Origin of the sequence: Rhodanobacter ginsengiterrae (assembly GCF_050026815.1) — a bacterium.
Classification (GTDB): Bacteria; Pseudomonadota; Gammaproteobacteria; order Xanthomonadales; family Rhodanobacteraceae; genus Rhodanobacter; species Rhodanobacter ginsengiterrae.
The window spans coordinates 1-112,915 of sequence record NZ_JALBWO010000045.1; the positions used below are offsets into that span (position 1 = coordinate 1).

Here is a 112,915-nt window from a genome sequence, read left to right on the forward strand (position 1 = left end):
GGCGAGAGCGGATGTGTTCGAATACATCGAGCGGCACCACAACCCAAGGATGCGGCGAAGAACCGCAAGGCAGGATTTGAAGTTTTCCACCCTTTCACAACCGTCCGTGATTTCGGGGTAGAACCCGTTTTTCCACAGCCTCGTCAGGCCTCATGAAGACATTCCAGCACCTGCTGCTTGTATTCTCGCTACTCCTTCCCGTCGGCGCGCACGCCGTGAACGACCCTGTTGAGGGTTCTCGCATCACCGAGCTGAGTCCGGGCGAATACTCATACAACTATTTCAACTATCGTCCTGAAGTCCTCGCATTCTTCGAGTCCAAGGGGCTTCAGGGCGGCGGCTACACATGGGAGGGGCTCGCCAAGGCCGGGTTGGAGCTCACTGACAGTGAACTCGCGGACTTGATTGAGTTTGACCCCGAGGGAGACGCACTCTTTGCCACGTCTTCGTCGCGGCCAGCGCTTGAGCAGCTTGATTCCATCGTCAAGCGCCTTGGTACGGATTCTGCCTTTCGTGATCAGTGCATTGCACATGCATCCGAGAGCGGGGAACTGGAGTGAGGCCCAACCATTCCTCAGGAGACTTCCCGTCAATACCGCGCGCTTGATGCTCTTGCCTTGAGCTTTCAAGCTTTGGCTGGTCGTCATGTTCCCTCCGTGTGCGCCGCTTCCAGGGACCGCTTTTGCGGCCTCGACCATATGCGCCTGGCCGGAGGAGGCAAGCTCGAACGGCGCTTCCCTCCAGGGCGACCTGGTCATCGACCTCGGCGGGAGCTCGATGGTCGAGCGTCGGATGCAGGCGCTTGCCAGCCTGGCAGCCGTGCCCGGAGAGCAATCCGGCGTTGCGTTGATCGGGCGATCTTCCTGGTCGCATACTGCCCCCGGCATCGACGCGGTGGTGCCGCATCGACGGGGACCGCGAAGGAAGCACACGATGCACAACAAGCGAGCCCTGCCCTGGTTGGCCGTGGTTCTGGTGGCGCTGGGTGGCTGCCAGACCGTGGCGCGGCGGCCGGCACCGCCCGAGCTGATCGGCACGGCGGCGCCGGACGGCTTTCCGGCAAGCGTGCGGCTGGTCACCACCGACCTGAAGACCTTTACCGAGCTGGCGCCGGAATTTTTCGGCGGCATCCCCGCGTCGGCCAGGGACGGCACGGTGGACATCCTGGCGCTGTCCGGTGGTGGCTCCGGCGGTGCCTATGGCGCCGGCGTACTGGCCGGCATGAGCCGCGCCCATGTGCGCCCGCAGTTCGAGATGGTGACCGGGGTGAGTGCCGGCGCGCTGCTGGCGCCGTTCGCCTTTCTGGGAACGGACTGGGATGCGCGCATGCAGGAGGCGTTTACCGGCGAACGCAGCGCAAAGCTGCTGCACTCGCCGACGCGCACGGTGCTGGCGCGCCTGTTTTCGCCGCGCGGGCTGCCGCATCGGAACGCGCTGTTCCTGCTGGTCGACCATTTCGTCACGCCGCAGATGATCCAGGCGGTGGCCCGCGAGGCGGCGACCGGTCGCCGGCTGGTGGTGGCCACCACTGACCTGGACAAGCACGAGACGGTGCTGTGGAACCTGGGCGAGATTGCCCAGCACGGCGGTCCTGCCGCGCGTCGATTGTTCCGCGACGTGCTGATCGCCTCGGCCAGCGTGCCCGGCGTATTTCCGCCGGTGCTGATCCGCGTGCACGAAGGCAAGCGGGAGTATGACGAGATGCACGTGGATGGCGGCGTCACCACATCCGTGTTCAGCACGCCGCTGATTGCCGGCATCCGCTCCACCGACCTGCCACAGCTGCGCGGTGCGCACCTGTACATGCTGGTCAACGGCCAGCTGGCGCGCACGCCGCAGACCACGCGTTACAACACCATCGACATCATTTCCAACGCGCTCGCCGCCGAGATGACCTACAAGACGCGCGAGGCGATCGTGGACAACATCGCGGCGGCCAAGCGCCTGGGCATGCAGTTCCACCTCACCGAGATCCCGGTCGACTATCCGCAGAACAGCTTCATCGACTTCGACCAGGCACACATGCTGGCGTTGTTCGACTATGCCGCGCGCTGCGCCGCGCAGGGGCTGGTATGGATGACGCCGGAACAGTCGATCGAACGCAACATGAGGCTGCATCACCACGTCGAAAGCCAGCCAGCTGTTGCGTGCCCGGCGCCGCCGCGGGCGCCCTGAGCCTTATCCGGAACCCGCTTCGCGTCAGTCTGGCGTCGACGGCCAGCCACGTGCGTGGCGAATCTGCACCGGGGTTCGGCCGGTGTGCCGTCGAAACACCCGGGCGAAGTGCGATGCATCGGAGAAGCCGGCACGGCGGCCGATTTCCGAGATGGTCAGGCGCGCCATCAGTGGTGATTCCAGCATGCGGGTGGCCAGCGCCACCCGCGCCGTCATCAACGTGGCGCCAAAGGTCTGTCCACATGCCGCCAGCGTGCGGTGCAGGGTGCGTACGGAGATACCCAGCGCCATGGCGATCTCGGGCGCGCCCAACGAATACTCCGTGCATCGCTGCACGATCGCTTCCTGCACCAGATCGCGAAGCTGTCGTTGCCGCAATGCCGGCGGCACGCTCTCGCCGCTGAGCTGGTTGGCGCACAGCGCCAGCAAGGCACCGAGGTGATCGACGATCAGGCTGGTGGGCAACGCCTCATGGTGCACGGTCTCCGGCAGGAGTTGCGCAACGAAGGTGGTCAGGGCGCGGGCCCAACTCGCATCAGCGGGAAGTGGTCGACCGGCGAGCACGCCCGGGTCAGGCAGCCATTGGCCAAGCCAGGCTTCGGGCAGTACCAGGTGGACGTTGTCGAAGGCCTCCACGAAGTTCAGGTAATGGCCGAGGCTCGAGTCCAGCAACACCGCATCGCCGCAACCTATGTGCGTCCAATCGCGATGGCGCAGGTTCCAGCTCGATTGGCGATTGACGATGAGATGAAACTGCCGCGAGGTACTGCGCGCCACGTGCTCGACACCACGCACGCAGTCGTGGGCCGTGCTGACGCCATGCACCAGGGCAAGTGGACCCAGCCCGGTGGCGGTGATCTCACCCTTGAATGGAGCGGTGACTGAGCGGGCCACCTCCATCGGATCGATCGCCGAACTGATGACGTCGGAATAGAACGCCAGACGCTGTCCGTCGGCGACGTCAGCGGTCGACCAACTGAGTACTTCCGGAGCGCGCAGCACGTTCACGGCGAGGCGGTTCCGGGCCCCGCATGCGGCGACCGCGGCAGCGGCCATGGGCGACAACGGCGGGGTGCTCGTTTCATGCCAGGTTCCGTACCAACGCGGCGGCAGGGAATATCCCGGTACTCTAATCCTGCGCCACCGTCATCGGCAATACGCCCCACCACTGCAGCGAGCCGGCGGCGACCCTCATTGGGAGCGATGGCGGAAGTCGCCCGGTGTGAGTCCCGTCAGCTGGACGAAGGTCCGGGAAAAATGACTCTGGTCCGCGAAACCCACTTCCAGCGAGATGTCGGACAGTGCGCGATCGGTTTCCCGGATCAGGGCGATCGCTGCCGCAATCCTGCGCGTGATGAGGTAGTGATGCGCCGGCATGCCCGTGCTTCGTTTGAACGCACGCGAAAAGTGGCAGCACGACACGCCCGCGATCCGCGCCAGGGAATCCAGATCGGCGCCTTCGGTCAGGTGATCCTCGATATAGCTGCGGACCCTGCGCAATACGCTGGGCGCCAACCCGCCACGCGCCGGCTGGTCGAACAGCGGACCCTGCCCCCCGGCCATGGCCAGCGGGCCCAGCGCCGAGCGGCCGAGCCGGCGCACGGCGGCCAGCAGGTCATCGGTGGGGCAGTCCATCGGCAGGCAGATGTCCACATCACCTGCCCGCGCAGGTTGACACCCGGCCAGTGGCAGCTCGTTGGTAAGCAGGATCACCTTGGGACGCGGCAGACAGCCGCCCGGAGCCCCGGCGAACCGGCGATCCTGCGGGTGGAGATCATTGCGGCGATCGGTGATCAGCACGTGGACCGCGCCACCGGCCAGCTGTGGCGCTGACGATGATTCGTCGGCCAGCGCCACGTCATAGCCGGGAACCTGCTGAAGCGTCGCCAGCAAACCTGCCGCCAGCAACGGAAAGGAATGCGTGACGCGTACCGACACATGGCACAGCCAGCGTCGCGCGACGCGCGCGTGTCGTTTCGCCCTGGACTGGGTTTCGCCAACGCCGTCCGTTGCGGCCACCGCTGCGTTGATCATCGAGATGCCCCTCGTGAAAGCTTTTCCCGTGACCGATGATCACGCCTGCTCAAGGCCGGAAATCGACTCTCCGTGCCACCCGCGAATGAAACCGTGGCCTCCGCGTGCCAGCGCGATGGGGCGGCGCCGTAGCCATGGCAGGATTTCACCAAGGCGAACAAGTTCATGCAAGGCGACTCCCCGGGCCGCATTGCAGTCTGGCCGCCTGACTGGGCACAGGAAGCGGTCATGACGATCTCCAGGGCGGCGCAACGCGTCGCGGCGCTGGAAAAGCACAAGCTCCCGCTGGTGGTCCTGGTTCACGATGCCTGGTTCGACGGGTCGTCATGGAACGAGGTGATGTCACGCCTGCAGGCCCACGGCGTGAACGTGCTGGCGGTGAGCAACCCGCTGCAGTCGCTGGCCGGGGACGTGGCCGTGGTCCAGCGTGTGCTGAGCGCACAATCCGGCCCGGTGGTTCTGGTGGGCCACGGCTGGGGCGGCACGGTGATCACCCAGGCGGCCACCACCGGCAACGTGGCCGCGCTGGTGTATGTGGCCGGACTCGCACCGGACCGGGGCGAGTCGGTGCGCTCGCTGCGCGCCTGTGATCCCGAGCTGGGGCAACTGCCACGTACCCGCTCGGATGCGGCCGGCTACATCCATTTCGAGCGGGCCGGGTTTTCGTACTACCTGGCCCACGATCTTCCGCTCATCCAGTCCAATGTGCTGGCCGCCGTGGATGCGCCGATCCATCGCGATGCGCTGGAAGAAGTCATCGATCAGCCCGCGTGGCGTGCACTGCCGGCCTGGTACGTGGTGGCGACACAGGACCGCATCATCCTTCCCGCCGTGCAACGCCGGATGGCCGCGCGCATGGGCGCGGAAGTGCGGGAGATCGGCGCCAGTCATGTGCCGTTTCTCTCCCGCCCACGGGAATTCACCGAGGTGATCCTCGAGGCCGTTGCACGCGCCTGTTAGCTGTCGCCGGATCAAGAGCGACCCCACCCCAACCCTCCCCTGCAAAAGCAGGGGAGGGAGCACGGCGGCTTTGCTCCTCCCCCTGCTTGCAGGAAGAAGCAGCATCGCGGGCGCCGGAAAGCGGCTGCGCGATCGTCCAAACGGCGGCAGGAAGCATCAAGCCTCCAGCGATTTTGCGTCCTACGCTGCAGCCATGCTCGCGGCGCCGTTGTGCCGCGCCTGATGCTCCCTTCCAGCCCGACAGGACGCAGTCATGGATACCGCAGTCTCCCGACCAGACGCCGCGAAGCGTTACACATTCGAAGCGCAATGCATCGCCGGTCGCTGGCGCGACGGGCGTGCAGGCTCCAGTCTCGATGTGCGAAATCCGTATAGCGGCGAGGTCATCGCCCGCTTCGGCAAGGCCGATGCAAGCGACGTGGATGAAGCATTTCGCGGTGCTGCCGAGGCCCAGGAGGCGTGGGCGCAGGCGTTGCCTTCCCAGCGCGCTGCCGTGCTTCGCAACGCGGCCACGGTGATGGAGCAACGGCATGAGGAGATCGTCGACTGGCTGATCCGCGAATCAGGCAGTACCCGCGGCAAGGCCGAGATCGAATGGTGGGTGGTACACGCGGCGATGCTGGAATCCGCCACCCTGCCCACACGTCTCGAAGGACGCATCGTCGCCGGCGATTATCCCGGGAAGGAAAACCGCATCTACCGGCGCCCGGTCGGCGTCGTGGCGGTGATCAGCCCGTGGAACTGGCCGCTGCATCTGAGCACCCGCTCCATCCTGCCCGCGCTAGCGCTGGGCAACGCGGTGGTGGTGAAGCCGGCGGCCGAGACGCCGGTCACCGGCGGCTTGCTGATCGCGCGCATTCTGGAAGAAGCCGGGCTTCCACCCGGCCTGCTCAGCGTGATCGTGGGCGAGCCGGGTGACATCGGTGACGCGTTCGTGCAGCACCCGGCGTCGCGCGTGGTCTCGTTCACCGGATCCACCAAGGTGGGTCGCCACATCGGGCAGATGGCGGTGACCGCAACCAACCTGAAGAAAGCCATGCTGGAACTGGGCGGCAATGCACCGCTGGTGGTGCTGGACGACGCCGACCTCGAGCAGGCCGTGCACACGGCGATCGTCGCGAAATTCCTGCACCAGGGTCAGATGTGCATCGCCACCAATCGCATCATCGTGCTGGACAGTCTCCACGATGCCTTCGTCGAGGCCTATGTCGCCTACGCCAGCTCGTTGAAGGTCGGTGACCCGAACCAGGTCGATACGGTGATCGGCCCGATCATCAGCCAGCGTCAGCTGGACCGCATCACGGGCATGATCGCTCAGGCGCGTACGGACGGTGCGCAGTTGCGCCTGGGCCGGCCGGCGGAACGGCTGTTGCTCGGCCCGCACGTGTTCACTGATGTCACCCAGAGCATGGCGCTGGCCCAGAACGAGATCTTCGGCCCGGTTGCCCCGGTGCTGCGCGCCAAGGACGAAGCCGACGCGCTGCGGATGGCCAACGACACCGACTACGGCCTCACCAGTGCGGTACTCACCGGCAACACCTATCGCGGTGAACAGTTCGCCCGGCAGATCCGCGCCGGCATGAGCCACGTCAACGACGTCACCGCCATCGACATGCCCGCACTGCCGTTCGGTGGCGACAGAAACTCCGGCATCGGCCGCTTCGGCAGCAAGGGCATGATCGACGCGTTCACCTCCGAGCATTGGGTGTCGATCCAGCACACCCCCTCCCAGTACCCCTTCTGATCGTCATTGCAAACGGAGCGATACACACCCAACGGCTCCGCTGCGCGCACTGGCTGGGTCACGATTCATGCCGTACCTGCACGCGCCTGTGCAGAAGCCCTGTCCAGATCGACTTCCCTGCCAGTGGCACTGACGTCGCGTGCGTTACCAGGCACAACCTTGTGAGGTTCCCCGCGTGAAAATCGAACGACGTGGCTCGGCCCTGTGGTACGGCGGCTTTCCCGAGGGCCGCGGCAGCCTGTCCACCGAAAGTGGCGCGCTGGACGACCACTACTACAGCGTGGCCAGCCGTTTCGATCGCCATGTCGGCAGCAATCCGGAAGAACTGCTGGCGGCCGCCCACGCGGGCTGCTTCAACATGGTGCTGTCGATGGTGCTGGCCGAAGCACGCCTCACCGCGACCGAATTGCAGACCTCGGCGACGGTGATCCTGGAACAGCAATTCGCCAACTTCGCCATCACCTCGGTCCACCTGAGCCTCCACGCCGTGGTCCCCGATGCCGACCCACTCGTGTTTCGCAGGCTGGCCGCAATGGCCAAGGCCAAATGCCCGCTCAGTCGACTGCTCAACGCCGAAGTCACGCTGGACATCGATCTGCAGAGCCAGTGGGGAGCACCGGCGGAGGCCGTCATGCACGCGTCGTCCTGAGGCCATGCGCAGGCCGGCAGCATCGGCTGATCAAATCACCGAGCGGACCACGCCACCATCCACGCGCATCGCCGCACCGGTGGTCGCCGAGGCCTGCTCCGAGGCAAGGTAAACGGCGAGGTTGGCTACCTCGTCGACCGTGGCCAGCCGCTTGATCAGCGACGATGGCCGATGGGTGGCGATGAAATCCCGTTCGACCTGGGCCAGCGGCACACCCTGCTCCGCCGCAATCTTGCCGAAGAAGTCGCCAACGCCTTCCGAGCGTGTCGGCCCGGGCAGGATCGCGTTGACGGTGACGCCGGTGCCGGCCAGCGTCTCGGCCAAGCCGCGCGACACGGCCAGCTGGGCGGTCTTGGTCACGCCGTAGTGGACCATCTCGGCGGGAATCTGCACCGCCGATTCGCTGGACACGAACTGCACCCGGCCCCAGCCGCGCTGCGCCATGCCCTGCGCGTAGTGGCGCGCCAGCCGCACGCCGCTCAGCACGTTGACCTCGAAAAAGCGCAGCCAGTCCTCGTCGGGAATGTCGAAGAACGCCTTCGGTTCGAAGATGCCCAGGTTGTTGATCAGGATGTCGGTCTGCGGCACCGCGGCGATCAGTTGCTGCGCGCCCTCGCGCGTGCCGAGATCGCCGGCCACGCCACTCAGCCGGGCACCGGCGACCTCCCGGGCGATGGCGGCAAGCGCCTCATCCACGCGGGCCTGGGTGCGCCCGGTAACCACGACGTGCGCGCCCGCGGCAGCAAGGCCGCGAGCGATCGCCAGGCCGATGCCTGCAGTCGAACCGGTGACGATGGCGTGGCGTTTGCCGAGATCGATATGCATGGAATTCTCCTGTGCTGCAGTGGCTGATGCGTGAATCTACACTGCTGCCCTGCCAATGGACGCACCACCATCGACGAGATGCAGTCCACGATGAAAGCCGGTCTCCCTCCCCTGCATCGCAGCGGAGGGTTGGGGTCGCTCTTGATCTTCGCTCCCGACCGACGCCACCCCCTCACCTGCATGACTCCCTGCCCGCAGGAGGAGAAAAAACCAGGGTCGGCGCGACGAGTGGAGCCAGCCAGCCGTGCTTGTTCAAGCGCCGCCATGGCGTGGTCCTCGCCATGTGCCGGTGGATTGCAGGAGCGCACCGCGTGCGCCGGGGAGTGGGGGAGCCTGGCAAGGGCTCGCGCACCCGATGCGCTCCTGCAGAAACGATGCGGGACTGACACGCTGTTCAGGGTTGATCGTAGGTCACCAGTTTCCTGTCGCCGCTGTCGACGATGAAGATCGCCAGCAACGAGGCCGGTTTCGTCTTGCTGGCGTTGTCGCTGACCAGGTGATGCGCACCCGGCGCCTCGGTCCAGCTTTCGCCGGCGTGGTAGACCTTCGCCTCGCCGCCTTCGAGCTGGCTGCGGATCGCGCCACTGAGCACATAGGCGACCACGAAGGCCGAGCCGTGCCGATGGGGTATCGACTTGCCGCCGGGCTTGTAGGTCACCACCGCTGCGGTGATGGTCTTGCCTGGCACGTTGGGCAACGCGTGGGAAAAGGCCGGCACCACCGTCTCGTGCTCGACGGGCTTCACGGATGCCCCCACCGCTGCACCGGCAGCAAGCAGAGCGACCAGCATGAAGGGCGGAATCAGCGGACGTGCGTTCATGGGAATGCTCCTCGACAGAAATGGGACGTTCCGCTTGGCCATGCCCAGCGGCGGCTCTTGCCATGCCATCCTGGCTCGTCGCGCTCTCCGATTCTTTTCCAATCATGCCGCGGCTTGATCATTCCGGCAGATCGCACGGCCCGCTTGCCCGGCGGCTTCGACCCGCCCCGCACCGCACCTCCGGGGTCATGCCATGCGCCTCGATCACCGGCGATCTGCGCTCGCGGCAGCCCAGGATCCTCGAGCGGAAGATCGCCCAGCCGCCAGATCAACTGGCGGCGCGCACGGCCAGAGGCTTCGCGTTTCCGGATGCCGCCACGGCTCAAAAATGATGGACGAATCGCAGCAGGAACTCATTGCCCTTGGGCCGGTTGCGGACATGCGATTCAGCGTAGGCATTGAAGAAGAGGAAGTTGTCACGATCAAGCAGCCACAACGCGCCGGGGCCCACCCCGAGAACCCGCTCCCTTCGGCCGGATACGTCGCTGCCGTTCACACGCGAATCGGTCAATTGCGTCAGGTAGTACGCATTGATGCCAACACCGAACTTTGGCGTGATGGCATAGGAAACCGCGAGATTCAGGTGGAAGGCTTGTCCGGCTTGCAACGTGCGCGCGTCGGGACCCAGCGAGTGCGGTGGATCACTATTCTTGAAGTTGTAGAGATAATGAATGCGGGTGGAGACGCTGACTTTTTTCGAGAGCGACAAGGTGGCGGACCAGAACGGATCGAGCGCCCAGGCATTCTTGCCTGGATTGACCGCCGTGGACGCGTTGTATTCCCCGGTAGGCGCGAGGATGTCGAATTCAAAGCTCTGCGACAGTTGCCAGCCGTTGCGGAAGGTGATGGGGTTGAACTGATAGATGGGTGCAAAAAGAATGTCGCCGATGCCCGTCTGCGAGCGCAGAACAGCGCCGCCCACGCCGTCATGCACCGAGGCCGAGACCACGGTGGGCACGACCAGGTCGAAGGCCAGCCGGCCCGGGCCGATCTGCTGCGGCATGTAGTAGGTGATCTGGTTTACGTCAGCCAGCAGGCTCAGGCTTTGTCGCGGCAGCGGCAGCCGGCGGCCAAGCCCGTCGTTGATTCGGCTTGCCGAGTAGTACTCGATGTAGTTCTGATAATAGAAACCCGGGCCGGACGGCAACACGCCATCGAGATAGGACGTCAGACCCAGGTTGATCGACGGCAAATCACTGGCCCGGACACTCCCGGTCGCCGCCATGATGCAGATCGGCGCAGTCAACAGTGCACGCCGGGCGATTCGAGACAGGCTTGCAGATGACGTCATCACGGTGCTCCTCATCTCATGGTGATCGCGCGGCGCACGACAGCACGGAGCTTGCGCGGCGCACCACTGGATCTATTGAAGGAACTCGCTTTGCCTTGGCCGATTTGATCAACCCGCCGGGTGGTTGCCGAGCGCGTGCCATGCGCGTCTCGAGTTGCCGTACGTTCGTGCCGCCACTGCAGGTTCCGCCAAACGGCATTCGCTGCGCAGTGATTGAACAAGCACCGCCACGAACGTCCAAGAAACCGCCGCACTGGCTGCCCAGAATCTGTCCCCGACATCGCCCTGCCGATCAGCGTGATCCCCGGGCCCAAAGCGGAGACGTCACATGGCCAAGGTTCTGGTTCTCTACTATTCGGCGTACGGCCATATCGAGACGATGGCGCAGGCTGTTGCCGACGGCGTGCGTCGAGGTGGCGCCACGGCGGATATCCGTCGGGTCCCGGAAACGGTGCCCGAGGAGATCGCCAGGAGCGCTCACTTCAAGCTCGACCAGACAGCACCGGTGGCAGCCATTGCCGAGCTGGAAAACTACGATGCCATCATCGTCGGTACCGGCACCCGCTTCGGTCGCATCTCCGCGCAGATGGCGACGTTCCTGGATCAGGCCGGCGGCCTGTGGGCACGTGGTGCGTTGAATGGCAAGGTCGGCGCCGCTTTCTCGTCGTCGGCCACCCAGCACGGCGGCCAGGAAATGACCCTGTTCTCGATCATCGCCAACCTGCTGCATTTCGGCATGACCATCGTCGGCCTGCCCTACAGCCACCAGGGCCAGATGACGCTCGATGAGATCGTCGGCGGCGCGCCCTACGGCGCCACCACGATCGCCGGCGGTGACGGCTCGCGCCAGCCCAGCGCGATCGAGCTAGAAGGCGCCCGCCACCAGGGCGAACTGGTGGCGCGCACGGCCATCAAGCTGCGCGGCTGATCGACTTCACCACGCCTGCTCCGTCAACTGTTTGAGGAATGCACACATGTGGATTGATGTTCTGGCGCTGCTGATCGGCATGGTCGCCGGCCTGCGCGCGATGACCCCCTTGGCGGTATTGAGCTGTGCCGCACGCATGGGCTGGCTGCCACTGCAGGGCACCCCGCTGGCCTTCATGGGTTACGCCCTCACGCCATGGATCCTGGTGCTGGCTGCACTGGGCGAACTGGTCAACGACAAATTGCCCAGGACGCCCAGCCGCATGATCCCGATGCAATTCGGCACCCGGCTGCTGACCGGCGCATGGGCAGGCGCCACGCTCACCGCCAGCCAAGGCACGCTGTGGCCCGGCCTGATCGTCGGTGCCATCGGCGCCGCCATCGGCACCTGGGCTGGCCACCGGGCGCGACGCGCGCTGGCCCGAGCCTTCCACAACGATGTCCCGGCGGCGCTGCTGGAAGACGCCGTGGCGATCGCCGCGGCCGTGATGATCGCGCTCGCGTCGGCTTGAGTGCGCTCTTGCAGAAACTTCTTCAGAGGTACATCAACGATGAAAACCCTGGCTGCTGTCGTCGAAGCCGTGAAGCAACCATTCCAGCTCGAATACGTCGAGCTGCCCGAGCCGGGCGATGACGAAGTGCTGGTACGCACCGTCGGCGTGGGTTTGTGCCATACCGATCTGGCCAGCAAGGACGGACTGATCGACGCGCCCTTCCCCACCGTGTTCGGTCACGAGGGCGCGGGCATCGTCGAGCAGGTGGGACGCAACGTGACCAAGGTCGCGCCGGGCGACCATGTGGTGCTGGCGCCAGCCTTCGACGGCACCTGCCCCCACTGCCTCAGCGGCGAGCCGATGTACTGCGACAATTTCCTCGCGCTCAACTTCCAGACCGACCCGCACGGCCCTCACGCCACGCGCGAAAAGGGCGGCAGCGCGCGACTGGGGTTCTTTGGCCAGTCCTCGTTCGCGCACTACGCGGTGGTCAACGAACGCAGCACGATCAAGGTGCGCGAGGACGTGCCCCTCCAGCTGCTCGGCCCGCTCGGCTGTGGCATCCAGACTGGCGCGGGCACCGTCATGAACGGCATCCGGCCCAAGGCCGGCTCGTCGATCGCGGTGATCGGCATGGGCCCGGTCGGGCTGGCTGCGATCATGGCGGCGCGGGTCTGCGGCTGCACCACCATGATCGCGATCGATCAGGTAGATGCGCGACTCGACACTGCGCGCGAACTCGGCGCCACGCATGTCATCAACACCCGGCAGGTGGACAATCTGGGCGAGGCGATTCGTGCCATCGCACCGCGTGGCGTTGACGCGATCGTGGATGCTGCGGGCGTGAACGCGCTGATTGGCGCCGCCATCGGCGGCCTGGCGATACTCGGACACATCGCCTTGGTGGCGGTGCCGTCGGTAGCCGGAAGACAGTTGGAATTGCCCTGGCTGACCTTCCTGCTGGCCGGACAATCCGTGCAGGGCTACATCGAGGGCAACGCGATCTCCGAGGTTTTCGTTCCGCAACTGATCGAGCTGTACCAGCAGGGACGATTCCCGTTTGACCGGCTGATCAGCTTCTATCCATTCGAACAGATCGAGCAGGCCGTGGCCGACCAGCTTTCCGGCAAGGTCATCAAGGCGGTACTGGAAATGGAGCGCTGAGCCGGTGCGCGACACGTCGAGCCCTGCCGCCGTGGCCGACCGACTGACGCCGGAGCAGACCGGGCATCTGCGCCACTTCGAGAATCTGTCGCTGCTGCCCGCCAACGACTGGTCGCTGATGCAGGGCATGGCCACCGGCCAGGACGATTTCGGCGCCTATCGCTTCCAGCTGGCCTACATGGCCTATGCCCTGGCCATCACCCACGTGCATCGCCTGCCCGCGGCGCCGGGCGTGTTCAAGCCGATCTTCGAGCGGATCATCGGCAAACTGCTGTTGCCGGAAGTGTGGTTGTACTGGCGCGATGTCAGCCGCGGCGGCAGCATCTTCAACTCGCACCTCAGCGAGCGCTACCACGAGGAATGGGATCCGGTAGCGCGCGACAACATCATGTACAGCGCCTACGTGCAGTCGCTGGTACTGCTCTACAACGTGCTGTTCGACGATGACCGTTACGCACGACCCGGCGCGATCACCTTCGAACACTGGTCGTACTTCTGGGGCGGCGACGGTCACCGCTTCGCGTACGACCAGAACACGCTCAACGAACACCTGTATTGGAAAATGGTGGAAAGCGGTTACCTCGGCGTGGCGTGCGAACCGAACTGCATCTTCCAGATCTGCAACCAGCCGGCGATCCTCGGCTTCCGCATGCACGACCTGCTCACCGGCGGCAGTCGCGCCGAAGAGGTGACGCGCGGCTACGAGCAAGCCTGGGCGCAATTCGGCCGCATCGGCGACAACGGCCACTATCACGTGATGTTGTCCGAAGACACCCACGCTGTTCGCCCCAACGCGGCGCAGGCGCCGTGGGTGGACGCATGGTGCGGCGCGCTGATGAACATGTGGAACGGCGATTTCGTGCGCGCCAACTACCCGCAGCAACTGGCCGATCTGCTGTTGCAGCAGCCGGACGGAACGCTCTCGGTCAAATCCGCGCCGCGCCCGCCGGTGAAGGGCCACACCGTGCTCAACGACGATTCCGACTTCGGCTGGGTGGCAGCATGGGCGTCGGAAATGGGTGACGAAGAAACCCTGCGCGGCCTGCTGCAGCATGCCGATCGCCACATGGCACCGCAGTGGCGCGACGGCGGGCTCTACTACCCGCGAAACGACCGCACCGCGGACGCTGCTGGATACCGTACCCTGGTCGAGCCGATGACCGGCAACGTGTTGCTGGGCTATGCGCGACTCAATGTGCGCGACGGACTGCGCGGCGTCTATGAGGCGCCGTGGAGCGACGGGCATTTTCGCGAGCCGGCGATTGTAGCTGTCGGTTCTGGCATGGATGTACTGCGAGCCCGCTTCGATCGCGCCACGCAATCACTGCTGTTTGCCCTCCAGGCGCGTTCCGACCAACCGGCATCCGAAGCATGGATCGCCCTCGGCCGCATCACTGGACGCGGACCCTGGCGCCTGATGTTCGATGTCGAGCAGGTGGCGCATGGCGATGACACCACGCTGAAATGCACCGGTCCGGTTTCACTGCAGCCGACCGATCGTGGACTTGAGCTGCACTGGTCGGGCCAACGGGTGCAAATCATGCAGATGATTTTCGAGCACGACGCCACCGCGGCGCCCAGCCCATGAGATCGGAATCAGGGATGGTCAACGCAATGCCTGGCTGCGGTGAGTTTTCGCTCATCGACCATTTCAACCGCACGGTGACCGAACAGGTATTTCGCGACGAGCACACGCTGGTGCTGTTCGGCTTCACCCATTGCCGCGTGGTCTGCCCGCGTGCGCTGGCCCGCTACGCCGGCGTGCTCGACCAACTGGCCGGCGAAGGCTGGCCGGTTCGTGGCATCTACATCAGCGTGGACCCCGCACGCGATACGCCCGAGGTGATGCGCGACTACCTTCAGCCCTACCCGGCTTTCCTTGGCCTGACCGGCGACGACGCGCGGATCGACCAGGCCAAGGCCGCCTTCCGCGTGTTTGCCCGGCGCGTCAGCGATCCGGATGAACCCAACGGCTACCGCGTGCCGCACACCGCCATCGCCTACCTGCTCGATGCGGAGGGACGCTGTCTGGCACATTTCGCCGATGCCCTCGCCGCCGAGGAAGTGCTCGATCGCATGCGCCCTTTGCTGGCAACGCAGCTACGTCAATCCGGCGCTTGATCCGGGCCTGCCTGCCGAATCCCGCGCAAGCGCCACCACAACCGCGCCGATGCGTACGCCGCGCGTGCCGGCACTACCAGCGACACTTCGGTGCCATTCTCGTCGCCCCGACGCAGCAGCAATCGCGCACCGATTTTTTCCGCCCGTTCGCGCATGCCCTGCAAACCCCAGTGCCCGGCACGGCCACCGTCACGCAGCACGGTTTCATCGATGCCGTCCCCGTCATCGCGGACCAGAACATGCAGCCCGTCGCGCCGCCATTGCATGCACAACGCGACCGAGCTTGCATTGGCGTGCACGAAGGCGTTGCGCAATCCCTCGCGGGTGATATCGAGAATTTCCTGCGCCGCCTCGGGGATCAGTGGCCGCGACGCCCCCTCCTCCGTCAGGGAGAAACCCGCGCGATACAGCGTGGTGTAGTCCAGCGCTATGGCGCGCAGATCACCGGCCAGATCGGCCGAGGCCTCGACGCGACGCAGCGCGATGATGCGGTCGCGGCCATCGATCAGCATGTCGCGCGCGCGTACCGCCACGTCGGCCATCTCCTGCCGGTGCGCCGGTTCCAGCCGGGGGCTCGCCGCCCAGGTCTGCAGCCGCAGCTGCAAGCCCTGCACGCCTTGCAGCAGGGTGTCGTGCAGATCTCGGGCGATGCGCTCGCGCTCGTCGACGCGTATGTGCATTTGCCGCCGCAGCGCTCGCATGCGCAGCACATAAGCGAGCCACAGAACGATCGCCAACGGAAGCAACGCCAGCACACGAAACCACCAGGTTTCGTAGTACGCCGGCGCACGTATCAGCGTGAGCGGTGCAGACAGGGCGGTGGCCGCGTCACCCTCACGCATGGCGCGTACCTGGAACTGGTAGCGCCCCGCGGGCACCTTGGTGAATACCGCTTCGCGGCGCGTGCCTGCATCCTGCCAGTCATCGAAGCCGGCCAGCCGATAGGCGAAGCGCACGCGCTCGGGATGGGTCAGTGCCGGTGTGGAGTACGTGATCCGGAACGAGCTTTGCGCGGCCGTCAGATCGATGCGCCGGTCAGACGGCTGATAGGTGGCCGTACCGCTGCTCACGGTCTCCACCACCACCGGCGGCAGCGGCGGGTCCTTGCGCATATGCACGGGATCGATCCAGGCGAGCCCACCAATGGCATGCGTCCAGATGCGTCCATCGTCGGACAGGCGCAGCGAGGGCAGCGTGCGATCCGCATCGGGCGTGCCTGGCACGCCATCGCCGGTGGTGAACGATCGGTACGTTACCGGCGTGCCCGGTTGCGACCGCGCCCTGGCTATATCCGTCGCGGGAATCCTGGACACGCCTTCGAGCGTTTGCACCCACAGGTCGCCCGCGGCGTCCCTGACCAGCCCGGTCACGGTCTGGAAGGCGTCCGGATCCGTGCTCGTCAGCGAGGTGAAGTGCTTGCCGTCGAAGAACTGGATGCCTTCGTCACCGCCGACCCAGAGCAGCTCGCCATCGACCAGGATCGAGCGCACCGCGCCGACGCGCAGGTTCTGGCGCTCGTCCCAGATCCGCTCGACGCCGCGCGACAGTTCGATCAGCCTGTTGCGCTTGAGGCTGCCCAGCCAGAGGCGGTCGTGACGATCCACCGCCATCACCTTGACCACGGTCGGCTCGCTCAGCACGTCGCGCCAGCTCTTGCCGTTCCACGCGGCAAGCCCGCTGCCCACCCGCGCCCGCGCAACAAACAGCGTTCCCTCGGCGTCGCGCGCCATGCTGTGTGGCGCGGGGCCCGGGTTGGGCGGCGGAAACGACACCACCAGGCGCGGCTTGCCCGGTGACAGTTGCCAGACGCCGACCGTGTTGGCTCCCCAGACCGAGCCGTCGGTCGGATCGCTGTAAGTGGCCAGCGTGTATTGCGGTACATCCGTGATTTCCCAGCCGGGCACCTGTGGCCCGACGTGCAGCACACCGAGCGTATCGCTGCCGATCCAGAGGTCGCCCGAGCGATCCAGCGACGGCGACACCTCATGGACGCTCGCGGGCAGCGCGACCGCGGTAAACGCCGCATGGCTGAAGCCATCCAGGCCATTGCCGCCGATCCACACATTGCCATTGCGATCCTCCAGCAGCGGCCACGGCGATCCCGGAAGATCGGGCACGACTTCCATATGCGGCACGGAATGGGTCTGCTCGGCCAGCCGCAGTGCCTGTGGCGAGATGTAATGCACCACGAAGTCCGTCGACGTCAGCCACAGCGCACCGCTGTGCGTTTCCACTGCCGAGATGACGACCAGCGGAATCGGCGGCATCACTTGCACCAGCTTGATGCCGTCCGTCCGATAGACCGACAAGCCGGTACGCTCAGCCAGGTAGAAACGCCCGGAGGGCCCGCCATACAGCCGCATGTAGCGCGTGCCAGGATGCGCGTTCACCCACTGCGTCAAGCCCGCGGGCCTCACCAGCATTCCCTGTCCCGTGGCGGCAACCCACACATTGCCGGCCGCATCGACGGCACCGCTGGAGAACGCGCTGGCACCCTTCGGCCCGTGCGGGTCGGCATGCCAGGCACCTGCCCTGAAATACATTACCGCCGTATCGGAAACCGCCCAGACGGTACCGTGTGGATCCTCGAAGAACGTCGCGCCGACGCCGACATAACCCTGCTTCTCGCCGAACTGGAAGAGATGGCCGTCTTTCAACAGCGTGGGGCCGGCGGTGTCGTTCTGAATCCACAAGCCGCCGCCTTCGGCCGGGAACAGCATGCCCAGCTGGGCTTCCATGAAGCGTTCACCGGGCAATGGCTTGAATGCCTGGAATTGCACGCCGTCGAAACGCACCAGCCCCTTGGGCCCGGCCATCCACAGGAATCCATCGGTCGTCTGCGCGAGCCGGGAGATGTAGCCCGGCGCGCCCTCCGCCGCGCGGTTGCTCGTGTGCTGGAAACTGCCCAGCGTCTCCGCCGCCGCGAATGCGCGTAGCGAAGCAGTCGCGAGCATGGCCAGCGCGAGCGCCATGCAAGCGATACATCGAAAGCGTCGGAAACGTTGCCGGCTGAAGGGGTGCGCGCGCGATGGAGGCATGGAAGCAAGATTCCGGATTGCCGACACCCGCGGGGGAATACCCTTGGATGGCACAGTCTTGCGCGATCATATCCTGCGCCCGGGCTGGCGCGACTTGTACTTTCTTGATCACCCGTCACCTGTTCCCGGCACCTGCCGTCACATCCGGACCGTCATCAGCGCGATTCTGCTGCGCCATGCCCCGTGGCCTGTTTCAAGCGCCATCGTCGTTGGCAGATCCTGGCCGACTACCCTTTCGGGTATTGAGCCCCGACGGGCAACGGCCGATATTGCGCGCGGAACCTGCATCGCTTGACACGGCAACAGTACCCGCGATCGGCTCTGATGAGCAGGAACGTCGGCGCCGCTGGCCGCAGGCCGACATTGCTCCCAAGGTCGTCACCGCGTCAGCTCGATCACCGACCATCGTTGCAGTTGTGGTCAACGATCACGCCGTGGACCCTTTGTGCCAGCCTGCACTGGGCGCCAAGTCCCGAGATCAGCATCAGGATTCTCGTTCGGCGTAGCATCAGCGCCCTCGCCAGGCAGCTTTTTCTGTGGGATCTTGTTTGGAATGGTATGCGCGGGTATGCGATGGCTCACGCCGGGATGCCTAAATGAATCTTTTTGACCATGGTCGACAAAAATTTCCGGTGGCCGCACTCGTAACCTCATCCGAGGCACTTGGCTGGCAGGGGATCGGAGCCGAGCTTCGGGCCCATCCGGCATGCGAGTTGGAGCCCTATACCTCAGCGCAGACCGAGGTCACCCTCGCACTTCGCAAGATCCCGGGCGCCGTCGTTTCGCGTGAGGCCAATGGTCTGCGTCAGAACGCCCCGGTTAATTCGGGGACCATCTGGATTAGTCCAAGCGGCATCGCGGAAGAAGCCACCAGGATCTCTGCTCCGTTGTCGGACATCGTCCACATCTATCTGTCACATGAGAGCTTTGCCGGGCTCGGCGACGAACTTGGCGGATCAGCGCTCACAGAGCAATCGCTCGATTACGTGGCGGACGGGCGCGACGATTTGATTTTCCAGATGGGTGTTTCACTCGTGTCGGAAATACGAAACCCCACATCGAGCGGCAGGGTGCTTGCGGAGTCTCTGGGGCTGTGTATTGCTGCGAGGCTCGCTCAGCGCTACTCATGCTCGTCAGGCGCAATCAAACCTTCGCCGACAGCGGGTGGCCGTGATCCTACCGATCCGCGCATGCGGCGGGTGATTGATTACATGATGGCTCATCTGGAACAGCCTATCGGCCTGAACGACCTGGCAGCTGTCGCTTGTCTCAGCCCGTTCCATTTCGCCAGGACTTTCCGGGACAAGACCGGGATACCTCCACACCGATATCTGAGCGTGTTGAGGCTAAATCACGCCAAAGTGTTGCTTGCCGCGGGTAACCGCGCGCTCTGCGACATCGCACTCGCCTGCCAATTCTCCAGCCAGACGAATTTCACGCGTGCGTTCCGCATATTTACGGGTGTCACCCCCAGCGAATTCCGCAAATCGTCATAGTGAAGCTCCCCCCCCTTCTCCGTGATGCCGGGTAACCGCAACCCGAGCATACGGATGGGCAAGATCCGCACAGACGACCGGCTTGAACGATCCGAACATCAGCGCATGTTACGCATAGCCCAGGGGAGTACTCATGCGCGCCGCAACGATGAAGGACGCTCCATCAATCCGGAAGCTGCAATCGCGCGACCATTCTATGGTCCCGCCAGGTTCGATGCCGTCCAAATACCCGTGTGCTGCCTACATCTTCGGGATAATGTTGCTCTGTGCAGCCCGTGGCGCGTTCGCCGCCGGGTTGCGGTGCTCGCACCATGCGGTAGCCGTTCTTCGTGCTGCGCCTGTCTACTGCCGCAGTTGGTCCTTCGACCTGTTGTGCGGCGGCTGGGCGCTGGCCGCACTATGGGTTGCGTACCTGGTACATCTCCATCGCGCGAGCGTGCATGAGCGCATCCGGGCCGCGGAGCGCGCACGCATAGCTCGTGATCTGCATGACACGCTCCTGCAGGGTATCCAGGGCCTGCAGTTGCGGCTGCAGACTTGGGCAGCAGACGAATCGTTCGAGTTGCGGCAGCGCCAGGAGATGAGGGAAGCAGCCGAACGCATGCACGTCATGCTGATCGACGGCCGCGACCGCATCGTCGGGCTGCGCCGGCCGGATACGGAGACCAGCTTCGTCGCGAGCTTGCGAGCGATCGGCGAAGACTACGCCTTATTGCATCCGGCGCGCTTCACCGTGAACGAGGAGGGTGAGCCTTTCACTCTTCGGCCTGGAATCGCGGCGGAAGCCATCGACATCATTCGTGAAGGCTTGCGCAATGCTTTTGAGCATGCCGCCGCAAGCAACATCGAGCTGACCATACGGTGGTCACGTGACGGGTTGTTCCTGTACGTGAGAGACAACGGCTGCGGCGTCAGTCACCGCGTTCTCCGTGCAGGCCGACGCCCTGGACACTGGGGCTTGGTGGGGATGCGAGAGCGGGCTGCCCATATAGGGGCAACGATGAATCTTCGAAGTGTGAAGAACGCAGGCACCTGCCTTTCCCTGCATCTCACGTACGGCTGCATGCCGCGCCATGCGCATCTGCAGAGGTGGCATCCCCTGAGGCGCGTGGCCTCCGATTGCTGAGCCGTGTGCCTGCGGAAAGACTTCGCGTCAACAATCAGCCCGCGCCAGAGCGGGACCTCGCCGACAGATTCGCATCGACTACCCGTTCGGGTATTGAGCCAAGACCGGCGACAGCCGATATTGTGCCGACTCACCGTGGTCCGGATGCGGACAAGGCCATCATGCAGCCTGGTGCCATCTTCAAGCCGGAGGCGTCATCATGAGCAGCAGCGACGGCATCATTCGGGTTCTCATCACCGACGATCACCCGGTCATGCGCGACGGACTGCGCGCCGCCATCGCGCAGGAAGCCGACATGGAGGTGATCGGCGAGGCGAGCGATGGTGCCGAGGCGATCGAGCGCTACCGTGCCCTGCAACCCGACGTGACGCTCATTGATCTCCAGATGCCGAACGTCGACGGGCTGGAAGCGATCCAGGCGATCCGTGCCGAATTTCCGCAGGCCGTGATGGTGGTGTTGACCACCTTCCCCGGTGACGCGCGGGTCACCCGCGCGATGAAGCTGGGTGCGATCTCCTACCTGCTGAAGTCGGCTTGCCGTGACGAGATCCTGCGCGCGGTGCGGGCCGCCGCCGCTGGGCGCCACGTGGTGGCCGCCGAGGCGGCGCAGAACATCGCCAATCACCTGGGCTCGGAGTCACTGACCCTGCGTGAGTTGAGCGTGCTGCGGCTGGTGGCCGAGGGCAAGAGCAATCGGGACGTCGCCCGGGCGCTCAACATTTCCGAGGACACGGTCAAGGCGCGCATGAAGAGCCTGATGGCCAAGCTCGATGCCGAGGACCGGACCCACGCGGTGACCATTGCGATCCGCCGCGGCTTCATGGAGTCCTGAAGTCGGCTTGCGCTGATCAGGCTGCGCAATCGCGGCGCCACGCCCCGGGACTGCGACCCATCCTGCGTCCAAAGCTGCGGGTGAAGTGACTCTGGTCGGCAAAGCCGGAGGACAGAGCCACGTCCGCCAGCTGCATCGAGCGATCGCGCATCAGCTCCATGGCGCGATCGATACGGCGTTGCAACAGCCACTGGTGTGGCGGCATGCCGATACTCTTTCTGAAACCACGCACGAAGGCACTGGTCGACAAGCGACACGCCTGCGCGAGTTCGACCAGCGCGATGCCGTCGACCAGATGCTCGCGCATCAGCTCCTTGGCCTTGCGCTGCTGCCATGCCGCCAGTCCACCCTGGATCACATGGCAAGCCGAGCGCATGCCGCCATAGCTTGACGCCAGGTGATGTCGCACCGCCAGCAGCACATGGTCGACGAACAGCTGGTTGCCACGATGCTCCCCGTGCAATGCCGGCAGCAGGCACTGGCCGAGGCAGTCGATCACGGTGTCGTCGACGAAGCGGCCCGGTTCCTGGCGCAGCTCGTTGCAGGCCGGCTGGCCCAACTCGTCCGCAAGTTCGGACAGGGCCTGGCACGGCACGTAGAAATTCAGTGAATGCACCGGATCGCCCAGCCACGCGACGGGATCGCGCTTGAGGTCGTAGATGCAGCTGCAACCCCGCTCGAAGGGTTGCACCGGCACCGGCGCCCCGTCCAGCCACAGCTCATGCCGACGCAGCGCGCGAAACTGCAATCCCACCAGATAGCCATCATCGTTGCCCAGCGGCGCCCGGCAACCTTCGCCGGCGGGATCGAAGCGAATTTCGGTGGCGGCCAGGGCCTGGCCGCCCGGCGTGGAGCTCAGCACCGTGGGCGGATCGCCCAGATCGAACGAGCGTCCCAGGCGCTCGCCGAAAACTCCCTGCAGCATGTCTGCCGTCCCCGGACAAGGTGTCCGCCAGCTCGCGTCGGCGCGAGGTTCGAGAACGATCGTAGGCAGGAAGCTGGCCGGATGATGCCCTCCTTCGGGTACATCTCAGCTACCCTGCATGATGCTTCCATACGGGCAAATGGGCGTCCATATCCCGCAAGTTCCCCGCGTGACAAGCGTCAGGGTTTTCAGTACGCCATGCGTGGCCGACCAGGACGATCCATCGACTCACCGTCGGGGTTCCCCGGAATCCGCTCCCAGACCTGGTCCTCGTCGCCGTCCGCAAGTACCTCATAGGCGGTGCGCCCCTCGAAGGCGCGCTGATGCGTACACATCCAGTAGGCCGCCCGCTGGCGGTTGCCCACGTTGTCGAGCAGCGTCTGCGCCAGGGTGGCATGCCGGCACTCCAGCGTGGAAAAGGCATCCTGCACGATCTGGTCGCGCTCGGCATTTATCCGCGCAATCTCGCGGGCGACTTCACTGAAGTTCATGGTTGATTTGCGCATGGGATGCTCGATGGAGGGTTTTCAGTGGAGGTCGCGCGACGCGTTCCGGCCATCAGTCACGCTGGCCGTCACGTACCGAGCTCAGAAAGTCGATCACCGCCTGTGTGCGCCCGAGCGAGACCAGCTCCGCCGCGGTGAGGTAGCCGAGCTCGGCTATGCGGGTTTGCCGATACCAGCGCATCACGTCGGCCGGATCCGGCTCGATCTCGGCCGCCACGCGAAGCACGGCCAGCGCGGCGGGAATCAGGCTGAATACGGTGCTGTAGCTTTCTTCATTGACCGGTGCAATCAGCCGATCGGACGGATCGACGTGATACGCCGCGACAAGCAGCGCCCACAATGACCGCCTGGCCGGGTGGTTGATCGAAGGTAGCGCCCCCATCAGATCGTCCTCTTCGCTGGTGACGATCTCCACGATAGCCACGCATGGCGGCGCCGGATTGTCCGTTTTTGCGCGTTGTTGACTCTTTGTCGCCTGTTGGATTCGACGGTGCGGTCGACCGCGAACAGGCAACAGAAGGCAAAAACGTTCAAGCGGGAGCGACCGGCGGCTCACTAGAGTTGCCAGTCACATCAACCGCCAGAGGAACCGTCATGAGCCAGCGTCTCGATTTCTACAAGTCCAGCCCGGAGGCGATCAAGGCGATGATCGGCCTGGAACAGCGTATCGGAAAGTCGTCACTGGAAAAGGGGCTGGTCGAACTGGTGCGTCTGCGCGCATCGCAGATCAACGGCTGCGCGTACTGCATGGACATGCACACCGCCGACGCCCGCAAGGCCGGCGAGGACGATCGCCGCCTGGCCACCATCAGCGCCTGGCGCGAAACGCCGTTCTTCAGCGACCGCGAACGTGCGGCGCTCAGCTGGACCGAATCGCTGACCCTGGTCAGCAGCGACCACGTGCCGGACGACGTGTGGCAGGCGGTGCAGCCGCACTTCACCGACGAGGAGATCACCGATCTCACCTTGCTGGTGGTGGCGATCAACGGCTGGAACCGGTTCTCCATCGCCTTCCGCAAGATGCCGGCCTGACTGCGCGGACATGCTGGCGGGGCGCATGGCTGATGCGCCCCGTCAGTGTATCCAGGTCGCTCCCCTGACTGGCGTTGCCCGTTCAAGGCATCGGATGGCTGAACGTCAGTGCGCCAGCAGCGACGCTCGCAGCAGGTAGAGCAGGCCCCAGATCGGCAGGAAGATGAGTGCCGCCACTGCCAGGTCGCGGAAGTACAGCGCGCAGTCGTGACGCAGGCTGCCTTGCTGCAAACTTATCCCGCCACGGTGTGGTGCATGAAAGCGCCTGGCCATGGACCTGCGCACCATTCTCACGCGCGTTCGCGCCAATAGTTGTTGGCGGCGGCAATCGTGGCGAACTCCACCGCCACGCTGTGGCCTGCCGCCATCAGCATGGCCGGTTCTTGCGCGTAGACGTCGCGCAATCCGCCGCGGATGGCGTCGTCGGGTTGGATCGCCTTGATCGCCAACCTGGCCAGCTTGAAGGCGAGTTGCCGGCCTTCCTCCGGCGTGGCGGTGATCAGGGTGTTGCCGGGTACAAGGGCGAAAGACATGGAAGCGCTCCAGCAGGTGAAGTGGGAAGTGGCGGTTCTGCCGTGGCCTTACTGTCGATCACTGAACGACACCCCGTAGGCCGCCGAGCGGAAGTTCACCATCTGGTCTTCCACCTCGATGCCCCTGGGCAGACTGTTCGGCATGAAGACGATCTTCTTTTCCGCCGCCACGCTGTCAGGCACCAGCTGATCGATGGACAACGTGCCCAGCTCGATCTGCTGGCGCGAGTCCGGCCAGGCAATGGACGGGTCGTCGATGCGGTCGCCTTTGCCGGCAATCTGCAGCATCAGGCGAAACTGGACGGGAGCTGCGGCCACCCGCAAGCCGATCTCCTTCGCCAGATAGTCCGCCGCGGCCGCCCTGGTCTGCGCGTCGGTCAGATACTGCGCCGGCGCGACGGGAACGATCTGGTAACGGCCATAGGTGACCTTGCCGCGGGCATTGACGAACTTGAAGGTATTGACGCCGTAGTACGGCAGCGTGGCGTAGCTGACCGGCGCCGGTTTCGCCACGGTCAGGAAGTGCTTCGCTGCGGGGTGTGTTGCCAGATAGCCATCCAGTGCGGTGGGTTTGGCGGCGGTGGGGCCGCTGGCGGCAATGGCCTGCAGCAACTCGCGAAACTGGTCGGCGTTCTGGCTGGGAAAGCCGTTGAACGAATGCGACACGATGTCGGTGCTGCTGCCATCGCTCAGCGTGAAGCGGATCGCCAGGCCGCGCGGCGAGGCCAGTGGCGCGTTGTCCGGCGCGTCCGGCACGCCGGCAAAGTTCGAGAAGCGAATGGTCACCGGCACGCTGCCGCCTTGCAGATGCGGCGCACTCGAAACGCGCGCAGCCGAAGGTGACGCGGTGAAGCTGCCGGTGAGCATGATGCCCTTGGTGTGGATGGCACGCGCATGGTGGTCGCCGAACACGCTGTGCAGCGTCTCCACCATCTGGGTGGGCGTGTACTTCAGCGGCGGCTGCGGCGTGCTCACCTGGGCCATGGCGTTGCCGGCGATCAACGCGGTGACCAGCGGAAGCAATTTGAGCGCGGACGATCCACAAGCCTTCATGACGACTCTCCTTGGGCAGGTTGCACGGGGATTCGGTGTACGCGGGTCATCAGACCACCGCGTCCGCCCGACCACTTGCATGAACCTGCCGCCGCTAGGCCTTTCTTGCCATTCCGCGCACGGAATCGTGGAGATGGCCGGCCACCGTGTCCACGTGCTCGCCGCAGGCAGCATGGTTGGCGCGCGGGCCGTCGGTCGCGAGGCTTTGCCGCCGGCAATGCGCGACGCGCGCGGCCAGATCGTCGAGCAAGGGCGAGACTGGCGCGTCTCCGGCGTGGAGCTGACCGGGATCCAGCGCGAGCAGCCATTGCGCGATTCGCGGTGCCACGTCCTGGTGGATGCGCTGGCCTTCGTCCGTGAGCGACAGCCGGCTGCTGCGTCGATCGTGCGGGTTGCGCTGAGGGCTCAGCAAGCTGCGCTGGCTGAGCAGGTAGATCGCCCGCGACAGCGAACCGGCGTCTCGATCCAGCTGCTGGGCGAAATGGGTGAGCGTATGCCCGTTGCCTTCGGCCATGCCTGAGATGACCAGCCATTGCGACACCGACAGGCCGTGCGGCTGCAGCAGATCCTCGATGGCTTGCTGCAGGCCCTTGTGCAGGCGCTCCACCGCCAGCAACAAGTCGCGCAGGCCCGCGTGCCCGGCGCCGCCTGCGGACTCCGGACCATCGACGACGACGTTTGCCACGCTCACCGGAACACACGCTGCAGCAGGGTCACCATGATGCCCAGCAAGGCGAGCGCGGCGATCAGTTCGAAGTGGTCGATGTTGGCCAGCAGGGCCGCCTGCTGGCCGAGCATCTGCGCCACCCGCGCCACCGCGATCTGGCCCGCCTGCGCCGGGCCGACGCTGGCGCTCAGCGCATCCTGCAAATGGTGGACGGCGGCCTGGTAGAGCGGATTGTCGGGTGTCACCTGCGCGTTGAGCACGTTGTAATGCACGGTGCTGCGCCACTGCTGACCCAGCGTGGCGACCGAGATGCCCAACGCGATGCCGGCCTGGCCAAGCATGTTCTTCACCTGCTGCGCATTGGAAAACAGCGTCTCGTCGCTCTCCATCTGGCGAAACGTCTGCATCGCGGCGATCGGCAACATCGTCAGCAGGAAGACGTTGTAGCAGGCCAGCGCGGGCAGCACGTGCCACCAGGGGTCGGCGGAGGGATCAAGCCGCGCCAGCATGATGCCGAACAGCCCCAACGCGACGAAGCCGGTGATCCAGAACTTGCGCGGTGACGGATGCTTCGGCACAAGCTTCATGACGACCATGAAGGTCGCCGCCGCGGCCAGCGCGCCGACTGCCTCGAAATGCCCTACCGTTGCCCACGAATAGCCCAGTGTCCGCTGCAGCATCACCGGTATCACGTAGTTGTTCGAACCCAGCATCAGGTAGCCGAACAGGAACAGCATGATGCCGGCGATATAGCGGGTGTGCAGCATCGCGCCCAGGTGCAGCAGTGGCTGCCGATGCAGCCTCTGGTGACGGGCGTAGAAGATCAGTGCCAACACCGCCGCCACCAGCACACCGACCACGTACAGCGCGTCAGCGTAGAAGTCGTAGTAGAAGCGTTGCAGCGAATAGAGCAGTCCGAAGCTGCCGCCGACCAGCAGCACCTGCAGCCATGGATTCCAGTCGCTGCGCCCTTCCTCGTAACCGCGCAGGTCGTTGTTCAGGCTGTAGCTGGCAAGCACGAAGGCGACCACGTCGAGTCCGGCCAGCAGCCAGAAGATCGCCGACCACGTATCGCCGGAAACCGCCTGCGCTGCCAGCCACGGGCCGGCGGAGATGGAGAGCGCCAGCGCATAGCCCAGCGACTTGATGCCGAGGAAGCGCTTTGGCCCCACCAGCCGGTGATGGATGATCATGCGCGCCGAGGTGAACAATGCGCCGCCACCGACCGCCATCACGAAGCGGCCGAGCAGGAACGAGGCAAAGTCGTGGCTGGTCGCGCACAGCACCGCGCCGAACAGCGAGACTGCCGTGGCGCACTGCATGAACAGCCGCCCGCCGAGATGGGTCACCAGCCAACGCTGCATCGAGATCATCAGGATCGCCACGCTGGCATAGATCGCCGCGATCAGGCTGAAGTCCTCCGGCGTGATGCTCACCTCGCCCATGATCGGGCCGGCGCCGAACGCGACCATGCTCAATTGCAGGAACTCGATCGCGGTCAGCACGAAAATCGTGGCGCATACCAGCCATTCCCGCGTGCGTGCATTCATGACGATGATCTCCGGGCGCGCCGATGGCTACTGATTGGCCGCGATGATCTTGTCGACCACCGCGTCGGCGCTGGCCAGCTCATGCGCAAACACGTCAGTGCGATAACCATGCTCCGGCGAACCGGCCGTCACCAGTCGGCTGCCTTCGCGCTGACGGGTTGCCACGGAGACCTTCATCGACAGGCCGAGCTGCAACGGATGCTTCGCCACCTGCTGCGGGTCCAGCGCGATGCGGATCGGCACGCGCTGCACCACCTTGATCCAGTTGCCGGTGGCGTTCTGCGCCGGCAGCAGCGAGAACGCGCTGCCGGTACCGGCGTCCTGGCCGACCACGGTGCCGTGATAGACCACATCGTCGCCATACACGTCCGCCACCAGATCGACTTGCTGGCCGATGCGGATGTGCCGCAGCTGGGATTCCTTGAAGTTCGCATTCACCCACAGGTGATCCAGCGGCACCACCGACATCAGCGACACGCCCGGATTGATCTTCTGGCCGAGCTGCACGTTGCGCTTGGTCACCATGCCGGTGACCGGCGCGGGCACCTCGGTGCGATAGACGGCTATCCATGCATCGCGTACCTGCGAGGCGGCGGCCAGCACCTCGGGGTTGTTGGCGATCGAGGTGCGGTCGATCAGCGCACTGCTGCCCGCCACCTGCTGGGTAGCGACATCCAGTGCGGCGGTGGCGGCGCGCACGGCGTCTTCGGCATGCTTCACTTCCTCGCCCGAAATCGCACCGCTGGCGAGCAGCTCGTGCCGGCGGGCGAGGTCGGCCTTCGCCTTGGACAGCTCGACCTGGCGCAGTTGCACGTTGGCGCGCGTCTGCCCCACGTTGGCGTATTGCGCGCGCACCATGCGCACGCTGCGCGCCAGCTGGGCTTCGGCGCGGGCCAGCGCCAGCCGGGCGTCGGTGTCGTCGAGACGTACCACGTTGCTGCCGGCCTTCACGTAATCGGTATTGTCCGCACCGATGGCGGTGACGACGCCCGTGACCTGCGCCGTCACCGCGACCACGTTGCCATCGACATAGGCGTCCTCGGTGGTCTCGCGGTACTGGCCGGCGACCAGCCACCAGATGATCGCGCCGATGACCGCGATCACCACCACGGCGATGCCGAGCCACTGGCCCAGGCGCGAGCGCGGCGGTGGTGTCGGCGTTGGCACAGCGCTCTCTTGCGACATATTTGCATCGGTGTTCATGACTTGCTCCCGTGGGGTTGGGCATGGGCAATCGAGGTGGTGTCGGGTACGGCGGCCGGCTGGTAGCCGCCACCGAGCGCGCGGGTCAGGTTCAGCCGCAGCTCGCGCTGGCGCGACTGCGACTGGATCACCTGCTGCTTCTGCGCCAGCACCTGGCCCTCGGCCGCCAGTACCTGCAGATAGTTCGCCAGCCCGCTGCGGTAGCGCGCCTGGGCCAATGCGTAGGCATGCTCGGTCAGCCGCAGGGCCTCGTCCTGTTCGTGCACCTGTTGTTGCAGCCATTGCAGCGACACCAGCTGGTCGACCACGTCGTGCACTGCGGCGATCACGGTGGCGTTGTAGTGCTCCACCGCGGCGTCGTAGCCGGCCTGGTGCACACCGAGGTTTCCGCGCAAGCGGCCGCCGTCGAAGATCGGCAGCGAGATCGCCGGGCCGATGCCCAGCACGCGGCTGCCGGCATCGAGGAAGTCGTCGAAGCCCCGACTCTGCAAGCCGACCAGGCCATTGAGGCTGATGTTGGGATAGAACTGCGCCTTGGCGACCTTGATGTCCTGGCTGGCCGCCTCGACCCGCCAGCGATCGGCGACCACGTCGGGGCGACGGCCGATCAGCTCGGCCGGCAGGTTGCTTGGCAAGGTCACTTCGCCGACGCTTGCCAGTTGTGGCCGGGTGATGCGTGCCCCGGCATCCGGCCCCTGCCCTTGCAGCGCGGCGAGCTGGTTGTTGATCAGTGCGATGGATTCACCGATCGCGGCGATGCGCTCACGCGCGGCCGGCAAGGCAGCCTCGGCCTGAGTCAGTTCCAGCTGCGAGTCGATCTGTGCGGCGACCCGCTTGCGGGTCAGCTCCAGCGTCTGTTCGCGCTGTTTCAGCGTGTCCTGTGCCAGGTCGCGTTGCGCATAGGCCAGGTCCAGCCGCAGGTAGGTGCGCGCCAGCGCCGTGGTCAGCATCAGCCGCGCCGCCTGCAGGTCCACTTCGGCCGCGTGGGCGCGATCGAGGGCGGCGTCCGTGGCCGCGCGATTCTTGCCCCAGAAATCGAGCTCGTAACCCACCCCGAGCGACAGGTCGTTGATGGTCTGCCAGCTGCCGGCAATCGGCGGCGGCACGGTGCCGTTCTCGCTGAAGCGCTGGCGGGTGCTGTGCAGGCTGGCGTTGGCTTGCGGGTACAGCGACGCACCGACCACCTCGGCCACCGCCTGGGCTTGGCGCACGCGCGCTTCGGCAATGCGCAAGCCGGGCTGGCCGCTCAATGCGTCGTCCATCATGCGGTCCAACTGCGGGTCGCCGAAGCTGGTCCACCAGGTGTCCTGCGGCCAGGCGGCGGGCGAGAGCTTGCTGCTCGCCAGGCTCTGGCCGGCCGCCACCTGGCTCGGGTCGATCGCAGTGGCATGGGTATGCAGGCCGCGCATGCTGGCGCAACCGGCGAGTGCGAGTGCCAGCAGCGACAGCGCAAGCCGCGGCAGGGAAGCGGGTTTCAGGAGTAGGTGCAACGACATGTGGGCAACCCTCGATGTCTCGTCTGATAAAACAGCCTAGGCAGATATATGCCGACGCAAAAGCCTCAGGCGGTGCGTGCCGCGTTTTCCAGGATCTTTTCCAGCGACGCCTTCAACGCGACTGCCTCACGTTCTTCAAAGCCCTGCAGCAGTTCGCCGAAAACCGCCTGCACCTGGCGTCGCGCCTTCGGCACCAACGCCGCGCTTTGCTCGGTCAACTCGATCAGGTAGCTGCGCCGGTCGTCCGGGTTGGCCACGCGACGAACCAGGCCCTTCTTCTCGATCCGGTCCAGCAGCCGGGTCATCGCGCCCGAGTCGTAACCGAGCACCCGGCACAAGTCGCCGATCGTGCTGCCGCGGCCCTTGGCGATGGTGTTGAAGACCACGAACTGGGCCGCGGTGATGTCCAAGGGCTGCAGCTCGCGTTCGATCGAACTCCAGATCGCGTTGCGCACGCCGGTGATCAGGAAGCCGAGCTCGCCGGTCGAAAGCTGCGACTTGATGCTGGCTGGCGTGGTTTTCATGATCGTCTCCTCGATGACGACCGCAATTTATCTGCCTAGGCTGTTTCTGTCAAGTGATGGTATTTCGACGCCGGGATCTGCCTGCAGCATGAAGGCCGCGGTGGGCACATGATCGGCGGGCCAGCCGGCCGCGTATTTCACGAAGCATCCGCCACTGGAACGAAATGATCCCGGACGGGAACGATCAGACCTGGCCCGCCCCGCCGTCCACCGCCAGCTCGGTACCGGTGCGAAGGCGATGATCACGCCGATTTTCCGGCGCGTCCGTCACGGATGCACCGGGGTTTGTTCGAACCTGCCGGACGGCAGCTAGGCCGTCCGGCGACGGGTTGATCAAAGCTGGCTCATGCCGCCGTCGATCACGATTTCGGTGCCTACGATGAAGGCCGACTCCGCGGCCGCCAGATGCAGCACGGTGGCAGCGACCTCGCCCGGCTCACCGAACCGGCCCAGCGGCACCTGCCCCTGGATCTGCGCGGCGGTGGCTTCCAGCGTGGCCGCGTCCAGGCCCAGCTTGCCGTACAGCGGCGTGCTGATCGGGCCGGGGCTGACCACGTTGACGCGCACGCCACGCGGCAACAGCTCCGCCGACAGCGTCCTGGCCAGCGAGATCAGTGCGGCCTTGCTCGCGGCATAGACCGACGAGTTCGGCATGCCGATGTGCGCGTTGATCGAGCCGTTGAGCACGATCGACGCACCGGCGTTGAGCAGCGGCAACAAGGCCTGGATCTGGAAGTAGGCGCCCTTGACGTTGGTGTCGAAGCCCTGGTTCCACAGTGCCTCCGTGACCTCGGGCAGCGGCGCGAACTTCGCGCTGCCGGCGTTGATGAACACGGCATCCAGCCGGATCTGCTGGCTGGCCAGCGCGACGGCCAGCTCCCTCGCGTCGGCGACGACGCCGGCGTCATTGCGCAAGGCGATCGCGCTGGCGCCCAGGCTGGCCTTCGCCGCTGCCAGGGCCGCCGGATCGCGACCGGTAATGACGACTCGCGCGCCTTCGGCGACAAACGCCTGGGCCGCGGCCAAGCCGATGCCGCTGCTGCCGCCGGTGACGAGTACGGACTTGCCTTCGAAACGATTCATGATGTGCTCCAGTGTGGTTGGGGTGGTTCAGTGAGCACAGCTTGTTCCCGGCTCGCCGCTTTGCCGTACCATCGTTTCGACGAACTCGTTCGAAGGAGTTGCACATGTTGTCCGACGACGAACTGGCCCTGCTCGAAGCGATCCGCAGCACTGGCAGCCTGTCTCGCGCGGCGGCACAGCTGGGCAAGGCGCCTTCCACCGTGTCGCATGCGGCGCGCCAGCTCGAAACACGTTTCGATGCGCTGCTGTTCGACCGCCGGCGCTACCGGCTGCAACTCACTCCGGCCGGCGAGCTGCTGACCAACGAGGCCGGGCGGCTGATCCTGGATTCGGCGCGGCTGGGCCAGCGCGTGAAGCAGGTGGCCAGCGGCTGGGAAGACCGCCTGCGCATCGTCACCGACGAGGTGCTGGAGTTCGAAACCCTGCTGCCGGTGATCCGCGCGTTCGACGCCCTGCAGTCGGGTGTGTCGCTGCGCCTGACCCACGAGGTGCTCGGCGGCACATGGGAAGCCCTGCGCGAGGGGCGCGCCGAGCTGGTGGTGGGCGCCACCAATGAGCCACCGGCGATGCCGAAGCTGCGCTGGTTCGAACTCGGAACGATGGACTGGGTGTTCGCCGTCGGCGCGCACCATCCGCTGGCCGGAGCCGCCGAGCCGCTGTCACAGGACCTGATCAGCTCCTGTCGCTCGGTGGTGGTGGCCGACTCCTCGCGCAGCCTTGGCCGTGCTTACGGCGTGCTCGGCGGCCAGGCCACGCTGGCGGTGCCGAGCATGCGGGCGAAGATCCTCGCCCAGCGCGACGGCCTGGGCGTGGGCTGGCTGCCGCGCCACCGCGCCAGCGCCCTGCTCAGGGACGGCCAGCTGGTGGAAAAGAAGATGATCGATCCGCGCGAACCGAACACGCTCTACGTCGCCTGGCGCAGCGATCACGAAGGTCGCGCACTGGCCTGGTGGCTGGAGCAACTGCGACAGCCACGGCTGGCGAAGCGGCTGATCCAGGGCCTGCCAGTATCGCCCTGAGCCACCGCACGCGCGCGACGAGGGACAAGCTTGCGCCCCGCCATGCCAAGGCGCATGGGTGATGGCGACTCCGGCGAACACCACATCGCAGGTTGTCGGTGGTGCGAGGGCGCGAAGAACATCCAAACCGAAGAAAGATCGTGCAATCCATCATGGCCGGCATGGCCACATGCTTCGCACAGCTTTGGTGTCCCGTGAACACGGTAGGCACCAACGCCGACGAGCACGCCCGGGACAGTCCGGCCAGACGAGACGATGCCATGCCCACCCGACAGTCCACTGCACCTCGACACGACCGGATGAAAGCCGTCCGCGTCCACCAGTTCGGTGCCATTGATGCCATGCAAATGGAGGAAATCGAGCGCCCCGTGCCAGCTGCGGGACAAGTGCTCGTCCGCGTGCATGCCGCGGGCGTCGGACCGTGGGATGCGTGGGTGCGTGCTGGCCTGAGCAAGCTTGGGCAACCGTTGCCGCTGACCCCCGGCTCGGACATCTCCGGAACGGTGGAAGCGGTCGGTGAAGACGTCAACGAACTGTTTCCGGGCGACATCGTCTACGGCGCAACCAATCCTCTGTTCACCGGCGGCTACGCTGAATTCGCCGTTGCCGAGGCCGGCATGCTTGCGCTCAGACCGCAGCGGCTCAGCCATGTGGAGGCCGCCTCGATCCCTGTCGTGGCCTGCACCGCGTGGCAACTGGTGCACGTACACGGCGAAGTGGATCACAGCAGACGCGTGCTGATCCACGGCGCTGCCGGCAACGTGGGCGCGTATGCGGTGCAGTTTGCAAAACTCGCCGGCGCCTTCGTGATCGGCACCTGCCGGCATGCCGATACCGCCGTCCTCGAACAGCTGGGTGTGGATGTCATCGTTGACGTGGACGCCGGACGATTCGAGGAAGCAGCGGAGAATGTGGATGTGGTCCTCGACACCGTGGGCGGCGACACGCTGGAGCGATCCGTGGAGATCGTGCGCCCGGGTGGCGTGATCGTCTCCTCGGTCGCTCCGCCCGACCCGGGCCGGACCGCCAGCAAGGGCATTCGCGGCGCATTCTTCTATGTATCGGTGGATACGGCCAACCTCACGCAAATTGCCCGTCTGCTCGACGCCGGCGACATCGTGTCCAACGTGGGAGACGTGCTGCCTTTGTCGCAGGCACGTCTGGCCCACGCGATGCTGGACGGCAAACCGCACAAGCCGGGCAAGATCGTTCTGACGATCCAGCCGTGATCCGCATGGCATGAATGCCCCTCCCGGATACAGCCACCGCTTTCGTCGTGTCCCTGGCGCGCGTATCGAATGCACACGTTGCGCCAGATCAGCGCAGGAAACCGGTTGCGCTCATCGGCATGCGCGCGCAACGTCCAGGCGTCGCTCCGCTTCGATGGCGCACAAGGGGGCGCCCAGGTAAAAACCCTGCAGCTCGTCGCAACCGGCCGCGACCAGGAACGCCGCCTGCGCCGCGTCAGCGACACCCTCGGCGGCCACCGTCATGTGCAGCTCGTGCGCCACGGCGATGATGGTACGAACGATCGCGGCATCGGCGGCGTCGTTCGGCAGGCCACTTACAAAGCCCTGGTCGATCTTCAGCTTGTCGATCGGGAATTGCTTCAGATAGGCCAGACTGGAATAGCCGGTGCCGAAGTCGTCCAGCGACAGCCCGATGCCCAGCGCCTTGAGTTCGGCCAGCGTGCGCTGCACGCGCCACACGTTCTCCATGAACGAGCTCTCGGTGATCTCGATGTCCAGCATGGCCGGCGGCACCAGGTAACGCCGCAGCGCGCCAGCCACCTGCGCGACCAGCCCCGGCCGCTGCAACTGCTGGGCCGAGACATTCACGGCGACGCTGAAGTCGCGATGGCCGCGATCCAGCCATTCACGTACTTGCCGACAGGCGGCGTCGAGCACCCACTCGCCAATCTCGGGCATCAGGCCGAGCGCTTCGGCGATCGGAATGAAGCGATTCGGAGGAACCACGCCGAGCTGCCGGCTGGTCCAGCGCAACAGCGCCTCGAAACCGGTCAGCCCCCGGTTGGCACCCTCGTGCTGCGGTTGATAGTGGAGCGTCAACTCGCCCAGCCGGATCGCATCGCGCAGGTGGTTGCCCAGCAGCAGGCTGTCCTCCAGCTTCTGCATCTGCCGCGGTGAAAACTCGCAGGCACGGTCGCGGCCTTCCTGTTTGGCCTGGTGCATGGCCGCCTCGGCACGTCGCAGCAGCAGCTTCGCATCGCTGCCGTGTTCGGCCGAATGACTGATGCCGACGCTGGCGGTCAACAGCAGGCGGTAATCCTCGCCTTCGATCGGCTCGGCCACCGTGGCCCGCAGGCGTTCCGCCAGCTCCAGCACCGCGGCCGGCGACAGCGCGGCCACCGTCACCACGAATTCGTCGCCGGCGAAGCGCGAGATCCGCCCCCGCCCATCGAGGGCGAATTGCAGGCGAATGGCCAGGCGCTGCAGCACGTCGTCGCCGGTGGGATGGCCTACCGATGCGTTGACCAGCTGGAAGCGATCCAGCCCGATCACCAGCACCGATGCCGGCACGGCCGCATGACGCAGGATTTCCCCCAGCGAGTGCTCCAGCATCAGGTGATGCTGCAGACCGGTGACCGGATCATGAGTGGATGCATAAGCCAGTTCCGCTTCGATCCGCCGCCGGTCGGTAATGTCGCGGGCCACCGCATAGACCAATTCGTCCGGCGCCACGAACGATGCCCATTCCAGCAGGCGCTCGCTGCCGTTGCGGCAGAAGCAACGGGTCACGAAGTCATGTATTCGCTGGCCGGCAGCATCGAGTTGCGACATCGGATCGACGTCCAGCGCATCGCTTTCCAGACGCAGGAAGTCGCGATAGCTGCGCGATTTCAAGTCCTCGGCGGAATAGCCGGTCACGCGCGGAAACGAGGGATTGAACTGCACCAGCCGCTGCGACTTCGGATCGATGATGCAGAAGATCTCCATCGACATGTCGAAGAAGCGATTGCGCTCGCGCAGGCGACGGTTCCGTTGCTCGCTTTCGATCGCGATGGCGGTGATCGGCAACATGCGATCGATGCTGTAGAGCTCCTCCGCCCGCGGCTCGCGCGGCTCGTGGAAGTACACCGCGAAGGTACCCAGCACGTTGCCGCCGCCACCGAACACCGGGGTCGACCAGCAGGCCTTCAGCCCATGCACGAGAGCCAGCGACTTGTAGTTTTCCCAATACGGGTGGGTGGCGATATCGGCCACCACCACGCGTTCGCGGCGCCATGCGGCGGTACCGCAGGAGCCGCGTGCGTCGCCCACCTCCAGCCCGTGCAGGGCCTGGCTGTACGCCGCTGGCAAGCTGGGCGCGGCGCCATCCATCACGTGATGGCCGCTTTCGTCGAGCAACAGGATCGAACACAGCGCGTCGGGGTTCATGGCTTCATGCAGCAGCGCGATCTGCTCCAGGCTTTGTGCCAGCGGAAGCTGCCCGGCGATGCCGGCGAGGATCTCGTGCTGACCGCCCTCGAGCTGTTCGGCACGATGACGTTCGGTGACGTCCTGGCACGCACCCACCATGTGCGTCGCCTGGCCATCTTCATCCAGGTCCACGGCGCCGCGACTCAACAGGGTACGCACCGAGCCGTCGGCACGCACGATGCGCTCCTCGAATTCGAACGGCTGGTGATCGCGCAAGGCCTGCTGGATGGTTTGTTGCACCCGCTGCCGGTCCTGTGAATGCACCAGGCCAAGATAGGCCTCGAAGGTGGCGGCATGCTGTTCCGGCGCGATGCCGTAGATGCGATACAACTCGGCCGACCAGCTCACCCGATTGCCGGGGATGTCCCAGTCCCAACTGCCGATATGCGCCACTTGCTGCGCCTGCGACAGCGTTCGCTGGCGCTGCATCAGTTCCTGTTCGACCCGCTTGCGTTCGGTGATGTCGAGAAAAAGGATGGTCAGGCCGTCTGCCGAGGGATGAATGCGGCTTTCGAACCAGCGCCCGTACGCCGGATACCAGGCTTCCCGCTGCAGCGGGCGCTGCTCGGCCATCGCCTGCTCGCAGGCGCGCTGGAACGGCTGGCCATCACCGCCGGGGAATTCGCTCCACATGGGGCGACCGATCAATTCCCCGGCCGCACGCCCGAACAGGTCACATGCCCTTGCATTGAGGCAGGTGCAGCGCCCATCGCGATCCAGCGCCAGGTACGCATCGGTGATGCGCTCGAAGACCTGGTGACACTCCAGCTCCGACGGGGTGCGTTCCATGGCGTTCTCGTTCCGTGATGCAAGGGAATCCGGACAGCAGCGGCAGATTACTACCGGAGCATGCTGTTCGTCCGTGGCCGTGCCGGCCAGCGACGCGATTCAGCGCAGGCTCGAACGCCGCACCATCAGCTTCACCGGCAGCACTTCGCTGTCGACCGGCTCGCCGCGGATCAGGCCGAGCAGGCTGTCGACCAGCACTTCGCCGGCCTGTCGGGTGTCCTGCAGCACGGTGGTCAGCGGCGGGTTGACGAAACTGGCGGTGGCGATGTCGTCGAAGCCGGCCAGCGCGACATCCTGCGGCACGCGCAGGCCGTGGTCGCTCAGCGCGCGCATGGCGCCGATCGCGATCAGGTCGCTGGCGGCGAACACGGCGTCGAAACCGGCTTCGCTGAGAATCAGCCTGCGCATCGCCTCATAGCCGGACTGCTCGGTGCTTTCGGCATTTTCCTGCAGCTCGTGGTGCACCTTGAACCCGGCCTGCGCGAGCGCCTGCACATAGCCGCGATAACGTCCGAAGAATTCCGGGTAGTGGCTGGAGGCGTCGCCGAGAAAGGCGATGCGGCGACAGCCGCGCTCGATCAGGTGCTCGGCAACAGCCTGTCCGCCGCGAAAGTTGTCGCAGCCAATCGACACCCCGGGCTGGTCGGGCAGCACCGCGCCCCAGCGCACGAAACGGGTGCCCTGGGCGACCAGCTTTTCCAGCTTGTCGGTATAGGCCAGGTAGTCGCCATAGCCGAGCAGGATCAGGCCGTCGGCCTTCTTGCTGTCGGCGAAGTCGGCATGCCAGTCGTGCGAGAACTGCTGGAACGATATCAGCAGGTCATAGCCCTGCAGCGCGCAGGCGCGGGTGATCGAGCCGAGCATCGACAGGAAGAACGGGTTGATGTGCGACTCGTCGGCGGTGGGATCTTCGAAAAACAGCAGCGCCAGCGTGCCGGTATTCATCTTGCGCAGGTTCGACGCGTTCTTGTCGACCTTGTAGTTGAGCTGTTCGGCGGCGGCCTGGATCCGCCGCCGGGTTTCCTCATTGACCAGCGGGCTGCCACGCAGCGCGCGCGACACCGTGGCCTGGGAAACCCCGGCCAGGTGGGCAATGTCGATTGAGGTGGCCTTTGCCTTCATCCGCAGCGCGATCCGCCCGTGCTCCCAGCGACGGCGCAACGCCATCGTCCCCGAATCCTAGCCGGTTTGCGCGCCGCGCGTCGTATCGGGCCTGGCGCGCCTCGCGCGCGGCACAACCCAGCCGCGCCAGGCCCGCCGTTCCGTGCTGACCCTGGATGCTCATGCCTGCATGTCCTCCAGTTCGACACCCTTGGTCTCACGCACGCCGGACAGCACGAACAGCAGCGACAACACGGCGAAGCCGGCGTACAAGCCGTAGGCAAAGGTGAGGCCCAGCTCGGCCAGCGCCGGGAACGTGCTGGTGATGGCGAAGTTGGCCAGCCATTGCGCCGCGGCGGCAACCGCCAGCGCGGTGGCACGGATATGGTTGGGGAACATCTCGCCCAGCAGCACCCACACCACCGGGCCCCAACTGACGCCGAAGAACACGACGTAGGCATTGGCCGCGACCAGCGCGACCATGCCGACCGAGCCAGGCAGGCTCAGCGCCGCGCCGGTGCCGGTGGCCTGTGAAAAGCACCACGCCATCGCACCGAGGGTGATCGCCATGCCGGCCGAGCCAACCACCAGCAGCGGCTTGCGCCCGACCTTGTCGACCAGGGCGATCGCCACCAGGGTGACCAGCACGTTGACGATCGAGGTGACCACGGTGATGGTGAACGAGTCGGCCTCGCTGAAGCCCACCGAATGCCACAGGGTGGAGGAGTAGTAGAAGATCACGTTGATGCCCACGAACTGCTGGAACACCGACAACAGGATGCCGATCCACACCACCGGCAGCAGCCCGGCCGCCTTGCCGCGCAAGTCGCTCAGGCGCGGCTTGTGCTCCGAGCGCAGGCTTTCGCGGATGTCGTGCAGCTTGCTGTCCAGCGCCGCGTCGCTGTGCATGTTAAGCACCTTGCGCAGCACCACGCGGGCCTCGTCGAGGCGGCCCTTGGCCACCAGATGACGCGGCGACTCCGGCACGCCGAGCACCAGCACGCCATAGATCAGCGCCGGCAGGGTCGCCACCAGGAACATCCAGCGCCACGCGGCCAGGCCGAGCCACAACGGCTGGCTGGAGCCACCGGCCGTGCCGGACAGCCAGGCATCGCTGAGCAGCGCGGCGAAGATGCCCAGCACGATCGCCAGTTGCTGCATCGAACCGAGCCGGCCGCGGATGCGCGCGGGCGACACCTCGGCAATGTAGGTGGGGGCAATCACCGAGGCCACGCCGACGCCGATGCCGCCGACCAGACGCCACAGGATCAAGTCCCATACCGCGGTGACCAGGCCGGAGCCGATCGCACTGGCAACCAGCAGCACGGCCGCAACCTGCATAGTACGCACGCGGCCGAAGCGATTGGCCAGCATGCCGGCGTACCAGGCGCCCAGCGCCGAGCCCAGCAGCGCACAGGACACCGCGAAGCCGGTTTGCGCCGCATCCAGCGCGAAGCTGCCGCGAATCGCATCGACCGCGCCATTGATCACCGCGGTATCGAAACCGAACAGGAATCCGCCCAGCGCCGCGGCGGCAGAGATCAACACCACCCGCGCCGTGGCGTGCCGGCCCAGTCCATCGCCTGTTGCGTCCATCGTGCTCATCGCGCCTCCCCCAACGTCATGGCCTGTGATCGCAGCCGATTCTGCGGTGTGTGTGTGGTGCTGTCTGGCTGAATACGTATGCAGGAGCGAAGACGCCAGCCCCGCGCCCGCGCCGGCCTGCCCGCCGGGCACCGCTGTCGGGCGCTACTATGACAGCGCTGTCATCATTCGCCAAGCCCGTTTCCCGAGCCTTGCCTGCCGTGGCTCGACGAGGGTGGTTCGCACGGAAAGACGACGCGCCAGCCACATCGAATGGAGCGCGGCGCAAAGGCACTCGGGAACGCCGATGAAGCGGCGCGGCCTGGGCCGCTATTGCGCCGCGTTGATCACGGCAAGGAAATCGCGGCCATAGCGCTTGAGCTTGGCCTCACCAACGCCGCTGACGCCGGCCAGCTCGTCTTCGTTGGCCGGCATGGCGCGCAGCATGGCCAGCAAGGTGGCGTCGTGAAAGACCACGTACGGCGGCACGCCCTGCTGTTTCGCCAGCTGGGTGCGCAGTGCACGCAGTTCGTCCCACATCGGCTGCTCGTAGGCCTCGATGCCGAGGCTGCCGCCATGCCGCGGATCGCCGGTGATCAGCTTGCTGTCGCGTCGGCGCCGGGTGGCGCGTTCGGGACGTGCATCTTCGCGCAGCTTGACCGCCTTGCCGCCGCTGAGCACGGCACGGCTGGCCGCTGTGAGGCGCAGCGTGCCGAAGCCTTCGGCGTCCGCTTCGAGCAGGCCGGCGGCCAGCAACTGGCGGAACACCGAGCGCCATTGCTTGTCGTCCAGTTCGGCGCCGATGCCGAAGGTGCTCAGGCGGTGGTGGTCCAGGCTCAACACGCGCTCGGTCTCCTCGCCGCGCAGCACCGCGATGACATGGCCGGAACCGAAGCGCTGGCCGGTGCGGTACACCGCCGACAGCGCCTTCTGCGCCGGCACCGTGGCGTCCCAGGTTTTCGGCGGCGCGATGCAGTTGTCGCAATGCCCGCAGGGACCGGGATAGGTTTCGCCGAACGCGCCCAGCAACATCTGGCGGCGGCAGTCGATCGCCTCGGCATAGGCCAGCAGCGACTCCAGCTTCTGCCGCTCGACCCGCTTGCGCTCGTCGGCCGATTCGGACTGCGCGATCATCTGGCTCATGGTGACCACGTCGGACAGGCCGTAGATCATCCACGCCTCGGCCGGCAAGCCATCGCGACCGGCGCGACCGGTTTCCTGGTAGTAGCCCTCGATGCTGCGCGGCAGGTCCAGGTGCGCCACGAAGCGCACGTCGGGCTTGTCGATGCCCATGCCGAAGGCGACGGTGGCGACCATCACCACGCCATCCTCGCGCAGGAAGCGCTGCTGGTTTTTCGCGCGCGTCGCCGCATCCAGCCCAGCGTGATAAGGCAAGGCCTCGATGCCCGACTCGGCCAGCCAGGCGGCGGTGTCGTCCACCTTGCGCCGGCTGAGGCAATAGACGATGCCCGACTCGCCTTCGTGGCCGAGCAGGAATTCACCCAGCTGGCGCTTCGCGTTGTGGCGCTGGCCGACGCGGTAGCCGATGTTGGGCCGATCAAAACTGGAGACGAATTGCCGGGCGCCCTGCAGCGACAGCCGCTCGACGATCTCCTCGCGGGTGCGCTGATCGGCGGTGGCGGTGAGCGCGATGCGCGGCACCGCGGGAAAGCGCTGGTGCAGGATCGCCAGCTCACGGTATTCCGGGCGGAAGTCATGCCCCCACTGCGACACGCAGTGCGCCTCGTCGATCGCGAACAGCGCCACCTCGGTGCTTTCCAGCTGGGTCAGGAAGCGGCTGGTGAGCAGTCGCTCCGGCGCCACGTAAAGCAGGTTCAGTTCGCCCGCCAGCAACTGTCGCTCGACCTCGCGCTGCTCGTCGGCGGCCAGGCTGGAATTGAGGAACGCGGCGGCCACGCCGGCCTCGCGCAAGGCGTCGACCTGATCCTGCATCAGCGCGATCAGTGGTGACACCACGATGCCGGTGCCCTGGCGCAGCAACGCGGGAATCTGGAAGCACAACGATTTGCCGCCACCGGTGGGCATCAGCACCAGCGCGTCGCCACCTTCGTTCAGATGTTCAACGACGGCCGCCTGCTCGCCGCGGAAACTGGGATAGCCGAAAACGCTTTGAAGAATGTCGAGTGCGCTGGAATTCATCAACGCATGCTACCAAACCCGCCCGGCGCGCCCGACGGAGACGACCGTAATCCCGCGTCAGAGCGCTCGATGCTCAGCTGTCCGGCATGCCCCACAGCGCATGGTCGAGATCGGCGTCCAGCCCGAAGCGCGACAACGGCACGCGACCGTTTTTCACCTCCACGCCCTCGGCGCGCAAGCGGCGCGACTGCTCGCGGAATCCCCGGCTGCCCGCCGGCATCGCGATGTGTCCACTGGAACGCAGCACGCGGAACCACGGCAGCTCCATGCCATCGGGCACCTCGCCCAGCAGTCGACCGACCAGACGCGCGCGACCGGGCAGTCCGGCGCGCGCGGCGATTGCGCCGTAACTGGCCACGCGTCCACGCGGAATGGCAGCAATGGCGGCGTAGATGCGGGTGGCGGCATCGTTCATGGCTTCACGCGACGCACGGGGGAATCCGTGTCAGAGTAGCTTCCGACCTTCGCCAGCGGAAGCCGCAACATGCGCCACTTCGAAGCCGTGCGTTCTCACCTCGGCAGCCTGCACGAGCTGCGCCATAACGATCCCTACCTGATCAGCTTCGATCTGCAGCTGGCACAGGATCGCTATCAGGGCATCTACCTGGCCGAGCTGGAGGACGAGGCGGGACGACGCTATCTGCGCATTTCCACGCCGGTCGGACCGCTGGCCGGCACCGATCCGAACCGCTGCCTGCGTTTCAACTGGCAGCAGCGCACGGGTTTTCTGGCGGTCGCCGACCTGGACGGCTCGCCCTACCTGCACCTGTGCGAAAATCGCCCCTACGAATTCCTCGACCAGGCCGAATTGCAGCGCGTGGTGGGTGAACTGGGAACGCTCGGCGATGAACTGGAGCAGCTGATCGCCACCGGCAACGATTCGCTGTAGACCACGCGTCGCTCAGGCGGCGTTGCGGAACAGCAGCACCAGGCCGTAGGCCAGCAGCGCGGTAACCGGCAGGGTCAGGATCCACGCCCACACCATCCGCTCGACCACCGACCAGCGGATCGCGTTGAACCGCTTGGCGGCGCCCACGCCCATGATCGAAGCCGACACGTTGTGGGTGGTCGACACCGGAATGCCGAACGCCGACGCCACCAGGATCACCGCCGCCGAGCTGGTTTCGGCCGCGAAACCGTTGATCGGATGCAGCTTGACCATCTTGTGGCCGAGCGTCTTGATGATGCGCCAGCCGCCACCGGCGGTGCCGGCCGCCATGGTCAGCGCGCACACCACCTTCACCCATATCGGGATCACGAAGCCACCGGCGGTGTTCTCCGGGATGCTGAGAAACCCCAGCCAGTGCGGCAATTGATCGAACTGGTGCGCGGCGGTGCCGCCGGCCAGCGCCAGCGCAATGATGCCCATGCTCTTCTGCGCGTCGTTGGAGCCGTGCGCCACGCCCATCGCGGTGGCCGAAAAGATCTGCGCCTTGCCGAAGAAGAAATTGACGAACGGGGTGCGACCGAACCGGTGCAGCCAGCCATGCCGGCTGGCCAGCCAGGACAACAGTGCATACAGCCCGCCCATCAGCGCGAACCCGATCACGAAGCCGCCCAGCGGCGACAGCACCATCGGCACGATCACCTTGGGGATCACGCCGTGACCGCTGAGCCAGCTACCCTGCACCCAGATCACCGAGGCGAAGTTGTCGCCCGAAGCTGCCACCGCCGCGCCCACCAGCGCGCCGACCAGCGCATGGCTGGAACTGGACGGCAGGCCCAGCCACCAGGTGATCAGGTTCCACACGATCGCCGCCAGCAGCGCGCAGATGACCAGTTGCGGCCCCACTTCGATCACCCCGGCGTTGATCAGCCCCGAGGCGATGGTGACCGCCACCGCGGTGCCCAGCATGGCGCCGATCAGGTTGGTCACCGCCGCCAGCAGCACCGCCTGCCCCGGCGACAGCACCTTGGTCGCAACCACCGTGGCGATCGAGTTGGCGGTGTCGTGAAAACCGTTGATGTAGGTGAAGGCAAGTGCGATCAGCACCTCTGCCACGACCAGGCCGAGAGTCATGCGCCGCTCCCGTCCATGACCGGCGAGTGCCGCCAACGTGGCCCGGTCGTGCCCGGGCGGCATTCGATGCGCGTCACGGCGGCGTCCTCAGGAATTCTTCAACACGATGGAGTAGACGATGTTGCCGACGTCGCGACACTTGTCGATGGCCTTCTCGATCAGCTCGAACAGGTCCTTCGCCAGCATCGCGCGCATCGCGTCGTTGCCCTCGACATACAGCGTGCGGTAGGGCGCCAGCAGCATGCGGTCGCCTTCGGATTCCAGCGCCTGCAGGCGGTCCTGCAGCTTCTTCACCGGATCGATGCGCAGCCCGCGGCGCAGCTCGTGCACCATCTGCACCACCACCGCGCTGGACTGCTCCAGCACCAGCGCGCGCTGGGCGAAGTCCACGCCGGCCAGCCGCACGGCCACGATCTCGTAGCGCTCGGCAAACTTCTCGATGGTCTTGGGGATCTTGTACAAGGCCGAATTGAGCGCCTCGATATCCTCGCGATCCAGCGCGGTGACGAAGGTGTTGACCAGGCCTTCGCTGATCTGCGCCGCCAGTTCCTTCTCGCGTGCACGGGTCACCGTGAAGGCGGCCATCATCTGCTCGGCGCCCGGCTTGGTCAGCAGTTCGTGCAGCGCCTTGGCGCTTTCGTGGGCGGTCTCGGCACTTTGTTCAAGCAAGCCGTAGAACTTGTCGCCTTTGCCGAAAATCGTCTGCAGTGAAAACATGCTGGCCATGCCTGAGAGAACAGAATGACAGGGATGTTACAGGACTGCCGTGCTGCCCTGCATCAATATGCCTGGCCTGGTGGGGTGATACGCAAGGCCAACACCACTTACACTGTGCCCATGCGCCCTCCCCCATCTTTACCGCGATGCTGACCCAAATCGCGCTCGTCCTCGTGCTGGCCCTGTGCAACGGCTTCTTCGCGCTGTCGGAAATGGCCCTGGTCGCCTCGCGCAAGAGCCGCCTGAAGCAGATGGCCCGGACCAGCCGCAAGGCGGCCCTGGCGCTGCAGCATGCCGAAGCCCCCGAGCATTTCCTGTCGACCGTGCAGGTCGGCATCACCCTGGTCATGCTGATCACCGGTGCCGTTGCCGGTGATGCGCTGGGTGGCCATATCGCCGCCTTGCTGCAAGCTGGAAGCCTCGGCTGGCTGCTGCCGTACGCGCACCTCATCGGCATCGTGCTCGGTTTCACGCTGATCTCCTACATCCAGATCGTGTTTGGCGAGCTGGTGCCCAAGCGGCTGGCGCTGACCTTCCCGGAAAAGGCTGCATCGTATGTGGCGATTCCGATGCTGGTGCTGTCGCGGATCACCGCACCCTTCGTGTGGTTGCTCAACGTGAGCAGCAACCTGCTGCTGCGCATGTTGCGGGTCAACCAGCAAGGCCGCGGGGTGGTCACCGAAGAGGAGATTCGCCTGCTGGTGGCCGAAAGCGCGGAACAGGGCGTGCTCGATCCGGACGAGCACAACATGGTCAATCGGGTGTTGCGCCTGGGCGACCGCACGGTCGACAGCGTGATGACCCCGCGCATGCGCATCGCCTGGCTCGACATCGCCGGCACCCGCGAGGAGAACATCGAGGTACTGCGCGACACGCCCTATTCGCGTTACCCGGTCTATCGCGGCGACGAAAGCGACGTGGTCGGCGTGGTCGAGGTCAAGCTGATGCTGCACAGCTTCGCCGAGGGCAAGCCGGAACTGTTCGAGCACTTGTGCAAGCCGCTGTTCGTGCCCGCGGCGGCCCGCGCGCTGGACCTGCTGGAGGAATTCCGCGACGCCGAGACGCCGCTGGCGCTGGTGGTCGACGAGTACGGCGACATCGAGGGCGTGGTCACCGTCAACGACCTGCTGGCGGCGGTGGTCGGCGCCAGCCAGATCGGCCATGGCGGCGGCAACGAGGACAGCCCGATCATGCAGCGTGCCGACGGCAGCTGGCTGATCGACGGCAGCCTGCCCACCGACGACCTGCGCGAACTGCTGCAGATCGGCACGCTGCCAGGCGAGGACGAACACGATTTCCGCACCGTCGCCGGCATGGTGATGACCGCGCTGGGCCATATCCCGCAGACCGGCGAAGTGTTCGCCTGGCACGGCATCCGCTTCGAGGTGGTCGACCTCGACGGCGCCCGCATCGACAAACTGCTGATCACCCCGGCGCCGTCGCTGGAACCGTCCGACGACGAGCAGTAGGAGCGCACGCTGAGTGAAGCTCCAAACGCGCAGGGCGGGCACTGCCTCGGTGAGCAGGCTACGTGCTGGCCACGCGTGAAATGCACGAAACAGGAGTGAGTGAAGAGGAGTGAGAAGTGAGAGAGAAGCTAAGGGCTACACCGCCGTTCTCTACTTCTCACTCCTCTTCACTCACTTCTCGCCCTTTCTCGCCAGCCCGGCCATCCGCTGCGCGTCGGCAAGAATGCCATGCAGCACGCGCAGCTCGCGCTCGTCCGGCTGGGCGCGCTGGAACAGCTTGCGCAGGCGCAGCATGATCGTGGTCGGCTCGCGGCCCTTGTGGAACTCGATGTCGTCCAGCGTCTGCCCCAGGTGGCGGTAGAACTGCTCCATCTGCGCCGCGTCAGCCGGCGGTTCATCGTGTTCCGGCGGTGCGGCGGGCAGGTCGTCACCCAGCATCGCCAGGCGCACCTCGTACGCCATCACCTGCACTGCCTGCGACAGGTTGAGCGAGCTGAAGTCGTCCACGCTGGGAATCCGCACCATCGCGTGGCAACGCGCCAGCTCCTCGTTCTCCAGACCCGTGCGCTCGTTGCCGAACACCAGCGCGACCTGCTCGCCACACGCCGCCGCGGCCAGCGCCTGCTGCGCGGCCTCGCGCGGGGACAGTTCCGGCAGGTTCACCCCGCGCCGTCGTGCCGACAGGCCCAAGGCCAGGCTGCTGCCGGCCAGGCCATCGACCAGCTCGCGATGGATGCCGGCACCGGCCAGCACGTCGTCCGCGCCGGCAGCCAGCGCACTGGCCTCCGGATCGGGGAACCGATACGGCGTGACCAGCTCCAGTCGCTGAAAACCCATGGTGCGGATCGCCCGCGCCGCGCTGCCGATATTGCCCGGGTGCGAGGTACGCACCAGCACGTAGCGGATGCGGGCGGCAAGGTCGTGGAAATCGGTCATGCGCTTGGCGGGTGGCGACTGGGGTCGACAAGGATAGTGGACAAGGGGCGGCCGGGGCTCGCCTCTGCTAGAATTCCCGGCCGCAAACCCGCTCTCTTCCAAAGTCGAAACCCATGGCCCGACCACACGTCACGATCGCGGCGCGCGCCGCCCGTTCCGCAGGCAACGTCATCCTGCGCTACATGAACCGCATCGACGGCCTCAACATCGTCGAGAAGCAGCAGCTGGATTTCGTCTCCGAAGTCGACAAGCTGGCCGAGGCGGAGATCATCAAGGAACTGCGCCGTGCGTATCCCGACCACGCGATCCTCGCCGAGGAAAGTGGTGCGATCGGCAAGGGCCCGCTGACCTGGGTGATCGACCCGCTGGACGGTACCCACAACTACCTGCGCGGCATCCCGCACTTCAGCGTCTCCATCGCGCTGCTGGAAAAGGGCGTGCCGATCCACGCGGTGGTGTTCGACCCGCTGCGCGACGAGCTGTACACCGCCAGCAAGGGCGACGGCGCCTACCTCAACGACCGCCGCATGCGCGTCAGCAAGCGCGAGAACCTGGGCGGCGCGATGATCGCCACCGGTTTCCCGTTCCGCCAGCGCGAGCACCTGGTGCCGCAGCTGGACATGACCCGCGCCATCCTCGGCCAGGCCGAGGACATCCGCCGCTCCGGCTCCGCCGCACTCGACCTGGCCTACGTCGCCGCCGGCCGCTACGATGGCTACTTCGAGATCGGCCTGAAGCCGTGGGACATGGCTGCCGGCGTGCTGCTGGTGCACGAGGCGGGTGGCCGCTACTGCGACTTCGCCGGACGTGACGGCATCCCGGAAAGCGGCAACATCGTCGCCGGCAATCTCAATGTGGCCAAGGCGATGGTCGATGCGATCGGGCAGCAGGCGACGCCGGGGTTGCTCAAGGCTTGAGCCTGAATTTGCGTTTGCAAGATGTTTGAACCCGACACCTGATCTCGAAGCCTCGAAAGGGGCTTCAACCAGTCATCCAGTCGCGGCATCGTGATGCACGGTTGCGCCAAAACTCATGACTAACGCGGCCCGGGGCTTTCATGCCCAGGCTCAATAGAGAAAGGTAGTTGCGCTTCCCTCAATCCGGTCGATCCGGACGTGATTCCAGCGATTCACGCCATAAACGCGATAATCGCGCGCACCCTCTTCATCTTGTATGTGGACGCACGCATTCTCTTCGGGATAATCAGGCAGGCAAGCGATCGTCTGCACCTGCCGGATTTCCTGCAGGGAGCTGCCGGGTATTACCCCTGCCATGTCTTTTTCGCGCCAGTGGACATCAATGACCTGATTGGCGAACGGACCATGCCGGCTTAGCACGTCCATATAGCGCGCTACCTGGACTGCCGTTTGGGCATCCGGCGCGGGAAAGAAGTCTCGTGTCGTCGCTTGAGCTGCACAACGCGCGTCGCTTGGCAGACTCGCTCCGGACTCGGGAGCCTCATATAGAGCGGCAGGCACCCCGAAACGCCACGTCTGTGTACGGGATTGGACATTCCCTTTCTCATCCAGCGTGATATGAACCCACCGCGCCCGGCATATCCCTGGCTCGCGGATGTCGGCCCTGGCGCGTTCGTAAAATGTCAGTTGTCCGAACGATCCCATATACCGGGGACGCAACGCGTCCACCACGTCAGCTCCTTCGCTACCCAATAGCAGGTGAGCCAGGACCGGCAATGGAAGTAACCGCGCTGCCCGATGGCTCAACGGAAGCGTAGCGTCAACGCCTGACTCCGATGCTTTCGAACCGCAGAGGGCAAATGGTTGGGAGAGGTAACGACGATCGTACTTGTCGCGCAACTCGATGCGCAGGGTCTTGGCGTAATCCTCGGGCCTGACATCATCCAGCAACGCAATAGTCATTCCATCATCGTGTCCGGCAATGCTGGCATGGTCGGCGATATCCACCACGGGGACCGGCAAGCCGGGAGACAGGCGCTTGTCCACGACATGGCTTTCGCCACTGACATCGAGCACGCTGTAGGCGCTCCAGATCAGCACCGGAGGATCCCTGACGTTTCCTGAAACATCGAAGCGAAGTGGATGTGCACCAAGATTGCGGATATGCAGGTCCACCGCCACGTTCGATGCGTATTCCCCGCAACCCGATATCTGTGGCGCAGCGACGACCTCGATCAAATCGGGGTCAACCGGACGAACGCATCCGCTCAAGCCGAGAACTATCGACAGGGAAATCCATCCTGCGCAATAAAACAGCCGATACATATGCGTCCTTGGAAACCAGAGGGTCAGAACCATCATCCATTAGTCGTCTCCGATTTCGGCAGCCAGCCGCAAGCCCCGGAAACTAAGAGGTTTCATCCCAGTTCGCGCAGGAAACCGCGCAAGAACGGGATAGTGATCCGCCGCTGCGCCGCCAGCGACGCCACGTCCAGCTTGTCGAGCAGATCGAGAAGCGCGCCGAGATCGCGCGCATAGCGGGTGAACAGCCAGTCCAGCACGCTGTCGTCCAGTTCGATGCCGCGCGAGGCGGCCTGTGCTTTCAGTACGGCGCGGCGTTCGTCATCGTCCAGTGGCTTGAGGGCGAACTGGGTGCAGGCACCGAGTCGCGAGCGCAGGTCGGGCAGTTCGATGCCGAGCTGGGTCGGAATCGTATCGGCGGCGAACAGCAGTGCGCTGCCTTCGGCGCGGGCCCGGTTGTACAGGTCGAACAGTGCGTGTTCGGCCTCGCGCTTGCCGGCGATGGCGCCGAGGTCGTCCAGCGCCAGCAGTTCGCTGCCGGCGACGCCGCGCAAGGCGGCCGCGTGATCGGCCAGCGTGGCCAGCGGCAGGTATTGCACGCGCCGCCCCGCCACACTCGCCGCCTGGCAGGCCGCCATCAGCAGGTGGCTGCGACCGCTGCCATGCGGGCCCTGCAGGTAAACCCACGGCGCGGCAGGCTCCAACGCGAGTATCTTCACCGCGGCCAATGCCGCGGCATTGGCATCGGCGTGGAAATGTTCGAAACGCTGCCGACGCGGCCAGCGCAGCGCAAGCGGCAACTGCGGAATCATGGCGTGGAAGCATCACTCGAGGGTGGCGTACTGACGGCATCTGTCTCGACTTCGCCATCGCGGTGCACGGTGACATCCACTTCGGCGATCACCGGATCGTCCGGCCCTTCCTCGTTGTACAGCTCGCTCATCCGATAGCGTTCCAGCACGTAGCGCAGCAACACCATGATCACCGACGCCGCCGGCAGGGCCAGCAGCACGCCGAGGAAGCCGAACAGGTAGCCGCCGGCCAGCACGGCGAAGATCACCGCCACCGGATGCAGGCCGATCTTGTCACCAACCAGCTTGGGCACCAGCACATAGCCTTCCAGCAACTGGCCGATCACGAACACGCCGCAGACCAGCAACACGTGGGTCCAGTCGCCGTATTGCACCAGCGCGGCGATGATCGCCGCCACGAAGCCGATGATGAAACCCAGGTACGGCACGAAACTGAGCAGGCCGGCAACCAGGCCGATCAGCAGCCCCACCGACAGGCCCACCAGCCCCAGCCCGGCGCCGTAGAAGACGCCCAGCGCCAGCATCACCAGCAGCTGGCCGCGTACGAACGCACCGAGGATCTTGTCCGACTCGTGCGCCAGATGCGCAATGGTCGGCTGGATCGAGCGCGGCAGCATACCGTCGATCCTGGCCACCAGCCGATCCCAGTCGCGCAACAGATAGAACGCCACCACCGGAATCAGCACCAGGTTGGTCAGCCACATCGCGATGCCCAGACCCGAGCGCGACACCTTGCCCAGCACCGCGCCGGCAACCCCGCCGATCGAGCCGATGTGCGCCTTGACCGCCGCCAGCAGGCGGTCGCTGTCGAAGGTATGCGGATCCAGGTGCAGGCGCGCCTGCAGCCACGGCCACGCCACGTTCTGCGCCCAGTCGCCGTAGCGCGGCAGGTTCTCGATGAGGTTCTCGACCTGGCGCGCGATCAGCGGGATCAGCAGCAGCAGCACGCCGACCACCACGACCAGCAGCACCACGAAGACGATGGTGGCCGCCCACATCCGGTTCAGTCCCAATCGTTCCAGTCGGTCAGCCAGCGGATCACCCAGATAGGCGAGCATCGCCGCCACCGCGAACGGCATCAGCACCGGCGCCAGCAGCCACACCAGGTAGCCCAGCACCACCACGATCGCCAACAACTGCCAGCGCCGCGAAATGTCCTTGTCGTGATTCACCCGGCACGCCCCTGCAGGAAAAAATGGTGGTCCGTTTCAAGAATCCGCACGCCGATGGGCGGGGTCTGGCCGGCGATTCGCCTCCGGCTCAACGCAGCCAGCGAAGGTTCGCGTCCGCCCCCGGATGCGCTTCACCCTGCAGCAGCAGGTGACCGCCGGCGGCGAGGTTCGCGGCCAGCGCGCTGATCGGGATCATGGCCTTGACGTCCAGCAGCACGGCATCGTTCTGCGCGCCCAGGGTCAGCACCTGCTTCACCGCGGAATCGTTCTGCAGGGTGGAAATGAGGTTCGCGTAAGCCATCGCGCTGTCCAGTCCGCTGACCCAGAGCTTGCCTTCGCTGGGACCGGCGCCGATCACGTTGAGCTGTTTGCCCAGGCGATCGACCAGTCCGCTGCCGGCATCGCCAAGCAGGCTGCCGGCATTCGTCCCCTGCGCGCTCCAGCGCTGCGCCTGGCCACCGGAAACCAGCGTCCAGTCGGCACCGTCGGCGTGCAGCTTTCCGAGCAGGACCAGTCCGGTGCGGTATTGCTGGTTGATCATCGCCAGCGCGGCCGGATCGGTGGCCGCGACCTTGGCCGGGTCGGGCATATGGGCAGCATCGGGATACACCACATTGGTGCCGCGCGCGGCGGCAGACGCCGCCAGGCTGGCGAGCGCGGTCTGATCGAGCAGCTGGCCGTCGCTGCCCTGCACCAGCAGCAGCACCGGCGGCTTGATGCCGGCGCTTTGCACGCCCAGTTTCGACACCAGCCGGCGTACCGAACCGGGTTCGAAGTCCACATTCAGGATCATCCCGGTCGCGGCGCGCTGGTACTGGAACTTCTGCACCAGCGACGCCGCCTTGCCCAGGGCATCGGCGTAACCGGCATTACTGCGCAGATCCTGCCCGCCGGCGATACGGGTCAGCACCTGGCCCAGCGCGGTGGAGAACGCCTGGTCACGCTGGGTATCGCTGGTATCGGCCACCGGCACGACCACCGAATACGGCGAGCCGGCCACTTGCGCGTGCAGCGACGGGAGGGCGGCGAAAACCAGCAGCAAGGTGGCGAGCAGCAGACGGGACAGGCGCATGGGGCAGGCATCTTCTTCGGGAAAACTCCCGGGAAGTCTGCCCAATAGTGTCCCCAGCGTCCATCGCAGCTGTCAGCGGAGCCAATAGCCGACCGGCAACCGGGCCGCAAGCTGCTAAACTTGCGCGTTTCATCCACCCTGCAAATCCTGACCACGGTCCTCGCCATGTCTGACGCCCTCACCTACCGCGCCGCCGGCGTCGATATCGATGCCGGCAATGCGCTGGTCGAACGCATCAAGCCGATGGTCAAGCGCACCCTCCGCCCTGAAGTGATGGGCGGACTGGGCGGCTTCGGCGGCCTGTTCGACCTGAGCGGCCGCTACAGGGAACCGGTGCTGGTCTCCGGCACCGACGGCGTGGGCACCAAGCTGAAGCTGGCGCAGACGCTGAACCGCCACGACACGATCGGCATCGACCTGGTCGGCATGTGCGTCAACGACGTGCTGGTGCAGGGCGCCGAGCCGCTGTTCTTCCTCGACTATTTCGCCACCGGCAAGCTGGACGTGGATACCGCCGCGGCGGTGGTCGGCGGCATCGCCACCGGCTGCGAGCTGGCCGGCTGCGCATTGATCGGCGGCGAGACCGCCGAAATGCCGGACATGTATCCGCCGGGCGAATACGATCTGGCCGGCTTCACCGTCGGCGCGGTGGAAAAGTCGCAGATGCTGACCGGCGAGTCGATCGTTGCCGGCGACGTGATTCTCGGCGTGGCTTCCAGCGGCCCACATTCGAACGGCTATTCGCTGGTACGCAAGATCCTCGACCGCGCCGGCTCGCCATTGGACCTCGACATCGGCGGGGTGAAGCTGATCGACGCCCTGATGGCGCCGACCACGATCTACGTGAAGGCCATGCTTGAGCTGTTGAAGAGCGGGCCTGTGCACGGCATGGCCCACATCACCGGCGGCGGCCTCAAGGAAAACATCATCCGCGTGGTGCCGGACGGTCTCGGCATCGCGCTGGAGGCGTCGGCGATCGTGCTGCCGCCGGTGTTCGACTGGCTGATGCGCGAAGGCAACGTGGCGCGCCAGGAAATGTGGCGCACGTTCAACTGCGGCGTCGGCTTCACCGTGATCCTGCCGCACGATGCGGTGGCTGCGGCCTCCGCCCTGCTCGCGCAGCATGGCCTGGCCAGTTCGGTGATCGGCGAAATCGTGCCCGCGCAGGGCGACGAACGCGTGCATATCGGCTGAGCCGTTCGGTGTCCGGGATCCGTGCAAAAGTGGCCGTGCTCGCCTCCGGGCGCGGCAGCAACCTGACCGCCCTGCTCGATGCGCGTGACCGTGGCGAACTGCCGGTCGAGTTCGTGCTGGTCGGCAGCGACAAGGCCGCCGCCGGCGCGCTGCGGCTGGCCGAGGCGGCGAACATTCCCACCCTGGCGCTGGATCCGCGCAACTACCCGGACCGCCGCGGCTTCGATCTCGACCTGTTCGCCCGCCTTGCCGCCAGCGGCGCCGAGTGGCTGGTACTGGCCGGCTTCATGCGCATCCTCGATGGCGAGGCACTGCGGCCATGGATTGGCCGCATCATCAATATCCACCCTTCCCTGCTGCCGAAATACCGTGGCCTGCATACCCATCGCCGCGCGCTCGAAGCGGGCGATGCCGAACACGGCGCCAGCGTGCATTTCGTCACTGCCGAACTCGATGGCGGGCCGGTGATTGCGCAGGCGCGTTTGCCGATCGCCGCTGACGACGACGAACAGTCGCTGGCGCATCGCCTGCTGCCGCTGGAACACCGGCTGCTGCCCGCGGTGCTGGCCGAGCTGGCCAACGGGCGACTGCAATGGGATGGCCACGGTCCGCGTTTCGCCGGACAGCCGCTGGCCGCACCGTTGCAACTGGGTCAGCACGGACTGCAGCCTTAAAGCCGGTTCAGCCCCGTCTGCGCAGACTGTCCGCATGACTATCCGCGCCCTGCTCGTCCCCCTGTTCGGCCTCGGCCTGCTGCTTGGCAGCGCAGCGGCGCTCGCCGCCACGCCGCCGCCGTTCACCGCCACCTACAACGTGTTGCAAGGCGGCCAGCCGATGGGCGTGGCCACCATCCAGTTGCGCGCCGCTGGCGATGGTCAATGGATCTACCGCAAGGACGTCAAGGGCACCGACGGACTGGCCGCCCTGCTGGGCGCCAGCGTCAGCGAATCCTCCCGCTTCCGCTGGAAGGGCGACGTACCCGAAGCGATCAGCTACGACTACCGGATGCAGGCAGCGGTGAAGCAGAAGCAGCGCCATCTGGTGGTCGACTGGGCGAAGAACGAAGTCAGCGTCGACGAAGGCAAGGGCGCGCAAAGCTACCCGGCCAGCCCCGGCATGGTCGAACGCAACACCCTGGCGCTGGCGCTCGGGCTGGCCCTGCGCGACGGCAGGCAGCAAATCGCCCTGCCGGTGGCGGTGCGCCAGCAAGTGCAGACACAGAACTTCAAGGTGACCGGCAAGGAGGCGATCAAGGTTCCCGCCGGCAGCTTCGACGCCGAACGCATCGATCGCACCGACGCCGACCGCGGTTTCAGTGCGTGGTACGCGCCCGACCGCTACCCGCTACCGGTGAAACTGTCGCAGCACGACGGCGGCGACCTGGTGCTGGAGCTGGTGAGCTACCGGGCCGATTGAACCCCACCCCGAAAAACGCGTAGCCGCCAAAACACCGGGATTCCTCCCCCTGCTCGCAGGGGGAGGCAGGGAGGGGGTAGCCCAGGCCCTCGCGTAAGATCAAGAGCACCCCACCCCAACCCTCCCCTGCTGCGCAGGGGAGGGAGCAAAGCCCGGCAATCAGTTCGGCAAGCGACGGATCTTCGCGCCGAGTACGCCGAGCTTCTCCTCGATGTTCTCGTAGCCGCGATCGATGTGATACACGCGGTCGACAACCGTATCGCCCTTGGCGACCAGGCCGGCCAGCACCAGGCAGGCGGACGCACGCAGGTCGGTGGCCATGATCGGTGCACCACTCATCTCGGGCACGCCCTGGATCACCGCGGTATTGCCTTCGAGCTGGATGTTCGCACCCAGCCGCTGCAGTTCCTGCGCATGCATGAAGCGATTTTCGAACACCGTCTCGGTCACCACGCCGGTGCCTTCGGCCACGCAATTCATCGCGGTGAACTGCGCCTGCATGTCGGTCGGAAACGCCGGGTACGGCGCGGTGCTGATGTTGACCGCCTTCGGCCGGCGCCCACCCATGTCCAGCTCGATCCAGTCGTCGCCGGTGGAAATGTGCGCACCGGCCTCTTCCAGCTTGGCCAGTACCGCTTCCAGCGTATTGGCGCGGGCATGCCGGGCACGCACCTTGCCACCGGTCATCGCCGCACCCACCAGGTAGGTGCCGGTCTCGATGCGATCGGGCAGCACGTCGTGCTGGGCACCGTGCAGTCGCTCGACACCGTGGATCACCAGGGTCGACGTGCCGACGCCCTCGATCTGCGCACCCATCGCGATCAGGCAATGGGCCAGGTCGACCACCTCCGGTTCCTGCGCGGCGTTCTCGATCACCGTGGTGCCCTGCGCCAGCGCGGCAGCCATCATGATGTTCTCGGTGCCGGTGACGGTGACCATGTCCATCACGATGCGCGCACCCTTCAGTCGCGACGCCTTGGCCTTGATGTAGCCACTCTCGACCGTGATCTCGGCGCCCAGCGCCTGCAGGCCGCGGATGTGCTGATCGACCGGGCGCGAGCCGATCGCGCAGCCGCCGGGCAGCGAAACTTCGGCCTGCCCGAAACGCGCCACCAGCGGGCCAAGCACCAGGATCGAGGCACGCATCGTGCGCACCAGATCGTATGGCGCCACGCAGGTGTTGGTGGTGCTCGGGTCGATGTGCATCTTCATGCGATCATCCAGCACCAGCCGCACGCCCATCTGGCCAAGCAGCTCGATGAAGGTGGTGACGTCGTGCAGGTGCGGCACATTGCCGATGCTGACCGGCTCGTCGGCCAGCAGGCAGGCAGCGAGAATCGGCAACACGGCATTCTTGGCGCCGGAAATGGCGACCTCGCCGTTGAGCGGCGTGCCGCCGCTGATCAGGATCTTGGCCATCGTTGTTCCTAAATTTGTGCGCTCCTCCATGAGCGCAAAGAAGAACCGGCATCCATGCCGGACTTTTCAATTCGAGCGAAGATCACCCTTGGCGCGCCGCGACTTCCTCGGGGGTCAGGGTCTTCAGTGCCAGCGCGTGAATGGCGCCACCCATCAGCTCGCCCAACGTGGCATAGACCAGCCGGTGTCGGGCCAGCGGCAACTTGCCGGCAAACTGGCTGGCCACCACGGTGGCCTCGAAATGCACGCCATCGGCGCCGCTGACTTCCACCTGGGCACCGGGCAGGCCTTGTTCGATCATCGCCTGAATGCGGCTGGAGTCCATCGGAAAGTGTTCCATGCGGTAGGTCGGGCCAGCCGCGAGGTGGATTCCAGGTCGATCGGAATCCATTGGGCTGGCTTATGACGTTAAAATGGCAATATGCCATGGTAATGGAAATACGCTGGCGCAGAAACGACAACGGCGCCGCGGCAGGTCGAATCGGCCCGCCATCGGTGGCCCTCCGGGTCCTCCGCCCGCCCTTCATCGAGCCCTCATGAACGCACGCATCGCCCCACCCACCCCGGTCTCGCTGGACCAGGACCTGATCACGCGCAGCGCGCGCACGGTGATCGCCACCGAGGCTGCCGCGGTGCTGGCGCTGGAGTCGCGGGTCGGGTCGGAGTTCGTCGAGGCCTGCCGGCTGATCCTCGGCTGCACGGGCCGCGTGGTGGTCAGCGGGATGGGCAAGTCCGGCCATATCGGGCGCAAGATCGCCGCCACGCTGGCGTCCACCGGCACGCCCGCCTTCTTCGTGCATCCGGGCGAGGCCAGCCACGGCGACCTCGGCATGATCCTGCCGCAGGACGTGGTGCTGGCGCTGTCGTATTCCGGTGAGACCGACGAGCTGCTGCTGATCCTGCCGGTGATCAAGCGCCAGGGCATTCCGCTGATCGCGATCACCGGACGCCCGACGTCGTCGCTGGCCACCCAGGCCGACGTGCACCTGGACGGCAGCATTTCCAGCGAGGCCTGCCCGCTGGGGCTGGCGCCCACCACCAGCACCACGGTGGCCCTGGTCTGGGGCGACGCGCTGGCGATCGCCCTGCTGGAAGCGCGCGGCTTCACCTCCGACGACTTCGCCCGCTCGCACCCCGCCGGCGCGCTGGGCCGACGCCTGCTGCTGCATATCAGCGACGTGATGCACACCGGCGACGACGTGCCCAGAGTGTCGCCCGACGCCGGCATCACCGCCGCCCTGGTCGAGATGACCCGCAAGCACCTGGGCATGACTGCCGTGGTCGACGCCGAACAGCGCCTGCTGGGCGTATTCACCGACGGCGATCTGCGCCGCGCACTGGACGATGAGGGCGTGGACTTGCGCGGCGCCACCGTGGCCGAACTGATGACCCGCGGACCGAAGACCATCGGCGCCGACAAGCTGGCCGCCGAGGCGGCCCAGCTGATGGAGAAGTACCAGATCCACGCGCTGCTGGTGGTCGACGACGAGCAACGCGTGGTCGGCGCGCTGAACATTCATGATCTGCTCCGGGCGCGTGTGGTTTGATGCGGATTCGTCTCGACGAATCCGCGAAATCGAACAAGCCTCGCTTTTGACCTTCCTCCGCAGCCCCCATGCCTGAATCCGTGCCCGAAAGCCACCTCGCCAACCTCACCGCCGACCTCCTCGCCCGCGCCGCGAAAATCCGCCTGGCCGTGTTCGACGTGGACGGCACACTGACCGACGGACGCCTGTGGTACGGCGAGGACGGCCATGAAACCAAGGTGTTCCACGTGCACGACGGGCTGGGCCTGAAGCGCCTGCAGGCCAACGGCGTGCAGGTGGCGATCATCAGCGCGCGGATCAGCCACCCGGTGGCACTGCGCGCGGAGGAACTGGGCATCAGCCATGTCTACCAGGGCCAGGGCGACAAGCGCGGCTGCCTGCAGCAATTGCTCGACGCACTGCACCTTTCACCCGAACAGGCCGCCTTCGTCGGCGACGACCTGCCCGACCTGCCGCCGATGCGCATCGCCGGCCTCGCCGTGGCGGTGGCCAACGCCCATCCGTGGGTCGCCGAGGCGGCGCACTGGCAAACCACCCGTAGCGGTGGCATGGGCGCGGCGCGCGAGGCATGCGACCTGATCCTGCACGCCCAGGGCAAGAGCGACTCCGAACGGGAGCGCTGGCAGTGAACCTGCGCCTGTGGCTGCGCGACCGGCGCCTGCCGGCCGCGACCATCGCCATCGCGCTCGCCGCGGGCGTGGCCCAGTTGCTGCTGTGGTGGTTCGGTCCGGCACCGCGAACCAACGACTTCGTCGGTCCGCCGCGCTCCGGCTACACCCTGACCGACGCGCGCATGACCGAGTTCAACGCCGAGGGGCTACCCAGTTTCCATCTGCAATCGCCGCACCTGGAGCGCCGCGAGGGCGACGACTCGCTGTACCTGAACTCGCCTACCTTCCAGTTGCCGGCCAAGCAGGAGGGTGTGCCGGACTGGGTGGGCCAGTCGCTGTATGGCTGGGTCAACAAGAGCGGCACCGAGCTGAAGTTGCAGGGTCCGGTCGACATGCACCGGGCTGCCTTCGGCGATGCACCGGCGGCGCAGATCAAGACTGCCGACATCACCGCCTGGCCGAAACAGAACCGTCTGGAAACCGCCGCACCGGCGCAGATGGTGCAAGGCGGCACTAGAATCAGCGGCATCGGCATGCGTGCCGACCTCAACGACAAACATCTGGAGCTGCTCGATGACGTTCATGCCATCTTCCCGCCGCGCAAGCATTAGCTTCGCGCTCGGCATTGCCGTCCTGGGCCTGCTTGCTGCCCAGCCCGCACTGGCCAAGAAAAGCGATCGCCAGCAGGAAATGCACGTCGGGGCGAAACACTTCGACGGCTTCCAGAAACCCAACAGCGTCAGCACGCTGTCCGGCAGCGTGGTGATCACCCAGGGCACCCTGAAAGCCACCGGCGCCCAGGCCAAGGTCTATTTCGACGCCGACAGCCAGATCAGCCGCGTGGTGATCACCGGCAGCCCGGCTCATCTCGAACAGCTGGACGAAAACGGCAACCTGGTGCTCGGTGATGCCGCCACGCTCGACTACGACAATCTCAAGGGTATTGCCGTCCTCACCGGCAACGCATCCATCACGGAGAAAGGTCGGGGCGACGCACACGGCGACAAGCTCACCTACAACACCCAGACCAGCCAGATGACCGGGGAAAGCAGTGGCGACGGCCTGGTCCACATGACCTTCAAGCCCAAGGCCAGGCCTGCGGACAGCAGCCCGGCCGCCACCGCGGCCCCGGCCCCGGCCCAGTCGGCCCCGCAGGGACAGCCGTAACCGATGCTTTCCGCCGAAGGTCTGCAAAAGAGTTTCAAGTCGCGCCAGGTCGTGCGCGAATTCGGTTTCTCGATCCGCGAAGGGGAAGTGGTCGGCCTGCTCGGCCCCAATGGCGCGGGCAAGACCACCTGCTTCTACATGGTGGTCGGCCTGATCGAGGCCGATGCCGGCAGCATCAAGCTGGACAAGCTCGACATCACCGGCCTGCCGATGCATGCGCGGGCCAAGCTCGGCATCGGCTACCTGCCGCAGGAAGCATCGGTATTCCGCCGGCTCAGCGTGGCCGACAACATCATGGCCGTGCTGGAACTGCGGGACGGACTGACTTCGCAGCAGCGCGAGGCCGAGCTGGAAAACCTGCTGGATGAATTGAAGATCGCCCACATCGCCGGGCAGAAGGGCATCAGTCTGTCCGGCGGCGAGCGGCGCCGGGTGGAGATCGCCCGCGCACTGGCCGCCAATCCGCGCTACATGCTGCTGGACGAACCGTTCGCCGGCGTCGACCCGATTTCCGTGGGCGAGATCCAGCGCATCGTGCGCCATCTCAAGGAACGCGGCATCGGCGTGCTGATCACCGACCACAACGTGCGCGAGACCCTCGGCATCTGCGACCGCGCCTACATCCTCAACGAGGGCGAAGTGCTGTCGCGCGGCACCCCGGCGCACATCCTGGCCGACGAGAAGGTGCGCGAGGTGTACCTGGGACGCGAATTCCGGCTTTGAGATAGCTGCCGCGACATGCTCCCGCGTGATCCGGGCTATGGCCGCTTGCGCGGCTGCGAGTTACGATGGCCGCGTTTCCTTTAGACCCGGCTGGCATGAAACCCGCACTGCAGTTTCGCCTCCACCAGCAGCTCACGCTGACGCCGCAATTGCAGCAGGCCATCCGCCTGCTGCAGCTGTCGCAACTGGAACTGGAAGCCGAACTGCGACAGATCGCCGAAAGCAACCCGTTGCTGGAGTTTGCCGAGGAGGTCGAGGAAGAGGAAGCCAGCGAGGTCAGCGAGGCAGAATTCGACTATCCCAGCGTCGAGTCCGTCGCAGCGGCCGGCGGCAACGACGAGGTCGAAAGCGGCGACTGGACGGACGGTGGCGGCGCGGCGGAGGCGCCGATCGACTTTTCCGGCAGCAGCTCGGGCAGCAGCCCGGCTTCGCGCGGCGACGACGATTTCGAGCCGCAAAGCGCCGCGCCGGAAACCTTGCAACAGCACCTGCTGTGGCAACTCAACCTCGCCTCGTTCAATCCTCGCCAGCACCTGATCGCCACCGTGCTGATCGACGCGCTGAATCCCGCCGGTTACCTCGCTGAAGGGCTCGAGGCGATCATCGCCGCACTGCCCGCCGGCTTCGATGCCAGCATGACCGAAATCGAAACCGTGCGTCGCCGGTTGCAGGGCTTCGACCCCGCTGGCGTGGCCAGCCTGGACCTGCGCGACTGCCTGCGCGTGCAGCTTGAACAATTCGCTCCCGGCACGGCGCAGCGCGAACTCGCCTTGCGCATCGTCGACAGCGAGCTGGAACTGCTCGCCCGCAACGATATCGCCCGGCTGGCACGACGCCTGCGCGCCAGCGAGGACGAGGTGACCGAGGCGGCGGTCTTGATCCGCAGCCTCGATCCGCGCCCCGGCGCCGCGCTGGATACCACCCCGGTGGAATATGTCGCGCCGGACGTCTATGCGCTGCGCGACGGCTCGCGCTGGCGCGTCAGCCTGAACCCGGACGCGCAGCCCCGGCTGGGTCTGAACCAGCATTATTGCGGCCTTATCGCCAAGGCCCGCGGCGAGGATGCCAGCTGGATGAAGGGGCAGCTGCAGGAAGCGCGCTGGCTGATCAAAAGCCTGGAGTCGCGCGCGGAAACCCTGCTCAAGGTAGCCGATGCGATCGTGCGGCGGCAAAGCGCCTTCCTCGACTATGGCCCCGAAGCGATGCACCCGTTGGTGCTGCGCGAGGTGGCCGAGGAAGTGGGCATGCACGAATCGACCATTTCCCGCGTCACCACCCGCAAATACCTGCATACGCCGCGCGGCACGTTCGAGCTGAAGTATTTCTTCTCCAGCGGTGTCTCCACCGAGGATGGCGGCAGTGCGTCGGCCACCGCCATCCAGGCCATGCTGCGCAAATTGATCGGCGCGGAAGACGCGCGCAAGCCACTGTCCGACCTCGCCATCGCTGAGGAGCTGAAGCGCAAGGGCATCCAGGTGGCCCGCCGCACCGTCGCCAAGTATCGGGAAGGCCTGCGCATTCCCACTTCCAGCGAACGCCAGCGCGCGAGCTGAACGCCACCGCGCTGCATGCGGGAACTTGGTTAACGAAAAAACGCTCCCATACCTGCTACAGAATGATTGACGATGTGTCGGCGCCCCCGGCCCGACGCGTCCACCCGCCGCGACAACGCGGCACTGCACCAGAGGAGGCGACCCATGCAATTCCAACTCAGCGGCCAGCAGATTGAAGTCACCCCGGCCTTGCGCGATCACGCCACGGCCAAGCTCGACCGCCTCACTCGCCTCGACGACAAGCTGATCAGCCTTGCCATCGTGCTTTCCGTCGACAAGCTCCAGCAGCGCGCCGATGGCACGCTCAACGCAGTCGGCGCCACCCTGCACGCCGAGGCCACCGAGGCAGACATGTACGCCTCGATCGACGTGTTGTTCGACAAACTGGTCGCCCAGTTGCGCAAACACCGCGAGAAGGTCGCCGACAAGCATCAGCGCGAAGCACGCGAAGAACGCCAGTACGGCTGATCGCTTCATCATCTCCCAGCCGGAACGGCCCGCCCTGTGCGGGCCGTTCCTTTTTCTGAACACGCGTCGCCGGCCAAGCTGGCACAATGGCCATGTGGTCGCAAAGCCCCGCCGGGCAACGTCATGCGGCACAAAGGACCCAGGGCTTGGATCGGATCAGCGCGCGACAACTCTTCGATGGCGTCCACGAACGCATGGCCTTGCGCTGGGTGTCGGGCATGCGTGGCGAATCGCGGGCGCTGGAACCGGGCGTGGCGCAGGCGCGACGGCCGTCGCTGATCGGCTATCTCAACGTCATCTATCCGAACAAGGTGCAGATCATCGGTTCGGAGGAACTGAACTTCCTCGATGGCCTGGATTCACGCCAGCGCTGGGAGGTGATGCACAAGATTGCCGCCTACCAGCCGGTGGCGCTGATCGTGACCAAGGACCAGCCGATCCCGGCCGACCTGCGCGAGGTCGCCGAGGAGACCGGCACGCCGCTGTGGACCAGCGCCAAGCGTGGCCACGAGCTGCTGACCTATCTGCAATACCACCTGGCGCGCATGCTGGCGGCCAGGATCACCCTGCACGGGGTGTTCCTGGAAGTATTCTCGATCGGCGTGCTGATCACCGGCGAAGCGGGCTCGGGCAAGAGCGAACTGGCGCTGGAACTGATCAGCCGCGGCCATCGCCTGGTCGCCGACGACGCCACCGAATTCACCCTGATCGCGCCGGACGTGATCGACGGCAGCTGCCCCGACCTGCTGCAGGACCTGCTGGAAGTGCGCGGCCTGGGCGTGCTCAACGTGCGCGAGATGTTCGGCCACATGTCGGTCAAGACATCCAAATACCTGCGCCTGGTGATCCACCTGAAACCCCTGCGCGATGGCGAGGACATCGACGCGCTGACCCGCCTCACCGGCGACATCGGCCATCGCGAAGTGTTCGATGTGCAGGTGCCGATGATCACCCTGCCGGTCGCCCCCGGGCGCAACCTCTCGGTGCTGGTCGAGGCTGCGGTGCGCAGCCACGCGCTGAAGAGCAAGGGCATCGACCCGGCGCAGACCTTCATTGACCGCCAGGCGCACCAGTTGCGCCGACTGCCACCCTGGTGACCGCATGAACGAGACCACTCCGCTGCTCAACCCGCTGGTCGACCCGCACGAGATCCACCTGATCGTGCTCACCGGCATGTCCGGTGGCGGCAAGACGGTGGCGCTGCGCGCGCTGGAGGACCTCGAGTTCTACTGCGTCGACAACCTGCCCTCGGCCTTGCTGCCGCAGCTGGTCAATGCGGTGATCGAAGGCAACAGCAAGCACCGCCGCATCGCGGTGGGCGTGGACGTGCGCAACCGCGGCACCGACTTCGCCAACATGCCGAGCGTGCTGTCCGAACTGGCGGCGGCCGGGGTGCAGGTGCACATGGTATTCCTGGACTGCCGCGACGAAGTGCTGATCAAGCGCTATTCCGAAACCCGCCGGCGCCATCCACTGGCCACCCGCGGCGCTTCGCTGGCCGACGCGATCGTCGAGGAGCGCAAGCTGCTGCGCCCGCTGATGGCGATCGCCGAGAAGGTGATCGACTCCAGCGAACTCAACGTGCACCAGCTGCGCCGGCTGGTGGCCACCGGCTATGCCCAGGCCACCGAAGGCCTGACCCTGATGTTCCAGTCGTTCGCGTTCAAGCGCGGGCTGCCGCTGGACGCCGATTTCGTGTTCGATGCGCGCTGCCTGCCCAACCCGCACTGGCAGGCGCACCTGCGCCCACTGTCGGGCAAGGACGCGCCGGTGCGCGAGTTCCTCGATGCGCAAGCCATGGTCGGCGAGTATTTCGCCGACACCGCGCGCTGGCTGGATGCGTGGATTCCGCGCTTCGAGCTGGACGATCGCAGCTACCTGACCATATCGATCGGCTGTACCGGCGGCCGCCACCGTTCGGTTTACCTGGTCGAGAAACTTGCTGCCTGGTATCGCGACCGTCGCGAGGGCGTGCTCACGTTCCACCGTGAGCTGGAGTGAACCCGATGACTTTTCTCACCACCACGAAGCCGCGGCCATGAGCGTTGGCGTATTGCTGATGACCCACGAAGCGGTCGGCCAGGCGATCATCTCGGCCGCGCATCACGTGATGCCCAGGCTGCCGTTGCAGGTGGCCGCGGTGGAAGTGCCGCCGAATGCCGACCCCGACGTGATGCGCGCGCTGACCGCGCACCATGCACGCGAGCTCGACCACGGCGATGGCGTGCTGATCCTGGCCGACCTGTACGGCGCCACGCCATGCAACATCGGCCTGTCGCTGGCCGCGCTCGGCGTCCATCTGCGTTGCGTGTCGGGCCTCAACCTGCCGATGCTGCTGCGCGTACTCAACTATGCGGAAAAGCCGCTGGACGAATTGGCCGAGATTGCCGCCAGCGGTGGCCGCGGGGGAATTTTCATCGACCATGCGTAACCCAATTCATGCGTGAACAAGAAGTTGTCATCTCCAACAAACTCGGGCTGCACGCCCGCGCCTCGGCCAAGCTGGTGCAGCTGGTGCAAGGCTTCAAATCCACCGTATGGCTGGTCAGCAAGGGTCGCGAAGTCAACGCCCAGAGCATCATGGGCGTAATGATGCTGGCCGCCGGCCTGGGCAGCCCGCTGCTGGTGCGCGCCGAAGGCCCGGACGAGGAAGCCGCCCTGGCCGCGGTGGTCGAGCTGTTCGAGCGAAAATTCGACGAAGGAGCTTGATGGACATGGGATTCGGGATACTGGATTCGGGATGCGCAAAGGCAAGAGCCGCACGCCGAGCGCTGCAGCAGGCCTTGCCGTGGCCTGCTTTGCCGAATCCCCGCTTCCAACAGACGAATGTCTGGTCATCCCCCATCCCCAATCCCGCGTCCCGCAGGCGCGCACCATGAGACACATCCTGCCCGGCACCGTCGCTGCCCATGGCATGGCGCTCGGCCGTGCGCGGCTGGTGCAGCCCAGCCGCTACACCGTCGACACCCGTCCGCTGGGCGAGGACGAAATCGACGGCGAGCTGGAAGACCTGCACCGCGCGCTCGACACCGCGCGGCAGGAATTGCGCGAGCTGCGCAACCGACTGCATGGCGCGCTGGCCCGCGAGGTCAATGAATTCATCGACGCGCACAGCCTGCTGCTGGACGACGCCGAACTGCTGCGCGGGTTGGATGACCTGGTCAGGATCGGCCATTACCGCGCCGGCGCCGCGCTGAAGAAGCAGCGCGATCGCCTGTCCGCGGTGTTCGAGGCGATGGACGACCCTTACCTGCGCAGCCGCAAGGAAGACGTCGAGCAGGTGATCAACCGGGTGATTTCCGCGCTGCAGCGGCAGACCAGCCCGGAAGAACGCAAGCTGGCCGCCCGCGTGGGCGAGATCCTGGTGGCCGACTCGATCGCGCCCGGCGACATGGCGCAGCTGGCCGGCAACGGCCTGCTCGGCGTGGTCGCCAGTTCCGGCAGCGCCTATTCGCACAGCGCCATCCTGGCGCGCAGCCTCGGCCTGCCGATGCTGGTCGGCACCCGCGACGCGCTGTCCAACATCCACGACGACGACCTGATCCTGCTCGATGCCGAAGGCGGCGAGGCGATCGTGCATCCGACCGCGCAGGACCTGTCGCGTTATCGCGCCTGGCAGCGCGAAGCGGCGATCGAGGGCCGGCGTCTGGCCAAGCTCGCCAATGCGCCCACGCGGACCCGCGACGGCGTCGAGATCGCCCTGCTGGCGAATGCCGAAACCCCGTCCGACGTGGCCATGGCGCGCGCCCGCGGCGCCGATGGCGTGGGCCTGTACCGCACCGAATTCCTGTTCCTCAAGCACAAGGGCCTGCCCTCGGAAGACGAACAGTTCATCGCCTACCGCGACCTGGTGATGGGCATGGGCGGCCTGCCGGTGACCATCCGCACGCTGGATCTGGGTGCCGACAAGGCCGACGCCGCCGGACTCAGCCTGCGCGGCGAGGACAACCCGGCGCTCGGCGTGCGTGGCGTGCGCCTGTCGCTGCGTTATCCGGCGGTGTTCACCACCCAGATCCGCGCGATCCTGCGCGCCGCCTGCTACGGCCCGGTACGCGTGCTGGTGCCGATGGTGACCCAGCCGGACGAACTGATCGCGGTGCGCACCCTGTTCAAGCTGGCCCGGCAGGACCTCAAGCGCGAAAACATCGACCTGCCGGAAAAACTGCCGCTGGGTGCGATGATCGAAGTGCCCGCGGCAGCCATCAATGTGCGCGCGCTGCTGGAGCACGCCGACTTCCTGGCCATCGGCACCAACGACCTGGCCCAGTACGTGCTCGCCGCCGACCGCGGCAACGATGCGCTGGAAAACATCTACAACCCGCTGCAGCCGGCGCTGCTGCGGCTGCTTTCCCACGTGATCAGCGCCGGCCGACGGGCCAGGAAGCCGGTCAGCCTGTGCGGCGAGATCGCCGGCGATACCAACTTCACTGCGCTGCTGCTGTTGCTCGGCCTCAACCAGTTCAGCATGCACCCGGCGCAGATCCTGCAGGTGCGTGATCGCCTCGGCACACTTGATCACGGCAACCTGCGCCGCCACCTAGCCCAGTTGCTGCGCGCGCACACCCACGAGCAGGCCGAGACGATGCTCAACGAAATCGTGGCCAAGCGGGCGGTGGTCTGAGGCGTAGCAGCGCGCCGAACCGGACGGTTCAATCCGCGCGATCGAGCTCGATCCCTTCGAGGAACGCGTCCAGCAGCGCCCCACGGTACTTGTTCCGATGCAGCACCAGCGAGAGCTTGCGGCGCAAGTCGAGGAACGGTGTCTTCAGCGCCTTCAGGCGGCCGGTCGCCAACGCATCGGTGACGGCCACCATCGGCAGGCAGGCAATCCCCAGCCCGGCCACCACGGCCTGCTTGATCGCCTCGATCTGGTCCAGCTCCAGCACGGTCTCGCCCGGCGGCAGCTGCGACAGCACCCGCTCGCTGGTGGCGCGGGTGGCCGAGCCGGGTTCGCGCAGTACCCAGCGTGCACCGGCGAAATCCGCCGGCTTCAGGCCGCGCTTGCGCGCCAGCCGATGTTCCGGCGGCGCACATACCACCAGCAGGTCATCGCGCCAGGCGCGCACCTCCAGCAGCGGGTTGGCCACCGGCCCTTCGACGCAGCCGATGTCCAGGCTGTGATCGAGCATGCCGGCGGCAATCGCCTCGGTGTTGGCCACGCGCAAGCGAATGGCCACCTGCGGATGGGCGCGCACGAAGCCGCCGAGCAGTTCGCCGACCAGATAATTGCCCACCGTGTTGCTGGCGCCGATGCGCAATTCGCCGCCGAGTTCGGCGCCTTCCTCGCGCCCGCGCCGGCCGAATTCCGCATGCCGCTCCAGCAGTTCCTGCGCCAGCGGCAGCAATTCGCGGCCACGTGCATTCAGGCGCAGGCGACCACGCTCGCGATCGAACAGCGGCGCGTCGAGCTGCCGCTCCATTTCCGCCAGCGCCATGCTGGCGGCCGGCTGGGTCAGGTACAGACGCTCGGCAGCGGCGCGCACGCTGCCGAGCAGCGCGATCTGCACGAACACTTCCATCTGCCGCGGGCTGATATTGATCATCAGCCCATCTTATACGCCCGATCACACATTCCAAGTTCTACTTATCGACGTGCGAGCGGACAATGGCGGCCATTACAGGAGTCCGTCATGTCCAGCGCCACCGCCCCCTCCCTGCCCGCGCTTTTCCAGCGACGCGCCCCCGGCCTGCTGCTGGCCATGGCGATCGCCCTGCTGGCCTGGCTGCTGGGCCGCTGGCTGCCGCTGATCGGCGGACCGGTGATCGGTATCGTGCTGGGCATCCTGGTGGGCAACCTGCTCTCACCGGGCGCGCGCTTCGCGCCTGGCATCGCCTTCGCCGGCAAGAAGGTGCTGCAGTGGTCGATCATCGCGCTGGGTTTCGGACTCAGCCTGGACCAGGTCGCGAAGACCGGCCTGGAGTCGCTCTCGGTCACCCTGGTCACGATGACCGTGGCCTTCCTCTCTGCCTGGGCGCTCGGCCGCTGGCTCGGCGTGCACGACAAGCTGATGGTGCTGATCGGCGTGGGCACGGCGATCTGCGGCGGCTCGGCGATTGCCGCGGTGACGCCGATCATCCGCCCCGACGATCACGACACCGCGTTCGCGATCTCCACCATCTTCCTGTTCAACGTGGTCGCCGTGCTGCTGTTTCCGCTGCTCGGCCACCTGCTGCATCTGAGCGACCTCGGCTTCGGCCTGTGGGCCGGCACCGCGATCAACGACACCTCCTCGGTGGTCGCCGCCGGCTACAGCTACAGCCACGCCGCCGGTGATTACGCCACCATCGTCAAGCTGACCCGCGCCACCCTGATCATTCCGGTCTGCCTGGTGCTGGCCTTCGTCGTCGCCGCGCGCGAAAAGCGCCAGCACGCCGCCGCCGGCAGCGTCGGCCACTTCAGCCTGGCCAGCATCTTCCCCTGGTTCATCCTGTGGTTCCTGGTCGCCTCAGGTCTGCGTACCGCCGGCCTGATCCCCCTGGCCATCCAGCCGTCCATTCACTTGCTGGCCGAGTTCCTGATCATCGTGGCGCTCACCGCGATCGGCCTGTCCGCCAACCTGCGCAAGATGGTCGCCAGCGGCGCGCGACCGATCCTGCTGGGGCTGGGCGTGTGGATCGCCGTGGCGGTGAGCAGCCTGCTGGTGCAGCTGGTGATCGGGCAACTCTAGACGCGACCCGCACCGGGCGCGTCGCTTGCGCCTCAGGCAACGGACACTTCGTCTCGACAATGGAAGTGATCAGCTTGGAACTCGGCGCCGCGCCCCACCTCGCCGAGGACGCAACCGGGCCATCCGGCCACCTTCGCTTTCATTTTTGCCGCGGGAATGCACATGACCGACAACATCTTCGAAGCGCTTCGCGAAAGTCACCAGATCCAGCGCTCGCTCATGCGCAAGTTGAAGCTGTCAAAAGTTGGCGAACGCCGGATCGATGTCTTCACCCGGTTGCGCATCGAACTGGCGGCACATGAAGCCGCGGAAGAGCGTTATCTGTATGCACCGATGCTGATGGATGACCGCGGGCTGGCTCCCTCGCGCGATGCCCTCGCCGACCATCACAAGATGGACATGATCGTGGCCGACCTGCAGACGCCTGACCACGCCGGCAGCAGCTGGATGGCCAACGTGCGCAAACTGTCGCGGGAACTGCATCATCATCTGCGCGAGGAGGAGAAAATTTTCTTCCAGCTTGCGGGCAGGATTCTCGACGAGCGCGCCAAGCTGTCGCTGGCAGGAAAGTACCGCGGGGACTACCAGCGCATGCGCGAGAAACTCGCGCAGGCCTGAACTTCCATTCAAGCCTTGCCCTGCTCCACCAGCGTCAACGCCACCTTGTCCCTCAGATACACCGGCAGCGCCAGTTCCGGTGCCTGCCCGTGGCCGGCCTTGAACTCGCGCAGCGCCAGCTCGGCAACGTGGGCCGCCTGCGGATAGCGCAGGCCGTCGGCGGAATGCAGCGTGCCGGTGAGACGCCGGCTCAGCACCGTGGCGTAGGTGGCCCAGCCGGTGCCGACCACCTGCCAGGCGCCAGCCTCGGGCAACACCAGCGATTCGGCGGTGCAGATGCGTTCTTCGTCCAGTGCGATCAGGCCGCCGTTGTCGTCGCGGCGATAACAGGCGGCGTAGATTTCGCCCATGCGCGCATCGATCACGGCGAGGATCGCGGTGCCTTCTTCCTCCGGCGCTTCCAGCGCCAGTGCGGCGAGCGAGGAGATGGTGAGCACCGGCAGGTCCAGCGCCAGCGCCATGCCCTGCGCCAGCGACACGGCAAGGCGCACGCCGGTGAATGCGCCGGGGCCGCGACCCACCGCGATGGCGTCCAGGGCATGGCGGCCGATGCCGGCTTCGGCCAGCAGCTGGTCGGCCATCGGCAGCACCAGTTCGGTGTGCCGGCGCGGCGCGATCTCGCTGCGGGCGATCAGTTCATCGCCGTGGATCAGGGCGACGGAGCAGGCTTCGGTGGCGGTTTCGATCGCGAGCAGGTTCATGATTTGCCCATGATAGCGGCTGCCGGCTCGGTCGACGTGGGCACGTAGGCATACCAGTCGATGCGGCGGGTCAGGTACATCATCAGCCCGACCATTGCCAGCAACACCAGGGCGCCGATCAGCAGCGCGTATTGCTCGGCCGCGATCAGGCCGTACAGCATCGCGTAGATCAGGCCCAGCACGCCGCCCAGCAACAGTCCCGCACGTCGTGCATGCAACACCGCCGTCGCGTAGCCACCCACCAGCAGTGCCACCGCCGTGGCCGCCAGCGCGTAAGCCGGGCCGAAGCCGATCTGCTCGGACAGCGCCAGCAGCACCACGTAGAACGTGGCCAGCGCCGCACCGACCAGCAGGTACTGCACCGGATGCACACGCAGCCGCTTGAGCACCTCGAACAGGAAGAACGCCACGAAGGTCATCGCGATGAACAGCAGGCCGTATTTCCCCGCGCGCACATTGCGCTGATAGACATCGACCGGCTGGTACAGCTGCACGCCGAAGGTGGAAGCCTGCAGCGCCTTGTCCATCCCGGCATCGCCGTCGCTCCAGTGCTGGCCGTAGCTGCGGTTGAGGTCGAGCAGGTGCCAGTGCGCGCTGAAACCCTGCGCGTCGACCCGATGCTCCAGCGGCAAGGCAGCGCCGACAAAGCTGGGATCGCTCCACGGCGCATGCATGGTCACGTCGGTGCTGCGCGCCAGCGGCAGCAGTTGCAGCGCCTCGGTGCCGGCCAGCTTCAGGGTGATCTGCATCTCGATCGGTTGCTCGCCCAGCGCGTCCAGATCGATCGGCACCACCACGTTCGGCCACGGACCGAGCCGATCGGCCGAGGATTCGAAGCGTGCCGGCTGGCCGTTGATGCGCAGGTCGGCCACCTCCTGCAGCCCGCGCAGGTCGCCGATCGGCAATCGCAGCTCGGCCTTGCCGGCCTGCCATGGCGCGTCGCTGCCGCGACGGAACTGGGCGATGTCGGCGGCGCGAAATTGTCCGGCCAGCTTCACCGTGGCGACGAACACCGGCGCGGCGTAGATGCCGTAGCTGCGCGTATCGACCGTCATCGCCACGTCCATCGTCAGCGTGTCCGCCAGCATGCTCTCGCTGCCGGCGCGCCATTGCGGCGTGGTCGCCGCGGTGGTCGTTTCCTGGCGCAGCGTGGGCACCACCAGCACCGGTCCGCCCAGCACCTGCGCGCCGCCCCAACCCTGCGCGATCTGCGCGATCGCGTTCACCCGCAGTTGCTGGCGCTCGCGCACCAGTCCGCTCACCTGCAGCAGCGGTATCGTCATCAGCAACGCCAGCACGCCGATGCCCAGCACCTTGGCGGTCACCGTCTGTGTCCATGAGCCCATCGCACCATCCTCCCCGGAATCGAGCGTCGACTACACCACGGGCAACGGCGGCAACGCGGGCGAGCGCGGCCTGCCAGCAGGCCGCAAGATGGCAGGCCGATGACCGCGAACTTTCGCGCCGCTGCCGCGGTCACTGCCGGAACGGCAAGTCAATCGACCCGGACAGGGGAACGCCATGCACGCGATCGCAAGATTCCTGGCCCGCAACAAGGGCTTCATCACCTTCATGCTGTGCATGCTGGTGTTCCGCAGCGCGGTGGCCGACTGGAACGTGGTGCCGACCGGCTCGATGCAGCCGACCATCCGCATCGGCGACCGCATCCTGGTGGACAAGCTGGCCTATGACGTGCGCCTGCCGTTGACTCACCTCTCGCTGGTGCACCTGGCCGATCCGCGGCGCGGTGACATCGTGGTGCTGGATTCGCCAGCCGCGCACGAGCGCCTGGTGAAACGGGTGATCGGCCTGCCTGGCGACGAAGTGGCCATGCGCGGCAATATGCTGTTCATCAACGGCCACGCCGCCCGCTACGCGGGAAGCAGCTATAACGGCATCCACGACGACCAGCGCGATCCGGCCCATTACGAGATCGAACACTACGGCGCGATGAACCACGCCATCCGCCTGTCCGATCATCGACCCAGCCCGGCCAGCAGCTTCGGCCCGGAGCAGGTGCCGCCGAACCAGTACCTGCTGCTCGGCGACGACCGCGACAACAGCCTGGATTCACGCTATCTCGGCTTCTTCCCGCGCAAGCAGATCGTCGGCCGCGCCCGCCACGTGGTCGCCTCGTTCGACCCGGAGCATCACTACCTGCCGCGAAGCGATCGCTTCGGCGCCGCGCTCGACTAGCGCTGTCACGCACTGCCGACCTTCAGGGCGCCACCACCAGCGTCCCCTGATGAAACACGATCACCCACTCGTCGCCACTGCGCCGCCAGATCGTGCTGCGCCGGCTCACCCGTTCGCCCTGCTCCAGGGTGTAGGTAAGCAGATAGGTGTCCGGCCCGAGTACCCGGCAATGGAAATCGTGGGTTCTCCAAGTGTGTTCGGCGGGATCGGGGGGACGGTGCTCCAGCACGTCGAGCACATGGGCGCGGCTGTAGCGCTGGCCGGAGGCGCCGATTTCCCAGAAATCGGAGGCCGCCATGCGTTCGAAATCGGCGCGGGTGTTGCCGAACTCCGGGCGATGGAAGATCGGTTCGCGGCGACGCAATGCTTCCAGCACAGGCAGCAGTTCGGCGGGCGTGGTCAGGTCGGGTTCGGCTGGATGGCGCATCGGCCGTGGGTTCCTGTTCGATGCCATGGCGTTTCTCGTGTTGAGTCTGCCGCATTGCGGTGAAGCGGCGAGCACGCGACTGCTAGGGGTTCGCCTCTGCCTCGGCGAAGAACGCCCGCACATCCGCCAGCTCGCGGGTGCGTGGCATCGGCGGCAGGCTGGCCAGGAACAGCTTGCCGTAGCCCTTGCCGGTGAGGCGCGGATCGCACAGCACCAGCACGCCGCGATCGTGCACGTCGCGGATCAGCCGACCGGCGCCCTGCTTCAGCGCTATCACGGCGCTGGGCACCTGCCAGCCCATGAACGGGTTGACGCCGGACTGTTCGAGCGCAGACAGGCGCGCCATCAGCACCGGATCGTCGGGCGCGGCGAACGGCAGCTTGTCGATCACCACCACGCTCAAGGCCTCGCCGACCACGTCCACGCCTTCCCAGAAACTGGCTGCGCCCAGCAGCACGCCGTGGCCGCTGGCGCGGAACTCTTCCAGCAGCCGCGGACGCGGCGCAGTGCCCTGCACGAACAGCGGCCACGGCACCTTGTCCTGCAGCAGCTCGGCGGCGCGGCGCAGCGCGCGATGCGAAGTGAACAGCAGGAAGGCGCGGCCATGGGATGCGTGCAGCACGGGCAGTACCGCGTCGATGACGTGTTCGGTGTAGTCGCGCGCGTTGGGATCGGGCAAGCCGGCGGGCAGATAGCACAACGCCTGACGCGCGTAGTCGAACGGACTCTCCAGGCTCAGCGTGCGCGGTTCGTCCAGGCCCAGCTGACGCGTGAAATGGTCGAAGTTGCCGGCCACCGACAAGGTGGCCGAGGTGTGGATCCACGCGGCCTGGGTACGCTCGCGCAGGCCGCGCATGGGCGCGGCGAGGTCCAGCGGTGTGGCATACAGCGCGAAGCCACGGGGAAAGGTTTCGTACCAACGCACGTCCTGGTCGCCGTGCGACTCGACGATGCGATCCAGTCGCTCGGTGAACAGTTCGGCGCGCTCGTGCAGGTTGGCGAAGCCGCGCGAGCGCTCGGCCTGCGAGCCGAGCAGTTCGGCCAGGGTGGCCAGCAACTCGCGCAGGTCGTGCAGCGAAGCGCGCACGTCGGCGCGATCCTCCAGCAACTGGAACGCGCCACGTGACGGCAAGGCATCCAGCGCCAGGCGCAACTTGCGCAGCGCATCCTGCAGCGCTTCCACCGGCTCCAGCAGCAGGCCGATCGCGCCGGTGACGCCGCCGCACTCGGTCAGCGCATCCTGCGCCAGGTCGGTGAGCTGGCGCGCGCTCACGCTTTGCGAGAAAAACTGTCCGGCCAGTTCCGGGATCTGGTGTGCCTCGTCGAGGATGAAGGCCGCCGCGCCCGGCAGGATCTCGCCGAAACCCTCCTGCTTCAGTGCCAGGTCGGCGAACAGCAGGTGATGGTTGACCACCACCACGTCCGCTTCCATCGCCTCGCGACGCGCCTTGAATACATGGCAATCGTCATAGAACGGACACTCCACGCCGAGGCAGTTTTCCGGTGTGGAGGTGACCCGCGGCCACAGCGGCGATTCCTCCGGCACCTCGGCCAGCTCCATGCGATCGCCGCGGCGGGTACGCGCCGACCACGCGCGAATCGTCGCCAGCTGCGCAGCCTGCGTGCGCTCGAAGGTGGCGCCTTCGCGCACGGTCTGGTCCAGCCGGTACAGGCACAGGTAATTGGCGCGCCCCTTCAGCAAGGCCGTCTTCAGCCGCGCGTCGAGCACCGAACGTACCTTGGGCAGATCGCGAAAATACAGCTGATCCTGCAGCGCCTTGGTGCCGGTGGAGATGATCACCCGCTCGCCCGACAACAGCGCCGGCACCAGGTAGGCGTAGGTCTTGCCGGTGCCGGTGCCGGCCTCGGCGACCAGCGTGTCGCGCCCGGAGATCGCCTGCTGCACTGCGCGAGCCATGCTCTGCTGGGCGGCGCGGGGGGCGAAATTGGGCAGCTCGCGGGCGAACGGACCTTCGGCACCGAGCAGGGTTTCCAGATCGTCGTTGCCGCTTTCTTCAAACTCCATCATCTTCCAAGTATCGCCCAGCGCCGACGCGCGGCATACCCGCGATGCCGGTCGGATGGCGCGCATCGGCGGAATGATTCACCATGGCCACACCAACTTGGGGGGATCGCACGATGACGACCGAACTGAGCATGCTGTTGTGGAGTGTGGTGCTGGGCCTGGTGCAGATCGCGCTTGCCGCGAGCGGTTCGGTCAGCCAGCGTGGGCTGGCCTGGGCAGCCGGCCCACGCGATGGCGAGCCCAGGGTGTTGACCGGCATACCCGCACGACTGTGCCGTGCCAGCAACAACTTCCTGGAGACCTTTCCGCTGTTTGCCGTGGCCGTGCTGCTCGCCTTCGTGCTGCAGCGGCACGACGGCATGACTGCGCTCGGCGCGCAGCTCTACTTCTGGGGACGGCTGGTTTACCTGCCGGTCTACGCCGCCGGCACCCCCTATCTGCGCACCCTGGTCTGGACGGTGAGCATCGTCGGCATCGTGCTGATTCTCGCGGCGCTGTTCTGATCCCCACCATGCCCGCGGCGGCAGAGCTGACGCAGACGGCGGCGAGCAGGTGGTTCGGTGACGCCTTCTTCCAGTTGCACCCGCGTCTGCAGTCATTGCATCGCCGTGGTGGGCTGCTGCGTGGCCCGGTGGACATCTGCTTCGGACGTGGCCTGGCCGGAATGATCGGACGCCGGCTTGCGCGCCGGCTCGGCATTCCCGCGATGCCGGGAAAGCACCAGCTTGAGGTGGCCATCAGCCATCACGACGACCTGCTGCATTGGGACCGGCGCTTCGACGGGGGCGAACGATTTCCTTCGACCTTCCTGCCTGTCGGCCGCTGGCCCGCGGGCAGCTGGGTTGAGCAGACCGCGGTGATCGCGTTGCAGTTGCAGGTGGATATCGTCGACGGCGGCTGGCATTGGCGCTGCGTCGGCGCCAGGCGTGGACGCTGGCGCTTGCCGCGCTGGCTGCTGCCGCGCAGCGAGGCGTACAAACGGATTGAAGAAGGTCGCTATCGCTTCAAGGTCAGCTTCGCGCTGCCCTTGCTGGGCATGGTGCTGGGCTATGGCGGATGGCTCGACGAAGTCCCGGGCGGCTGACTCAGTAGCGTGGCACCCCGGGCTTGTGGCACTGCCTCACCCATTTGCGGGCGGTGTCCGCACCGGCCTTGTCGCGGGCCTGCAGGCGCATCTCGACGATGGTCTGCCAGTTGCGTGCGCACAACGAACCCAGTCGCGGGCCAAGTGACCATGAGCGATGCGCAAGGCGCTCGGCGGTGGCGAAGTCCTTCAGCCGCACCGCCACTTCGGCACGCTCCTGCAGCAGTTCCGGTGCGTCCGGGCCGAGCTTCAGCGCCTGGTCGAGCTTGCCGGCGGCGGCGGCGTACCGGCCGCCCTGCTCGTCCTGCCGGGCGGCATCCCGCAGCGCACTCACGCCGGGATCGGGCAGCGGATTCACGTCGATGATCGACTTCTCGCGTTCACCGGCGGCGCGAATCGCGGCCACCTGGTCGTAGCTCGGCAGCGGGGTCGGCGCCGGGGTCCGCGGGGTGGTGGCGAACATGCCGCAACCGGCCAGCAGACCGGCAATGAGCAGAGACAGCAGCAGCTGACGAACGGGGCGAGCCATGATCAATTTCCAGTCGGTACGGCAGGGGCGGCGGGCGCTGCAGGCGCGGGCGGCGGGCTGTCGCTGCCGCCGCCGAACAGGTTCTGCCAGAAGCAGCCTTCGGTGTCGGCCGACACGGTGCCGGCGATCACCGGCACCTGCTGCGCGCCTGCGCACTGCGGCTCGGTGCGCTTGCCGGTCGCCGGGTTGAGCCAGGCCATCTCCAGCCCGGCGCCCGGCCCGGCCGGCAGCGGGCGGGTCGGCAGCTTGGCGAACAGGTCACGCCAGGCCCGCAGGCCACCGCTGGCGCCGAACAAGGTGGTCGGCTTGTTGTCGTCGCGGCCCATCCAGAACACCGCCAGATGCTCGCCGGTGAAGCCGGCAAACCAGCTGTCGCGCATGTCGTTGCTGGTGCCGGTCTTGCCCGCGGCATGCAACGAGGCCAGCGCGGAATTGCCCAGCGCGCTGGCGGTGCCGTACTCGGCCACCTGCTGCATCGCCCAGGTCGTCAGCCGCACCGCTTGCTGGTATTCGCCCGGACCACCCTGCACCTGGTAGCGCTTGATCGTGCGGCCATTGCCGTCGAGCACGCCGCGCACCGCCACCAGCGGCAGCGCGTGGCCGTCGGCGGCGAGGTACTGGTACAGCTGGGTCAGTTGCAGCGGCGCCAGGTCGAGCGCGCCGATCAGCAGCGACGGGCTGGGATTGATGTCGCCGATGCCGAACGATTTCAGGAATGCCTGGATCCGCGGCAGGCCCACGTCCATGCCCAGGTGGATCGTCGCCAGATTCCACGAATGCGCCAGTGCGTCGACCATGATCAACGGATCGTGGCTGCGATGGTCGTCGTTCTGCGGGGTCCACATGCTGCCGTCGGGCTGGCGCATGCTGACCGGGCTGTCGTCCATCAGGCTGGCCAGGTTCCAGCGCTCGGGCTGGGTCAGCGCGACCAGGTAGACAAATGGCTTGATGGTGGAACCGATCGGGCGGCGCGCATCCAGCGCACGATTGAAACCCGGATCGCCGGGAATCTTGCTGCCGACCACGGCCAGCACGCTGCCGGTCTGCGCGCCGGTCACCACCGCCGCCGCCTGGATGCCGTCGCCGCGCCTGCCCAGACTCTTCAACGTGCTGGTGATCGCCTGCTCGGTGTACAGCTGCGCGGCCGGATCGAGCGTGGTGAAGATCGACAGGTTGCCCTCGCGCAGCGCGTCTTCGTCGAAGTCTGCGGTGATCTGGTTGCGCACCAGTTCCATGAAGGCGGGGAAGCGGTTGTGCGGCAACTGGCCATTGCTGACGATGTCCAGTGGTGCAGCCTGCGCGGCATTGAGCTGGGCCGCCGTGATCAGGTTGGTCTGGAAGAATTCCTTCAGCACCAGGTTGCGCCGGGTCAGCGCACGCTGCGGCGAGCGGCGCGGGTCGTAATAGCTCGGGCCTTTCACCATGCCTACCAGCAGGGCGATCTCCTGCGGCCGCAGGTCTTCCAGCCGGCGCCCGAAGTAGAACTCCGACGCTGCCGCGAAGCCGTGCACCGCCTGGCTGCCCTGCTGGCCGAGGAATACGTCGTTGACGTAGGCCTCGAGGATCCGCCCCTTGCTGTAGTGCGCCTCCAGCAACAGCGACATCAGCGCTTCGTTGATCTTGCGGGTGAAGTTCTGGTCGCGGCTCAGGAACAGGTTGCGCACCAGCTGCTGGGTCAGCGTGGAACCACCCTGCACCGTATGCCCGGCTCGCAGGTTGGCGAACGCGGCGCGGGCGATCGCGCTGAAGTCGATGCCGATGTGATGGTTGAAGTCGCGATCCTCGACCGCCTGCAGGCCGCTGACCAGCAGCGGCGGCACGTCGGCCAATCGCACGAAACGGCGCTCTTCCTGACTGGCGCCGTACAAGGTGGCGATGCGCGCCGGATCCAGGTGGGCCAGCGCGATGGCCTTGCCGCTGGCGTCATCCTGCACCGCCTTGACCAAGCCGCCGGCCAGGGTGACGCGGATGCGCTTGGGCAATTCGCCGCCATCGGGTCCGGCATAGCCGCGCGAGGAAATGGTGTAGCGCAAACCGTCCTTCTTCCAGCCACCCGCCACCTGGCCCTTGCCGTCATTGCTGTAGCCGGCAAAGGTCAGCTCCAGCTCCAGCGCCGACGAGGTCATCGGCGTGCCCACCGCCAGCGGCAGCGGTCGCGCGTAGACCCGCGTGGGCACCGCGAACACCAGTTCGTTGAAGCGATCCTGCACCCGCTTGTTCAACACCAGGGTGTACGGCAGCACGAAGCCGAACAGCAGACCCATGCCGATCCAGAACGGAATGCGCAGCCACGGCCAGCTGCGACTGGCGATCGAACGAAGGCGGGTCAGAAGAGTCAACGTGGGGAAATCCGGCTATCGAGTGGTTCGATGATAGGGCCTGCTACCCGGCGGGCAAATGAACGTGGCGGCGGGTTTTGGGGCAAAACGCGGGCAATGCGCGCTTATCCGGAAGGCAGCCACATCGACGCCTCAGGGCGAAACGGTCGCGGCCGGATGCCGAGCAGGCGCTCCAGCTCGGCGTTGTCGGCGACCAGGTCGCGGTCCAGCCGGCCCAGCGGACCGCGCAGGCGCGGCAGCGCGAGCTGAACCGCGTGCAGCAGCCAGGCCGGCAACGGCACCGGGATCGTGGTGGCCGGCAGACTGCGGCGCACGCGCGCGAACATCTCCGCCGCCGCCAGCCGTTCGCCACCACCGATCGGCAGCACGCGACCGGCCGAGGCCGGGCATTCGAGCGCAGCCAACGCTGCTTGAGCGATGTCGTCCGCGTGCACCGGCTGGCGCAGGCCGCGACCGGCGGGCAGCGGAAACAGGCGCGTCCGCATCGCCCGCCGGGCCATCGGGGCAAGACTCTGGTCCAGCCCCGCGCCATACACCAGGGTGGGCCGCAGCACCGTCCACGCGCTGCCGTGGCGTTCGCAGGCGCCGGCAAGCGCCGCTTCGCTCTCGCGCAACTGGCGCGACACGTCCCGTTCGCCGGGCACCGGCGAGTCGCGCTTGCTTTCGGCACTCATCGAACTGGTGGCGATCACCCGCGGCGCATCGCCCAGGCTGGCCTGCGACAGCCAGTCCGCAAGATGCGACAGCGGACCGCAACTGATGATCGCCGACAGCGACGGCAACGCCGGCACACGATCAGGCAGGCTGCCGTGCAACCAGGTGATGCCGGGGGACCCCGGCCGCGGATGCCGACTCATCGCGAGCACCGGCTCGCCGGTGGCCAGCAGTCGCGGCAACAGGAACCAGCCGATCTGGCTGCTGGCGCCGATCACCAGCACCGTCATGCGCGAATCACCCGCCGCCCTGCAGGCGGGCGTCCAGATCCTGCACGCGGGGGCTGGCGGGCGCCAGCTTGCGCGCGCGCTGCAGCGACTGGCCGGCGCCGATGCGATCGCCGCGGCCCAGTTGCTGCTCGGCCTGGTCCAGCCATGCGCTCGCCAGTCGGTTGCCAAGCGCTGCCTGCGCCGCATCGCCGGGCGCCAGTTCAGCCAGGTTGGCCAGCATGTCGCCGGCCTGGCTCAGCTTGCCCGCGGAAAGTGCCTGTTCGAACTGCTGGCGGACCTTGCCCGGCAGCGCCTGCAAGCCGTCGAGCGCCGCCTGGTTGTTGCCATCGATCGCCAGCGCACTGCGGTAGAGATCGTAGGCGCTGTCACCAGGCGGCATCATGATGTCGCCGTTGCTGGTCGCCACCTGCGCACGCTGCACCAGCCGCGCCACCGCCGCACCTTGCTGCGGCGACAACACCACCTGCGCCGGCGCTGCATCGGCTGCCGGCGCGGCGCCGGGTGCAGCGTGGGACGCCGCGGAAACAGCGGACTCCGCCGCGCTGTCCAGGCGTGCCCGCGTCGCGGCGAGGTCGGCCGATTTCGGCGCCAGCTGCGCGGCCTGGTCGAGCAGCTTTTCCGCCTGCAGATTGTCGCCCGCGTCGATCGCCGCACTGGCCTGCACGGTCAGCGCCTGTGCCACGTTGCCGAGGCCGGCCTGCGCCTGCGCATTGTCGGGATCCAGCTTCAGCGCCGCCTGGAAATGCGTCAGCGCGGTGTCGTCGCCAGTGCCGCCAATGCGGCCGGCGCGCAGCGCGTCCTGGCCCGCCTTCAGTTCCGCCGCGAGCGCGCTGTTGTCCTGCTTGCGCGTCTGCGCCTGCAGCGCGCGCAGCGCCGGCAGCGCGCCGTTGTTCGGCTGCAAGGCGGCAAGCTGTTCGATGCGCGCATCGGCGGCAGCGCCGTCCTTGGCATCCAGTGCCTTGCGCGCCTGCACGGCCAGCGCGTAACCGACCTGGTCCAGTCCGTGGTTGGCCACCGCGTTGTCGGGATCGGCTTGCAGCACGCGCCGATACAGCGCGCCGGCACCGTCGGGGCCGTCCAGCTTGCCGGCTGCGAAGGCCTGTTGTGCCTGGTCGACCAGATCCACCGTCTGCACCTGGCGGGCGCGGGAGCCGCTGATCGCACGATCCAGTCGGTCGATGGCGCTGCCGCCGCCGAGCAGTTCGCGCGCCACCGTCGCCTGCTGCGACGCCTGCGTCAGGTTGCCGGACTGCAGCGACGCGTCGGCCTGCGCCAGCATCGCCTGGCCGACCTGACGCAGCCCGTCGCGGGCCCGATCATTGTCCGGCTCCAGCGCCGCGGCGGACTGGAACAGCTCGCGCGCACTGCTGCCATCCTGGCCGTCCAGACGGCCATCCTGCAAGGCCTGCTGCGCCTGGGTCAGCAGTGTGTTGAAATCGGTCCGCGGCACCATGCCACGCAGCCGAGCCTGGTTGAACCACAACACCCCCAGCAGGCCGATCACCAGCAGCAGCAACACCGGCACCAGCCAGCCACGACGGCGCTTCGACCGCGTTGGCGGCGATACCCGGCCATGCGGGCGGCGCGCTTCCACGGCCACGCGCGGCAGGCCGTCCGGTACCGGTGCACGGGGCGCGTCCAGCCGATCGATATCGCCAAGCGTGGGCTCGGTGCGAATCGGAGGATGTGCGTCGTGCTGGTCGCGGCGTCCGCTCATGGTTCGTGGCTGTGATGACTGACGATGCAGCTTAACATCGCCCCAGCGGCCGCCGGCCCGCCGCACGGCGCGCATTGCACGGTCATTCAGCCGACGCCGACGCGGCGCACATCGATCACGTTGGGCAGCGCCAGCAGCTTGCCGAGCAGGGTCGACAGCTGGTCGAAATCGCGTACGCGCAAGGTGAAGCGCATTTCCACCTCGCCGGTGTGCACGAACAGCCGGCTGGACGAGGCAATGATGTGGGTGGCGGCGTTGCTGATCACGCTGGTGACGTCCTTCTGCAGGCCCTTGCGGTCGTAGCCGCGCAATTCGATGTCGACCTCGTACGCCTGCGCCGCCGCACTGCCCCAGCTCACCTCGATCACCCGGTCCGGATCGCGGCGGGCCAGTCGCGCCAGGCTGCCGCAGTCGGCGCGATGCACCGACACACCGCGACCCTTGGTGATGAAGCCGCGCACCGGATCGCCAGGCAGCGGCTGGCAGCAGCGCGCCAGCGTGGTCAAGAGGTTGCCGATGCCCTCGATGCTCAGCGCACTGTGATCCAGCGTGGCATGCCGCGAAGCCACCGGCGTGCTCGACTGGGTCACCGCCGGCTCCACCGGATGCGCGGCTTCCTGCACCACCCGCGCGATCTGGCCGGGGGTGATTTCGCCCAGCGCCAGCGCGATCAGCAGTTCGTCCTGACTCTTCAGGTGGAAGTGCGCCGGCAGCTTGCCCACGTCGGCCGTCGACAGCGCCAGGCGCTTCAACTCGCGCTCGAACATGCTGCGACCGACGCTCAGGTTGGTGTCGTGGGCGATCTTGCGAAACCACGCGCGCAACTTGTCTTTCGCCCGCGAGGTATTGAGATAACCGTGATGCGGCGACAGCCAGTCGCGGCTGGGGTCGGCCACCTTGCCGGTGAGAATCTCCACCCGATCGCCGCTTTGCGGCTGGAAGGTCAACGGCACGATGCGGCCGTTGACCTTGGCGCCGCGGCAGCGATGACCGACCTCGGTATGCACCAGGTAAGCGAAGTCCAGCACGGTGGCGCCGCGTGCCAGGTCGAACACCTCACCCTTCGGGGTCAGCAGGTAGACCCGGTCTTCCAGCAATTCGGTGTGCAGGTCGGCCGCCAGCGTGCTGTCGTCGTCGCCACGCGGTTCCAGCAACTTGCGCATCCAGGCGATCTTCGCCTCGAACTCGGCGTCCCCGCTGCCGCCTTCCTTGTAGCGCCAGTGCGCTGCCACGCCCAGCTCGTTGGCGCGATGCATGTCGTGGGTGCGGATCTGCACTTCCAGGGTCTTGCCGGCCGGACCGATCACCGCAGTGTGCAGCGACTGGTAGCCGTTCGCCTTGGGCCGCGCGATGTAATCGTCGAACTCGCCCGGCAGGTGCGGCCAGAGGCCGTGCACCACACCCAGCGCGGCGTAGCAGTCGGTGATGTTGTCGACCAGGATGCGCACCGCGCGGATGTCGTACAGGTCGGAGAAGTCCAGCGACTTGCGCTGCATCTTCTTCCAGATCGAATAGATGTGCTTCGGCCGTCCGGCCAGCTCGGCGCGGATGTCGGCCGCCGCCAATGCGCGCTGCAGTTCGTCCAGCGATTCGCGGATGAACGCCTCGCGATCGGCGCGCCGCTCGTCGAGCAGCTGCGCAATGCGGCGGTAGGTGTCCGGCTGCAGGTAGCGAAACGCCAGGTCCTCCAGCTCCCATTTCAGCTGCCAGATGCCGAGCCGGTTCGCCAGCGGTGCGTGGATGTCGCGGGTCAGCCGGGCCAGCGCCTGGCGCTCGTCGTCGGCCAGCTGCGCCGCCGCGCGCATGCGCGCGAGCTGGCGCGCCAGCAGCACGAACACCACGCGCAGGTCGCGCACGATCGCCAGCAGCAGGCGGCGCAGGCCTTCGGCAGCGCCCTGCGGCGGCCGCTGCGCGTGCAGCGCCCACACCTGTTCGGCCGCCTGCTGCCCGTCCACCAGCCGCTGCAGCTCCGCCGGCAACTTCGCCCGGCGCTCCTGCCACAGCGCCGGATCGGCACGGGCCAGCGCGAACCACAATGCCGCCGCCTGCGTCTGCGCATCGCAACCGAGCATGCCGAGCAGGTCCAGCACGTCGGTGCATTCGGCCTCGTTTACCGTGCGCAAGGCGCAGGCATCCAGCGCCTCGACCAGCGCAGGCGGCAGCGTGCCGGCGCGATCGCGCCATTGCTGCAGGCTGCCGGGTTTGACGAGGGGGACCATGATCTTCAGGGCTGCGCGGGATGCGCCCATCTTAGCTGCAGCCCCGCTCCGTTCACTGACCGGCAACGGAATGCCACACGTCCCGACGACTCAGCCGAGGGCGGCCAGCGCCTTCGCCAGCCGCTTGGCCGAGACTGGCTCGGCCGTTTTCAGCTCCTGCGCGAACAGCGACACCCGCCACTCCTCGATCAGCCAGCGCAACTCGGCCAAGCCTTCCGGATCGGCACCGGCGGCGCGGTGTTGCAGCCAGGCACGCCAGTACGGCAACACCTGCAACATGCGCTGCTGGTCCTTCGCCGGATCCTGGCGCAGCCGCTCGCCACGCAGGCGCATCGCCTTCAGGTAGCGCGGGTAATGGGCCAGTCGCGACAGCGTCAGGTCGCGCAGGAAGCCCGGCGCGAGCAGTGTGTCGCCCTGTTCGCGCAGGTCGTCGTAGCTGGCGCGGGCGAAACCCAGCAGCGGCGGCTGCAGCCAGGGTTTCATCTCGGCCTGCGCCTCGATGATCGGCTCGGCCAGTTTCAGCCGTTCGATACCGGCACCGAACAGCTCGCGCGAAAACTGCGTGCGCAGGGCCTCGAAGCTGCCGGCGGTGCGCACGTCCAGCGGGTGACGTTCCAGCAGATCCTGGAAGCCGCCTTCAAGCAGGTCTTCGCGCAAACCGTCCACGCCACCCAGCGGGGCATACTTGAGCGCCAGCGCATTGCCGATCGGCAAGCGCCGGCGCGCCTGCTTGGCATCGCTGACCAGGGCATTGCGCAACAGTCGCACCACGCCCTGCCGATGCGCGGCGCGGGCCTCGTCGCTGCGCTCGAACACGCGCAGCGCCACCGTCTGGCCCAGGTCGACCAGCGCCGGGAACGCGGTGAGTCCCCCCGCGGAGCGCACTTGCGCGGGGATCGCCTCGAAGTCCCAGCTGGCGACGTCCTCGCGGGTCAGCTCGATGTCGGTCTGGCGCGAAAACGCTTCGCGCGCCTGCCCTTCCCACTGGCCGCGCAGCGCGGCCAGATCGCGACCACTGGCGAGGGTCTTGCCAGCCTCATCGTGGAGGCGATGGCGCATCAGGAAGTGCGGCGACAGTTCGACCGCGGCGAACTCGCTCGCGTCGATGTCCACGCCGGTGGCGCGTTTCAGGAAGCTGGCCAGCACCCTGGCCAGCGGTTCATCGCGCGGCGACTCGGCCTCGACGAAGGCGCGGGCGAAATCCGGTGCCGGCACGAAGTTGCGACGCAGCGCCTTGGGCAAGCCGCGGATCAGTTCGGCCACCTTGTCGGCGAGCAGGCCCGGCACCAGCCATTCGCAGCGCGCCGCGGGCAGTGCGTTCAACATCGCCAGCGGCAGCTGCAAGGTGACGCCATCGGCTTCGTCGCCGGGGACGAAGCGATATTCGAGTTTGTATTTCTGCGCCGGCAGCTCGAGCGCCGCCGGGAAAGCCTTCGCGTCCAGTCCGGCGCCGCCGGCCATCACGTCATCCAGCGACCAGCGCAACGCGGCCTGCTCGGCCGGGCGCGCCTTGCGATACCACGCATCCAGCGCACGGCTGCTGGCGATCTCTCCGGGCAGCTTGCCCGCGAAGAACGCGACCAGGTCATCTTCGTGGCGGATCAGCCCTTCGCGCCGCTGCTTCGCCTCGATGCCGAGCGCTTGCTCCAGCACGCGCTGGTTGGCACGCACGAACTCGGCACGACTGTCGATGTCGCCGCGGACCAACCCTTCGCGCAGAAAGATCGCGTGTGCCAATGCCGGGTCCTGCTGCTGGAACGTCACCGGACGTTTCTCCACCAGCACCAGGCCAAACAGGCTGACCTGCTCGTAGGCCACCACGCAGCCGCGCTTCTTCGACCAGTGCGCGTCGCGGCAATGCGTGCGCAGCAGATGCGCCGCCTGCTGCTCGATCCACAGCGGCTCCACCCGCGCATTGCTCATGCCCCATACGCGCCCACCCACATCGAGAATCTGCGCGGAGAAGATCCAGTTCGGTGGTGCCTTGGCCAGCGCCGAGCCGGGGAACACATGGAACTTGCGCTCGCGCGTGCTGAGGTAAACGCCTTTTTCGTCCTTGCGGCCAACCTGGGTGGGCAAGCCGGCGAGCAGGGAGCGATGCACGGATTCGTAAAGACGGTCACCATCGCTCTCGCTCCCTCCCCCGCTCGCAGGGGGAGGAGCAAGGCGTGCAGCTTCTGGCTGTCCATCCAGCTTCCATCCCAGCTCACCCACCACCAGCAACAGCTGCCGATGCAGCTCGCGCCACTCGCGCATGCGCATGAAGCTGAGAAAATGCCGCGAGCACCAGTCACGCAGCTTCGACTGGGTCAGTTCCTCGTGCGCGTCATGGTAGGCGCGCCACAGGTTCAGCACGCCGACGAAATCGGATTTCGAATCGGCGAAGACCGCATGCGCGGTATCGGCCTGCTGCCGCGCGTCACCCGGGCGCTCGCGCGGGTCCTGGATGCTGAGGAAGGAGACGATGGTGAGCAGCTCGCGCAGGGCATGCAGTTGCTCACCTTCGACCAGCATGCGCGCCAGCTGCACGTCGATCGGCAGCCGCGCCAGCTTGCGGCCGATCGCGGTGAGCTTGCGCGCCTCGTCGATCGCGGAAATCTCGGTGAGCCGGCGGAAGCCGTCGGCGATCACGCGCGGATCGGGCGCTTCGAGGAACGGAAACTCGTCGACCTCGCCCAGCTTCAGCGCCAGCATGCGCAGGATCACGTTGGCCAGCGACGAGCGCAGCAGTTCCGGATCGGTGAACGCGGCGCGGCCGGCGAAGTCGGCCTCGTCATAGAGGCGATAGCAGACGCCCGGCCCGACGCGGCCGCAGCGGCCTTTGCGCTGGTCCGCCGCCGCCTGCGAGATCGGCTCCACGTGCAGCCGTTCCAACTGGCTGCGTTGGCTGTAGCGCTTCACCCGCGCCGTACCGGTGTCGATCACGTAGCGGATCCGCGGCACCGTGAGCGAGGTCTCGGCCACGTTGGTGGCCAGCACCACGCGGCGCTTCACGCCGGGCTTGAACACGCGGTCCTGGTCGCCGGCGGAGAGCCGCGCATACAGCGGCATGATCTCGGTTTCGCGGTATTGCCGGCGCGACAGCAGCTGGTGCGCATCGCGGATCTCGCGCTCGCCGGGCAGGAAGATCAGCACGTCGCCGCGCGGGTCGTCGTGGCTGATTTCGTCGAGTACGGCGGCGATGTGTTCGGCGCTGCCCTGCTGGGTGCCACGCGAGATGGGGTCAGAGTCACCTTTCGCGGGCGAAGAGTGACTCTGACCCCCGACCGGACCCCCGATAGGGCGCCAGCGCAACTCCACCGGATACGCGCGCCCCTCCACTTCCACCACCGGCGCGCCGTCGAAATGCTCGGCAAAGCGCGCGGTATCGATCGTCGCCGAAGTGACGATGATCTTCAGCTCCGGTCGCTTCACCGCCAGGCGCTTGAGATAGCCGAGCAGGAAGTCGATGTTGAGGCTGCGCTCGTGCGCCTCGTCGATGATGATGGTGTCGTAGGCACTCAGCCACGGATCGCCCTGGGTCTCGGCGAGCAGGATGCCGTCGGTCATGAACTTGATCAGGCTGCGCTCGGACACCTGGTCGTTGAAGCGCACCTGGAAGCCCACGAGCTCGCCCAGCGGCGTGCCCAGTTCCTCGGCCACGCGACGCGCCACCGAGCGTGCCGCCAGCCGGCGCGGCTGGGTGCAGCCGATCATGCCCGCTTCGCCGCGACCGGCAGCCAGGCACAGCTTGGGCAACTGGGTGGTCTTGCCCGAGCCGGTCTCGCCGGCGATCACCACCACCTGGTGTTCGCGGATCAGCTTGACGATGTCTTCGCCGCGGGCGCTGATCGGCAGCGATTCGTCCAGCCGGATCTCGGGCTTGGCGGCGACGCGTGCGCGGCGTTGGGCCGCGGAGCGCTGGATATCGGCGCGCAGTGCGGCAAGCTTGCCTTCGTCGGGCCGGCGCGACAGCGTGCGCCAACGCCCCAGCAGGCGCCCGAAGTCGCGGCTGGACACCGCATCCAGCTGCCGACGCAGCTCGCGCAGGCCGGCATCGGCGGAGGGATCGGGCAGGGGTGGCGGGCGGTCATTCATCGGACCGCACATGATAGCTGGTGGCGACCTTTGGCCCGATAGTCAAAGGCTATCGGCGGCATACGAAGGTTTCATTTCACCGGCGAGGATCGACCCGCTACTGTGGCGCCATCGCATCACTCACACAGGAAGGAGCAGCACATGGCCATTTCCATCGGCATCGCCAAGAAGGACCGCGAAGCGGTCGCCAAGCACCTGTCCAAGTTGCTGGCCGACACCTATTCGCTGTACCTGAAGACGCACAGTTTCCACTGGAACGTCACCGGCCCGCAGTTCAACAGCCTGCACCTGATGTTCGAGACCCAGTACAACGAACTGTGGCTGGCCGCCGATGAAGTGGCCGAGCGCATCCGCACCCTGGATGTGTTCGCCCCCGGCTCCTACAGCCAGTTCGGCAAGCTCAGCTCGATCAAGGAAGAGTCCGGCGTGCCGGAATGGAAGGAGATGGTGAACCAGCTGGTCGAAGGTCACGAAGTGGCCGCCGCCACCGCGCGCGACACGCTCAAGGCCGCCAACGCCGCCGGCGACGACGGCAGCGCCGACATGATCACCGGCCGCCTGAAGGCGCATGAGAAGACCGCGTGGATGCTGCGCTCGCTGCTGCGTTGATCGCCACTCCCGCCACATCACGAAGAAACCCGGCCCTGCGCCGGGTTTCCTTGTCTACAGCTGGAGCGTTGCACAGCACTTGTCCGGCTCCATCGGCTTCAGCACCGTCGCCGCTGGCGCCGGCGCCGGCTGCATGGAGGTCGGCGGCAAGCCGTAACGCTGGTTGAAGTAGGCCCAGCTTGGCCACAACGCATGGGCCAGCGCCATGCGCGCCAGCGACGGGTCGATCTTCGTCGGCGTCAGCGTTTCGCCATCCACCTGGTAATGGAACTGGGTCGCCGGCTGTCCCTGTTGCAGCACGACCAGTTGGTCGGCCTTCAGGTAACCGTAGTTGTCGCCGTACTGCATGATGGCGCGGCCCGGATAATGCCGGGTGAGGTCGGAGCCAAGCATCGGATGGATGCTGCTGATGCCGATCAGCGACAGCAGCGTGGGCGCCAGATCGATCTGGCTGACGATGTGCTCGTCGCGCTGCGCCGGCACGCCGGCACCGAGGATCAGTGCCGGGATATGGAAATGCCGCACTGGCACCAGGCTGGCACCAAACACCCGCGAGTCGTGGTCGGCCACGATCAGGAACACGGTGTTCTTCCAGTACGGCGACAGCATCGCCTTCGCAAAGAATCGACCGAGCGCCCAGTCGGCGTAACGCACCGTGTTCTGTACGCTGGCAGCCGGCTCGCTCGCCTCGATCCGACCGGCCGGGTACTCCCACGGCGTGTGATTGGAGACGCTGAACGCCAGCGTGAATTGCGGCGACTTGCCGTCCTGCATCAACCGGTGATGCAGCTCGTTGAACATGTCCTCGTCGGACGCGCCCCACGAGCCGACGGATCCAGGTTTCACCTCGAACTTCGGTTGGTCGATCACCTCATCGAAGCCGTTGCCGAGGAAGAACGACTTCATGTTGTCGAAGTGCGCCTCGCCGCCGTAGATGAAGCGCGAGTGGTAGCCGAATTCGCCGAGCAGACCGGCCAGGGTGAAAAAGCCGCGCTGGCTGCGCGGCTGCTTCAACACGGCCTCGGCCGGCGTGGGCAGGAAACCGGTAGTGATCGCTTCCAGCCCGCGCACCGAGCGCGTGCCGGTGGCATAAGTGCGCGCCAGCAACCAGCCATCCCTCGCCAGTGCATCGAACTGCGGCGACAACTGCTCGCCTCCCAGCGTGCCGATGTACTGCGCACCCAGGCTTTCCTCGACGATGATGACCAGATTGAGCGGCCGCTCCGGCCGCTTCGAGGCCTGCTGCAGATGCCAGCTGGGATGCTGCGGATCAAGCGTCGGACCATCGATAGCAGACGCCTCGCGCACCAGCTGCTGCATCTCCGCTTCGGGCATCGGGCCATACAGGGCCGCCGAGGAGCGTTCGTTCTGCATGTCGAGAATGGCATTGATCACGCTGTACAGCGAATTCAGGGGCAGCGTGTTGACCATCGCATCGTCGCTGAATGCCACCATCGACGGATTCAGCGGGCGATGACCGAGCGTGCCGCGCGCGGCCAGAAACAGCGGTGCCAGCAGGGCGGCGCTCACCAACGGCCGCCAGCGCAGGCGCATCGGCGCATCGAGCAGTCGCGTGCGCATTATCCGGAAACCCAGCCAACCCAGCACCAGCAGCCCGACCAGTGCAAACAACAGCACGCCCCTGTAGCCGTGCCAAAGCATCGCCGAAACCTCGTGCGGGCTGCTCAGGTACTCCACGTACAACCGGTTCGGGCGCGTGTCGTACTCCTGGATGAATTGCGGCGTGGACAGCTCCAGCAGGACGAACAGCAGCCACCACACCCGATACCACCAGGCCGTGATGCGCGCCGCCCAACGCCAGTGGCCCAGCCACGGCGACAACAGCGCCGGCAGTGCACAGATCATCGCCAGCAAACTCAGGTCGATGCGCAGCCCGCCCAAAAGCACCGGCCACAACCCGCCCGCCGCCCCCGCCCGCGGCCACAGCCACAACGCAAGACCGAGTCGGCTCAGCCCGAGGAAGACCAGGGCAAGCAAAAGGAAACGCCAGGTAAGTTGTCGCATGTGATTCCCAGGATACGCAGCGCCTTGCGCCGCGAACTGACGACCACTGCGAACGCCGCCGAAAGAAGCGGCTACTGCGCGGACTCTAACCCAATATTCATGCCCGGACTCGTCGGCGCCGATTCGCGCGCCCTGCGGGCCAACCGGCATCACCCGGCTTCTGGCGTCACGCGCCGCAGCATCGCCATCAAGCTTCCGGACCGCGTCGGCGGCCTCGGCCGGGGTGGTTCTGAAATACCGGCGATGGGCGGCCACGTCGTGCCCCTGCTTGCCGGACACGGCCAGCAACCGGATCTCGGCCAACTTCGCCAGGTCGGCTTCGCTGTCGCCAAGCAGGCGCCTCTCCAGCTCGCGCAGCTGCGAAGGCAGTTCGCCCAGGCGCATGCAGACGAAATAGAAGCCCACCGCGAGGGTCCATGACGACCATTTCAAACGTGTCGAGGCTCATGACTCATCTCCGGAACGTACCCGCCGGCGTGAGCCGGCAGGTACGCCATCATCGGCTGGCGGGTGAGCGGCGCATTTCTTCTTCACTTGTCGCCCTGCACAGGTACCGGATCACCCGCCATTCAACGGAACGTGGCGGTGGAGAATTTCACCGAGTAGCCATTCTTCTTCAGCGCCTTGCCGATTTCGGCCGCGTCGTCATCGCGGCAATACTTCAGGTCCTTCACGCCATACTTTTTCAACGAACGCATCGACGGTACCCAGACGCCGGCGGATGTCGAATACGAGTACTCGCCAGTTACGGCGTCCAGCGTGTAGCTTTCGTCCAGATCGAGAGCGCTGACGGCCTTCTCCGAATCGGCAAGCACGGCGATGTTCACGCCAGCGCGAACGTAGAAGTCCGACTCGTCGGCATGAAATGCCTTGAGCCAGGCCGCATACGCAACCACCAGCCCCTCAGGAATGTTCTCGGTGCGCATGGAACGCGCTTCGTCTTCCGGATTGCCGAGGCCACCGTGCCATGCGACCACCGAATCGCACTCGATCTTCAGATGCCGTCCGGCGATGGCCAGATAGCTTGCGCACGCGGAAACGCAGACTCCTTTCACGTCCATTTCGACATCCGGATGCGCCTGGATGTCCCTGGCTATCTTCAACGCCACCGAGGGGTACCCACCGCTGCTGTTGAGCAGCACTCTGGTAAAGCCACCCCTGGCGACCGCCAGATATTGTTCGTACGAACCTCTTTCGATATCCCCCTCCAACCGTATGGTCGAGACGGAAGACCGGATCCATCCAGCCCACACGCACTGACTGAACAGCACGGTGGTGATCAATATCCCAGCCATGAAGCCATGCTTTTTCATGCGTCGTCCCGAGCAGATCCGTTGCCGGAGCCGTACTTCCGTAATGATGTCGATGCACCCGCTTGCTAGCACGGCATGTGGCGCCCCACCGCTGCAGTCGCAATCGAGGAACCTTCGCCTCCCGTGGTGGCGGAGCAAGCCGGCCGTTCGATGCCCAACCGGATCACCCTTCGCGCCGCGACTACGTCTCAGGCATGGGCGGCAGGCGATGCCCAGGCCCGTCCTGCGAAGTCATCAGACTCCCACCAGGTCGCTGGAAACTGACCCACCGCCGGGTAACGAACCGGTGCGGTATCAGCCGTGGCGAAACCCATAGAACTCTCCCAGAACAACCGCGCTGCGCGGTACTTTGCAGAGCAGCAGAAAGATGATGCACACGTCGCCGCTCGCGGCGGTTCCATTCAATATGGACAACGACGAAAGCATGGGCAGGTATGGGGCGGGCACCATCCAGGCCAGGGGAAATGGCAGCAGCGTCAGCACCAGCATCGGCATGAATGCCACCATCACCGCTTTTGGCCGGCTCAATTCGCCCAGATAGGCTACATGGGGAAGATGCGTTTTCGGATCAAATCCCATGTATGAGCGTTCGCCACGAGCGGAACCGGGCAAGGCCAGCAGATGAATGAACTCATGCATGATGACTATGCCGACCAGAGTCCCGATGAAGATGCCGGGAGGTTGGTCAAAGACGCCAAGCGCCCAGCTGTGCGGCCACAGCAGCGACCAGGCGAGGTACAAGCATGGCCCGATCAGAAGCAGTCCGAGCAGTGTTGCCACGACATGCAGTCGCCCATAATTTTCTAGCAACCGATTCGCATCGGACAGATCGCAGCCAACCTGAGGCGGAAAACCATACTTGAACTTCATGCTGTCAGCCCGCAAGGATTCATTGAAGCCGCCACATGAATTGAGTGCATGTGGCGGCAACGCCAGTCAACCCCCACACCGTTGCAATTGAATCAGTCGTTGATTTTTTTCAACTGAAAAGTGTCACCGGCAACCACGCCCACGTCGAAAAGAGCCTGCGCGACAACGACGACAAAGCCGTTGTTGACCTGCTCGATTCCATTCATGCTCAGCTCCTGCATTTCCCACGCTTTCCCGGTTGCCGCTTCTCGCACCGTGTGTCGATGCTGGGATTCAAGTTGCAGGCCTTGCCGCCAACCCCAAGACACCCGGATCGAGGGACATCCGATCCGGGTACCCATCAAGTCGCCTTTCGTCGGGATCAGCGATTACCTGGCATTGTCTCGCTCGGCCATTTGCTTGCCGAGTTCACACCCCTCCACAAAGAGGGCAACACCAGCCGCGATGACGGCGCCGACGACCACCTCTACCAAGACGCCGCCGGAAACCTGCTCGACCTCGTTTACCGACAGCACCCGTCCGGCAAACTTCCTGTTCATTTGATTCGACATATCCATTCCTCGATCAGTTGAAGGATTGATTACTTGGCGTTGGCGTAATAGCCGGCCAGCATGCCCAGCCCGAGAATCGGGCAAACCGCCAGCGCGATACCAATCTCGACCTTGGTTTCCGTGCTCATCGCGCCACCGGAAACCATTTCCACGTCCACAGCTGCAAGTTCGATCATCTGAAATTCCTTTCTCCAGTTTGGCAGACAGCCTCTGCCTGGCACTTACCGCAGCGGCTTCGCCGGCCACGATCAATCTCGCTTCATACCCAGTTGAATGACCTTCCCGGCGGCCGCCACCGTCTCCGGCCGATGCGCAATCACGATCCGGGTGATCCGCAACCGCTGCACCGCCGCATTGACCAGCCGCTCCCGCTCCACGTCCAGATGGCTGGTCGCCTCGTCCAGCACCAGCAGTCGCGGTCGCCGATACAGCGCCCGCGCCAGGATCACCCATCAGCTTTTCCGGGCGGGAAAAGAGCTAGCCATGCACATTTGATAAAAGGGAAGCAACAAGCTGCAGCGCCCGCCTCGCAGGGACGCCCCGACATATAACGCCAATCAAACTGAGGTAGCGCCCTACTTCAACCTGGCGACAATGCTCACCGCCACGGCCAGAAACGGAAGCACGATGGCGCTTATCAGACATATTTGCTTCAGGACACCGGACTTGTCCGGGCAAAACATGACAAGAAGCAGACTCACTACTATGAACAGCATCGCGATGGCATCTGCTCTGCGCATGGCATCCCTCCAATTGATCGAGTGGGTGGCTGCAGCGCGTTACTCGCTGCAACCACCCCTTGTTCACATGTCACCCAAAACGGTACGGACAAGACGGTGCTTGTCCATTTGAATCTTTCGATTACCTGGCATTGTCTCGCTCGGCCATTTGCTTGCCGAGCTCGCACCCTTCCTTGAAGAGAGCGACACCGGCGGCAATGGCAGCACCGACGATCACCTCTACCAAGACACCGCCGGAAACCTGCTCGACCTCGTTTACCGACAGCACCCGTCCGGCAAACTTCCTGTTCATTTGATTCGACATATCCATTCCTCGATCAGTTGAAGGATTGATTACTTGGCGTTGGCGTAATAGCCGGCCAGCATGCCCAGCCCGAGAATCGGGCAAACCGCCAGCGCGATACCAATCTCGACCTTGGTTTCCGTGCTCATCGCGCCACCGGAAACCATTTCCACGTCCACAGCTGCAAGTTCGATCATCTGAAATTCCTTTCTCCAGTTTGGCAGACAGCCTCTGCCTGGCACTTACCGCAGCGGCTTCGCCGGCCACGATCAATCTCGCTTCATACCCAGTTGAATGACCTTCCCGGCGGCCGCCACCGTCTCCGGCCGATGCGCAATCACGATCCGGGTGATCCGCAACCGCTGCACCGCCGCATTGACCAGCCGCTCCCGCTCCACGTCCAGATGGCTGGTCGCCTCGTCCAGCACCAGCAGTCGCGGTCGCCGATACAGCGCCCGCGCCAGGATCACCCGCTGCTTCTGTCCGCCAGACAGGCTGGAACCCATGTCGCCGACCAGGCTCTGGTAGCCCATCGGCATCGCGGCGACGTCGTCGTGGACGGCGGCGAGTCGCGCAGCGGCTTCGATCCGCACCGGCGTTGCCTCGGGATCGAAAAAGCCGATGTTGTCTGCGATGCTGCCCGCGAACAGCTGATCGTCCTGCATCACCGCGCCGACCCAGCGGCGGTAGGCATCGAGCCCCAGCTTGCGAATGTCGACGCCACCGAAACGCACCTCGCCCTCCGTCGGTGCAAGCAGACCCAGCACGATCTTGGCGAATGTGCTTTTGCCGCAACCACTGGGCCCGACAATGGCCACCGAGTCGCCTGCGTCGATGCGCAGGCTGCAGTGGCGAAGTATCCACGGCTCGCCTTCGGCATAGCGGAAGCTGACGTTGCACAACTCGATGCCCGCCTCGGGGGCTGGCCCGTCCCAGGACGACGAAGAGGTCTCTTCCGGCGTGGTCAGCGCGATGTCCGCGACGCGTTCGGCATGCAACTTGAGCATGCAGAAATCCACCCACTTGTCGATCAGGCTGGCCGCGCGATTGAGGAACTGATCGGCGTACGCGATGAAGGCGATCAGCATGCCCGCGGAAAACTCGTTCTTCAGCGCCAGCGTGGCGGCGATCCAGATCATCGCCACGCGGCCGATGCCGAACATCAGCTGGTTGCTGAGGACAAAGGCGATGCCCAGGCGCTGGATGGCAATGTCGCGGTTGGCCGTGGCGACTGTGGCATTGGCGTAGCGGGACAGGCGCTCATCCTGCTTGTTGGCCAGCTTGATCGGCATCGCGCCACGAATGGATTCCAGCAGCTCGCTCTGTTGACGGGCGCCGTAGACGATCTGCTCCTCGCTGGCACGCCGCAGCGGGCCGAAGAAGCCCCAGCGGATCAGCCCATAGACAAGGAACAGGCCGGCCACCAACGCGGTAAGCCAGATGCTGTAGAACGCCATCACCACCAGGGTTACCAGCGACATCAGGCCGTCCAGCAGGGAACCGATGAACTGCGTGGTCAGCGTGCGCTGGATGGTCTGGATGGAACCGAAGCGGGACACCACGTCGCCGACATGCCGCTTGTCGAACCAGTCCAGCGGCAGCCGCATCAGGTGGGCGAACAGGTTGCTGGCCCATTGCACGTTGAGCGTGGCGCCCAGCCAGGTGACCGCCCACGAGCGCGCCGCGGTGACCAGCGCCGAGAAGATCGCGATACCGATGAAACCCAGGCCCAGCAAGGTGAGCAGGTCGTGATCGGCCGATACCAGCACCTGGTCCATCACCCATTGCAGATAGAACGGCGCAGCCAGCGCGAACACTTCGAGCGCCAAGGCCAGCAACAGGATCTGCGCGAGCGCGGGAACGAGGCCGCGCACCCGGCCGGTCAGCGCGCGCATGGACACCGCCTGGCGCTCGCGCACCGGGGCGAAATCAGCGACGGGACTCAGTTCAAGCGCCACGCCGGTGAAGTGGTCGGACGTTTCCTTCAGGCTCAGCTTGCGCACGCCGCATGCGGGATCATGGATGACGACACCGCGCCTTCCGACGCTCTTCAGCACGACGAAATGGTTGAGATCCCAATGCAGCAGGCAAGGAACCTTCAGCTGGCACAGGTCATCCATGTCCAGTTTCAAGGGACGGCAAGCAAAGCCCAATTGGCCCGCCATCGCCATCACCCGTGCCAGCGTGGCGCCCTTGAGCGAGCTGGAAAAGCGCCGGCGCAGGCCGGCCAGGTTCACGTCGTGACCGTGCTGGGTGGCGATCATAGCGAGGCAGGCCAGGCCGCATTCGGCGGCCTCGGTCTGCAGCACCATCGGCAACACGCGTCGCCAGCCGAACTGCAGCAAGCTTCCGTGCTTGCTCGCGGGCGTCGCATTGCGGGAAGCAAGGTTGCCGTCAGCCATGGGGCACACTTCCGGTCAGGTGATGCGCCAGGCCGTACAGCGGCTCGAATACCCACTCGATCAGGCGGCGGCGTTCCATCAGCACATCGGCCTCCAGAGCCATTCCGGGTTTGACCGGCTCGGGCCGCCCGTATGCCGTCACCTGCTGGCTGTCCAGCTTCACCTCGATGCGATACAGCGGCTCGCGTGCCTGCTGCCCGATCAAGGCATTGACCTCCGCCACGCCCAGGGCGCTGCGCGAGATGTCGCTGACCCTGCCGTACTGCTGGCCGAACTTCTGGTAGGGAAAAGCCTGGTAGCGCAAGACCACCCGACTGCCCGGTTCGATGAAGCCGATGGCCCGGCTCGGCACCAGCAACTGCGCCTGCAGGCTCGACCCCTCCGGCAGGATGGACAGCAGGGGTTGGCCCGCAGCAACCATCTGCCCTTCCTTCAGCAGCACGGTGGAAACCATGCCATCACGCGGCGCGCGCAACACGATCGCCCGCTGCATTTCGTTCTGCGCCGTCGACTGGGCCAGCGTCGCGAGTTGTCGTTCGGTTTCGTTGCGCTTGCCTGCATCATCCAGCGGCAGGCGAGCCAGCTGCTGTCGTGATTCATCGAGCTGCTGGCGCGCATCAAGTTGCTGGCGCAGCAGCGTCTTGTATTGCGCCTGGGCATTCAGCACAGCCGCCTCTTGCTGCTGGATCTGCACGGCCGAGACAAAACCGCGCGCAGCGAGCGGCGTGATCTTCGCCAGCATCTGCTGGTTGCTGGTCACCTGCTGCTGCTGGATCGCCAGTTGCCCGGCGATCTGGGCCAGTTGTCCCTGCAGGAGGGCCATGCGGGATTGCAGCGCGCTGTCCTGCTGTGCGCTCAGCTGCTGCTGGTTGACGAGATCGGCCTGCAGCCGGGAGCGCTGGATCTCCAGCTGTTTGCCGACCAGCGCGTGGGTATCGCCCAGTGCCGCGCTGTCCTGCTCGCTGGAAAGGCGCAGCAATACCTCACCCTTGCTGACCTGCTGGCCGTCGCGCACATTCAGCCGGGTGATCGTGCCGGCGCCGGGAGCCACGACATTGAGCAAGCCGGCACTGGGCACCAGCTGCCCCGCCACGGTTTCACGGCGGGTGTAGTGGCCAAGAAAGAGGAACAGCAGAATCACCGTGGCCAGGGCCATCGCCAGCGTGGTCAGCAACCAGCGTGACAACGGCGCAGCCACGATGATCGAGCCGAGCCAATCACCGCGCCTGGCATCGATGACTTCCTGGCGAAACAGTCCCTGTGACAAAACGATCCTTCCTTGACAGACCCGGAGGCTTCGCGGCGCGTGCCGGCCACCTCGAAAACCCGGCGCATTGTTCGGATCGTGCGGCCACCGCGCCATAGGACAGTTTCCTAGTGATCGCGCAGCTGGTTCGCATGGCTCGGCTGCCGGATATCCGCTGTGCAGCAGGAACTTGTTTTCCGCAACAACGGCTTGCGGGCGAATGCAGGCAAGCCTGCTGGCAGGCCAGGCTGTCGTCGCTGCGGAGACGTCAACTGCGGGAAACGTGCGCTGGATCAGCTACGGCCTGGGCGCCTGCCTGATCCGAACGCGCAAGTCAGCGGCCGGGACAATCACGCATCCTCGGCGCCGACCGGCCGGTCAAAGTCCGGGTATTCCACCCCCGGGCAGCATCGCCCGCAGCGGGATTCATTGGCCGTTGGCCTCAAATTCGCTAAGCTTCTGCGGCTCTGTCGCCAGTCCGGCGAAGCCTCCCTGGGGATCTCTTGAGCGCCACCGCAGCAAACCACAACAGCCGGTACCCGCTGCTCACTGCGATTCTGCTCGCGCTGGTCGTGGCGGCGATGAACATCGGCCTGTGGTGGTACGGCAACCTGCCGCACGGGCCGGACGACTGGCACGGCAAGATCGGCGGTTTCTCGCTTTCGGTGTTCCAGCGCTACCAGAGCCCGTTCAAGCAGGATTACCCCGGCGACGACGAGATCGCCGCCGACCTGAAGCTGCTGCACAAGTACAGCGACCGGGTACGCACGTACACCATGCAGCAGAACCCGCAGCTGTATCGGCTGGCGCAGGCCGAGGGCCTGAAGGTGATGGCCGGCGCCGAGATCGACAAGCGGCTGGACAACAACGAGCGCGAGATCGAGTTGCTGATCGCCAAGGCGCGCGCCTATCCGGACACGATCACCCGGGTGATCGTGGGCAACGAGGTGCTGTTCCGCAACGACCTCACGCCCGAGCAGATGATGGCCTACCTGGACCGGGTACGCGCGGCCGTGCACCAGCCGGTGTCAATCGCCGAACCGGACTACATCTGGCTGAAGTATCCCGAGCTGGCGCGGCACGTGGATTTCATCACCATCCATCTGTTCCCGTTCTGGAACGGCATCGCGCGCAAGGACGCGGTGCCGGCCGCGCTGGGTGCCTATGACCAGATCCGCCAGCATTACCCGGACAAGCCGGTCGTGGTCGGCGAGATCGGCTGGCCGTCGAACGGCGACCGCCACGAGTATGCCGACCCGTCGGTGTCCAACGAGGCGATCTTCATCCGCGACTGGATGAACGTGGCCAAGCAGCAGCACATCGACTACTACCTGCTCGAGGCGTTCGACCAGCCGTGGAAGGAAAACCTCGGCGAGGGCCGCACCGGCGCCTATTGGGGCATGTTCAACGCCGACCGGCAGATGAAGTTCCCGCTGACCGGGCCGGTCACCGAGGATACCGGCTGGCCGTGGAAGGCGATCGCCGCCAGCCTGCTGGCGCTGCTGCCGATGATCCTGTTCGCACGCCGGTTCAGCCGCTTCAAGCTGATGGGCAAGCTGTTCTTCTGCATGCTGATCCAGCTGGCCTGCGGCCTGCTGACGTGGTCGGCGACGCTGCCGTTCAATTTCTACCTGAGCTGGGTCGACTGGACCATGCTCACCCTGCTGTTCCCCGCGCAGATCGCGATTCTGGCGATCCTGCTGATCAACGGCTTCGAGTTCACCGAGGTCTTGTGGCGACCGAAATGGATGCGGCACGCCGTGATGCTGACGCCCGATCCACCGGAAAAGCAGCCGTTCGTGTCGATCCATCTGGCCTGCTACAACGAGCCGCCGGAGATGGTGATCATCACGCTCGATTCGCTGGCTGCGCTGGACTACGCCAACTACGAAGTGCTGGTGATCGACAACAACACCAAGGACCCGGCGGTGTGGCAGCCGGTGCAGGCATACTGCGAGAAGCTGGGCAAGCGCTTCCGCTTCTTCCACCTGGAGCCGTGGCCCGGCTACAAGGCCGGCGCGCTGAATTTCGGCCTGAAGGAAACCGATCCGGCCGCCGACGTGGTGGCGGTGATCGATGCCGACTACGAAGTGCGAGCCGACTGGCTGGCCACGCTCACCGGGTATTTCCACGACCCGAAGGTGGCGGTGGTGCAGTGCCCGCAGGCGCATCGCGAGTTCGAGCACAACGCGTTCCGGCGGATGACCGCGTGGGAATACGACGGCTTCTTCCGCATCGGCATGCACCATCGCAACGAGCGCAACGCGATCATTCAGCACGGCACCATGACGATGGTCCGCCGCAGCGCGCTGGAAGGCACCGGCGGCTGGTCGGAGTGGACCATCTGCGAGGACGCCGAGCTGGGCCTGCGCCTGATGCATGCCGGCTACGAGCTGGTCTACGTCGATGAGCTGATGGGCAAGGGCCTGACCCCAGCCGACTTCAAGGCCTACAAGAGCCAGCGCTACCGCTGGGCGTTCGGCGCGATGCAGATCCTCAAGGGCCGCTGGAGCTGGATGACGCAGAAGGGCCCGCTGTCGGCCGGCCAGCGCTTTCACTTCCTCACCGGCTGGTTCAGCTGGTTCGCCGATGCACTGCATCTGATCTTCACCCTGATGGCGCTGTTCTGGACCGCCGGCATGATCGCCTGGCCGCAGTACTTCAGCCTGCCGATGCAGCTGTTCCTGATCCCGGTGATCGGCTTCTTCTTCGCCAAGGCGATCTTCGGCATCGTGCTGTACCGTGCCCGCGTGCCGTGCAGCTGGTACGACACGCTGATGGCCTCGCTGGCCAGCATGGGTCTGTCGCACGCGATCGCCCGCGGCATCCTGCACGGCCTCACCCGCGAAAAGACCTCGTTCGTGGTCACCGCCAAGAGCCGGCGCCTGGGCGGCAGCAATTTCGCCGCGTTCGCTCCGGTGCGCGAGGAAGGGCTGATGGCAATCGCGCTGGCGCTGTGCATCGTCGGCATGGCGCTGGGCTACGGCACGCGTTACATCGAAGGTACCTTGTGGATGTTCATCCTCGCCGCGCAGTCGATTCCCTATGTGTCGGCGGTGATCGGTGCGTGGATCGCGCACAAGGCCGGCGACAAGGCCGGCTGATGCGGGCTGTTGATATCGCCTCGGCGATATCAACAAATCAAGCGTGACGCCCTGGCGTTCAGGAAATACGCCACGCTTCATATGAAGCCAACAACTCCTTGGGTAAGCTGCCCTCACCCCAGCGAAGACACCCATGAGGATGGAACCCCACGCATGCGCCGTATCCCCCGACGCCTGAGCCTGTTGCTGCCGCTGCTGCTGTTGGCGACACCAAGCCATGCCGGCGTGCAGCTGACGGTGGATGGTGTGGCGGATCCCTTGAAGAGCGCGGCGATCTCGGCCGTCGAGCTGTCGCAGTACGCGAATCGCGAAGTGAGCGATGCCCAGGTCCGGCGACTGTACGAACGCGCTCCCGATCAGGTCAGTAGCGCGCTGCAGCCCTATGGCTACTACGATGCCGCCGTCACCGGCGAGCTGCAGCAGGTCGGCAGGGACTGGCGGGTGGCCTTGCATGTGAAGCCGGGGGAGCCGGTCAAGGTGACCAGCGTCGAGGTGCAACTGGACGAGACGGCCGCGAAGATTGCCCCGCTGCGCGGCGCCAAGCGGGCGATCGAGCGACTCAGGGACAAGCCACTGAATCACGGCACCTACGACGCCGCGCGTGATGCGCTCAGCGCGCAACTGACTGCCAATGGTTTCCTCGATGCCCGGCTGGTCACCCATCGCGTCGAGGTGACCCGGGCCAACCACAGCGCGGCGGTCAAGCTGGCGTGGCAGGCGGGACCACGTTATCGCTATGGCCAGGTGCACTTCGAGGGCTCGCAGTTCAACGACGGCTTCCTTGATCGCTACGTGCCGTTCAAGTCGGGCGACTACTTTGCCCAGGACCAGTTGCTGGTGCTGCAGCAGGCGCTGAATGGCGCTGACTACTTTTCGGTGGTCAACGTGCTGCCGGACATCGACGAGGCGAAGGATGGCGTGGTCGATGTCACCGTGCAGCTGGCGCCGGCGAAGCGTTCGATCTATACCGGCGGGCCGTTCATCGGCACCGATACCGGCTTCGGCCTGCGCGGCGGCCTGGAACGGCGCTGGATCAACCGGCGCGGACACAAGTGGAAGAACGAGCTGGTGGTGGCGCAGAAGCTGAAGACGCTGTCCACGCTGTATTCGATTCCGATGCCCGGCGACAACCAGCGCAGCTACAACTTCGGCGCCAACTTCCGCGACGCGAACACCGCCACCTCGCAGTCGCGCACGCTGGAACTGGTCGGCAACGAAACCCGCCAGTGGCACGGCTGGACCCGCACCCTGGGCGTGCACGCGCTGTCCGGCACGTTCACCGTGGGCAAGCGCGGTGGCGAGCCGGACAACACCCCGGGCATCGAACACGGACGCAGCACGCTGGTATTCGGCGAAGCGTCGCTGACCCGCAAGAAGGCGGACAATCCGGATTTCGTGCATCGTGGCTGGCTGCTCACCATGGCCGTGCGCAGCACCGCCGGCAACCTGCTTTCCGACGCCAGCTTCAGTCAGCTCACGGCCGATGCGAAGTGGATCCGCGCATTCGGCAAGCGCCAGCGCAACCGGTTGATCCTGCGCGGCAGCTTCGGCATCACCCGCACCGACGACTTCACCGCGCTGCCGCCGCAGCTGCGTTTCTTCGCCGGTGGCGACCGCTCGGTGCGCGGCTACGGCTACCAGTCGATCGGGCCGCGCAACAGCGACGATCGCGTGATCGGCGGCACCAACCTGCTGGTCGCCAGCAGCGAGGTCGAGCACTACTTCAGCCGCAACTGGGGCATGGCTGCCTTCGTCGATACCGGCAACGCGTTCCGCGGCACCGACTATCGCCCGAAGATCGGCGCCGGCCTCGGCCTGCGCTGGCGTTCGCCGGTGGGCATGATCCGCGTGGACCTGGGCACGCCGATCCACGCCGACCGCGCGCACGGCATCCAGCTGCACCTGGTGATCGGGCCGGATTTGTGACGACCCCATCCTCCGTGCGCAACTGTCTTTCCCCCTCCCCTGCGACGCAGGGGAGGGTCGGGGTGGGGTCGCTCTTCGCCAAAAGCACCCCCTCCCAACCTCCCCCTGCTCGCAGGGGGAGGAGCCGCGGCAACCCGTCGGGAACGCAAACAGCATGAAGTGGGTCAAGCGCATCGCCATCGCCTTCGCCGCGCTGCTGCTGATCGTGGCAGCAGCCCTGTGGTGGCTGCTCGGCACCGGCGCCGGCCTGCGTTTTGCACTGGCCCGCGCCCAGTCCGCCACCGATGGCGCACTGCACGTGCAGCAGGCGCGTGGCCGGCTGGTCGGACCGCTCGAGCTCACCGGCGTGCGCTACGACGACGGCAAGGGCACGGTCGTCAGGCTGGCCACCGCGCGGCTGGACCTGCGCCTGTGGCCGCTGCTGGTGAAACGGGTGCATGTGCTGGCGCTGGACGCCGATGGCGTCGAGGTGAGCCTGCCCGAACCCGCCGCCGACCAAGGCGAAAGCAACAGCCGGTTCTCGTTGCAACCACCGCTGGAGATCATCTTCGATCGCGCGCACGTGGGCACGGTGAAGGTGAGTCAGGCCGGCAAGCCGGTGTTCGCCTCGAACCGGCTCGACCTCGCCGGCCGCTGGACCACCGCCGGCATCGAACTGCGCCAGCTGGTGCTGCAGGCGCCCGACGGTCACGCCAGCCTCGACGGCCACCTGGTGCTGGGCACTCCCTACCAGGGCAACGCCAGGGCGACGTTTGCCTGGAAGGTCGGCGCGACCGAATACACCGGCAGCCTCGATGCGCACAGCGACGGCAAGCAGGCGCGGCTCGACCTCAAGCTCACCGCGCCGACCCCGATGCAGTTGCAGCTGGCGCTGAGCCAGGGCGGCGATTACGCATGGACCGGTCAGCTCGATGCACCCCGCTTCGACCCGCAAGCCTTGCTCGGCGAAAGTTCGCTGAAGGCGCTGGCCATCGCCGTGCAAGGCCACGGTGATCGCTACAGCGGCACACTCCAGGGTCGGCTCGATCTCAACGACTACCAACTTCTGCTGCAGCCGCTGCGCGCACAGTTCAGTCGCGACATGAAGACACTGACCCTGCAGCAGCTCAAGCTTGGCTCGCCGCAGATCAAGGGCAGCGTCGAGGCCAGCGGCACGGTGCAACTCGCGGCCAGGCCAGTCACGGCGGCACTCGACGTCCACTGGAACGACCTGCTGCTGCCGGCCGAGCTGGCCGGTCAGCCGCTGGCCAGTCGCGGCGCATTGAAGGTCAGCGGCAGTGCCCAGCACTATCACGCCGAAGGCGACATCCAGCTGGGGCAGCCGGGCAAGCCGGCGAAGATCACGCTGGACCTCGATGGCACGCCGCAACAGATCGACCTGCGCACGCTGGCGCTGAAGCAGGCACAGGGCGAGCTGCAGGCCAACGGCCGGCTGACCCTGCAACCGGTGCCGGGCTGGCAGGCCGAAGCCAAGGCCGACCGGTTCGATCCTGGCCAGCTGTTTGCCGGCTGGAACGGCGCACTCGATTTCGACATCGCCAGTCAAGGCAGCCTGCCGCAAGGCGGCCCGGACGCCACCCTGGAAATTCGCCGGCTCGGCGGCAAGCTGCGCGATCGAGCCGTCGACGGCAGCGGCAAGCTGCACCTGTCCTCGGACGACGTGGTGGATGGCCAGCTCGACCTGCGCTCCGCCCGCAGCAACATCCGAGTCGTCGGCAAACCGGGCAGCAGCAACGATATCGAGTTGACCCTGGCGGTCGCCTCGCTGGGCGACTGGCTGCCGGATGCCGGTGGACGTCTGGACGGCCATTTCACGATCGCCGGCAGGCAGCCGAAGCTGAGCGTCAACGGCCAGCTGCATGGCCGGTCGCTGTCGTGGCAGCAGCAGAAGGCGGATACGCTGGAACTGATCGTCGGCGTCCCCGACCTCAGCCATCCGGCCGGCAAGATCGACCTGCAGACCAGCAACGTCTACGTGCAGGGCCTGCTGTTCCAGCATGTCGGCCTGCTGGCCGAAGGCAGCCAGGCCGATCATCGCCTGCAACTGGACGCACGCGGCAGCCAGCTGTCGGGCCGGCTCGACCTGCACGGATCGCTGACAGGCCCGCTCTGGAAAGGCACGCTGTCCATGCTGACCCTGGAGCCGCAGGGCATGCCGCCGTGGCGGCTGCTGCGACCCAGCCAGCTTGCCTACAACGACGGCGCGATGAGCCTGTCCGAACTCTGCCTCAGCGCCGGCGATCCGCAGCTGTGCCTGACTGCGAAGCAGGACCAGCCCGGCAACCTCGACGCCAGTTATCGCCTGCAGGCACTGCCGCTGGCCCTGCTGCTGAACGCCACCGGCAATGCCGACCTGCCGATGCGTGCGGACGGCACCCTGCAAGGCAGCGGCACGATCCGCCGCAGCGCGGCCGGCGCGCTCAGCGGCAATGCCGCGATCGACTCCATGCAAGGCACGATCAGCTATACCGATCGTGCCGACCAACCCTTGCTGCATTACAGCCAGTTGCGCCTGGACGCCGCGCTGACACCGACCGGCCAGCGGATCGAGGCACATGCCGGGCTTGATGACGGCGGACGGCTGGACGGCCAGCTCACCATCAGCGGTGCCCGGCAGTCGCTGGGCGGCCAGCTCGACCTGCGCTTGAACAACCTGGCCTTCATCGAGCTGTTCAGCAGCGAGGTGGCCAACGTCAAAGGCGGCGCCAACGGCAGTTTCCGCTTCGGCGGCACGCTGAAACAGCCGACCGTCCTCGGCCAGGCCAACGTGGCGGGCTTTGCCGCGGAACTGCCCTCGGCCGGTCTCAAGTTGAGCGAGGGTCAGCTCACCGTCAGCACCAGCGACGCGCGACAGTTCCTGATCCAGGGCAGCGTGAAATCGGGCCAGGGCAGCATGGCGATCAACGGCAGCGCCGGGCTGGGCGAGGCGGCGCAAACCTCGCTGACGCTCAAGGGCAGCCAGTTCACCGCGATCGACATCCCCGCCGCCAAGGCGGTCATTTCGCCCGACCTCACCTGGAAGCAGGACGCCAAGGGCATCGTGATCGGCGGCTCGCTCGGCATCGACAGCGCCGATGTGAATGCCGAGAAACTGCCCGGTGCCGGCGCTACCCAGACATCACCCGACGTGGTCGTGGTAGACGAAAGGCAACAGCAGGAGGCGGCCAGCAAGTTGCCGCTCAGCGCCGTGGTCAAGGTCGACCTGGGGCGCAAGACGCATGTCGTGGGCATGGGCCTGAACGGCACCGTGACCGGCGTGCTCACGGTGGTCGAACGCCCCGGCCGCGCCACCGTCGGCCAGGGCCAGATCGCGGTGGACGGCACCTACCGCGCCTATGGCCAGGACCTCAGCATTCAGCGCGGCCAGTTGCTGTTCGCCAGCACGCCGATTGACAACCCGGGCCTGAACATCCGCGCCGTGCGCAAGCTCAATCCCAACGCCACCATCGACGAGGGGCAGGAAGTCGGCCTGCTGGTTTCCGGCACCGCGCAGCGTCCGGTCCTCACCGTGTTTTCCAACCCGGTGATGGAGCAATCCGACGCGCTCTCGTATCTGGTCACCGGCAAACCGCTGTCGCAGGTCAAGGGCGGCGAAGGCGACATGGTCGGTGCCGCGGCGCAGGCGCTGGGTTCGGCGGCCGGCGACCTGCTGGCCAAGAGCATCGGCTCGAAGCTGGGCGTCGACGACATCGGCGTGTCCAGCAACGAGGCGCTCGGTGGCAGCTCCGCGTTCACCGTGGGCAAGTTCCTGTCGCCGCGGCTGTACCTCAGCTACGGCGTCGGGTTGTTCGAGCCGGGCGAGGTTATCACCCTGCGCTACCGGCTCAGCAAGCGCTGGAATTTCGAGGCGCAGCAAGCCACCGAGTTCAGCCGCGCCAGCCTGAATTACCGCATCGAGAAGTGATCCGGGTCAGGCGCCCAGGTACAGCGACGGCGTGCTGCCGAAGCCGGCCTTGACGTGCTTCGCTGTGTCATCGGCCAGTACCTCGGATGCGCCGGCCTCGATGCCGTCGATCACGGCCTGCGCGATATCCGCGGGCTTCGCCTTCGGCGCATCGACGGCTGACACCATGTCGGTGTCGATGTAGCCGGCATGCACGGCGACCACCTGGGTGCCCTGCCCGCGCAGTTCGTTGCGCAGACCGTTGCTGAGCGACCATGCCGCCGCCTTCGAGACGGAATAGACGGCGGTGCCCGGCAGGCTCGCCCAGCTCAGTGCCGACAGCATGTTGACCAGTGCGCCGCCGCCGTTGCGGCCCAGCACCGGCGCAAAGGCCCGGCTGACGGCCAGCACCCCGTACACATTCGTTTCCATCACGGCGCGCAGGGTGGCGACACCGTCCTCGCCCAGCAGTGGATCGCTGCCGATGATGCCGGCGTTGTTGATCACCAGGTCGACGTCACCGCAGGCATCCACCGCGGCAGCAATGTCTTCGGCGCTGCCGACGTCGAGCTTGAGCGGCACCAGGCCTTGCAGGGAAGGCACGCTGGAAGGATCACGCGCGCCGGCGTAGACCTTGCGTGCACCGGCGGCCAGCAGGGCCTGGGCATAGGCCAGGCCAAGTCCGCGATTGGCACCCGTGACGAGTGCGGTACTGCCTTTGATTTTCATGGGGGGTCTCTCTGAGGGACAACGGAAGGGCCGCGCGCTCAGCGCGACGCCTGGTGGGTTTCGTGCGAGTCCAACTGCACGGTCACCGTGCTGGACAGCCCCGGACGCAACCGCGCCAGGGCAGGCTGGCCGGCGTCCAGGCGGATGCGCACCGGCACCCGCTGCACGATCTTGGTGAAGTTGCCGGTGCCCGGCTCGAACGGCAGCAGCGAGAACTGCGAGCCGGAACCCGGCGCGAAACTTTCGACGCGACCTTTCAATGCGTAGCCCGGCAGCGCGTCGACGGCCACGCTGGCGTGCTGGCCGACCACCATGCGCGCCGTCTGGGTTTCCTTGAAGTTGGCGATCACGTACAGGGCATCCAGCGGCACCACGGTCAGCAGGCGGGTGCCGGGTTGCACGTAATCGCCCGGCTCGACCTGGCGGTCGCCCACCACGCCATCGATCGGTGCGCGCACCAGCGTGTTGGTCTGGTCCTGGCGGGCAAGATCGAGCGCAGCCTCCGCGGTGGCGACGCCGGCCTCCGCCTGGGCGAGGTTGGCCTGCAACGTCAGCCGGCTCGCATGGGTGACCGACGCCGCATCGCGACTTACTGCAAATTGGGCGCGGCTGTGCTCCGCGTTGGCCTGGGCGGTGATCGCGGCGGTACGGAACTGCTCGGCCGCGCTGCGCGAAACCGCGCCGCTGGCAATCAGCGCGTCGTAGCGCCGACGATCGGCCTCGGCCTGCTTCTGCTGCGCATCGGATGAACGGATGGACGTCTGCGCCGCACGCATGCTGGCGCCGGCCAGCCGCTCCTGCGCGTCGAGGGTGATCAGCGCAGCCTGCGCGGCGGCGACCGAAGCCCGCGCGTTCTGCAATGCGGCCGCGGCCGATGCCACGCGCGCGTCGAACTCCTCCGCGTCGATGCGTACCAGCGGATCGCCACGACGCACCTGCTGGTCGTGCCGCACCAGCACCGCTGCCACCAGCCCGCGCACCTTCGGCGCGACGATGGAACTGTCGGCCTGCAGATAGGCGTTGTCGGTGGAGACGCTGCGCTTCGGTGCAGCGATCCACAGCGCTCCGCCGATGGCGATCACCGCGGCCACCGCGGCAACCAGCATCGGCTTGCGTGACCATGGCGTGTGCGGTGCAGCCGGCGCGGCGGCCGCGGCCACGTCCGGGGTGGCTTCAGCGCTCATCGTTGCGACTCCTTCGTGCCGAAGCGTTGCTTGAGCTGCACCCGCGAGGCAGCGAGGATCGCGTCGGAACGTTCCGCATCCGGCTCCATCCGGGCCAGCGCGAGGGCGCCAACCAGTTCGGCGATCATCGAGCGGGCGCCGACCTCCGGCTCGGCATGGCCCAGCAGGGCCAGCTGCCCGGCCAGCCTCGCGGTGGACTGCCGCACACCGGCGGCAAACTGGCCGCGCGCCGGGTCCGCCAGTCGGGGCGCGTCCGAGGACAGCGCGGCCATCGGGCACCCGAAGCCGCGCGCGTCACGGTGCTTCTTCGAGAGATAGAAGTCGATATAGGACGCCAGACCCTCGGCCGGATCGCGTCCCGCAGTCGCGTGGTCCAGCCGCAGCCGCGCGTCCTCGAACATCTGGCCGATCGCCGCGGCGATCAGCTCGTCCTTGGATTTGAAGTGGGCGTAGAAGCCGCCGTGGGTCAGCCCCGCCTCCGCCATCACCGCCGCGACGGCGACGCGATCGGGGCCATCGGCACGGATCGCGTTTGCCGCCGCCTGCACGACGGTGGCGCGGGTCTTCTGCTTGTGCTCGGTGCCGTAGCGCATGTCGCTCTCGCTTTTTTATATGATGATCATCATACTATGATTTTCCGTCCTTGCAAGAGCCGCCCGTGAATGCCCCCGCCACCAGCCTTCCGGCAACGCCGATCGCCCCTGCCGAGCTGCCGCTGACGCGCAAATTCCTGATCTTCGGAGTGATGGCGTTCGGCATGTTCATGGCCTTGATCGACATCCAGATCGTCGCCGCCTCGCTCAACGAAATTCAGGCCGGACTGTCGGCCGGACCCGACGAGATCAGCTGGGTGCAGACCGGCTACCTGATGGCCGAACTGGTGATGATTCCGTTCGCCGCGTTCCTGGCGCAGGCACTGTCGACGCGCTGGCTGTTCGCCCTGTCGGCCGGACTGTTCACGCTCACCAGCGCGTTGTGCGGAATGGCCTGGGACATCGACTCGATGACCGTGTTCCGCGTGCTGCAGGGATTCGTCGGCGGCGCGATGGTGCCGACCGTGTTCGCCACCGGCTTCGCGCTGTTCACCGGCAAGCAGCGCGCGTTGATTCCGGCAATCCTGGGCATGGTCTCGGTGATGGCACCCACGCTCGGACCGACGGTGGGCGGCTGGCTCACCGAGGCGGTCGGCTGGCGCTCGATCTTCTACGTCAACATCGTGCCGGGCATCGCCGTCACCGTGCTGTCGATGGTGTTCGTGAAGGTGGACCGGCCCGACCTGTCGATGCTGAAGAAGATCGACTACGTGCACCTGGCGGCGATGGCGATGTTCCTGGGCGGGCTGGAATACGTGCTGGAGGAAGGCCCGCGGCACGAGTGGCTGGGCGACCCGGGCATCGCCACCGCGGCGTGGCTGTCGCTGGTCGGTTTCGTGCTGTTCCTCGAGCGCTCGTTCCGCTCATCCGGGCCGGTGGTGCGGCTGTCGCCGTTCCGCCAGCCCACTTTCGTGCTGGCCTGCGTGCTCAGCCTGGTGATCGGCTTCGGGCTGTACTCCTCCACCTATCTGGTGCCGGTGTTCCTTGGCCGCGTGCGCGACTACAACAGCCTGCAGATCGGTACCACGGTATTCATCACCGGCATCGCGCAAATCCTCAGCACGGTGGTGGCGGCGCGGCTGTCGCAGCGCATAGACGCGCGCTGGACGATCAGCATCGGCCTGCTGCTGTTCGCCGCCAGCCTGTGGCTGTTCTCCGCGATGACGCCGGAGTGGGGTTTTGCCGCGCTGTTCTGGCCGCAGGTGCTGCGCGGGTTCGCGATCATGCTGTGCATCGTGCCCAGCGTGAACATGGCACTGAACGGTTTCGCGCTGGCCGAACTGCGCTACGCCTCGGGCCTGTTCAACCTGATGCGCAACCTCGGCGGCGCGATCGGCATCGCGGTGGTCAACACCTGGCTGCAGGATGCGACCCGCCGCCACGTCGCGCGCCTCGGCGAGAGCCTGGGCGAAAGCGGCCGCCATGCCACCGACGTGGTGGCGCAACTGGCCGGCCGGATCGGCCAGCTCACCGCCGATTCCGCCCACGCTTTGCTGATGGCGCAGGGCGAACTGGGCCGACTGGTCTCGCGCGCGGCATTGACCCTGGCCTTCGACGATGTGTTCCGCTTGATGGCGTGGATGTTCCTGGTGTCGCTGTTGCTGGTGCCGTTCTGCCGGACCCCGCCACAGGCCGGCCAGGACGCCGCCGCGGGGGCGCACTGAGGCGCCATGCGGCCCGCCATTGCCGCCCTGCGGCCTGACAGGGCAAGCTGCGCGGGCGACCAACCGCTCTGCCACGTCACGGAGACCTCCGCATGTTCAAGAAGACCCTGCTGACCGCCCTGCTGCTCGGCGCCTGCGCCGGTGCGTTCGCACAGACGCCGGCGCCGACCACCCCGGCCGGGCCCCGGGCGGCAACCGCGTTGACGCCGCAGCAGAAGGCCCAACTGGAGAGGCAGAATGTGCAGATGGCGCAGGCTTCGCTGCGCATCGCGCATATGGTCGACCAGAATCAGCTCGGCCAGATCTGGGACCAGTCCTCCAGCGTGACGAAACAGACCACCCGACGCGCCGACTTCGTGCAAAGCGTGGGCGCCGATCGCGCCAGACTCGGCGCAGCCGGCGAACGCAAACTGCGGGCGATCACCCGCACCGCCTCGAAGGGCGGCAAGGTGCCGGCCGGCGTGTACGTCAACGTCAGCTACGCGACGCGCTTTGCCATGGCACGGAAGCCCGTGCGCGAATTGATCTCGTTCCACCTGGACAGCGACAAGGTCTGGCGCGTGGCGGGCTACACCCTGCGTTGATGCGCAGGTTCGCCAGCGCACCGGTCTCTAGCCCAGAGGTCATGCACACAAAGCCGGTTGCGCGGACTATCGTGGGACTTTCCCAAGCTGGAGGCGCGATCATGCAACACATGCGATGGATTCTCGGTGCGGCGATCCTGTGCGGTTCGACGGCATGGGCGGCCACGCCGGCCACCGCGTCGATCGGCATCGACCTGAAGGGCATCGATCACGGCGTGAAGCCGGGTGACGACTTCTTCCGCTACGCCAACGGCGACTGGCTGAAAACCGCGAAGATTCCCGCCGACCGCTCCAGCACCGGCAGCTTCCTGAAGATCTTCGAGCAGTCCGAGAAGGACACCGCCGAACTGATCCGCAACGCTGGCGCCGGCCATCCCGCCGCCGGCGGCAATGCGCGCAAGATCGCCGACTACTACGCGGCCTGGATGGACACCGCCACCATCGAAAAACACGGCATGACCGCGATCAAGCCGGAGCTGGCGCAGATCGACGCGATCGCCTCGCGTGACGACCTGGCCCGCGTGCTCGGCAGCCGCCTGCGCGCCGATGTCGACCCGATCAACGCCACCAATTACCACACGCAGAACCTGTTCGGCCTGTTCGTGACCCAGGGCCTGGAGGATCCGTCGCGCCACGTCGCCTACCTGCTGCAGGGCGGCATCGGCCTGCCCAGCCGCGATTACTACCTGTCCGACGAGCCGCACATGGTCGAGGCACGCGGCAAATACCTGACCTATGTCGGCGCGCTGCTGCAGCAGGCCGGCATCGCCGACGCGCAGGCCAAGGCA

103 protein-coding genes and 2 pseudogenes (1 of these 105 cut by a window edge) are annotated in these 112,915 nt (G+C 66.3%); 50 read left to right on the top strand and 55 right to left on the bottom strand.

What is annotated here, in order from left to right:
- From ACQGNJ_RS03890 to ACQGNJ_RS03900, 3 genes and pseudogenes are all read left to right on the top strand, one after another.
- Positions 1 to 121, top strand: a pseudogene (locus tag ACQGNJ_RS03890) (IS3 family transposase); the annotation flags it as partial.
- Between the two features lie 31 nt (positions 122 to 152).
- Positions 153 to 560, top strand: a complete 408-nt coding sequence (locus tag ACQGNJ_RS03895; protein WP_426687924.1) for an Imm51 family immunity protein — start codon at positions 153 to 155, stop codon at positions 558 to 560.
- 373 nt (positions 561 to 933) lie between these two features.
- Entirely contained in the window at positions 934 to 2,175 is a 1,242-nt protein-coding gene (locus ACQGNJ_RS03900; protein ID WP_426687925.1) for a patatin-like phospholipase family protein, read from the top strand.
- Positions 2,176 to 2,199: 24 nt separating this feature from the next.
- On the opposite strand, the gene ACQGNJ_RS03905 is transcribed toward ACQGNJ_RS03900, so the two are convergent.
- Both ACQGNJ_RS03905 and ACQGNJ_RS03910 read right to left on the bottom strand, forming a co-directional pair.
- A complete protein-coding gene (locus tag ACQGNJ_RS03905; protein ID WP_426687926.1) occupies positions 2,200 to 3,183 on the bottom strand; it encodes a helix-turn-helix domain-containing protein in 984 nt (327 codons plus the stop codon).
- 183 nt (positions 3,184 to 3,366) lie between these two features.
- The gene (locus ACQGNJ_RS03910; RefSeq protein ID WP_426687927.1) at positions 3,367 to 4,209 is read right to left on the bottom strand and encodes a helix-turn-helix domain-containing protein; all 843 of its coding nucleotides are present in this window, start codon (positions 4,207 to 4,209) and stop codon (positions 3,367 to 3,369) included.
- A 228-nt stretch (positions 4,210 to 4,437) separates the two neighbouring features.
- On the opposite strand from ACQGNJ_RS03910, the gene ACQGNJ_RS03915 reads away from it, so the two are divergent.
- From ACQGNJ_RS03915 to ACQGNJ_RS03925, 3 genes are all read left to right on the top strand, one after another.
- On the top strand, positions 4,438 to 5,169 hold the full coding sequence (locus tag ACQGNJ_RS03915; protein WP_426687928.1) for an alpha/beta fold hydrolase: 732 nt from the start codon (positions 4,438 to 4,440) through the stop codon (positions 5,167 to 5,169).
- 253 nt (positions 5,170 to 5,422) lie between these two features.
- Positions 5,423 to 6,913: an aldehyde dehydrogenase family protein gene (locus tag ACQGNJ_RS03920; protein ID WP_426687929.1), complete on the top strand. Its 1,491-nt coding sequence runs from the start codon at positions 5,423 to 5,425 to the stop codon at positions 6,911 to 6,913.
- 175 nt (positions 6,914 to 7,088) lie between these two features.
- Positions 7,089 to 7,562, top strand: a complete 474-nt coding sequence (locus tag ACQGNJ_RS03925; protein ID WP_426687930.1) for an OsmC family peroxiredoxin — start codon at positions 7,089 to 7,091, stop codon at positions 7,560 to 7,562.
- Positions 7,563 to 7,592: 30 nt separating this feature from the next.
- Here the strand turns inward: ACQGNJ_RS03925 and ACQGNJ_RS03930 are convergent, their stop codons facing one another.
- Entirely contained in the window at positions 7,593 to 8,387 is a 795-nt protein-coding gene (locus ACQGNJ_RS03930) for an SDR family NAD(P)-dependent oxidoreductase (RefSeq protein ID WP_426687931.1), read from the bottom strand.
- Positions 8,388 to 8,781: 394 nt separating this feature from the next.
- Entirely contained in the window at positions 8,782 to 9,207 is a 426-nt protein-coding gene (locus ACQGNJ_RS03935; protein ID WP_426687932.1) for a cupin domain-containing protein, read from the bottom strand.
- A gap of 62 nt (positions 9,208 to 9,269) precedes the next feature.
- Between ACQGNJ_RS03935 and ACQGNJ_RS03940 the strand changes: the two genes are divergently transcribed.
- Entirely contained in the window at positions 9,270 to 9,539 is a 270-nt protein-coding gene (locus ACQGNJ_RS03940) for a hypothetical protein (protein ID WP_426687933.1), read from the top strand.
- Here the strand turns inward: ACQGNJ_RS03940 and ACQGNJ_RS03945 are convergent.
- Entirely contained in the window at positions 9,530 to 10,498 is a 969-nt protein-coding gene (locus ACQGNJ_RS03945; protein ID WP_426687934.1) for a SphA family protein, read from the bottom strand. The genes ACQGNJ_RS03940 and ACQGNJ_RS03945 overlap by 10 nt on opposite strands.
- Positions 10,499 to 10,826: 328 nt before the next feature.
- Between ACQGNJ_RS03945 and wrbA the strand changes: the two genes are divergently transcribed.
- Genes wrbA through ACQGNJ_RS03970 form a run of 5 tightly spaced genes read left to right on the top strand, consistent with a single transcriptional unit; the run spans position 10,827 to position 15,204 of the window.
- Positions 10,827 to 11,426 (top strand): NAD(P)H:quinone oxidoreductase, encoded by a 600-nt coding sequence (wrbA, locus tag ACQGNJ_RS03950; RefSeq protein ID WP_426687935.1) that lies wholly within the window; start codon positions 10,827 to 10,829, stop codon positions 11,424 to 11,426.
- 46 nt (positions 11,427 to 11,472) lie between these two features.
- The gene (locus ACQGNJ_RS03955; protein WP_426687936.1) at positions 11,473 to 11,937 is read left to right on the top strand and encodes a DUF4126 family protein; all 465 of its coding nucleotides are present in this window, start codon (positions 11,473 to 11,475) and stop codon (positions 11,935 to 11,937) included.
- 39 nt (positions 11,938 to 11,976) lie between these two features.
- Positions 11,977 to 13,083 (top strand): NAD(P)-dependent alcohol dehydrogenase, encoded by a 1,107-nt coding sequence (locus ACQGNJ_RS03960; RefSeq protein ID WP_426687937.1) that lies wholly within the window; start codon positions 11,977 to 11,979, stop codon positions 13,081 to 13,083.
- A 4-nt stretch (positions 13,084 to 13,087) separates the two neighbouring features.
- Positions 13,088 to 14,671, top strand: a complete 1,584-nt coding sequence (locus ACQGNJ_RS03965) for a linalool dehydratase/isomerase domain-containing protein (protein ID WP_426687938.1) — start codon at positions 13,088 to 13,090, stop codon at positions 14,669 to 14,671.
- 14 nt (positions 14,672 to 14,685) lie between these two features.
- Positions 14,686 to 15,204 (top strand): SCO family protein, encoded by a 519-nt coding sequence (locus tag ACQGNJ_RS03970; RefSeq protein ID WP_426687939.1) that lies wholly within the window; start codon positions 14,686 to 14,688, stop codon positions 15,202 to 15,204.
- On the opposite strand, the gene ACQGNJ_RS03975 is transcribed toward ACQGNJ_RS03970, so the two are convergent.
- On the bottom strand, positions 15,189 to 18,176 hold the full coding sequence (locus tag ACQGNJ_RS03975; RefSeq protein ID WP_426687940.1) for a sensor histidine kinase: 2,988 nt from the start codon (positions 18,174 to 18,176) through the stop codon (positions 15,189 to 15,191). The two genes, ACQGNJ_RS03970 and ACQGNJ_RS03975, sit on opposite strands and share 16 nt — an antisense overlap.
- A gap of 662 nt (positions 18,177 to 18,838) precedes the next feature.
- Here ACQGNJ_RS03975 and ACQGNJ_RS03980 point away from each other — a divergent pair.
- The 3 genes from ACQGNJ_RS03980 to ACQGNJ_RS03990 all read left to right on the top strand — a co-directional run bounded on the left by ACQGNJ_RS03980 (position 18,839) and on the right by ACQGNJ_RS03990 (position 21,696).
- A complete protein-coding gene (locus ACQGNJ_RS03980) occupies positions 18,839 to 19,738 on the top strand; it encodes a helix-turn-helix domain-containing protein (protein ID WP_426687941.1) in 900 nt (299 codons plus the stop codon).
- Between the two features lie 133 nt (positions 19,739 to 19,871).
- A complete protein-coding gene (locus ACQGNJ_RS03985; protein WP_426687942.1) occupies positions 19,872 to 20,864 on the top strand; it encodes a sensor histidine kinase in 993 nt (330 codons plus the stop codon).
- A gap of 199 nt (positions 20,865 to 21,063) precedes the next feature.
- Positions 21,064 to 21,696 (top strand): response regulator, encoded by a 633-nt coding sequence (locus tag ACQGNJ_RS03990; RefSeq protein WP_426687943.1) that lies wholly within the window; start codon positions 21,064 to 21,066, stop codon positions 21,694 to 21,696.
- A 16-nt stretch (positions 21,697 to 21,712) separates the two neighbouring features.
- Here ACQGNJ_RS03990 and ACQGNJ_RS03995 read toward each other — a convergent pair whose 3' ends face one another.
- The 3 genes from ACQGNJ_RS03995 to ACQGNJ_RS04005 form a co-directional block, all read right to left on the bottom strand.
- Positions 21,713 to 22,621: a helix-turn-helix transcriptional regulator gene (locus ACQGNJ_RS03995; protein ID WP_426687944.1), complete on the bottom strand. Its 909-nt coding sequence runs from the start codon at positions 22,619 to 22,621 to the stop codon at positions 21,713 to 21,715.
- Between the two features lie 188 nt (positions 22,622 to 22,809).
- On the bottom strand, positions 22,810 to 23,127 hold the full coding sequence (locus ACQGNJ_RS04000) for a DUF2384 domain-containing protein (RefSeq protein ID WP_426687945.1): 318 nt from the start codon (positions 23,125 to 23,127) through the stop codon (positions 22,810 to 22,812).
- Positions 23,128 to 23,179: 52 nt separating this feature from the next.
- Positions 23,180 to 23,551 (bottom strand): hypothetical protein, encoded by a 372-nt coding sequence (locus ACQGNJ_RS04005; RefSeq protein WP_426687946.1) that lies wholly within the window; start codon positions 23,549 to 23,551, stop codon positions 23,180 to 23,182.
- Positions 23,552 to 23,721: 170 nt separating this feature from the next.
- Between ACQGNJ_RS04005 and ACQGNJ_RS04010 the strand changes: the two genes are divergently transcribed.
- Positions 23,722 to 24,159 (top strand): carboxymuconolactone decarboxylase family protein, encoded by a 438-nt coding sequence (locus ACQGNJ_RS04010; RefSeq protein WP_426687947.1) that lies wholly within the window; start codon positions 23,722 to 23,724, stop codon positions 24,157 to 24,159.
- A gap of 105 nt (positions 24,160 to 24,264) precedes the next feature.
- On the opposite strand, the gene ACQGNJ_RS04015 is transcribed toward ACQGNJ_RS04010, so the two are convergent.
- The 9 genes from ACQGNJ_RS04015 to ACQGNJ_RS04055 all read right to left on the bottom strand — a co-directional run bounded on the left by ACQGNJ_RS04015 (position 24,265) and on the right by ACQGNJ_RS04055 (position 32,268).
- Positions 24,265 to 24,432: a hypothetical protein gene (locus ACQGNJ_RS04015; RefSeq protein ID WP_426687948.1), complete on the bottom strand. Its 168-nt coding sequence runs from the start codon at positions 24,430 to 24,432 to the stop codon at positions 24,265 to 24,267.
- 17 nt (positions 24,433 to 24,449) lie between these two features.
- The gene (locus ACQGNJ_RS04020; RefSeq protein WP_426687949.1) at positions 24,450 to 24,692 is read right to left on the bottom strand and encodes a hexameric tyrosine-coordinated heme protein; all 243 of its coding nucleotides are present in this window, start codon (positions 24,690 to 24,692) and stop codon (positions 24,450 to 24,452) included.
- A gap of 48 nt (positions 24,693 to 24,740) precedes the next feature.
- On the bottom strand, positions 24,741 to 25,745 hold the full coding sequence (locus ACQGNJ_RS04025; RefSeq protein ID WP_426687950.1) for a catalase family peroxidase: 1,005 nt from the start codon (positions 25,743 to 25,745) through the stop codon (positions 24,741 to 24,743).
- Between the two features lie 94 nt (positions 25,746 to 25,839).
- Complete coding sequence (locus tag ACQGNJ_RS04030) at positions 25,840 to 26,430, bottom strand: MarR family winged helix-turn-helix transcriptional regulator (protein WP_426687951.1); 591 nt, start codon at positions 26,428 to 26,430, stop codon at positions 25,840 to 25,842.
- Positions 26,431 to 26,432: 2 nt separating this feature from the next.
- Positions 26,433 to 27,962 carry an MFS transporter gene (locus ACQGNJ_RS04035; RefSeq protein ID WP_426687952.1) on the bottom strand — a complete coding sequence of 510 codons (1,530 nt, stop codon included), beginning with the start codon at positions 27,960 to 27,962 and terminating at the stop codon, positions 26,433 to 26,435.
- A 27-nt stretch (positions 27,963 to 27,989) separates the two neighbouring features.
- A complete protein-coding gene (locus tag ACQGNJ_RS04040; RefSeq protein ID WP_426687953.1) occupies positions 27,990 to 29,165 on the bottom strand; it encodes an HlyD family secretion protein in 1,176 nt (391 codons plus the stop codon).
- Positions 29,162 to 30,661, bottom strand: a complete 1,500-nt coding sequence (locus ACQGNJ_RS04045; protein ID WP_426687954.1) for an efflux transporter outer membrane subunit — start codon at positions 30,659 to 30,661, stop codon at positions 29,162 to 29,164. Before ACQGNJ_RS04045 ends, ACQGNJ_RS04040 begins: the two co-directional genes overlap by 4 nt.
- 65 nt (positions 30,662 to 30,726) lie before the next feature.
- Complete coding sequence (locus ACQGNJ_RS04050) at positions 30,727 to 31,185, bottom strand: MarR family winged helix-turn-helix transcriptional regulator (RefSeq protein WP_426687955.1); 459 nt, start codon at positions 31,183 to 31,185, stop codon at positions 30,727 to 30,729.
- Positions 31,186 to 31,518: 333 nt separating this feature from the next.
- Positions 31,519 to 32,268 carry an SDR family oxidoreductase gene (locus tag ACQGNJ_RS04055; RefSeq protein WP_426687956.1) on the bottom strand — a complete coding sequence of 250 codons (750 nt, stop codon included), beginning with the start codon at positions 32,266 to 32,268 and terminating at the stop codon, positions 31,519 to 31,521.
- 104 nt (positions 32,269 to 32,372) lie between these two features.
- Between ACQGNJ_RS04055 and ACQGNJ_RS04060 the strand changes: the two genes are divergently transcribed.
- Together ACQGNJ_RS04060 and ACQGNJ_RS04065 are read left to right on the top strand one after the other, a co-directional pair.
- Positions 32,373 to 33,287 (top strand): LysR family transcriptional regulator, encoded by a 915-nt coding sequence (locus ACQGNJ_RS04060; RefSeq protein WP_426687957.1) that lies wholly within the window; start codon positions 32,373 to 32,375, stop codon positions 33,285 to 33,287.
- A 140-nt stretch (positions 33,288 to 33,427) separates the two neighbouring features.
- Positions 33,428 to 34,516: an NADP-dependent oxidoreductase gene (locus ACQGNJ_RS04065; RefSeq protein WP_426687958.1), complete on the top strand. Its 1,089-nt coding sequence runs from the start codon at positions 33,428 to 33,430 to the stop codon at positions 34,514 to 34,516.
- 111 nt (positions 34,517 to 34,627) lie between these two features.
- Here the strand turns inward: ACQGNJ_RS04065 and ACQGNJ_RS04070 are convergent, their stop codons facing one another.
- From ACQGNJ_RS04070 to ACQGNJ_RS04090, 5 genes are all read right to left on the bottom strand, one after another.
- Positions 34,628 to 37,516, bottom strand: a complete 2,889-nt coding sequence (locus tag ACQGNJ_RS04070; protein WP_426687959.1) for a sensor domain-containing protein — start codon at positions 37,514 to 37,516, stop codon at positions 34,628 to 34,630.
- A gap of 99 nt (positions 37,517 to 37,615) precedes the next feature.
- Positions 37,616 to 38,638: a LacI family DNA-binding transcriptional regulator gene (locus ACQGNJ_RS04075; RefSeq protein WP_426688034.1), complete on the bottom strand. Its 1,023-nt coding sequence runs from the start codon at positions 38,636 to 38,638 to the stop codon at positions 37,616 to 37,618.
- Positions 38,639 to 38,797: 159 nt separating this feature from the next.
- Positions 38,798 to 40,222 carry a sugar porter family MFS transporter gene (locus tag ACQGNJ_RS04080; RefSeq protein WP_426687960.1) on the bottom strand — a complete coding sequence of 475 codons (1,425 nt, stop codon included), beginning with the start codon at positions 40,220 to 40,222 and terminating at the stop codon, positions 38,798 to 38,800.
- 309 nt (positions 40,223 to 40,531) lie between these two features.
- Positions 40,532 to 42,361 carry a DNA helicase RecQ gene (gene recQ, locus ACQGNJ_RS04085; protein WP_426687961.1) on the bottom strand — a complete coding sequence of 610 codons (1,830 nt, stop codon included), beginning with the start codon at positions 42,359 to 42,361 and terminating at the stop codon, positions 40,532 to 40,534.
- Between the two features lie 73 nt (positions 42,362 to 42,434).
- Positions 42,435 to 42,776 (bottom strand): MGMT family protein, encoded by a 342-nt coding sequence (locus tag ACQGNJ_RS04090; protein ID WP_426687962.1) that lies wholly within the window; start codon positions 42,774 to 42,776, stop codon positions 42,435 to 42,437.
- A 69-nt stretch (positions 42,777 to 42,845) separates the two neighbouring features.
- Here ACQGNJ_RS04090 and ACQGNJ_RS04095 point away from each other — a divergent pair, with 69 nt between their 5' ends.
- Positions 42,846 to 43,250, top strand: coding sequence for a hypothetical protein (locus tag ACQGNJ_RS04095; protein ID WP_426687963.1), 405 nt, complete (start codon positions 42,846 to 42,848; stop codon positions 43,248 to 43,250).
- A gap of 12 nt (positions 43,251 to 43,262) precedes the next feature.
- Here ACQGNJ_RS04095 and ACQGNJ_RS04100 read toward each other — a convergent pair whose 3' ends face one another.
- Both ACQGNJ_RS04100 and ACQGNJ_RS04105 read right to left on the bottom strand, forming a co-directional pair.
- Positions 43,263 to 44,381, bottom strand: coding sequence for an inorganic phosphate transporter (locus ACQGNJ_RS04100; RefSeq protein ID WP_426687964.1), 1,119 nt, complete (start codon positions 44,379 to 44,381; stop codon positions 43,263 to 43,265).
- An 87-nt stretch (positions 44,382 to 44,468) separates the two neighbouring features.
- On the bottom strand, positions 44,469 to 45,098 hold the full coding sequence (locus tag ACQGNJ_RS04105) for a DUF47 domain-containing protein (RefSeq protein ID WP_426687965.1): 630 nt from the start codon (positions 45,096 to 45,098) through the stop codon (positions 44,469 to 44,471).
- A 146-nt stretch (positions 45,099 to 45,244) separates the two neighbouring features.
- On the opposite strand from ACQGNJ_RS04105, the gene ACQGNJ_RS04110 reads away from it, so the two are divergent.
- The gene (locus ACQGNJ_RS04110; RefSeq protein WP_426687966.1) at positions 45,245 to 46,567 is read left to right on the top strand and encodes a hemolysin family protein; all 1,323 of its coding nucleotides are present in this window, start codon (positions 45,245 to 45,247) and stop codon (positions 46,565 to 46,567) included.
- A 171-nt stretch (positions 46,568 to 46,738) separates the two neighbouring features.
- Here the strand turns inward: ACQGNJ_RS04110 and ACQGNJ_RS04115 are convergent, their stop codons facing one another.
- Entirely contained in the window at positions 46,739 to 47,503 is a 765-nt protein-coding gene (locus ACQGNJ_RS04115; RefSeq protein ID WP_426687967.1) for an RNA methyltransferase, read from the bottom strand.
- Between the two features lie 113 nt (positions 47,504 to 47,616).
- Between ACQGNJ_RS04115 and ACQGNJ_RS04120 the strand changes: the two genes are divergently transcribed.
- Positions 47,617 to 48,420, top strand: coding sequence for an inositol monophosphatase family protein (locus ACQGNJ_RS04120; protein WP_426687968.1), 804 nt, complete (start codon positions 47,617 to 47,619; stop codon positions 48,418 to 48,420).
- A 150-nt stretch (positions 48,421 to 48,570) separates the two neighbouring features.
- Here the strand turns inward: ACQGNJ_RS04120 and ACQGNJ_RS04125 are convergent, their stop codons facing one another.
- From ACQGNJ_RS04125 to ACQGNJ_RS04140, 4 genes are all read right to left on the bottom strand, one after another.
- A complete protein-coding gene (locus ACQGNJ_RS04125) occupies positions 48,571 to 49,782 on the bottom strand; it encodes a hypothetical protein (RefSeq protein WP_426687969.1) in 1,212 nt (403 codons plus the stop codon).
- Between the two features lie 56 nt (positions 49,783 to 49,838).
- Positions 49,839 to 50,534 carry a DnaA regulatory inactivator Hda gene (hda, locus tag ACQGNJ_RS04130; protein WP_426687970.1) on the bottom strand — a complete coding sequence of 232 codons (696 nt, stop codon included), beginning with the start codon at positions 50,532 to 50,534 and terminating at the stop codon, positions 49,839 to 49,841.
- Positions 50,531 to 51,706, bottom strand: a complete 1,176-nt coding sequence (locus ACQGNJ_RS04135) for an AI-2E family transporter (RefSeq protein ID WP_426687971.1) — start codon at positions 51,704 to 51,706, stop codon at positions 50,531 to 50,533. The genes hda and ACQGNJ_RS04135 overlap by 4 nt, the downstream gene beginning before the upstream one ends.
- Before the next feature lie 88 nt (positions 51,707 to 51,794).
- Complete coding sequence (locus ACQGNJ_RS04140; RefSeq protein WP_426687972.1) at positions 51,795 to 52,778, bottom strand: DUF2066 domain-containing protein; 984 nt, start codon at positions 52,776 to 52,778, stop codon at positions 51,795 to 51,797.
- Between the two features lie 165 nt (positions 52,779 to 52,943).
- Between ACQGNJ_RS04140 and purM the strand changes: the two genes are divergently transcribed.
- The 3 genes from purM to ACQGNJ_RS04155 are packed head-to-tail and all read left to right on the top strand — an operon-like array spanning position 52,944 to position 55,388.
- Positions 52,944 to 53,972 (top strand): phosphoribosylformylglycinamidine cyclo-ligase, encoded by a 1,029-nt coding sequence (gene purM / locus ACQGNJ_RS04145; RefSeq protein ID WP_426687973.1) that lies wholly within the window; start codon positions 52,944 to 52,946, stop codon positions 53,970 to 53,972.
- An 8-nt stretch (positions 53,973 to 53,980) separates the two neighbouring features.
- Entirely contained in the window at positions 53,981 to 54,646 is a 666-nt protein-coding gene (purN, locus tag ACQGNJ_RS04150; protein ID WP_426687974.1) for a phosphoribosylglycinamide formyltransferase, read from the top strand.
- A gap of 34 nt (positions 54,647 to 54,680) precedes the next feature.
- A complete protein-coding gene (locus tag ACQGNJ_RS04155) occupies positions 54,681 to 55,388 on the top strand; it encodes a DUF3108 domain-containing protein (protein WP_426687975.1) in 708 nt (235 codons plus the stop codon).
- A 159-nt stretch (positions 55,389 to 55,547) separates the two neighbouring features.
- Here the strand turns inward: ACQGNJ_RS04155 and murA are convergent, their stop codons facing one another.
- Entirely contained in the window at positions 55,548 to 56,807 is a 1,260-nt protein-coding gene (gene murA, locus ACQGNJ_RS04160; protein ID WP_426687976.1) for a UDP-N-acetylglucosamine 1-carboxyvinyltransferase, read from the bottom strand.
- 82 nt (positions 56,808 to 56,889) lie between these two features.
- On the bottom strand, positions 56,890 to 57,132 hold the full coding sequence (locus ACQGNJ_RS04165) for a BolA family protein (protein WP_426687977.1): 243 nt from the start codon (positions 57,130 to 57,132) through the stop codon (positions 56,890 to 56,892).
- Positions 57,133 to 57,343: 211 nt separating this feature from the next.
- Between ACQGNJ_RS04165 and ACQGNJ_RS04170 the strand changes: the two genes are divergently transcribed.
- The 12 genes from ACQGNJ_RS04170 (at position 57,344) to ptsP (ending at position 67,497) form a co-directional block, all read left to right on the top strand.
- Complete coding sequence (locus tag ACQGNJ_RS04170) at positions 57,344 to 58,354, top strand: KpsF/GutQ family sugar-phosphate isomerase (RefSeq protein ID WP_426687978.1); 1,011 nt, start codon at positions 57,344 to 57,346, stop codon at positions 58,352 to 58,354.
- Between the two features lie 68 nt (positions 58,355 to 58,422).
- Positions 58,423 to 58,983, top strand: a complete 561-nt coding sequence (locus tag ACQGNJ_RS04175) for a KdsC family phosphatase (protein ID WP_426687979.1) — start codon at positions 58,423 to 58,425, stop codon at positions 58,981 to 58,983.
- Complete coding sequence (gene lptC, locus ACQGNJ_RS04180) at positions 58,980 to 59,576, top strand: LPS export ABC transporter periplasmic protein LptC (protein ID WP_426687980.1); 597 nt, start codon at positions 58,980 to 58,982, stop codon at positions 59,574 to 59,576. The genes ACQGNJ_RS04175 and lptC overlap by 4 nt, the downstream gene beginning before the upstream one ends.
- A complete protein-coding gene (lptA, locus tag ACQGNJ_RS04185) occupies positions 59,539 to 60,132 on the top strand; it encodes a lipopolysaccharide transport periplasmic protein LptA (RefSeq protein ID WP_426687981.1) in 594 nt (197 codons plus the stop codon). The genes lptC and lptA overlap by 38 nt, the downstream gene beginning before the upstream one ends.
- A gap of 3 nt (positions 60,133 to 60,135) precedes the next feature.
- Positions 60,136 to 60,855, top strand: coding sequence for an LPS export ABC transporter ATP-binding protein (gene lptB, locus ACQGNJ_RS04190; RefSeq protein WP_426687982.1), 720 nt, complete (start codon positions 60,136 to 60,138; stop codon positions 60,853 to 60,855).
- 95 nt (positions 60,856 to 60,950) lie between these two features.
- Positions 60,951 to 62,408 (top strand): RNA polymerase factor sigma-54, encoded by a 1,458-nt coding sequence (locus ACQGNJ_RS04195; protein ID WP_426687983.1) that lies wholly within the window; start codon positions 60,951 to 60,953, stop codon positions 62,406 to 62,408.
- Between the two features lie 144 nt (positions 62,409 to 62,552).
- Complete coding sequence (gene hpf, locus ACQGNJ_RS04200; RefSeq protein WP_426687984.1) at positions 62,553 to 62,876, top strand: ribosome hibernation-promoting factor, HPF/YfiA family; 324 nt, start codon at positions 62,553 to 62,555, stop codon at positions 62,874 to 62,876.
- 146 nt (positions 62,877 to 63,022) lie between these two features.
- Positions 63,023 to 63,973 carry an HPr(Ser) kinase/phosphatase gene (gene hprK / locus ACQGNJ_RS04205; RefSeq protein WP_426687985.1) on the top strand — a complete coding sequence of 317 codons (951 nt, stop codon included), beginning with the start codon at positions 63,023 to 63,025 and terminating at the stop codon, positions 63,971 to 63,973.
- 4 nt (positions 63,974 to 63,977) lie between these two features.
- Positions 63,978 to 64,877 (top strand): RNase adapter RapZ, encoded by a 900-nt coding sequence (gene rapZ, locus ACQGNJ_RS04210; protein WP_426687986.1) that lies wholly within the window; start codon positions 63,978 to 63,980, stop codon positions 64,875 to 64,877.
- A 37-nt stretch (positions 64,878 to 64,914) separates the two neighbouring features.
- On the top strand, positions 64,915 to 65,307 hold the full coding sequence (locus ACQGNJ_RS04215) for a PTS sugar transporter subunit IIA (protein WP_426687987.1): 393 nt from the start codon (positions 64,915 to 64,917) through the stop codon (positions 65,305 to 65,307).
- A gap of 8 nt (positions 65,308 to 65,315) precedes the next feature.
- On the top strand, positions 65,316 to 65,585 hold the full coding sequence (locus tag ACQGNJ_RS04220) for an HPr family phosphocarrier protein (protein ID WP_426687988.1): 270 nt from the start codon (positions 65,316 to 65,318) through the stop codon (positions 65,583 to 65,585).
- 166 nt (positions 65,586 to 65,751) lie between these two features.
- Positions 65,752 to 67,497, top strand: a complete 1,746-nt coding sequence (ptsP, locus tag ACQGNJ_RS04225) for a phosphoenolpyruvate--protein phosphotransferase (RefSeq protein WP_426687989.1) — start codon at positions 65,752 to 65,754, stop codon at positions 67,495 to 67,497.
- A 28-nt stretch (positions 67,498 to 67,525) separates the two neighbouring features.
- Here ptsP and ACQGNJ_RS04230 read toward each other — a convergent pair whose 3' ends face one another.
- On the bottom strand, positions 67,526 to 68,419 hold the full coding sequence (locus ACQGNJ_RS04230; RefSeq protein ID WP_426687990.1) for a LysR family transcriptional regulator: 894 nt from the start codon (positions 68,417 to 68,419) through the stop codon (positions 67,526 to 67,528).
- Positions 68,420 to 68,506: 87 nt separating this feature from the next.
- Between ACQGNJ_RS04230 and ACQGNJ_RS04235 the strand changes: the two genes are divergently transcribed.
- Complete coding sequence (locus ACQGNJ_RS04235; RefSeq protein ID WP_426687991.1) at positions 68,507 to 69,544, top strand: YeiH family protein; 1,038 nt, start codon at positions 68,507 to 68,509, stop codon at positions 69,542 to 69,544.
- Between the two features lie 162 nt (positions 69,545 to 69,706).
- Positions 69,707 to 70,162, top strand: a complete 456-nt coding sequence (locus ACQGNJ_RS04240; RefSeq protein ID WP_426687992.1) for a hemerythrin domain-containing protein — start codon at positions 69,707 to 69,709, stop codon at positions 70,160 to 70,162.
- A gap of 8 nt (positions 70,163 to 70,170) precedes the next feature.
- Here ACQGNJ_RS04240 and tsaB read toward each other — a convergent pair whose 3' ends face one another.
- On the bottom strand, positions 70,171 to 70,863 hold the full coding sequence (gene tsaB / locus ACQGNJ_RS04245) for a tRNA (adenosine(37)-N6)-threonylcarbamoyltransferase complex dimerization subunit type 1 TsaB (protein ID WP_426687993.1): 693 nt from the start codon (positions 70,861 to 70,863) through the stop codon (positions 70,171 to 70,173).
- Positions 70,860 to 72,209, bottom strand: a complete 1,350-nt coding sequence (gene creD, locus ACQGNJ_RS04250) for a cell envelope integrity protein CreD (RefSeq protein ID WP_426687994.1) — start codon at positions 72,207 to 72,209, stop codon at positions 70,860 to 70,862. Before creD ends, tsaB begins: the two co-directional genes overlap by 4 nt.
- A 175-nt stretch (positions 72,210 to 72,384) precedes the next feature.
- On the opposite strand from creD, the gene lepB reads away from it, so the two are divergent.
- Positions 72,385 to 73,059 carry a signal peptidase I gene (gene lepB, locus ACQGNJ_RS04255; protein ID WP_426687995.1) on the top strand — a complete coding sequence of 225 codons (675 nt, stop codon included), beginning with the start codon at positions 72,385 to 72,387 and terminating at the stop codon, positions 73,057 to 73,059.
- Between the two features lie 22 nt (positions 73,060 to 73,081).
- Here lepB and ACQGNJ_RS04260 read toward each other — a convergent pair whose 3' ends face one another.
- Together ACQGNJ_RS04260 and yoaA are read right to left on the bottom strand one after the other, a co-directional pair.
- Positions 73,082 to 73,486 carry a nuclear transport factor 2 family protein gene (locus ACQGNJ_RS04260; RefSeq protein ID WP_426687996.1) on the bottom strand — a complete coding sequence of 135 codons (405 nt, stop codon included), beginning with the start codon at positions 73,484 to 73,486 and terminating at the stop codon, positions 73,082 to 73,084.
- Between the two features lie 82 nt (positions 73,487 to 73,568).
- Positions 73,569 to 75,512, bottom strand: a complete 1,944-nt coding sequence (gene yoaA, locus ACQGNJ_RS04265) for a DNA repair helicase YoaA (RefSeq protein WP_426688035.1) — start codon at positions 75,510 to 75,512, stop codon at positions 73,569 to 73,571.
- Positions 75,513 to 75,625: 113 nt separating this feature from the next.
- Between yoaA and ACQGNJ_RS04270 the strand changes: the two genes are divergently transcribed.
- Both ACQGNJ_RS04270 and ACQGNJ_RS04275 read left to right on the top strand, forming a co-directional pair.
- Positions 75,626 to 76,015, top strand: coding sequence for an MAPEG family protein (locus tag ACQGNJ_RS04270; protein ID WP_426687997.1), 390 nt, complete (start codon positions 75,626 to 75,628; stop codon positions 76,013 to 76,015).
- A gap of 8 nt (positions 76,016 to 76,023) precedes the next feature.
- Positions 76,024 to 76,596, top strand: a complete 573-nt coding sequence (locus ACQGNJ_RS04275) for a DUF4166 domain-containing protein (protein WP_426687998.1) — start codon at positions 76,024 to 76,026, stop codon at positions 76,594 to 76,596.
- Position 76,597: 1 nt separating this feature from the next.
- On the opposite strand, the gene ACQGNJ_RS04280 is transcribed toward ACQGNJ_RS04275, so the two are convergent.
- The 6 genes from ACQGNJ_RS04280 to hrpA form a co-directional block, all read right to left on the bottom strand.
- The gene (locus ACQGNJ_RS04280) at positions 76,598 to 77,125 is read right to left on the bottom strand and encodes a tetratricopeptide repeat protein (RefSeq protein WP_426687999.1); all 528 of its coding nucleotides are present in this window, start codon (positions 77,123 to 77,125) and stop codon (positions 76,598 to 76,600) included.
- Positions 77,126 to 77,127: 2 nt separating this feature from the next.
- Positions 77,128 to 79,464, bottom strand: a complete 2,337-nt coding sequence (gene mrcB, locus ACQGNJ_RS04285; protein ID WP_426688000.1) for a penicillin-binding protein 1B — start codon at positions 79,462 to 79,464, stop codon at positions 77,128 to 77,130.
- Between the two features lie 104 nt (positions 79,465 to 79,568).
- Entirely contained in the window at positions 79,569 to 80,408 is an 840-nt protein-coding gene (locus ACQGNJ_RS04290; RefSeq protein ID WP_426688001.1) for an SDR family oxidoreductase, read from the bottom strand.
- A 7-nt stretch (positions 80,409 to 80,415) separates the two neighbouring features.
- The gene (locus ACQGNJ_RS04295; protein ID WP_426688002.1) at positions 80,416 to 82,125 is read right to left on the bottom strand and encodes a hypothetical protein; all 1,710 of its coding nucleotides are present in this window, start codon (positions 82,123 to 82,125) and stop codon (positions 80,416 to 80,418) included.
- A gap of 86 nt (positions 82,126 to 82,211) precedes the next feature.
- On the bottom strand, positions 82,212 to 84,344 hold the full coding sequence (locus tag ACQGNJ_RS04300; protein WP_426688003.1) for a RelA/SpoT family protein: 2,133 nt from the start codon (positions 84,342 to 84,344) through the stop codon (positions 82,212 to 82,214).
- A gap of 90 nt (positions 84,345 to 84,434) precedes the next feature.
- On the bottom strand, positions 84,435 to 88,421 hold the full coding sequence (gene hrpA / locus ACQGNJ_RS04305) for an ATP-dependent RNA helicase HrpA (protein ID WP_426688004.1): 3,987 nt from the start codon (positions 88,419 to 88,421) through the stop codon (positions 84,435 to 84,437).
- A 141-nt stretch (positions 88,422 to 88,562) separates the two neighbouring features.
- On the opposite strand from hrpA, the gene ACQGNJ_RS04310 reads away from it, so the two are divergent.
- Positions 88,563 to 89,030: a Dps family protein gene (locus ACQGNJ_RS04310; RefSeq protein WP_426688005.1), complete on the top strand. Its 468-nt coding sequence runs from the start codon at positions 88,563 to 88,565 to the stop codon at positions 89,028 to 89,030.
- A gap of 54 nt (positions 89,031 to 89,084) precedes the next feature.
- Here ACQGNJ_RS04310 and ACQGNJ_RS04315 read toward each other — a convergent pair whose 3' ends face one another.
- The gene (locus ACQGNJ_RS04315; protein WP_426688006.1) at positions 89,085 to 91,055 is read right to left on the bottom strand and encodes an LTA synthase family protein; all 1,971 of its coding nucleotides are present in this window, start codon (positions 91,053 to 91,055) and stop codon (positions 89,085 to 89,087) included.
- A gap of 24 nt (positions 91,056 to 91,079) precedes the next feature.
- Between ACQGNJ_RS04315 and ACQGNJ_RS04320 the strand changes: the two genes are divergently transcribed.
- On the top strand, positions 91,080 to 91,475 hold the full coding sequence (locus ACQGNJ_RS04320) for a hypothetical protein (protein ID WP_426688007.1): 396 nt from the start codon (positions 91,080 to 91,082) through the stop codon (positions 91,473 to 91,475).
- A 149-nt stretch (positions 91,476 to 91,624) separates the two neighbouring features.
- Here ACQGNJ_RS04320 and ACQGNJ_RS04325 read toward each other — a convergent pair whose 3' ends face one another.
- Both ACQGNJ_RS04325 and ACQGNJ_RS04330 read right to left on the bottom strand, forming a co-directional pair.
- On the bottom strand, positions 91,625 to 92,368 hold the full coding sequence (locus tag ACQGNJ_RS04325; protein WP_426688008.1) for a hypothetical protein: 744 nt from the start codon (positions 92,366 to 92,368) through the stop codon (positions 91,625 to 91,627).
- A 294-nt stretch (positions 92,369 to 92,662) separates the two neighbouring features.
- Positions 92,663 to 93,238: a DUF3267 domain-containing protein gene (locus tag ACQGNJ_RS04330; protein WP_426688009.1), complete on the bottom strand. Its 576-nt coding sequence runs from the start codon at positions 93,236 to 93,238 to the stop codon at positions 92,663 to 92,665.
- Positions 93,239 to 93,288: 50 nt separating this feature from the next.
- Between ACQGNJ_RS04330 and ACQGNJ_RS04335 the strand changes: the two genes are divergently transcribed.
- Entirely contained in the window at positions 93,289 to 93,810 is a 522-nt protein-coding gene (locus ACQGNJ_RS04335) for a hypothetical protein (RefSeq protein WP_426688010.1), read from the top strand.
- Between the two features lie 8 nt (positions 93,811 to 93,818).
- Here ACQGNJ_RS04335 and ACQGNJ_RS04340 read toward each other — a convergent pair whose 3' ends face one another.
- From ACQGNJ_RS04340 to ACQGNJ_RS04365, 6 genes and pseudogenes are all read right to left on the bottom strand, one after another.
- Entirely contained in the window at positions 93,819 to 93,965 is a 147-nt protein-coding gene (locus ACQGNJ_RS04340; RefSeq protein ID WP_426687221.1) for a hypothetical protein, read from the bottom strand.
- Between the two features lie 72 nt (positions 93,966 to 94,037).
- A pseudogene (locus tag ACQGNJ_RS04345) lies at positions 94,038 to 94,238 on the bottom strand (P-loop NTPase family protein); the annotation flags it as partial.
- A gap of 412 nt (positions 94,239 to 94,650) precedes the next feature.
- Positions 94,651 to 94,839 (bottom strand): hypothetical protein, encoded by a 189-nt coding sequence (locus ACQGNJ_RS04350; protein WP_426688011.1) that lies wholly within the window; start codon positions 94,837 to 94,839, stop codon positions 94,651 to 94,653.
- Positions 94,840 to 94,862: 23 nt separating this feature from the next.
- Positions 94,863 to 95,009: a hypothetical protein gene (locus ACQGNJ_RS04355; protein WP_426687221.1), complete on the bottom strand. Its 147-nt coding sequence runs from the start codon at positions 95,007 to 95,009 to the stop codon at positions 94,863 to 94,865.
- A 72-nt stretch (positions 95,010 to 95,081) separates the two neighbouring features.
- Complete coding sequence (locus ACQGNJ_RS04360) at positions 95,082 to 97,214, bottom strand: peptidase domain-containing ABC transporter (protein ID WP_426688012.1); 2,133 nt, start codon at positions 97,212 to 97,214, stop codon at positions 95,082 to 95,084.
- The gene (locus ACQGNJ_RS04365) at positions 97,207 to 98,481 is read right to left on the bottom strand and encodes an HlyD family secretion protein (protein WP_426688013.1); all 1,275 of its coding nucleotides are present in this window, start codon (positions 98,479 to 98,481) and stop codon (positions 97,207 to 97,209) included. The genes ACQGNJ_RS04360 and ACQGNJ_RS04365 overlap by 8 nt, the downstream gene beginning before the upstream one ends.
- 482 nt (positions 98,482 to 98,963) lie before the next feature.
- On the opposite strand from ACQGNJ_RS04365, the gene ACQGNJ_RS04370 reads away from it, so the two are divergent.
- From ACQGNJ_RS04370 to ACQGNJ_RS04380, 3 genes are all read left to right on the top strand, one after another.
- Positions 98,964 to 101,564 (top strand): glycosyltransferase family 2 protein, encoded by a 2,601-nt coding sequence (locus tag ACQGNJ_RS04370; protein ID WP_426688014.1) that lies wholly within the window; start codon positions 98,964 to 98,966, stop codon positions 101,562 to 101,564.
- Between the two features lie 153 nt (positions 101,565 to 101,717).
- A complete protein-coding gene (locus ACQGNJ_RS04375) occupies positions 101,718 to 103,490 on the top strand; it encodes an autotransporter assembly complex protein TamA (protein ID WP_426688015.1) in 1,773 nt (590 codons plus the stop codon).
- A gap of 154 nt (positions 103,491 to 103,644) precedes the next feature.
- On the top strand, positions 103,645 to 107,394 hold the full coding sequence (locus ACQGNJ_RS04380) for a translocation/assembly module TamB domain-containing protein (RefSeq protein ID WP_426688016.1): 3,750 nt from the start codon (positions 103,645 to 103,647) through the stop codon (positions 107,392 to 107,394).
- A gap of 6 nt (positions 107,395 to 107,400) precedes the next feature.
- Here the strand turns inward: ACQGNJ_RS04380 and ACQGNJ_RS04385 are convergent, their stop codons facing one another.
- The 3 genes from ACQGNJ_RS04385 to ACQGNJ_RS04395 are packed head-to-tail and all read right to left on the bottom strand — an operon-like array spanning position 107,401 to position 109,879.
- The gene (locus ACQGNJ_RS04385) at positions 107,401 to 108,102 is read right to left on the bottom strand and encodes an SDR family oxidoreductase (protein ID WP_426688017.1); all 702 of its coding nucleotides are present in this window, start codon (positions 108,100 to 108,102) and stop codon (positions 107,401 to 107,403) included.
- 38 nt (positions 108,103 to 108,140) lie between these two features.
- Positions 108,141 to 109,286: an HlyD family secretion protein gene (locus tag ACQGNJ_RS04390; protein ID WP_426688018.1), complete on the bottom strand. Its 1,146-nt coding sequence runs from the start codon at positions 109,284 to 109,286 to the stop codon at positions 108,141 to 108,143.
- Positions 109,283 to 109,879 carry a TetR/AcrR family transcriptional regulator gene (locus ACQGNJ_RS04395; protein WP_426688019.1) on the bottom strand — a complete coding sequence of 199 codons (597 nt, stop codon included), beginning with the start codon at positions 109,877 to 109,879 and terminating at the stop codon, positions 109,283 to 109,285. Before ACQGNJ_RS04395 ends, ACQGNJ_RS04390 begins: the two co-directional genes overlap by 4 nt.
- A gap of 65 nt (positions 109,880 to 109,944) precedes the next feature.
- On the opposite strand from ACQGNJ_RS04395, the gene ACQGNJ_RS04400 reads away from it, so the two are divergent.
- From ACQGNJ_RS04400 to ACQGNJ_RS04410, 3 genes are all read left to right on the top strand, one after another.
- On the top strand, positions 109,945 to 111,543 hold the full coding sequence (locus ACQGNJ_RS04400; RefSeq protein WP_426688020.1) for a DHA2 family efflux MFS transporter permease subunit: 1,599 nt from the start codon (positions 109,945 to 109,947) through the stop codon (positions 111,541 to 111,543).
- Positions 111,544 to 111,635: 92 nt separating this feature from the next.
- On the top strand, positions 111,636 to 112,127 hold the full coding sequence (locus ACQGNJ_RS04405; protein WP_426688021.1) for a DUF4019 domain-containing protein: 492 nt from the start codon (positions 111,636 to 111,638) through the stop codon (positions 112,125 to 112,127).
- Positions 112,128 to 112,228: 101 nt separating this feature from the next.
- Positions 112,229 to 112,915: the 5' portion of a M13 family metallopeptidase gene (locus tag ACQGNJ_RS04410; RefSeq protein ID WP_426688022.1), read on the top strand. The gene runs 1,365 nt beyond the window's last position; only the first 687 of its 2,052 coding nucleotides appear in the window; it begins with the start codon at positions 112,229 to 112,231; its stop codon lies beyond the right edge, outside the window.

Bases quoted from the DNA above. Each gene is read 5' to 3' on its own strand.
- ACQGNJ_RS04390 (WP_426688018.1), bottom strand. From the start codon at position 109,286: ATGAGCGCTGAAGCCACCCCGGACGTGGCCGCGGCCGCCGCGCCGGCT.
- ACQGNJ_RS04235 (WP_426687991.1), top strand. From the start codon at position 68,507: ATGTCCAGCGCCACCGCCCCCTCCCTGCCCGCGCTTTTCCAGCGACGC.
- ACQGNJ_RS04340 (WP_426687221.1), bottom strand. From the start codon at position 93,965: ATGATCGAACTTGCAGCTGTGGACGTGGAAATGGTTTCCGGTGGCGCG.
- ACQGNJ_RS04350 (WP_426688011.1), bottom strand. From the start codon at position 94,839: ATGGATATGTCGAATCAAATGAACAGGAAGTTTGCCGGACGGGTGCTG.
- ACQGNJ_RS04045 (WP_426687954.1), bottom strand. From the start codon at position 30,661: ATGTCGTTGCACCTACTCCTGAAACCCGCTTCCCTGCCGCGGCTTGCG.
- tsaB (WP_426687993.1), bottom strand. From the start codon at position 70,863: ATGAACCTGCTCGCGATCGAAACCGCCACCGAAGCCTGCTCCGTCGCC.
- ACQGNJ_RS04000 (WP_426687945.1), bottom strand. From the start codon at position 23,127: ATGCGCAAATCAACCATGAACTTCAGTGAAGTCGCCCGCGAGATTGCG.
- ACQGNJ_RS04035 (WP_426687952.1), bottom strand. From the start codon at position 27,962: ATGAATGCACGCACGCGGGAATGGCTGGTATGCGCCACGATTTTCGTG.
- lptA (WP_426687981.1), top strand. From the start codon at position 59,539: ATGACGTTCATGCCATCTTCCCGCCGCGCAAGCATTAGCTTCGCGCTC.
- ACQGNJ_RS03985 (WP_426687942.1), top strand. From the start codon at position 19,872: ATGCGCGCCGCAACGATGAAGGACGCTCCATCAATCCGGAAGCTGCAA.
- ACQGNJ_RS03940 (WP_426687933.1), top strand. From the start codon at position 9,270: ATGCCATCCTGGCTCGTCGCGCTCTCCGATTCTTTTCCAATCATGCCG.
- ACQGNJ_RS04240 (WP_426687992.1), top strand. From the start codon at position 69,707: ATGACCGACAACATCTTCGAAGCGCTTCGCGAAAGTCACCAGATCCAG.
- rapZ (WP_426687986.1), top strand. From the start codon at position 63,978: ATGAACGAGACCACTCCGCTGCTCAACCCGCTGGTCGACCCGCACGAG.
- murA (WP_426687976.1), bottom strand. From the start codon at position 56,807: ATGGCCAAGATCCTGATCAGCGGCGGCACGCCGCTCAACGGCGAGGTC.
- ACQGNJ_RS04275 (WP_426687998.1), top strand. From the start codon at position 76,024: ATGCCCGCGGCGGCAGAGCTGACGCAGACGGCGGCGAGCAGGTGGTTC.
- ACQGNJ_RS04050 (WP_426687955.1), bottom strand. From the start codon at position 31,185: ATGAAAACCACGCCAGCCAGCATCAAGTCGCAGCTTTCGACCGGCGAG.
- ACQGNJ_RS04325 (WP_426688008.1), bottom strand. From the start codon at position 92,368: ATGAAAAAGCATGGCTTCATGGCTGGGATATTGATCACCACCGTGCTG.
- purM (WP_426687973.1), top strand. From the start codon at position 52,944: ATGTCTGACGCCCTCACCTACCGCGCCGCCGGCGTCGATATCGATGCC.
- ACQGNJ_RS03945 (WP_426687934.1), bottom strand. From the start codon at position 10,498: ATGACGTCATCTGCAAGCCTGTCTCGAATCGCCCGGCGTGCACTGTTG.
- ACQGNJ_RS04115 (WP_426687967.1), bottom strand. From the start codon at position 47,503: ATGACCGATTTCCACGACCTTGCCGCCCGCATCCGCTACGTGCTGGTG.
- ACQGNJ_RS04175 (WP_426687979.1), top strand. From the start codon at position 58,423: ATGCCTGAATCCGTGCCCGAAAGCCACCTCGCCAACCTCACCGCCGAC.
- ACQGNJ_RS04405 (WP_426688021.1), top strand. From the start codon at position 111,636: ATGTTCAAGAAGACCCTGCTGACCGCCCTGCTGCTCGGCGCCTGCGCC.
- ACQGNJ_RS04020 (WP_426687949.1), bottom strand. From the start codon at position 24,692: ATGTCTTTCGCCCTTGTACCCGGCAACACCCTGATCACCGCCACGCCG.
- ACQGNJ_RS04260 (WP_426687996.1), bottom strand. From the start codon at position 73,486: ATGCGCCATCCAGCCGAACCCGACCTGACCACGCCCGCCGAACTGCTG.
- ACQGNJ_RS04315 (WP_426688006.1), bottom strand. From the start codon at position 91,055: ATGCGACAACTTACCTGGCGTTTCCTTTTGCTTGCCCTGGTCTTCCTC.
- ACQGNJ_RS04195 (WP_426687983.1), top strand. From the start codon at position 60,951: ATGAAACCCGCACTGCAGTTTCGCCTCCACCAGCAGCTCACGCTGACG.
- ptsP (WP_426687989.1), top strand. From the start codon at position 65,752: ATGAGACACATCCTGCCCGGCACCGTCGCTGCCCATGGCATGGCGCTC.
- ACQGNJ_RS04025 (WP_426687950.1), bottom strand. From the start codon at position 25,745: ATGAAGGCTTGTGGATCGTCCGCGCTCAAATTGCTTCCGCTGGTCACC.
- ACQGNJ_RS04015 (WP_426687948.1), bottom strand. From the start codon at position 24,432: ATGGCCAGGCGCTTTCATGCACCACACCGTGGCGGGATAAGTTTGCAG.
- ACQGNJ_RS04125 (WP_426687969.1), bottom strand. From the start codon at position 49,782: ATGATGGTTCTGACCCTCTGGTTTCCAAGGACGCATATGTATCGGCTG.
- ACQGNJ_RS04055 (WP_426687956.1), bottom strand. From the start codon at position 32,268: ATGAATCGTTTCGAAGGCAAGTCCGTACTCGTCACCGGCGGCAGCAGC.
- ACQGNJ_RS04270 (WP_426687997.1), top strand. From the start codon at position 75,626: ATGACGACCGAACTGAGCATGCTGTTGTGGAGTGTGGTGCTGGGCCTG.
- ACQGNJ_RS04290 (WP_426688001.1), bottom strand. From the start codon at position 80,408: ATGACGGTGCTGGTGATCGGCGCCAGCAGCCAGATCGGCTGGTTCCTG.
- ACQGNJ_RS04395 (WP_426688019.1), bottom strand. From the start codon at position 109,879: ATGCGCTACGGCACCGAGCACAAGCAGAAGACCCGCGCCACCGTCGTG.
- ACQGNJ_RS03900 (WP_426687925.1), top strand. From the start codon at position 934: ATGCACAACAAGCGAGCCCTGCCCTGGTTGGCCGTGGTTCTGGTGGCG.
- ACQGNJ_RS04070 (WP_426687959.1), bottom strand. From the start codon at position 37,516: ATGGAACGCACCCCGTCGGAGCTGGAGTGTCACCAGGTCTTCGAGCGC.
- lptB (WP_426687982.1), top strand. From the start codon at position 60,136: ATGCTTTCCGCCGAAGGTCTGCAAAAGAGTTTCAAGTCGCGCCAGGTC.
- hpf (WP_426687984.1), top strand. From the start codon at position 62,553: ATGCAATTCCAACTCAGCGGCCAGCAGATTGAAGTCACCCCGGCCTTG.
- ACQGNJ_RS03960 (WP_426687937.1), top strand. From the start codon at position 11,977: ATGAAAACCCTGGCTGCTGTCGTCGAAGCCGTGAAGCAACCATTCCAG.
- ACQGNJ_RS04010 (WP_426687947.1), top strand. From the start codon at position 23,722: ATGAGCCAGCGTCTCGATTTCTACAAGTCCAGCCCGGAGGCGATCAAG.
- yoaA (WP_426688035.1), bottom strand. From the start codon at position 75,512: ATGGAGTTTGAAGAAAGCGGCAACGACGATCTGGAAACCCTGCTCGGT.
- ACQGNJ_RS04280 (WP_426687999.1), bottom strand. From the start codon at position 77,125: ATGGCTCGCCCCGTTCGTCAGCTGCTGCTGTCTCTGCTCATTGCCGGT.
- ACQGNJ_RS04220 (WP_426687988.1), top strand. From the start codon at position 65,316: ATGCGTGAACAAGAAGTTGTCATCTCCAACAAACTCGGGCTGCACGCC.
- ACQGNJ_RS04100 (WP_426687964.1), bottom strand. From the start codon at position 44,381: ATGACTCTCGGCCTGGTCGTGGCAGAGGTGCTGATCGCACTTGCCTTC.
- ACQGNJ_RS04295 (WP_426688002.1), bottom strand. From the start codon at position 82,125: ATGAGCGGACGCCGCGACCAGCACGACGCACATCCTCCGATTCGCACC.
- ACQGNJ_RS03995 (WP_426687944.1), bottom strand. From the start codon at position 22,621: ATGCTGCAGGGAGTTTTCGGCGAGCGCCTGGGACGCTCGTTCGATCTG.
- ACQGNJ_RS04385 (WP_426688017.1), bottom strand. From the start codon at position 108,102: ATGAAAATCAAAGGCAGTACCGCACTCGTCACGGGTGCCAATCGCGGA.
- ACQGNJ_RS04310 (WP_426688005.1), top strand. From the start codon at position 88,563: ATGGCCATTTCCATCGGCATCGCCAAGAAGGACCGCGAAGCGGTCGCC.
- ACQGNJ_RS04165 (WP_426687977.1), bottom strand. From the start codon at position 57,132: ATGGACTCCAGCCGCATTCAGGCGATGATCGAACAAGGCCTGCCCGGT.
- ACQGNJ_RS03990 (WP_426687943.1), top strand. From the start codon at position 21,064: ATGAGCAGCAGCGACGGCATCATTCGGGTTCTCATCACCGACGATCAC.
- ACQGNJ_RS04375 (WP_426688015.1), top strand. From the start codon at position 101,718: ATGCGCCGTATCCCCCGACGCCTGAGCCTGTTGCTGCCGCTGCTGCTG.
- ACQGNJ_RS04230 (WP_426687990.1), bottom strand. From the start codon at position 68,419: ATGATCAATATCAGCCCGCGGCAGATGGAAGTGTTCGTGCAGATCGCG.
- ACQGNJ_RS04105 (WP_426687965.1), bottom strand. From the start codon at position 45,098: ATGTTTTCACTGCAGACGATTTTCGGCAAAGGCGACAAGTTCTACGGC.
- ACQGNJ_RS03910 (WP_426687927.1), bottom strand. From the start codon at position 4,209: ATGATCAACGCAGCGGTGGCCGCAACGGACGGCGTTGGCGAAACCCAG.
- ACQGNJ_RS03915 (WP_426687928.1), top strand. From the start codon at position 4,438: ATGACGATCTCCAGGGCGGCGCAACGCGTCGCGGCGCTGGAAAAGCAC.
- ACQGNJ_RS04090 (WP_426687962.1), bottom strand. From the start codon at position 42,776: ATGAACGATGCCGCCACCCGCATCTACGCCGCCATTGCTGCCATTCCG.
- ACQGNJ_RS03970 (WP_426687939.1), top strand. From the start codon at position 14,686: ATGGTCAACGCAATGCCTGGCTGCGGTGAGTTTTCGCTCATCGACCAT.
- ACQGNJ_RS04095 (WP_426687963.1), top strand. From the start codon at position 42,846: ATGCGCCACTTCGAAGCCGTGCGTTCTCACCTCGGCAGCCTGCACGAG.
- ACQGNJ_RS03955 (WP_426687936.1), top strand. From the start codon at position 11,473: ATGTGGATTGATGTTCTGGCGCTGCTGATCGGCATGGTCGCCGGCCTG.
- ACQGNJ_RS03930 (WP_426687931.1), bottom strand. From the start codon at position 8,387: ATGCATATCGATCTCGGCAAACGCCACGCCATCGTCACCGGTTCGACT.
- ACQGNJ_RS03920 (WP_426687929.1), top strand. From the start codon at position 5,423: ATGGATACCGCAGTCTCCCGACCAGACGCCGCGAAGCGTTACACATTC.
- ACQGNJ_RS03980 (WP_426687941.1), top strand. From the start codon at position 18,839: ATGAATCTTTTTGACCATGGTCGACAAAAATTTCCGGTGGCCGCACTC.
- ACQGNJ_RS04060 (WP_426687957.1), top strand. From the start codon at position 32,373: ATGTTGTCCGACGACGAACTGGCCCTGCTCGAAGCGATCCGCAGCACT.
- recQ (WP_426687961.1), bottom strand. From the start codon at position 42,361: ATGAATTCCAGCGCACTCGACATTCTTCAAAGCGTTTTCGGCTATCCC.
- ACQGNJ_RS04110 (WP_426687966.1), top strand. From the start codon at position 45,245: ATGCTGACCCAAATCGCGCTCGTCCTCGTGCTGGCCCTGTGCAACGGC.
- ACQGNJ_RS04120 (WP_426687968.1), top strand. From the start codon at position 47,617: ATGGCCCGACCACACGTCACGATCGCGGCGCGCGCCGCCCGTTCCGCA.
- ACQGNJ_RS04080 (WP_426687960.1), bottom strand. From the start codon at position 40,222: ATGAGCACGATGGACGCAACAGGCGATGGACTGGGCCGGCACGCCACG.
- ACQGNJ_RS04215 (WP_426687987.1), top strand. From the start codon at position 64,915: ATGAGCGTTGGCGTATTGCTGATGACCCACGAAGCGGTCGGCCAGGCG.
- ACQGNJ_RS04155 (WP_426687975.1), top strand. From the start codon at position 54,681: ATGACTATCCGCGCCCTGCTCGTCCCCCTGTTCGGCCTCGGCCTGCTG.
- hrpA (WP_426688004.1), bottom strand. From the start codon at position 88,421: ATGAATGACCGCCCGCCACCCCTGCCCGATCCCTCCGCCGATGCCGGC.
- lepB (WP_426687995.1), top strand. From the start codon at position 72,385: ATGCACGCGATCGCAAGATTCCTGGCCCGCAACAAGGGCTTCATCACC.
- ACQGNJ_RS04355 (WP_426687221.1), bottom strand. From the start codon at position 95,009: ATGATCGAACTTGCAGCTGTGGACGTGGAAATGGTTTCCGGTGGCGCG.
- ACQGNJ_RS04075 (WP_426688034.1), bottom strand. From the start codon at position 38,638: ATGAAGGCAAAGGCCACCTCAATCGACATTGCCCACCTGGCCGGGGTT.
- ACQGNJ_RS03895 (WP_426687924.1), top strand. From the start codon at position 153: ATGAAGACATTCCAGCACCTGCTGCTTGTATTCTCGCTACTCCTTCCC.
- ACQGNJ_RS04170 (WP_426687978.1), top strand. From the start codon at position 57,344: ATGAACGCACGCATCGCCCCACCCACCCCGGTCTCGCTGGACCAGGAC.
- ACQGNJ_RS04140 (WP_426687972.1), bottom strand. From the start codon at position 52,778: ATGCGCCTGTCCCGTCTGCTGCTCGCCACCTTGCTGCTGGTTTTCGCC.
- ACQGNJ_RS04330 (WP_426688009.1), bottom strand. From the start codon at position 93,238: ATGAAGTTCAAGTATGGTTTTCCGCCTCAGGTTGGCTGCGATCTGTCC.
- ACQGNJ_RS04380 (WP_426688016.1), top strand. From the start codon at position 103,645: ATGAAGTGGGTCAAGCGCATCGCCATCGCCTTCGCCGCGCTGCTGCTG.
- ACQGNJ_RS04040 (WP_426687953.1), bottom strand. From the start codon at position 29,165: ATGAACACCGATGCAAATATGTCGCAAGAGAGCGCTGTGCCAACGCCG.
- creD (WP_426687994.1), bottom strand. From the start codon at position 72,209: ATGGGCTCATGGACACAGACGGTGACCGCCAAGGTGCTGGGCATCGGC.
- ACQGNJ_RS03935 (WP_426687932.1), bottom strand. From the start codon at position 9,207: ATGAACGCACGTCCGCTGATTCCGCCCTTCATGCTGGTCGCTCTGCTT.
- hda (WP_426687970.1), bottom strand. From the start codon at position 50,534: ATGATTCCGCAGTTGCCGCTTGCGCTGCGCTGGCCGCGTCGGCAGCGT.
- wrbA (WP_426687935.1), top strand. From the start codon at position 10,827: ATGGCCAAGGTTCTGGTTCTCTACTATTCGGCGTACGGCCATATCGAG.
- ACQGNJ_RS04360 (WP_426688012.1), bottom strand. From the start codon at position 97,214: ATGGCTGACGGCAACCTTGCTTCCCGCAATGCGACGCCCGCGAGCAAG.
- ACQGNJ_RS03975 (WP_426687940.1), bottom strand. From the start codon at position 18,176: ATGGCGCTCGCGCTGGCCATGCTCGCGACTGCTTCGCTACGCGCATTC.
- ACQGNJ_RS04300 (WP_426688003.1), bottom strand. From the start codon at position 84,344: ATGGTCCCCCTCGTCAAACCCGGCAGCCTGCAGCAATGGCGCGATCGC.